Raw genomic sequence first — 115,343 nt, forward strand, 5'->3', positions numbered from 1 at the left:
TTTATCGCATTACGTTCGGCAGGTTTCAATCACGTCGATTTAGAAAAAGCAGCTGAATTGAATATAAAAGTGGCCCGTGTCCCAGCCTATTCACCTTATGCCATTGCAGAACATACAATGGCTTTGATACTTGCATTAAACCGAAGACTGATTAAAGCCCACAATAGAGTGCGCGAACAAAACTTCTCATTGAACGGTCTTACCGGTTTCGACCTCAATGGAAAAACCGTCGGCGTTATCGGGACTGGAAAAATTGGGTCTGTATTGGTAAAAATACTACACGGTTTTGGTTGTAAAATACTTGTTCAGGATGTCATTGAGGATGAAAATTTAATCAAGTTTTACAATGTAATCTATACCAATTGTGAAACTATTTGTAAGCAGTCCGATATCATAAGCTTACACGTACCACTAACGTCTTCAACGAAACACTTGATTGATGCAAAACATATTTCATTAATGAAGCAAGGCGTAATGCTTATCAATACAAGTCGTGGTGGATTGGTCGATACCAAAGCTGTTATCGAAGGATTGAAAACTAAAAAAATTGGGTATTTCGGAATAGATGTGTATGAGGAAGAAGAAGGATTGTTCTTTGAAGACCATTCCGATGACATTTTGCAAGACGATGTCATTGCACGCTTAATGACTTTTAATAATGTTTTAATTACCAGTCATCAGGCCTTTTTAACCGAAACTGCATTGACAAATATTGCTGAAACCACAATATATAATCTGGATTGTTTTGAAAAAGGCAAAGTTTCAGGAAACGAAGTTTCTTGATTAAGAAGCAAAAAATAGTAGTAACACTTAAATCTTAAAATTATGAAACGAGTAAAAAATAAAGTAGCCATTGTCACAGGAGGAGCATCTGGTTTGGGAAAATCAAGTGCTAAACTATTGGCACGAGAAGGAGCAAAAATAGTCGTGTCCGATATAGACGAAGAAGGTGGTAAAAAAGTAGTTCAACAAATAAAAGAAGACGGTGGTGAGGCCATATTCATTAAACAAGATGTTGCCAAAGAAGATGAATGGAAAAACGTTATTGAAACTACCCTTGAAACTTATGGGAAATTACACATTTTAGCAAATTCTGCTGGAATAGGGCTCGGAGGAACAGTTGAAGATGTAACCCTTGAAGATTGGAAAAACCTTATAGATATAAACCTAAATGGCACTTTTTTAGGCACCAAATATGGTATAAAAGGTATGAGGAAAACAGATGAAGGTGGTTCCATCATTAACTTCTCTTCCATTGAAGGACTTATCGGTGACCCCAATTTACCTGCGTATAACGCAAGTAAAGGCGGTGTTACCATTTTCACTAAATCTGCCGCCCTACATTGTGCTAAACAAGGCTATGGCATCCGTATCAATTCTATCCATCCTGCTTATATCTGGACCCCAATGGTAGAGAATTTTCTCAAGGCTCAAGGTGACGTAGAAGAAGGCAAAAAACAATTGGAAAGTTTACATCCAATTGGTCATTTGGGAGAACCTGACGATATAGGGTACGGAGTTGTATATCTGGCCTCTGATGAATCCAAATTTATGACCGGTTCCGAACTGGTTATCGATGGTGGCTATACCGCCCAATAAGAAAAACAATAAAACTAAAATTATGAAAAACATACTCGTACCTACCGATTTCTCGAAAAACTGCACTAAAGCAGCAAATCTTGGTATCGAAATAGCCAAACTATACGATGCAGAGATACACTTTTTACATCAAATGACTACCCCTGTTGATTGGGTAAAACTGGATAAACAAAAAGAAAAAAGGTATCCCGAAACTTTAAAGGAAATTGGAGTCGTTAAATCAAAATTGCGGGAACTGGAAAAAAAGGCTGAGCACGAAGGTCTTAAATGTCGAACTTTTCTTCAATTTGATTCGGGACAGAAAGATATTTTAGAACATTCTGGTCATTTCCATCACGATTTCATCGTTACCGGCAGCAGTGGAACCAAAGGTGTCATTAGAGAAATTACGGGTAGTAATGTTGAAAAAATAGTTCGAAAAGCCAATGCACCCATTATCGTTGTCAAAGAAGAGGATGTAACGTTTCCCTTCAAGGACATTCTATTTGTTTCTTCTTTTGAAGAGGATGTCACGCATCCATTTCAAGAAATCTTGTCAATAGCCAAAAAATGCGATGCTAAAATCCATTTGTTACGAGTAAACACAGAAACTGACTTTAATAGCATAGAGCTTGGCTTAAATCCTGTAAAGGAATTTCTTGAAAAATTCCCCAATCTGAAGAACTTCTCAATGAGCGTCCATAATGAGTCTTCCGTAGAGGCAGGCATCAATACATTTTTAAAACATCAGCCCGCAGATTTAATTGCAATGAGCACCCACGGAAAAACGGGATTTTTGAGCCTATTTTCAAAAAGTATTGCCGAAGGTGTTACAAACCATTCTTCTCTACCTGTAATGACCATACATATTAAAAAATGAAAAATCCAATCAACATAGTAAAGTATTCAGGTGATGTGGTAGCCTTTGATGTAGATAAGCTTATCAATTCCTTAAGGCGTTCACAAGCGAGCGAAGAATTAATTCAGCAAATAGTTGAACAAGTCGAAGGTCAACTCTATGATGGAATTACCACAAAAAAAATCTATCAGATGGCATTTAAAATGCTTAAGCGTAAATCTCGTGTAAGTGCCTCAAAGTACAAGCTCAAAAAAGCTTTAATGGAACTAGGTCCAACCGGTTTTCCATTTGAAAAATTAGTAGGCAAACTATTGGCACACGAAGGTTTTGATACAGAAGTTGATGTTATTGTTCAAGGTAATTGTGTACAACACGAAGTTGATGTAATCGCCGAAAAAGAAAACAAACACTATATGATTGAATGCAAATACCATAGCGACCAAGGTAGGTTTTGTAATGTAAAAATCCCATTATATATCCATTCACGGTTTTTGGACGTAGAAAAGCAATGGGAACACCAAAAAGGTCACGAGGCTAAACTTCATAAAGGAGGTGTGTACACCAATACGCGTTTCACAACCGATGCCATTCAGTACGGGAAATGTGTTGGAATGCTTTTAAGCAGTTGGGATTATCCAAGAGGAAATGGTCTCAAGGACAGAATAGATAAATCTGGGCTACATCCCTTAACCGCTTTAACAACACTTACTAAAGCTGAAAAAACAAAATTATTAGATGAAGGCATCGTACTCTGTAAAGAGCTTCACGAAACCCCAAAAATTTTAGAACAAGTAGGAGTGCCAAAATCAAGACACAAAAAGGTTCTCGAAGATTCAAGAGAATTATGTGGAATTCATTAGAGCACTACTTAAATTTTTAATCTAAATAAATAGGACAAATGAAAACAGAAGAACTGAAAGAACAGAACCGTATAGATTTAGAGCCATTTTACCAAGCATTGGAAGATGATTCTAAACTACTTGAAGAAGCCCTCGAAATATTATTGGGTATGGTACACTTCGAGCCTAAATCCGTAAAGAAGTTGGCACTCGTAATAAAAGAGGATTCCCGCAATCTATATAACGAAATAGCGGAATTGAGCAAATCGAACCAAGACAAAGGAAATACGCCTTCCTGTTGTGGTGGACATTAATAAATACTATAACGATGAAAAACAAAAAAATAAACATCCACTTTTTGGGAGCGGCAGGCACCGTGACTGGCTCAAAATATTTGGTGGATACAGGAGATAGAAAGATACTTATAGACTGTGGCCTCTTCCAAGGGTTAAAGGAATTACGCCTTAAAAACTGGGAGTACCCACCTGTTAATGTAGGTGATATTGATGCTGTTTTGCTTACCCACGGTCATATGGACCATACAGGTTATTTACCCAGATTGGTAAAACAAGGCTTCAAAGGGCCCATTTATGGTACGAATCCTACTTTGGACATTGCAAAAATCATTTTGAATGATAGTGCAAAAATACAGGAGCAAGAAGCCGAACGTGCCAATAAGGAAGGCTATTCCAAACATAGTCCCGCAGAACCATTATACGATTTAAAGGATGTAGAAAAAACTATCCCACACTTTAAAGGAATTCCACAATCACAATGGATTCCGTTATTTGATGGTATTAGGGCTCGCTTCCAATACAACGGACATATTCTGGGTGCAACCTATATTGAGTTGGATGTGCACGGAAAACGTTTTGTCTTTTCAGGAGACATTGGTAGAACCAATGATTTATTGCTCTATCCACCCCTTAAACCAAAAAAAGCGGATGTGCTTTTCATTGAATCCACTTATGGTGGAAGGTTTCATCCCGATGAAATAGAAGCACTTCCGCAGATTGAAAAATTGGTCAATGACACTATCAATAGAGGTGGAAGTCTTTTTATTCCAAGTTTTTCGGTAGAACGCGCCCAACTGATGATGGTGATTTTTTGGAAATTATTGAAAGAGAAGAAAATCCCAAAAGTACGAATGATAATGGACAGCCCAATGGGCGCTAGTGTATTGGAATTGTTTCATCGCACAAGGGACTGGCACAGACTAGATGAGAATGAATGTGACGAAATGTGTTCACACTTTACTGTCGTGAGCAGCTATCGCGAGACTATGGAATTACGAACCGATAACAAACCAAAAATTGTGATTGCAGGAAGCGGAATGCTTACTGGCGGAAGAATGCTCAACTATCTCGAAACCCAAGCACAAAATTCAAACAACACTTTGCTCTTTGTGGGTTATCAGGCCGAAGGTACTCGGGGAAGAAAATTATTGGAAGGTGATAAGGAATTGAAAGTGTACGGAAAATGGGTGCCGTTTCATATGGAAGTTGCAGAAATTGAAGGGCTTTCGGCACACGCAGACCATAAAGAACTTATAGAATGGATGGGCAAAATAAAAAATACGCCAGAGCGCATTTTCATAGTACACGGTGAAAAAGAAAGTGCGGAAGCATTGCAAAAAGGCATCAAGGAAACTTATGGGTGGGATGCAGAAATTCCGCAATTATACACTATCGAAGAAATAGAATAAATCGAAAAATCACAACAACCAATAAAATATGGACACACACTCAAACATATTAAAATATAAACATCTCGGAATCTATACCCAAAACGAAAATGTAGTGTATATGCGCGAAGATTGCCACGTCTGTATTTCAGAAGGGTTTGAGGCACTTACCCGAATAAGAATATCCAATGCAAATACATCAATCGTAGCAAGTCTTAATGTCCTGAATTCTGATATTCTGTTGCCTAATGAAATCGGACTATCAGATGCTGCTGCGAAAAAACTCAATGTTTCCCCAAACGATACATTATATGTTTCCCATTTAGAGCCTATTGAATCCTTAAGCCACGTCAGGGCAAAAATCTATAACAAAAAACTGGATTATAAGGCCTATAACAACATCATAACCGATATCGTGGAAGGCGATTATTCCAACATCCACCTTTCGGCATTTATTACTGCCTGTGCTGGCGACCGAATGGATATTGATGAAATATCCGACCTAACGAAAGCAATGATTGCTTCCGGAAAGCAACTGAACTGGAACAAGGATATCGTGGTCGACAAACATTGTATTGGCGGATTGCCTGGCAATAGGACAACACCATTGGTAGTTGCCATTGTTGCCGCGTATGGGCTTACTATGCCAAAAACATCCTCACGGGCAATCACTTCGCCAGCAGGCACAGCAGATACAATGGAAGTACTGACCAATGTTACGCTCTCTTCCGAGGAAATAAAGACCGTAGTAGAAAAAGAAGGCGGATGTTTTGTTTGGGGCGGTACAGCGCAGTTAAGTCCTGCCGATGATGTGCTCATTAAAATTGAAAAAGCCTTGGATATTGATAGCGAAGGTCAGCTCATCGCTTCAGTACTCTCTAAAAAGGCAGCAGCTGGTTCTACTCACGTGGTCATTGATATTCCCGTGGGAGAAACCGCCAAGGTTCGCAGTACCGAAATGGCAGAAAAACTAAAAAATCATATGGAAACCGTTGGAACTGCTGTTGGGTTGAATGTAAAAGTTGTAGTTACGGATGGCACGCAGCCTGTTGGAAGGGGTATCGGTCCAACTTTAGAAGCCATAGATATATTAAAAGTTTTGAAAAATGAGGAAGATGCACCTAAAGACTTAACAGAAAGAGCATTGCTTTTAGCTACTGAACTATTAGAACTTTCTGGAAAAGTAGAAAAAGGAAAGGGACAGGAAACCGCACATAAAATTCTCAAATCTGGAAAAGCATATGAAAAATTCGTAGCCATTTGTAAGGCGCAAGGTCAATTTTCAAAACCAGTTTTAGCACCTTATAAAATTGAAATTAAAGCTGAAAAGTCAGGCGTTTTGCAACGAATTGATAACCGTAAAATTGCAAAACTGGCCAAGCTTTCTGGAGCACCACAATCTAAATCGGCAGGGATTCTTCTAAATGTGCATTTGGGAGAACAAATCGAAGAGAACCAACTGCTTTATACCATATATGCTGAATCCAAAGGTGAACTTAATTATGCCTTGGAATATGAAAACAACCATAACGACATCATAACTATAAATTAAAGAACATACTATGAAAACAATATTATTCAGTCTTCCCGGAAATGAAGAACTCACAGAACTAATGGCTACAAAAATGGATGCTGAAGTGGGTCAAGCCACATTAAGGAAATTCCCTGACGGGGAATCATACACGCGCATATTGTCTGATGTTAAAGATAAATGTGTGGTACTGGTATGCACCTTGCACGAACCGGACGAAAAACTGTTGTCACTATATTTTTTAAGCCACACAGCCAAATCATTAGGAGCTATGTGTACCTGTTTGGTAGCACCCTATTTGGCGTATATGCGGCAGGACAAAGTATTTAATGAAGGAGAAGGAGTGACTTCCGGTTTCTTCGGAAAATTGATTTCTGGTTTCGCCGATAGCATTACCACGGTTGACCCTCACTTGCACAGAATTAGTTCGTTGGGAGAAGTGTATCAAATTCCAAATAAAGTGATTCACGCTGCCGACGCAATTTCAGAATGGATTAAAGAAAATATCGAAAACCCGGTACTTATCGGACCTGATTCTGAAAGTGAACAATGGGTATCAGAAGTCGCCAAAAATGCAGGAGCACCATTTACGGTATTACAAAAGGTGCGTCACGGTGACCGTGATGTAGAAGTCTCTGTTCCCGATGTGGATATATATAAAGATGCTACACCCATTTTGGTAGATGATATTATTTCCACAGCCCGAACAATGATTGAAACCGTACAACATCTTAAAAAAGCAGGAATGAAACCACCTATTTGTGTAGGCATTCACGCCGTTTTTTCAGGAAACGCCTATCAAGATTTATTGGATTCCGGAGTAGAAAAAATAGTGACTTGTAATACCATCCCACACTCTTCAAATGGAATAGATTTAAGTGATATTATGGCAAAAGAGGTAAAAAAATTAATGCACCATATATGAGAAAACAAGGCTTTATAGTACTAATCACTTTATTCAGCATCACAATGACTGGACAAACTGAAATGCTCATTGGGCAGATTTCAGGCAGAGTTGTTATTCGGGAAAACTTTGATAAAGAAGGTGATTTTCTCAATAAACAAACTTTTGAAGCTGGAGAAACAATAAAGGAAAATGGATATTATGAAATAAAGGTAGTTACAGAATTGTTTGATAAAGACAAAAAATTGACCGATAAATACACCACAACCTATCGTTGCAAGCCTGATGAAGCAAGTGTAGTGGTAATGGCTTTCCCGTTTTCCAATCCAAAATCAAAGAAAACAGAAATCAACACCACTTCAAAGAAATTTAAAGAACTATACAATTTGGATAATCTGAAAAATATTGAATTGGAAATGAGTTTTGACTCGGGCTTGTTGAATTTTTTCGGTTCAAAAAGCATCATAAAAATTTACGATCGAAAATTAGAAGCTGGCAAAAACACTATTAAATCAAAAATAAATATTAAGGCCTATGCCTGGGGTATTCGCATCAAGCAATTCAATTATACTGTTATTGAAAAATTAAATGAAAAAGGATTATTGACTTTTCAGAAATTTTCAGAAGCAGATAACAGCTATTTTACAATAAACTATAAATAAAGACAGATGAAAAATTACGATACACTTTCTGAAGCCATAAACGATTTACAGGGAAATGGCTATACATATGATTTTAACCTAAAACCAGAATGTTTGGAGTGTGCCTCACTAAAAATTGAAATACACCCAGAAGATTTTAATGTTGACGAGATGCATCGTTTTGAGGGTATGAGCAGTACCGACGATAATAGTGTGCTTTATGCTATTTCATCAAAAAATGGAATTAAAGGACTTTTGGTAGATGCCTATGGCGTCTATGCCGAAAACATTTCGGAAGCTATGAGAAAAAAATTACGATAACACTTAAACAAGACAATAATGGAAAATCACGAACACCACAATCACGATGAAATGGACCATTCTAAAATGGACCATTCGAAGATGAAACACAAAAAAGAAGACCATTCTAAAATGAACCACAAAGGTGGAGACCATTCTGGCCACAATCCAGGGCACGGAGAACACGGGCACGACCATCATAAAATGATGATTGCCGATTTTAGAAAACGGTTTTGGGTAACCCTTGTACTTACTATTCCCATACTGTTCTTCTCGCCGATGATTCAGGACTTTTTTGGATATGAGTTTTTGCTTCCCGGAAATCCATATATCCTTTTTGCACTTTCCACAATCGTATATTTCTATGGTGGTTGGCCATTTTTAAAAGGATTCTGGTCTGAAATCAAAAAAGGTGCGCCAGGAATGATGACCTTGATTTCTATGGCAATTTCTGTAGCTTATTTTTATAGCACCGCGACCGTATTTGGCTTAAGAGGCGAAGACTTTTTCTGGGAGCTATCAACACTTATAGCCATAATGTTGCTTGGTCATTGGATAGAAATGAAAAGTGTGTTAGGTGCGTCAAAAGCTTTACAGTTACTGGTAAGTATGATGCCTGCGGAAGCGCACAGGGTAAAAGGCGACATCATAGAAGACATCCCTCTTGAAGATTTACTAAAGGATGATGTGATTTTGGTTAAACCAGGTGAAAAAGTTCCTGCTGATGGGATTATAGTAGACGGTTCAAGTTACCTGAACGAATCTATGCTTACAGGCGAATCCAAACCTGTAAAAAAAGATGAAAACGATAAGGTTATTGGTGGTTCGGTAAATGGTAACAGTACCTTAAAAGTAAAGGTTGAGCATACTGGAAAAGATAGCTATCTCAACAAGGTCATCAAAATGGTCGAAGAAGCGCAAAAAACCAAATCCAAGATGCAAAATCTTTCAGACAGGGCTGCAAAATGGTTAACCTATATCGCTTTGGCTATTGGTTTTGGAACATTAGCGGTATGGCTGATTTTAGGCTTTCCATTTGTCTATGCTTTAGAAAGAATGGTTACCGTTATGGTCATTGCTTGTCCACACGCATTAGGTCTTGCCATACCACTTGTGGTTGCTATTTCTACTGCTGTTTCAGCTCAAAACGGGTTATTAATTCGAAATAGGACAGCTTTTGAAGAATCCCGAAAAATATCAGCTTTATTGTTTGATAAAACGGGAACATTGACCAAAGGCGATTTTGGCGTTACTCGAATTGAGTCTGTTAGCGAAACTTATTCATCTGAAGAAATTTTAAGGCTTTCGAGTGCATTGGAACAAAGTTCGGAACATCCTATCGCCGTAGGTATTATTAAAAAAGTCAAAGAAGATAATATGACCATCCCAAAGCCTGAAAACTTTAATGCAATTACAGGTAAAGGCGTTGAGGCCAATGTAGAAGGTAAGCAAGTAAAAGTGGTTAGTCCTGGTTTTTTAAGGGATGAAAAAATCACTATTCCTGAAGATGCTTATAGTGACGCTGCTGAAACTGTTGTATTTGTATTAATTGAAGGACAACTAGCAGGATACATTGCGCTTGCTGATGAAATAAGACCTGAATCTGCGGAAGCTATAAAAATATTTAAAAAGAATAATATCAAAGTTTTGATGGCAACAGGAGATAACGAAAAAACAGCCAAAGCTGTAAGTGATAAGCTTGGCTTGGATGGTTACTATGCTGAAGTGCTGCCACATCAAAAGGTAGAAATTGTAGAAGAGTTACAGAACAAAGGCGATTTTGTAGCGATGACGGGCGATGGTGTAAACGATGCGCCTGCACTTGCAAAAGCTGATGTTGGTATTGCCGTTGGTTCCGGAACAGATGTGGCTGCTGAAACTGCCGATATTATTTTGGTAAATAGCAATCCACAGGATATTGCCAATCTAATTCTATTCGGAAAAGCGACCTATAACAAAATGATTCAGAATCTAATCTGGGCTACGGGATATAATGTAGTGGCTATTCCTTTAGCAGCTGGCGTACTATATTCTTCAGGCTTTGTTTTAGGACCTGCCGTTGGAGCTGTATTTATGAGTTTGAGCACCATTATAGTGGCCATTAATGCACAATTGTTAAAAAGAAAAATCGGTAAAAAATAAATGGAAAGAAAAGAAAAACTCAACAGGATATTTTTAATCCTGTTGAGTTTATTTGTAGTGATGTTGGGCTATGGTATATTATTGCCAACCCTTCCTTACTATACCGAAAGATTAGCTTTAAAAGACAATCTTGATACCGATTTAATCAACTTCCATATTGGACTGCTTACAAGCATTTATCCATTATTTCAATTAATTTTTGTTGTGGTATGGGGAAAGCTTTCAGATAGATATGGACGTAAACCAATTATATTAATCGGTCTAATTGGGTTTGTTATAATGCAATTGCTTACTGGTCTAGCAACATCTTTGACAATGCTATATATTGCTCGAATATTTGGAGGTATTTTTACGTCTTCAGTTATTCCTGTTAGCAACGCATATTTAAGCGACATTACTTCAGAAAAACGGAGAACCAAAATAATGGCCTGGTCTGGTGTTGCTATTAGCTCTGGTGTTATTTTTGGCCCTGTCATTGGTGGCTTTCTGTCTCAAACTGACCTTCATTTAAAATATACGATAGGTCTGCTGCATTTAGACCGATTTTCAGTACCCTTTTTGTTTGCCGCTCTTCTAGGACTTATAGTCTTATTTGTAGTAGCAAAATGGTTAAAAAACACCACTCGCGTACATACGTTCACAACACAAAAAGCGAGCTTGCGATTCACATTTACCAAATATTTTGTCGTATTACTGGGTCTGTCGTTTGTCATCCAATTTGTAGTAACGCTGTTTGAAACTGTCTTTTCAATATATGGGAAAGATGAATTAGGATTTAACAGTAACCAAATAGGTATTGGTTTTATGCTATGTGGTTCAATAATGGCTGTTTTACAACCTTTGTTCGCTACTTACGGAGAGAAGTTTTTATCCACAAAGAAACAAATTGCATTAGGGTTGTTTATATCTGGATTATCCTTAATTGTCTTTCCCTTTTTTAAGAATGAATACTTGGTATATGTGTTAATCGTTGTTTTCGCTGCTGGAGGTGCTATGGTAACCCCAAATTTACTTTCTGCGGTCTCATTAATATCAAAGCAAAATACTGGCAGGAACATTTCTATTCAGAGCTCTACTAATAGCGTTGGTCAAATTCTAGGGCCTGTTTTAGGGACTTGGTTACTCGCAGGTGGTTTTTACTACCCTTTTATAATTGCTGGCAGCATTGTCTTGGCTGTTATTGGTTTTTTATTCTTTTTCAAAAATCCACCATAAAAAAATAAGCACATAACCATATTTATTGATAATTAACCCAAATCTAAAGCCCCAAATATTTTGCATAAGCTGATTCATAAAATTTTAGATAATTACAAAGAGGAAATAAAAGCAGTTGAGGAATCTAATCTTAACGATTTCAATAATGTTGAACAAGGTATTTCCATTTCAAGACAATACTTACAGCAATTGCGAGTTTGTGTAAGAGAAAATGAATTTCAAGACAAACAAAATGAAATCATATTCTTTAAAAAACATAAACCCCACATCTATAGCAGATTGAAATTTTATGCCAAACTCTACAATTTCTTGATAAATAGACCTGCGGGAACAATAAAATCTCAACAGGAATTTATTGATTCAGAAATAAATAGGCTACAAGAAAGTAATCGACGAAATATAGATTTCATTAAATATTATAGAGAGGATTCTGAACTTCTGGATGAATTCTATTTTCTGCGAGGAAATGATAAAATTAGCTTGGTATCAAACACCTCTCATTTTTACACGGATGCTGAATTTTCCACAAGCCACGATAATGCCATTGCTAAAATTATGGCATATGACCTATTAATTAGTCATTACTCTGAGGAATTGAATAATTTGAGAGGATTATCCTATGGCATACCGAATAAGCTGAATACTCTATCAAACGGTGAGCGACTTGGATGGACAGCCTCAAAAACAGACCTAATTGAATTGATTTATGCCTTACAGGCTTCAGGAGCGATAAAAAGTGGTACGGCTGGGATTAAAGAGATGGCTTCGGCTTGTGAAGACATCTTTGAACTCAAACTCGGAAATGTTTATAGAACTTTTCTCGAAATTAGAGAACGGAAAATTGACCAAACCAAGTTTATCGATAGACTGAAAGCAACACTTTTAAGGAGAATGGAGGAAACGGATGGATAAAATTCATTTCGCTTAAATGTTAAATTTCTTCCCAAGTTGGGTACTACTTGGGAAAAAATAAAATTAATTTTAGTTATTATCATTTGGCATATACTATTTTCAGGACAACCGCTAAACAAAACTAATTTAAACCATTGAAAATGAGTATATAAAAACACCCAACTTGGGTATGACTTGGGATTAATATCCAATAAATCATCCCAAATTTGTAGAACGAAAGTCAAATCGACAGATTCACGAACACTTTTTTATTAAAATACTAAAGCTCGTGAGTTAAATCAGGTCAGGGGCTATCAAATTAGTTGAAAAGTGATAATGATAGCCCCTTTCTTTTAAAACCGTTCTATTATGCCAGCAAATATTATTACCACAGACGATCTTCGGGAATTTAAAATAGAATTGCTCGATGACATTAAAAACCTTCTTTCCAAACAAGCTACTGGAAAACTCAAAAAATATCTCAAATCTTCAGAAGTTATGGACTTGCTTCAAGTCAGTCCAGGAACATTACAGAATCTTCGAATCAATGGTACGCTACCATACACAAAAGTTGGAGGCATAATCTATTACGATGCCGAAGAAATTCAAGATGTAATGACCTCAAACCGTGTACAACACAAGACAAATTCTTAAATGATGAACTACATAAAGCTACTTAATGCGGCTTTTGAAAAGTTCTTTTTTGATGACCGCCTCAACCCAACACATATAAGTCTCTATATGGCACTGTTCCAAGAATGGAACAGTAGCCGATTTGCAGATGAATTTTATGTGAACCGTCGAGAATTAATGCGTGTAGCCAAGATTGGCTCAAAATCCACTTACCATAGATGTGTGACAAACCTTGATTCTTGGAACTATCTCACCTATTTCCCTTCCAATAACCCCTACAAAGGAAGCAAAATCAAGATGGCCATTATCGGTACAAGTGATGAACCGGATATGGGACGGTACGATCCCATATTAGAACAGCTTGCGGAACAGTACCATCCCATCCGTGAACCTGTTATGGGACAGCACCGTCCCAAAAATGAACAAGTAGTGGACTCAAACCGTCCCGTGAGTGGACAAGCATTGGTATCTACTATAAACAATACCAAACAAGTAAACAATATAAAACAACCAAAGGGCTGGCAGGCGGTTATTGATTTTTTTATTGAAAAAGGTTTTAATGCTGATGAAGGAAAAAAATTCTTCGAGCATTATGAAACTCGGAATTGGCAAACGAGCGATGGAAAAGAAATTCGAGACTGGCGAGCCTTGGCCACTAACTGGATGGGCAGAACAGAGTTATATGCCAAAGAAAACAAACCAAACAAAAAACAAGCGTCCCAAATCAAGGACAACTTGCGAACCACTAAAAACAAAGATTATGGACAACCCCTCTAAAATTACCGAAGGTGGCGTGGAATACTTGCTCGGAAAGTTTGATGGCAAGAGTGTTCTCTACGATTTTGACAAAATCCTGATTTACCTGAATGCTAAAGGAAAGTTACTCTTTGGAAAAAATTTCCGAATCTTCGATGAGGACACGGCCATCATTCGTAAACTCTGCCATTATTTCATCAAGGACAAAGAGAACTGTGAAAAGAACGGAATTGATATCGACAAAGGCATTTTACTTTCTGGACCTGTAGGATGTGGAAAAACCACCTTAATGAAATTGCTACGCCATATCGTCCCAATGCAACGACCTTATGAAATGATTCCTTGCCGGAACGTGGCTTTCAGTTTTAACCACCTCGGTTTTAAAACCATTGAAGAATATGGTAACACCAAATTTTTCTGTTTTGATGATTTGGGTGTAGAGCCAGCTGGTCGGTTTTATGGAAAGGATCTAAACGTAATGGGCGAAGTGCTCTTATCTCGATACGAGCTTTACCTACAGACAAAACGTAAAATAAAAACCCACGCAACCACCAACCTCAATGCCGAAGAACTGGAAGAACGCTACGGTAACCGAGTTCGTAGCCGAATGCGAGAACTTTTTAATTTGATTGCTTTTGATACCAAGGCTACGGATAAACGGAAGTAATTGCTATTCACTATTAAACTTTGGCAAAAAATGTGTATTTTGCCAAAGTTTAATTCAAATATCGTTGTTCTGGAACAAACTATTAAAGATAAAATACCAACATACTTTGTTGACCAGCAAGCTATTTCAAAAACCAGTCTGGTAGAGCTTATTCAGAAAGATTTTCCAAACTTAAAGGAAAGTTCTATCACTGTGTATTTGTCTAAACTTAAAAAAAAAGGTGTGTTAAAAAACCCATCCAGAGGTAAATACACTTTAAGTGGAAAAGATAGATTTATTCCAGTTATTGATACCAAATTAAAACGACTGTACAATAAAATAAAAAAAGATTATCCATTCATTGAATTCTGTGTGTGGAACACTTTATGGTTAAACCAATTTATGCGCCACCAACCCTTTAGATTTTACACCATAATTGAATTGGAAAAAGATGTGGTACAATCCGTTTTTTACAAGTTGAAAGACCAAGGCAAAACCGTTTTTACAGAACCAGATGCTGAAACTTTCGAGCTGTACGTTCATAATAGTGATAATGCAATAATTTTAAAGCAGTTGGTATCCGAAGCACCTTTAGTTCAATCCGAAAATATCATTATTCCATCCCTTGAAAAATTGTTGGTCGATATGCTAATAGACACTAATTTATTTGGTGCACAACAAAGTGAATTGGAATTTATTTACCGATCGGCATTCGAAAAGTTTGAGATAAGCAAAAGTAAAATGAAACGCTATGCCCACAGGCGTAATAGAGAGACGGAAGTTGAACAATTAAGCAATTTAACTTTGGCAAATAATTAATTTTATTGCCAAACATTAATTTTAATGATTAAAGAAACTACATATCAACCAGAGTGGATTTATGAAGTCAAAAAAAGACTAGGTAAAAAGTATGATCCAAAACTTATTGAAAAGGTTATCTATGCCTTACTGTTTTTGGAACAACTTGAAATCAACAAACTCGATTTTATTTTTAAAGGAGGAACTGCATTATTGTTGGCAACAGAAGAGCCTAAAAGGTTTTCAATCGACATCGATATTATTACCGAGCAAAGCCAAAGCGACATAGAATCTGTTCTTGAAGCTATAAGTAAAGAAACTGAAGCGTTTACACATTGGGAAGATGACAATGACAGAAAGCACACGCCTGATGCACCAGTTGGTCATTTCGAGATGTTCTACAAAAGCAATGTAGATAGTCGTGTTGAGCCAATTTTACTGGATATTCTCTACACACCAAACCCTTATCCCGAACTTACAGAAATTCCGATTGCTCACAACTGGCTTCAAACACAAGGGAAAATCACAACAGTAAAAATGCCAACGTTTGATGCCATTTTAGGCGATAAGCTAACTGCGTTTGCACCAAAAACCACAGGGATTTTATACAGCAAAGATAGACCAGTTGAAATTATCAAACAGTTATTCGACGTAGCGTTTTTAATGGATAATATTTCGGACTTAGCAACAGTCCGTAACAGCTTCACAAAAGTAGTTGCAGAGGAAATAGCGTTTAGAAAACTAAACATAACCTCAGAACAGGTTTTGGAAGACACCCAAAAAGCCTGTTTTATACTTTCCGTCCGTGACACAAATTCCGAGGAATTTAAACATCTGCAAACTGGAATAAGCAATTTTACCAATTTTACATTGGTAAGGTTCAATATTGAAGAAGCCATTACAGCTGCTTCAAAAGTTGCATACCTATCTGAACTGATTAAGGCTGGTATTGATAGCGAAATCGAAAGGTTTACAAATCCGCTTGAGGTTAAAGATTGGTTGATTGAGAACCCTCAATTCACTAAGCTAAATAAATTGAAAAAGAGCAATCCGGAAGCTTTCTTTTATTGGTATAAGAAATTTAGTATTTAACTCGACAACAATCCGGTAAGAAACGGAAGTGATATTACTGAATGAGTTGCTTGCTATACACAAGAAGTCCCATATCAATTGATACTTCTCGAAAGTTCAAACTTTTGGAAATCTGTCTTTAAAAAATCAAATTTTTTCTGAAACAATCTAGCAATTTTATTGCTTGCTGTAGCAAATATCAACTGCCTAGATTCATTAATTACCATACTTCTAAGGTAGTCTAAAAATGAAAGAATGTTTAGGTCATCAGTATAAGTTACTGGGTCATCAAAAATGATTAGGTTAGGCCCTTTAGCGAGTTTCTTATTTAACGCCAAAAAAACAGAAAGTGCCAATGCGCTTCGTTGACCAGTACTAATCTGTGATATTGGTACTTCTTGCTCTGAGTCCTTTTTATATAAAACTATTTTATTTGAACTAAACGATAGCCTGGAAAATTCTTTTGGTGCGTGAATGCTTGTAAAGATTTCACTTATTTCATTTTCATTTTTTTGAAAAAAATCGACTAATACTTTTTCTTCGCTATCTTCTAAAATAATCTTATTCAAAACTTTTAAAGCAGATGTTGCCCTGGCCTTTTTAGGCTTTAGCTTTTCTATTCTACTATCTGCCTCTTTAATGAGTTTATTAGCTAGGGTAAATTCTTCAAACTTGACTTTTTGTTCTTTAAAAGTTGAAAAGGTTTTATTTAAACTCTCTAAACTATGCCTCATTTCAATTATAAAATCATCTTTAGTAAAATCAATGTACGTTCTGAGTTTTACAAAATATTCTCTATAAGATTGATATTCTTTAATTTGAAAATCAATTTCTTCGTTGTATCTATCTTGGCTAAAGTTATCGTCCAATAGCTCTTTAATCGACTCGTCAAGCTTATATAATTGCTCATTTACCTTTTCAATTTCACTTCTAATAGTATCAATTTTTTTCTGAGCATTGTTTTTTAAATCTTCGAATTTTGATTTGTTCTCAGCCTTAAATTCTAAAGTTGGGTATTTAGAAGAAAGTGTGTTTTTAAGTTTCAAAAAATCATCTAAACTATATCCTTCTAACCTTAAATCTAAAGACAAGTTCTTCAGTTGGTCTAATTCTTTTTTTGAAATGGCTAATTGTGATTTTTCAGTATCAAGTAAGGGCTGCACCTCTGAAATTTTTACTTTCAGGTCTTCTTCAGTAAAATAGCCCTTAAGTAACTTTTCATAGCTTTTTGACTGTTCTAGTTTAATATTGATTTTAGATATTTCTTTTTCAAGCTCACTAATGTTTTTATTGAAGATTTCGATGCTTTTTGCACTTTCTTTATCATTGTATTGAGTTTGCACCTTAGCTTCTAATTCTGCCTTGGTATGTGGTGTATTACATAAAGGGCAAGCGTCCAGATTTTCTTTTGCTTCAATATATTCTTTCCCATAATACTTAATATCTATCATTAAAGCATTTATCTTATCCAAGGCATTTTTTAGAACTTGAAGCTGTTCTCTACTGCGCCTTAATTCATTCTTTTTATTGGTCAACAGGTTATCTTGAGTATTGTTGAACTCTTGAAAAGTAGAGTTGTTAGCACTTATTTTACTTATATCGAGTGCTTCAATTTCAGAAAGGAATGTCTCTATTTTATTTACCTTTTTTTCTAGTGTTTTGATGTCCTCATCAATAGTGGCAATTCTAAAAGATTTGGGGTTTTTTAAATATAATAACGCATCATCAATACGTGTTAGAGTTGATTCGCTTTCCACAACAATTTTTTGATAATCCTTAATTTTACCATTAAATTCTTTTTTATTAGCTGCAAGGGTTTTTAATTGAGATTTCAAGGTTTCTAAGTTGGATATTCTCTTCAAAACATCAGATTCTTTTACTGTTTTAGAGTGTATTATTGAATTGAGAAGTGAAAAAGCAACGCTATAATCTTCTTCAAACTTTTTAGTTTCATCATTTATAGTCTGTGGAAGAAATCCTTTCCACTTTAATTGTCTTACTTCAGTTAAAAATTTTTGAAATACTTCCTCTGGGTCAGAAATTTGTTTTAACCTTTCTTTTTGATCATTGGCTTTTGCCTTAATGGCTTCCTCGCGTTTAGTAGTATCGTTGAACTTATCTAACTTTTTTGAAATCCTATCCCTAAATTTAATTACCCTATCTCTAATTGCGCCAAACTCTGTACCAAGGGCAATGGCAGAAAGGTAAGTGGTTAAATCATTGCTACTGGCATTATTGGATAGATGATAGGCACTATCACTATTATAAAAGTTGTATCTGTTAAAACTATGATGAAGCGTATTAGACCCTCGTTGGCTGTATCGCGTATTGTACCAATAGTAGTCTCTTGCCTTAAATTTTGGAATAGAGTTTACAAAGGCATCCTCTTTTTCATCTAAATCTACATCATACTTTGCTACTATTGCGCCAGAATTAGGCAAATCGTTTTCATTTCTGGCGTTGTTTCCTGTAATTACCAATTCAATAGCTTCCATTAAGGATGTTTTCCCAACACCATTAGGGCCAGAAATAAGATTCACTTTACCGAATTCAAAATTTCTTTTTTCAGGATAATCTCGATAATCATCATTTAATTTTAAAGATGATACTTCGTCCAAAACAAAATTTTGAGTCTCATCTGGTTTAGAATCTACTGGTTGAAGCACTTCTACATCCTTAGTTTTATTATCGATATAACGTGGCACAGCATCAACATAATTTTCATTACTGAACACTTCTTGCAAATCGGCTTCAGTTAGTTGGGCTTTCCATTTCTCAACAATATTTTCCTCTGCGGCTGAAGATGCTTTTTCATAGGTTAAGTAATCCTTTAGTTCATCTAAAGTAAAAACAAATTTTCTGGCGTAGGTTTCGTCTTTTTCAATGTCTCTCTTAGTTGCAGAAGGCAAACTGTTTCTTAGAAAGATTAAATAATAATTCCATTGTAGATTTCCTTCTGAATTAAAATAATCTTTAGACAAGTACTTCTCTTGAAACTCGTTAAGATTAATATCTTCATTTTCATAATCGATATCAAAGATGTATTTAGCAACCATATCATCCTTATATTTTTGATTGAGGTATAATTGCTTTCCTGTTTCACTTGAACTTGTGATTGTAAAATCTGAAGGAAGTATTTCTTTGATATTCTCTAAGGTCATTATTTTGTTATTGAGGTAATATTAGTTGGTTTTTCTAAAGTAATTCTTGGTACATCGGTAGCTGCATAAGCATAATTATTTGCAATCATATTTGGCTTGTACCATACTACGATTCTTTTATTGCTTAAATCTTCGGCAGGAAATAGTTTTGTGAGTTTATATAACATTTGTTGTGCATCAGCCTTTGATTTGTGGCCTATAAATGCAACGGTTGCTATTTGGTCGTCATTACTGACTAAATTATAATTGTACCTCATTCCGTTTTTGTTAAAGAACATAACTTCATTGCAATTGTCTTTAAATGATGCAATAATATCAGGGAATAAATCGTTATTGGTCAATATGTTTAGATTGAGGTCTTCGACTCTTCCAATCTGAGTAGTACGATATTCTTTACCATCATTATCAAATGTTACTGTATATCTTTTTATGGCTTCTGTATCTTCCAATAAAAAACTTTTGAGCTTATTTACTATGTACCAATTTGAACCTGTTTTAAACTTTGAAAGTTCTCCAGTAGTAAGGGCAATTAGGCGCTCTTTATCTAAAAAACTTAAACCCTCACTTGTTATATTTTTACTTTGAATTTGGATACTATCTATAAAATCTCGGAACCCATCGGTTGTATTAGGTATTGGTTCGAAAATTTCTAACTGCTCATTGTAAGTGTAAATTTCCTCTAATTTAGGTCCTCTTCTTCGATTTACTGGTAATGGTGTTAACCCAACTGCCGGCTTACGAATCCTCAAATAAAAGAATTCAATTTCAGGTGTAAAATAGAAATTATGTATTCCTGATTTTTTATATAAATAATAAAGACCTTTATTGTGGTTATCATCAATTAATTTTTCCTCAAGAGGACTTTCATTGATTATGTGCTCTGTTGTAATAGCAATATTAGATTTACAATAATGAGCAAAAAAATTAGGAATACCAGTTGCACTTCCCTCAGAACTCCAATTTAAGGATATAACATCTTTGTTTGATTTTTCTAATATATTATTTCTAAATGTTCGGAATACGCTGTGACTTGGCTTTGGATTCATTTGAATACTTAGGATTATAAACGGTCTCGTGTCCCAAAATCCTGGTGCATTGGGAAAAATAGCTGCGCCATTAAAAATCATTGCATCTGAACATATTACTGTCGCTAAATTTATTGAATCTTCCGAGTTACGAAGTATATATAAATGTTCTCCAGAAATAATTTTTTGCTGTTCTAAATCGTTGTTCCAAACACCCATATGTTGAGACTTGAATTGTATTAGAACTATCAGCTTTTCTTGTCCTTCCTGATTGTTTGCCTTAAAGATATATAAGCAAGGGTCTAATAATACACCCCCTGGTGCATCATCGATAACATCGTTATAAACTACCTCAATATTACCTAATCCATTATAAGTTTCTTGAAAAGTCACAACTTCTTCAGGTGTAATGGATTCACATCCTAAAACCCACAGTTTACCTCTATTGGGAAATCGATTTACATCGTCTAAAATGTTTCTCACACTTGCCCAAGGACAAGAATATTCTGGCGTTATTACCAATGAAGAATTATTGGCTCTTGCTTTAGATAAAAAATCATTAAACTTTATGCTTTCAGCTTCGCTATTTTGGTTTCCAAAAAAATTGTCGTCAAAATGAAAAACACCTTTATGCTGTAATAGTGATATACTGTTTAGATTAGTGTTTCTTTTTAAGATTTCTAAATCAATAGCGTAGTCATTAAGTATTTCGTCAATAAATATATAGGTCATTAAGATAAAGGCATTTCAAATTTATTTGTCTTAAATATGCTATTAACAAAAGTAACCTTGCTTTATAGAAGACAGTTTATTTTTTCAAAGATAAAAATTTAACAAACATATATTTTATGCTTTATTGAATAAATCCAAACTTCCGTAATAAGGACAATAAATCCATCGATTCTTCCTCAACCCAATTATCGTCATTAATTAGATTGCTTATTTTATTTTGTTGTTGTTCTGAAAAATCATCTTGTTTTAGTCCAGAAAGTTCTTTTTTACGCCATTTGCTATTATGATGTGGCGAATCTACGGGTAAGGCTTCGTCTAACGATACAGGCTCAATTAATGTAATTGATTTGTCTTTTTCTTGAAAGATACTTTTAACTCTTGAAAAAATAGAAAGTCCGTGGTGATCCCAATCACAAAAATAAAAAAGTGGTAGCTTTAGTTTTGTTGAAGGAATAGCTTTTAATGGATTGGTATTGTTGCCGCCAACGTGCCACAGTTCTATATTATTCTGCTTGTATTCATAAGGTACTTTTAAACAAGCTAAGTTTTCACAAATCACAATCATTTTAGGGTTTTCGCAATCCACCACAAAACGCCATTGTGCATTTTTTGGGTCTTTCTCTGGGAATTCGTCTATTTCTAGAAGCTGTAATACCGCATTTCGCAAACTCGGTCTATTTGTTAAGTATTTTGCACCTTTACCTTTAAAGACTCTTGCCGAAAAAGTATATTCAGTTGTAAGATTCTTTTTAAGTTCGTCTTTTTGATAAAAAATGAAAGCTAAACTTTTTAAGTCGTCTTCATTATACGTTTTATGGGCATTACTTTCTAAACCTGCTCTTTTAAAAAAATTAGAATAGTATTCAAAATAATCCAAAAATTCTTTTTCGTAATATTCCTTAAAACCATACTTGGCTTCTAGAATTTTAGGATTACCCATCTTAGGTTTAATTAATTTTTTTTGCTTTATCAAAACTTGTTTAATAAAGCTATTGTTACTTATTTTTAGATGGGTTTTATCTTTTTCATACAATTGGTTAAGACCAATCAAATACTTCCATTCAACGTTTTTTCTCATTCCTGTTAGGTGCGAATTAGGTTCTTTATAAATTAGTTATTGTTATTGCCAAAATCGCCAAAAATTGGAACTGGTTCGTAATTGACCTTATCGGATTCTTCCAAATTGTTATGCAGCAGATAAATGTATTGGTTTAGCATATCAACTTTATAAGGTTGTATTGATAGTGATATGATTTGGTAATCATTTGCCTTTGCTATATCGTAGAGCATATCAAAATTACTTCCAAGTCCAGCTGCTTCATCAATTGGCATAAATCGTATTCCATCCCTAACCTTATCTTTTGCATCCCTATTAATTAATGAAAGTCTAGCAATACACAAAAGTGCAATTGCTGCATAGGTTTGACTTGTGCTTCCTGGGTTTCTTTTTCCGTGTAAAGACTGAATGGTAAAATTGAGTCCATAGTAAGATTTAGGATTAAGCAATTCCCATACCTTGGGCTTTAGATTCCTAGAGCCACCACATCTGTAAAAAGCTTCTTGCATTTTTTCTTCGAGAGACGTGTATTTTTCCAATTCATTAGAAACGCCTTGTAGGTCGTTAAAGAGGTTGTTATCGCTCGATACTTTAATGTCTTCACGTATTTTCTCAATAAAATCTTCCATCCAGCTTCTGGGATAACTGCCTTCAAAGTAAATAGACAGTTTTGCCCTGTGACCACCAGTAATTGTTTTATCGTCTGCATCAATGAAATCTCTTATTTTCTTAGAGTAATATATTTGTTCACTTACTTCGGTGTTCACTTTGTCAACGACACTGGTTAACTTCTGAAGTTTTCTAATGTTTAGCTTTTTGTTCTTGATATTTATATCGTCAAGCAATTTTTTGATGCGTGGAATTATTTCATCATCTTCTAAATCCTTTTCCGAAAAAATCTCTTGTGGTAAAATTTCTGAACAAATCTGTTTAAAATCATCTGTTCCTAAATAACGGTTTTCCTTTTGCTTTAAAAATTCCTTGACCACCAAATCATATTTGATGCTATATTGTTTTTGACATTCGGAATGATGTATGCTTTTTTCTTCCAAAAAATCTGATGAAATATTGGCTTCTTGGATTTTAGCTTCTGAAACAAGTTTAGAATTCCCTGAAGTTAATTCTTCTAATTCAATTTTAAATGCATCTATCGCTCTATCTGCATTTTTCAAGTCCTCTACTGCGATGCCATTTTTTGATTCTTCTGTTAGAATAGAAATAAAAGTATCATATAAATTCTTTTGTTTCTTAAGTTTAGTGTTTAGGCTTTTAAAGCCACCCGTATCTTTTGCCTCAAAATTATATTTTGTAATTAATTGCTGAACATCAGCATTAATTTCAGGAATTGAAATTGTTTTTAGGCTCGTCTCTAATCCTTTAATTAGAGAAGAATTTCCAGTACGCTTTTCGTCTATTTGTCTGTATGCTTTGTTCGCTTTTTTTAGACCGTCATAAATCTTTTCGTGATCATCTAGAAGTTTTAAATATCGTTTAATAGTATCTGAGGTTTCCTCAAACAACTCGTGCTTATTAAACTTGGCATTAACATCTTTTAATTCCCAAGACGAAAAATATGTTGATGGGTTTTCGAGTGCAGTCAGCATTTTATTTAAGATTGTCCAATTCTTTAATTTCTTTTCTAAATCTTTGATGTCATTTTCTAACGTTATCCTTTGGTTTAAAAAATAGTCCTTGATTTTATCTGAATTACCAGTATCGAATATAGGGTCTTTTACATAATGGATGTATTCACGCACACCACCCAAATCCAGCCAAAAACCATTTTCTTCATCCTTTGTAACCTGTAGATTTTCAATTAACAGTTTTGGCTCTGGAATGTAACGTGAATTTATTTCATTTGTTGGTTCTTTGGTGGTAATGTTATCGTTTTGATATTTATGTACAACACTTTCTTCTTTTGGGCTCAATTTTCTTTTAAGGTTTAACGCCCAATGTGCAAGTGAAGAAGCATCATCTAAATTATTGAGAACTTTTAATTTCTTTTTTTCTTCGAGTGAAGACGCAAATCCTTTTAGGGTTTCGGCGATAGTTTGAATGGTGTTTTTGTTGAGTTTGTCATTTTTTCCGAAGAAAACGTAAATACTATTTTCCTTTAAGAGTGATTTGAACTCTTCTATTCGCTCAATGTCTTGTTTGTTCTTATGATAGTTGTAATAATGTTCTGAAAGTTCTTGTCCATTTTTCTCAAAATGTTCCATCCAAGAAAAGTACTTTTTCAAGTCGTCGCTTTTCCCTTTCCATAATAATTTCTCTTTAGAGGCCTTTTCAAATTCCTCATCCAAAGCAGGTGTGTTCAATTTTAGTTTTTCAACTTTGGTTTCGGCAAAATTTCTAAGTCCGCTCAACTTATCTCGATTATTAAAAAAAGCATCCAAACTTTGCACCATATCATTATAAGATGATGATATCTGCTGATTTAAATAATGGTATTTTGTGTTTATAAATTCTGTTTTAGCTTTATCCCTTTCCTTTTTTAGATTAAGCAGTTCTTGCAGTTCTGTTTGTTTATGTGTCAACCTATCTATCTCATCTTTATTAGATTCAAATTGACGGATATCGCCACTCAGTTCATCTACAGCTTTGTCAAACTCGTGCTTTAGTTCTTTTTCTTTTTCATTTCCAAAAAGGAATTCTTGAATACGTTCGCTTTTCTTTATGTCCAATGACTCTCTTGAAAATGCTTGAATGATTTTAGCATAACTTTTTAAGGATTCTTGGTTGATGGATAAGTCAACTGGAATGATAAAATTTTTAAACAATAGCTTGTGAAATGTATCCATCCTAGTCCACGACTCGCAGACAAATCCTTTAGTATCGAATATGTGATTTTTTAAATCTTCAATAGGTAACAAACTGTTATCCTTTAAAAAATCTGAAAAACCAAGAGGCTGGTTGAATGGAACCAACTCGTCCTCTGGTTCAAATTTTTCGCCTTGTTGAATTATAAAAGACCGCGAACTTCCTGTGCTTTCAAGATATATGCCTATAACTACAAAAGCATCTTTTTTAAGTTCAACATTTATAAAGGTATAACCCATATCTGTGCCTTTACCAGAAGTTCTCAGCACCATTGTTTTTGGTTTTCTTGGCTCACTGCTATCCGTAGGTGAATGAAATGCACCAGAACCCACAAAGATGAGTTGCAAAATATCTGCAATCATACTTTTGCCAGAACCGCCTTCGCCAACAAAGTCTGTTCTAAAAGGGTTAAAATCATAATCAAACGATTGATGATGCACAATGCCCAAAGTAGATAGCCTTTTTATTCTAGGGTATCGTTTCATCTCAATTCATTTAGTGTTTCGTCCATATTGTTTATTAAATCTTCGTGAATGGCAATCAACCTGTCAAAAGCAGGTAACAAATCGAACTCATCGTCGTTTAGCGTTACCCAACCTATTTTTTTAAATTCCCTGAGTGCTGATTCTACAGTCGCATCTATAGCTTCATCGTTCAAATTGCCTGGATTGGTATTCCTTGATTTAGCAATCAATCTATAAATACCGGGTTTTAAATCTTCATAATCAATCCTTATCTTTTTTTGCAGGTCTTTTACCGAAACCATATCAATTTGGTTGTCAATAAAAAATATCTTGTAAATAACAAATCCGATTATAACGTGTTCACTTTTCATATGATGCCTATGTCCTGCATCTATCTGACCTCTTGAGGAACCAATAAAATCCAAAAAATAGTAACCTCTTGTTTCTGTTCCGCCAAATGTCAATTCAACATTGAATAAAAATCGATAATATGCCTTTAGACTGTCAATATTTGAATAGATATAATTGTAGAACCTTGCCTGATTGCCTTCCCTTTGAAAATGTACACCATCTTTTAACATATAGTCCAGAGAGGCAAATAGCTCTTGGGTGTCCGGATGATTTAAAAATTTTACCCTTATATCTTCTGTATGTTCATTTTCCATAAACTTATATGTTCTATTTTACTATTGGTCTGCTTTATTTTGTTCATTTTAAAATTAAAATCATTTGATTTACGTGCTTGTTGAATTGAACTGTAAATTGCACTTACAGCTATTTGTCCATCGTTAGACTCTTCCATTATTTTAAAGAAAGTTGCAGACAGGTCAATAGTTCCTCTTAATTCTATTTCGGCAATAATGTGTTGTTCCCATTTCCTAATCAAATCCTGTTGACTGAGTATCCTTAAAATACCTTGCGTATTTTCTTTAATCTTAACTTTATTTGTTTTGTAGGCAGTTCGTTTTTTTTGTTTTGAAGGGAACAATTCTCTTTCACGCTCAATAATTTTAAAGTTGGGTGTATCTATATGCAAAACAGGATTATTAATATTTTTTGGCAAAAGTGTTTCTTTTCTACCATTGACTGTACTTTTATCTAATAAGAAATGTAGAAATTTTTCAATTTTACTATTGAACTGTGGCCTGTTTAAAATAGCGAACAACTTTCTGATTTTTGGTTGAATTCTATCTAGTTTTCTATCAATGGAATCTAACCTTTCGTTGAGATATTTTATAAAGAAATGAACCTCTGCAATTAAATCGTCTGTTTCAGAATCGGTGTCTTCTCGCTTTTCTAGGATTGAGCGTATAATTTTGGTTTCGCTATATGCTGATGCAAGTTCTCTACTTTGCTCTTGTGCTTTATCCAAATTGTTTTCAACTTCTTTTAGAAGGTCAATAAATTTTTTATCGGATTTAGTGGGATTATTTTTAAGCTTATTTACCGATTCTATAATCTGTCTGTCCAAAAAATCTACCTGTTCCCTGAGGTCGGGTTCATATTTTCTGAACTCGGATGTGAGCCAAAATTTTAAATCCTCTAAAGTTTCCCTTTGCCTTAATGAAGCCGTGAGCAAACTACAAATCTTTTCGATATGAGTAGGACTGAAGTTACCTTCCAAGGTTTCTTTTGCGTAAGTATAAAACCTATAGGCGTAATCTTTAAAATAGTATTTTTGGGTTTCTTGATTATAGTCTAAAAAGTATTCCTGAAGCTCTTCAATGTGCGCACTATAAATTTCCTTTGGATACCTTTCATTTGGTTTGCTTATCTGTGCAAATGCATCGTGAAGGTCTTTTTCGATGAATTTTCCATCAGGCAGCGATTTATTTTCAATTTTCTCAAATAAAACAATAACTGCCAACCCTACTTCTTTCTTAGGAAAAAGTAGTTGGTAAACACCAGGTTCTTTAATCTCTTTTACAAAGTCAAAATTTATTTTATCTGTTTCGTTCAATTTTAATATTCAATCATTTTTTTAGTGAAAAATCCTATAAATATAATTAATTGAATTTACCTTATTTACAGTTATTCGCATTTTTGTTAAGCAGAAGCTTTAATTCGGTATATAACAAACGAAATAGTGACTTTACACAAACAATAACTTCATTAAATAGTTCTTTCATCTTATTGGTTTAAGGTTCTAAAAATCAAATAGGCTAGTCGTTTAATGTGGCTTGAGCTTGATAAGTAATGACCTTCATCTTTATTACTCAAAAAACCCAATTCCAAAAGCACAGAAGGACAATCACTAATTGTTTCCCGCAACACCTGAAAATTGGCGAACTTCACACCTCTACTATCATATCCTATAGCTTTGCAGAGCGTTTTTTCTATTTGATAGCCGACAAAAACAGATTCTTTAGAATACTTCGCTTGTTTCTTTGAAGCATAAACTTCTACTCCTCTAGCATTTGGATTATCTGAATGATTGCAATGCAACGACACAAATAAATCAGCTTTTAGAATTTTAGCAAGTTTAGTTCTATCCGAGAGCGAAATAAGCGTATCCTTATATCTGGTCAAATAAATATCTAAAGGTTTTTTTAATTCTTTGTTTAGCTTCAAAATGGCAATCGCTATATCCATTACTATGTCCTTTTCTTGGATTTTATTTATTCCTATTGCTCCAGTATCTTTTCCACCGTGTCCAACATCAATTACAATTCGTTTTTGGTTTGTGGTTTCCTGCCCAAAAATGAAGCACATTTTTAGAAGCAAAATCACAAAACTGACGTTTTTGAGCACTTTTTTCATTTTCAAGTTTTGGGTTATTAACAATTCAACTTCTAAAAATCATAAAATTTGATACCAAATAACAATAACGGAATTCAAACAATATCAAATAATATTTTATTCACAAATATTTGATTTTCAGTTATTTGTGAGCAAATATATGTAAATTTCCAATAACAAAAACAACACAAAATTTTAAACCGTTACGTTATGAAAAAATCAATCTATCTAGCAACTTTTCTGTCTTTGCCCTCAACATCGCTATTCGCACAAATTGGTGGCATTGAAGATTCCGTAAATGATGTAGGTGATACTATAAGAACCATCTTTCCAATTCTGCTCGGTGTCATTTTTCTAGTTGGTTTCCTCTTTAATGCAGGACATTTCTTTGGTGAGAACGCAGATTTAAAAAAGGGAATTACCAGAGTTTTGGTATTTGTCCTTATTGCAGGTGCAGTAGTAGGCATCTTCACATACCTAATCGGAATCGTAGTCTAAGTCGCTAAGCGACATTCAGTAATCAATACATTGGCTTATGAAAAAATTCGAGGTTTATAAAAACATTAGGAAACGGGCAGTCATTTTTGGGCTGCCCATTTCCCTGTTTGCATTAATGATGGTTTCCATTCTCGCATCCCTTTTGGTCATTATTTTCTCTTTCAGTTTTGGGATAATTATAGGCATACTGGTTTTTAACGCTGCCCTATATATTGCGTTGACAAGAATTACCCATAACCCTCAGCTATTTCAGACGGCTAACGCCTTCCCACAAATCATTAGTAACAAAAGAAATTCTGGCTTCGATTATGAATAAGATGAACCTTTCTGCATATCAACCCATCGTGGAAATTCAAGACAATATCGTTTTTGCCAATAATGGTAATGTGATAATGTGTTATGAAGGTAACCTACCTGAAATCTATTCCTTATCGGAAAAAGACTTTGAGGATATGCACGGTGCCTGGTTTCAGGCCTTAAAATCTTTGCCAGTTGGTACGGTTGTTCATAAACAGGATATTTATTTGAAGAAATCATATACCTCAGAACAACTTCCGAATTCAACCTTTTTAGAAAAAGCTACACACGAGCATTTTAAAGGTCGTGGGCATATTGAACATAAATGTTATCTGTTCTTTATTCTGACTAAAAACAAGGCACTCAACAATTCCAAATACGTTAACCCTTTCCGAAAGGTTTCAAAGGGAATCGTTCAGGAACTGGACGATAACGTAAAAAGCTTTGCCAACTCGGTAAGCGATTCCGTTTCTTTTATCAATAATAGCCGAAAAATGGAATTTCTACCACTCAATGCCGAGGAAATTCAGAAACTAACCAACGGTTATTTCAATGGTTTCAATGAGGGATTTGATACCGATATCATCTTAGATAAAAAAAGCGTCAATATTGGCGAAAACCATTTTGATGCCCTGGCCATCAACAGCGAACTGTGCTTTGGCGAAAGTGTGCAGAGCAGCAAAACCAATGAGAAATTCACTTCAGACGATTTTGTGTTTCATCAAGGGTTTATTGATGGCATAGGGCTTACGCTTAACGAAAATCATATCGTCAATCAAATCATCTATCTGGATGATAAACAAAAGTGGCGCAAGCTGCTCGATAAAAAAGTTGAAGAATTGAATAAAAGTTCCAACTTCGGTTCGCAGAACAAAGTGGTTCTGGGTAAAATCCAACATATTCTTGACCAAATCAATGCGGATGATAATGCACGGATTATTCGTGGTCATCTCAATATTGTCTATTGGGCAAAGGAAGCCAAAGAACTGGACAAAATCACGTCCAAAATCAAGACCGAATTTAAGGAACTGGATATCATCCCATATTATCCACGTGGCGAAGAGCGTAAAAACTATATTCTTAATAGTTACTGCTGCTTTTCTTCCAACTTTTCAAATCACGATTTATATGTGACAGATTTAAAGCACGCTCTGTGTCTGTTCATTAACAATACCAATTACAAATCCGATAACACCGGAATCATCTTCAATGATAGAGAACATAACATTCCAGTGCTAAAAGATGTTTGGGATGAAAAAAAGAAACGGATCAAGGCACGGAATTTTGCCATTTTTGCACCAACGGGTGAAGGCAAATCGTTTTTGGCCAATAATATCCTGCGCCAGTATTTTGAAAGCGGTGTACGGGTGGTCATCATTGATTTGGGTGGCTCGTACACCAAATTTGCCAAACTCTATCCTGAAAAATATACGGTGCTTCGCTACGAAAGTGGAAAGAACTTGGGTATCAACCCTTTTTACATAAGTGATACAAATGACCTAACACCTGAACGCTTGGAAGACTTATCCGTTTTTCTATTTGAGTTATTTGCATCAGATTTAAAGGTTACTAAAGCACAATCGGTATCGGTTAAAAAGATTCTTCGGCATTATTACAATAGCAATTCAGAAAATCACTCTTTGGATGGTTTTTACAGCTTTATAGAAAGGAATCAGAAAGACCTTCTGAGCACCTTAAAAATCCATCCCGACTACTTCAATGTCACGAGCTTCTTGCACGTAATGTCCGAATATGTCTGTGATGGTCTATATAGCTTCCTGTTTGAAGTCAGCGAAGACCAGACCTATAAAATTGAGGATAAACGATTGATAGTGTTTGAACTTGATGAAGTTAAGGACAATAAGGAAATCCTGTCCGTGATGTTGAAACTGATTAAGTCAGCTATCCAAAGAACCATCTGGAAGAATAGAGCTGAAAAAGGCATTATCCTGTTCGATGAGTTTGCCAAACAACTGAAGTTTGAAAACGTATTGGAAAGCGTGGAATTCTACTATCAAGCCATCCGTAAACAAAACGGTGCGATTGGGATTATTCTACAATCCATAAATCAATTGCCCAACAATTCGACTTCAGCAAGTATTCTCGAAAACACACAGGTCATTTATAGCTTGAACAATGAAAAAGGGTATGACGAATTGGTCAAAAGGCTCAATCTATCCAGCCACGACTTGAACCAATTAAAATCCATCAAAAACAACCTTTCCGGTCCGCGCAAGTACACCGAAATGTTCATCAAAATTGGTAGGGAAAGTAACATTTTCCGGCTTGAAGTTCCGAAGGAAGTGTACGCAGCTTACCTGACCGATGGACAGGAAAACGAAGAAATAATGAAGCTCTATAATGAGCATCAGGATATGCAAAAAGCAATTATTCAATTCACATCTAAAACATAATATTATGAAGACAAAAATTAAAATTTTAGTAATGACTGTAGCCCTGACCTTGTTTATGTCAGGTAATGCTACCGCACAAGGAATGCCCACTTATGATAATACCAATTTTATCAGTTTGGTAAAACAACTATTGGAATCAGGTAAACAAACCGCTCAAATGATTAAGTCTGTAAAATTCCTAAAGGATGCTAAAGAAGCCATCGAGCAAGTATCAAGCGTAGTTCAACAACTCAACGCTGTCCAAGAAATTGCAGACAACAATCAGCGCCTTATCAATGTAATGCAAAATGATTTACAGGACATTTTAAACTCGCCCTACATCAAACCAGATGAAGTTTCAAGGGTTATGGAATCGTTCGATGCCATAGTTCAAAATTCTTTGGACACGGTAGATTTTATCGATGAAGTTCTATCCAGTGATTACCTAAAAATGAGCGATGCCGAACGTGCTGAAATTCTAAAGGCGAAAGAACTGGAATCCAAACAAATGGTTTCCAGTATCACGATGAAAACAAAACGCTATCGTGACATTATTTCTTTTAGAAAAATGCAGGATAAAGTCAATAATCGAGAAACCGAATACTAAAAATGACCGCGACCATTCTCTTAGGAATCGGGCTGGAATATATCGATACCGTCTTCCAGACCATACAGGCCAGCAACTTTTCGCAATATACCATTGCGGGAATGAAAACGCTCGCTGTCCTGTTTTTTCTGGTCAACATCCTTAAAAAGTATAATGAAGGCATTGCAGATAAGGACGGTTATACCTGGGGATTGAGTCCAGGCGAACTTGTTAAGAATTTTGCCATTGTCATTTTGGTCATATTCTCGACACAGGTCTTGGGCTTTTTCGATGGCATTTTAGTCGCTATCGAAGGGCAATATCGTGGTACAGCACCTGCCTTGTTGCCTTTACAGATGCAGGATATTCCTTTAGAGGAAGACGTAAGTCTCTTTGATGCCGCAAGTTCTGCAATGACGCTTCTATATGAAGCCTTGGTAACACCGTTATACGGTTTTAAAATATTGGCATTCATCCTAAGTACGATACTCTGGATATTGGATCTGTTCATTTATCCGCTATTCCTTGCAGAACGTTTCTTCCTTTTGGGAATAATGCAAGCCTTCTTTCCTCTGGTCATTAGCCTTGCCGTTTTTGAGAAGTTCCGTTCGCTCGCTTATACCTTTTTCAAATTGTATGCTGCTGTATATATGTTAGTGCCGGCATTCTTTTTAGTCAATGTATTTGTTAACGCTATTTATACGGAAATCAACACCAATTTCTGGGTCAACTTATTTGGTACTGATACAGGTCAGGGCTTTTTTGCGCCTGTGGTTCAATTAGGTTCAGTCGCATTTATTGTTTTCCTGAAATTCAAATTGTATAAACGTGCCACGTCCTTTACACTCAGATTATTTACCGCCTAAATCAGATTAAATATGAAAACACCATACAAGAATATTTATAACGTCCTAAAATTGAATCGGTTTATCGTTTTGGCAGTCGTTGTCTGTGCATTGCTTTCCAGCACATTTTCAGTTTGGATGGTATTCAACACCAATCAAAAAGCGCTCAATAGTGCTTTTGCCATTAATACGGATGGCAGTATCATTCCGCTGAAGCTCGTGACGCAAAAGGAAAATTTTCGGGTTGAAGCTTTGGCGCATTTGGATCTGTTCCACAACTACTTCTATAACATCGATGCCAGTAATTATGAACGCAATTTGGAAAAAGCATTGTGGTTGGGTAATAGTTCCGTGGACAATCTCTACCGCCAGAAAAAAGCAGATGGTGTTTACAATAGATTGCTTCAGTATTCCTTGGTTCAAAAAGTACTGAGTATCGATTCACGGATAAACGAAAATAATGGCTCTTACAGTTTTACCACGACTACCATTTTTGAAATCAATAGAGGCACAATCATCGACACTTACGAATTGGTTTCCACCGGAAACTTGATTATGGTTGACCGAAACTTCCCCAACAATCCACACGGACTTCTAATTACAAATTACTTCGAGAACACCTTAAAAAAACTCAATGATGAAAGTTGAAAAAAACAAAATAGTATTTGCAGCGGTTTTGGCCGTGATTTTCATATTCCTGATTTCCTATTCCGTAATGGTTATGGGCGATGATGAAAGTGAAACTGAAAACCTTAAACAGACCTTAGTGCCAGATTTGGAAGAAGACCAAAAAGAGTACGATTCCAAATTAGATGCAATTAACGACTTGAAAAAAGTTAGAGAAAATAATGCGCCCAGCATCTATGATGAAAAGCTGATTGATTCCTTGGGATTTTACGACCCAGATTTACCGGAACGCGAAAAAGAGCGTATCGTAGATAGTATCTATGAAGCTGGTAAGATTCAGTATTCAGAGAAACGTTACCAGAATTTGGGACAAAAAAGAACTGTTCGCAAAACGGTATCAAAAATTGATTCTGCTGAAGTAAAAAGGGAACAAGAAATTGAAGCTAAAGAATCGGGCTTAGAACATCAATTGTTCTTTGCTGCTTCGCCAAAACCCAATGAAGTTTCAATCATAGGTAATACAGATGAAACTATATACGTGGTAGTAGATGGCGACCAGATAGTCAAAGCGAATACCAGATTACGAATGCGCCTTTCCAAGACAGCTACCATCAATGGTAAGCTGATGCCAAAGAACACACCTATTTTCGGTTTTATAAGCTTTCAGCCTAATCGTGCGCTCATTGAAATTGAAAACATAAAGCATCATCCTACAAAACTCAAAGCCTTTGATTTGTCAGATGGTAGTGAAGGTATTTACGTACAGAATAATTTTAGAGCAGAAGCCACCACCGAAGTTCTCGACGATATTATTGGCGACATCAACATACCTACCGTACCACAAGTTGGTGGTATATCCAAAGTACTCAGACGTAACAACCGAAACGTAAAAGTTACGGTATTGAATAATTATAAATTAATTCTAAAACCTAAATTATGAGAGCAACAATTTTAATATTTGCGATACTGATTTCCGCTTTCGCGAAAGCTCAAACATCTACAGTTCTCGATACCATATATGCCAACGACACCAAAAACGTTGCATTATTCTTCCCTGAACCTATTCGGCAAGGAATAACTGGTTCAGATAATTTTGTTTTTACTTACAATCGTGAAAAAGAACAGTATTTTGGACTTCTTCAGGCAAAGCCTGGGAAGGAAAGTAATCTGTTGGTAGTCAATAGAAATGGTTCAATTTTTTCGTATATTGTAAGATATAAAAAACAGCTATCTAAGCTCAATTATTTCATTCCGCTATCCAATAGTATCGGAAATGAGAAACCAATTAAGGTCGATTCGATTCTTGCTGAATCTTCTGAAGAACGTGTAGATAATAGAACGTATTACTATCAAAAATTCTGCTCGTATCTTCTTAACAGAAACCAGCGTATCGGTCGGATTAAGAAGCGAACGCAAGGCATTGTCTTGACTGTTGAAAATGTTGTTTTTGATAAGGAAGAACTCTACTTCGTTATCCAGATTGAAAATAATTCTACTTTGGATTACGATTTGAATTTCTTAAACCTTTCGATTGAAACAAGACAAAAAGGGAAAAGAAAATCGTTGCAACGCCTGTATCAAGAACCAACGTACAAACACAATCTGCCTTCAAAAATTGCAGAAAGTGAAACTGTGCGCTTCGTTTATGTATTGCCCAAATTTTCATTATCTAATGACCGTAGGGCGATTTTAGAATTGAATGAAAAGGATGGCGAACGAAACATTGAAATGAAACTATCACATAGATATATTAACAACCCAAATTAATACTGTTATGAAAAAAATTGTCGTTTTCTCGCTCGTACTGCTGTTCCTTTCTTGTGCCGATTCTGATACTAAAGTTTCGGGACCAAGTGCCACAGCCCAAATCGTCATCGAAAGCTTTTATGAAAAAGATGAGGAAGCTTTAAAAGCCAACTCAACACCACAGGCATATTCTAATTATATGAATACTATAAATATGTTTAATGCGACGGTAAAGGATGATTCAAACTTTACAGTTTTGCAGGATACGATTATGGGTGACGTGGCTTGGGTAAAATATACTACAGCCTATGATAAGACACCGGGCCTTTTTAAACTGGTTAAGCAAAATGGCAAATGGTTGGCGGATGCGAGAGGCTCAAAAGATAAATCGCCTTTTTAGCTTATAACTATCTTATACTAGATAGTAAAACGTTAAAATTATTATTTATGATTTCATCTGTTTTGGAATAGGAACAATTCCAGATTTGAGATAGGTAAATAATTATTTCCTTGACATCACTAGATTTAACAGGCTTGCCTTTGATTTCTATAAAAGGCCCATCAGTCTCGGTCAAAATTTTATTTTGAGGAATTTTAGAAATTCTAGCTTGACCAGCTTTACTTTTAATCATTGCATTATTTATAGAGAAGAAAAAACCAGCATTGGCGATTTCTACTATAAGTTTAATTGGACCTGAATACCAATGGAATATTGCTCCTTTTGCGTGAAAATCGATTAAACAATTAAGTACTTCTCGTTCAGCCTTTCTTGAATGAATACTAAGTATTTTCTTCTTGCCTTGAAGCGCTTTTAAAATTCTGCGAAAACTGATAACCTGAATATCTTTAGTCGAAAGCCCTTCTTTGGAAAAGTCCAAACCAACTTCGCCAATGTAACTTGTTACATCAATCAATCTTAAAAATGCAGAAAATTCTTCTGAATGGTTTTCTGCATATAGTGGATGCATTCCTAATGCCAACCTTATCTTCTTTAAAGATTTGAAATGTGGTAATCCCATCTCGAAATGACTTGGAAGATTAGTTACTGAGATTACGGTAATTCCCTGTTTATCCAGTTCTCTGAGAAGTTTTTCAGGATTTGGGTATAAATCAATATGACAATGAGCATCAATCATTGGATTTTAAGTATTTTTTTCAATTGGTCATTACCTTTATCACGAATCCAATTTAACATTTCGACCCTTGAATTATGTACTAAATTTGCATATGCATCCAGATTCGAAATCTCAATGCTACCATTTACAAGCAGATTCCGTTTAATTTCTTTTAGACTGATAGATGTTCCAAGGTAATCAAATAAAGCTTTTACATCAGGCTTAGCCTTGTTCATATCTGTTAACCTTAATAGGTCATTTCCGTAAGTGTCCGTATCCCAATTGTTTTTGTGTAATGCTGCCCTTCTATAAATACAAGGCATACAAATTCCACATTGTTTGGCATTACGATTTTCCCAATGGACTTTGTGCCCTCTTTTACCGCAAGAAACTGATAGTGGATATGTTTTCTGAAGTATAGTTGTATTATCACAATCAACAACCATCTTCCCTTTAGTGTCCAATTTGAAGGGGTTAATTAAAGAAATATTCAAATTAGCAATTTCTAATGATTCTTGCAGTTTTCTAAAAAAGTAAGGGTGTGTCGTTCTAGTACTCAATGAACTTGTCCTTGATTTGGTCAAAGGATGATTTAAAGAAATAGTACCATTCTCTGGAATTAAAATTGTGTTAGAGGTTGGCACTTTGTTCAAGAGATATGCCGCTATTCCAATGAATAGTATTGACCTACTTCTCTGATTGGCATCTTTTGTTATTTTATCTCCGTTAATATATCTCTGGGAAAGACCAACGGTTGCTCTAATATGTTTGTATTTATTGTCAAAGCTTTTTTCAAATTCTTCCAAAATAAGAGTTTGGTCTTTTTTGGGACCAGTATAAGTAGGGTCAAAATGAGATACCAGCAATCCTATTTTACCATTATCTAGACTATTCAATTTGTTGATAACCCCTATCAATGAGTCAAGACCGCCTGAAAATAGACTGACGAACTCAATATTGGGATAATTATATTTTGGTATGTTACTCTTCCTGCGGTTTTTCCTGGGTAGATAAAGCACTTCTACCTCCATTTGTCTAAATGTAATAGACCATACATCTCCTGTTAAAAAGCCGAGGGTTTCTTCGAGCTCAGTTATAGCAAGTTTCCAATAATCTATATTCTTTACTGGAAATTCAATTTCAATCTCTCTAGTCCAACCATTATACGAGTACAGTTCTCGTGAAAGTAAATCGTCTGTGCCATATACGATTGCAGCAATAAGAAAAAAATCAAACCCTACTGATGATGTCTCCTTTGTAAAATCATATAAATTATGAAAATGAGCAATATTCAATTGTGCTTTTTTCTGCACTCCGTCTATTTCCTGGCATAAGAATGTCTCCGAAAATTGCCCATCCTTTGCGGGATTTACTTCTATTTTAATTCTCATCTTCAAATACTTTTAAAACATCCTCTTGTATGTTTTTTATTACCCTATCTCCATCATCGCCACCCCAATCTATTTTGTCTAAGGAATTCGTTTTATTCATTTCAGCTAAGCTAGAATTTATAAAGTCATTAATCTGCTTAAAAAGACTTGAACATTCCGTTTTACCTTTACTTTCTACAAGCTTTTCATAAAACATTATTGACAGATGTTCTAAAACATAATAGCTAAAATATTTAATTATTACTTCTTCCAGAGACTCACTATCAAGGGTTGATTTTAACGATGTTTCTAAATCCTCTGCGGTTTCAGTCCCTGCGGCTAATTCTTCCAATAATCTTCGCGTGGCTTCTTTAGCAGCACTATCGTCAATAGTAGATGCGGGACCACTACAGTATTCTATGAGATGGTTAATAATATCTTCAGCTGACTTACTTTTTAAATCCGTAAGACCTATCGATTTTAGGGCTTCTGAAAGATTACCACCATTAGATGAAAAACTACCTAAAAATCTTCCGATATTTTTGGCATTTCTAATACCGCTTCGACCTGCAATTCGAGAATTACCTCTTCCTGCTCGTTTTGAACCGCCAACCACTCGGACAAATTTCCCTGTTATATTTCTAAGGTTGTCCGTTGGTATCTTCGCTGTTGTACAATTTCGTGTAACCTCACTACTAAGTTCGCCCCATTGGGGTTGACCTTTGACCGAAGCTGAATATGATTTGGATGTGCCCATACTTATTTATTAAATGCCTTTGCTACCTTAGATTTAGATGTTGATAATAATTCTGAAAGAAAGTCTCCCAAAACTGGATTCTCTTTAAAACTTCTCAGATCAACGCCAATTGCAGGCGGTACTTTTTCCAAATCTATTAGGTTGAGTAAATATTTATATGAGTCATCAGAACCGCTAACACCTTCTTCTATCATAAATTGAAAAAGCTTATACGAAAGGAGACTTTCTTGATTTCTTTGCGCCATTGCTACAGAGAACTCAAGGAACTGATTTAATTCCGATTCACTCAACAACATAACATCTTTCTTGATTATTGCCTTTGTTGCTTTAACTGGCAGCCCTTCTTGATTCAGTTTATTATATGTGGATTTTATGATAGGCGGAATTAGGCTTGCGCCAGCAATAGTAGACGAGATATTATCTCTGGAAATCCAAAAATAATCACGTAAGTCTATTTCTGATAAAGCAGGTTCTACTTTTAACCATTTAACTACTTTATCTTTATTCCAATTGCTATAATCACTTTTGCCCAAATACTCTTTGAAATCCGCTTCAGACGATTTGGAACACTCGGTTTCCAACTCTAAAATTTGATTCGGTCTACCGTCTTTGGTAGATTGCCATTCATATAACTTGACGAACAAAGGAAGTTCTGTATATTCAAGAATCATTAATTTCGCCAAAATAGATTCATCAAATCCAGATATGTTTGCGACTTTGGCCAGTCTATTCCTTAAAATAAAAGTGTTTAAAAATCTCTTAATTTGCCTTGGATTGCCATATAAACTTTGTGTTATGATTGATGATAGGGCGGGCAGTGAGCCCAGACTCTTCGATAGTTTTTCAAATTCAACTGTTCCGATTACGCCCTTAATATTTGCCAGTCCAAAAACACTATATCTATCATTTTTTCGATAAGCGTAGAATGTTTCCAGTACGGTATGAAATGTTTCGGCAGTTAGTTCTCGTTTGCAAATAAGTAAAGAAATATAAGTTTCTACCTCAGAGTCTGATAACTTGGGTAAATTATAAGGTACTTGAATTAGCTTTTCTAAATAATCACTAACAATTCTATTTCCTGTCCCTGGCTCAACATCCCTGACTTTAAACCTATGGGAAATTGCATCTCTTACTATTCTTGGGTCTGCACCTATTATGAAAGCAGTATTCTCCACATTGAGAAAAAGCTTAATTGCTTCAAGATTTTCAATAATCCTATCTGGTTGGCATCGGTCTAAGTCATCTATGATTATGACAAGCTTACTTATTTTAGATTCCTTTATTAATTCCTTAAAGTTTTCTCTAAATTCTCGAACTAACATAGACGGGTCTTCCTCTGGTAAATCTTTTACCAAAGATTTCAAAAATCCTTCCGCTTCGTCTCCTTTAAGTTTATCGATTATATCAGAACTATCAATTTTGGAAAGCTTTCCCGCTAAAAAAGGCAATATTGATACTCCTCCAGTTAAATAGGCACTTGCAACTGGTAATGCAATATTTTTAAAACCCAGACCTAAAATACGCATCCAATTAACAGACTTAATTAGCTTCTTGGCCTTTTGTTTTACTTCTGGGGCAAATCTCTTATTTTCTTCGAACTCTTTAATAATTGATTCTAAAAGCGCAGCTTTAGCATCATCATAACCCTCAAAAAGCCAACCATTAAAATAGAGTACAAATGTTCCACCTTCCTCTTCTTTTAATTGTTCGCTTAAGATTTTTAGTATACTGGATTTACCGCTACCCCAGTCTCCAAAAACACCCATTGTTATAGGCAATAAGTCAGAATCATTTATTACCTCGGCAATCAAATCTGCGTGTACTTTAAACCCTAAAAGGTCTTCAGTTGTTTCATTATCAGACCACATATATTGTTATTATTTATTTGAACGACAATATAGTAAGATTGTTAAAATTTTTAACAAAAAATCAATTTATTGTTTTAGGGTTCAATATATCTGAATTTCTGAAGAAAACAATTCGTAAGGTTAATTATTAGACTTTACCTCCCAATAACCCTGTGTGCCACCGTGGCGTTTTAAAAACCCTTTGGTTTTGAGCGCATTTATATGTTTGCCCATAGGGGATTCATTGATGCCTAAAGCTTCAGCTATTTCAGTATAAGTAATAGTAGTATTGGTTGCAATGAGTTTAAGTACTGCTTTTTGTCTTTTAGTAAGTTCATCTATAGCATCTATTGCACCACCTGTTACACCACCCATTGCACCACCTTTTTGACCATCTACTCGACCTCCTTAATTTTATCTGAAAATCGACTTTGATGTAGCGTTGGCTCTTTATTCTTCCTCATCTGACATTTCGACGTTTTCTGTTAATGAAAATCCTTTTTGTCTAAACCAATTTTCACTTATTCTATTATTATCACTTTTCGGTAACGGTTTTGCTTCGTGAACCTTAAAAGTTGTCGGAAGATTTACCGAATGACCAAAAATCAAAGCGTGTTGAGTCGGAATAGATGGCATTCTCCTCAAAATTGTTTCGGAAATATGCGGTGTAATTTGTCGAATATGTGCAAGGTCTTCTGGATTTTGTATTCTGTGGACTATAAAATTACTGCATTGAGATAATACTGTTTTAGATAATTCACTTGGTCTTTGTGATGAAACCAAAAGTAACAGTCCAAATTTTCTCCCTTCTTTAGCAATTGAGTCAAAAATCTTATTTGCTTTAAGGAATGTTCCCATTGGATTACGTGAAATATATCTATGAGCTTCTTCCAAAATTAGATTTACTGGATATGAATTTCGAGGATTTATGTCCTTAACACTTTCATAAATAATACGAGATATAACACAAGATATTACTTCCACAATTTCATCTTCTACTGCACTTATGTCAATAATAGTTATTTGACTAGTTTTTAATTTTTGAGCTTCTACTTCATTTAATCCAATCAAACTGTTTTTATACTCACTTATATTGCCATCATCTTTTTTTAGAAAATTGAAATCCGTTCTGTCCTTGATACTTTTTACCCTTGTAATTAACGAAGAACAATAATCTCTAATATGTCTATTTCCGTGTGCTTCTTCATATAATAGAGCTAAATCGAGAGCATCTTCTATAATGTCAAATGTGAATTTTTGGTACTTTTCATAAGAAGGCATTTGAAATTTTTCTTGAATAAAAAGTGATAAACCATCTCCGTTAGTTTGCTCAAGGAAATAGTGTAATTGTTCAGTACCTACAATTACTCCAAAATGAACATATAAGCAGTTTCTTAAATTAAGTCTAACGTTTTGATTCCCAATACGTACAGAATTATGCTCTGTACCATCTTGGTCTATAAAAGTGAATTCTGTTGTTAATGATATTTCAGCTGTATTGAATTTTTGAAGTATCGATAATATCCTATCGGACTTTGATGGACTGCTAGTTTCATCTCTTAAAATCTCACTTATACACGTTGCTAAAATATGATTTTTGAGTTCATTGACATTTTCTCCAATAGAAAAAACAGATGCTAAACCTAGTGCATTTCTTAATATTGGTATTTGAGTTTTTTCTGTTGCTTGAAGAAGTAAAGCCCATTCATCAATAGTCAAAAACCAATGAGGTAGTGTAAATTCTTTTACATCCTTGTCTGAACTCCCTATACAGAAATTTTGCACTTCAATATCTGTGTTTTCAGATACCTCACTAAAAGCCTGTTTGTATTCGCCATTTACATCAAACACAATGAATGTACTTCCTACAGCACTATGATTTGATAGCTTATAAATAGACTGAAGAATTGAAGAAATTGTACAAGATTTACCACTTCCTGTATTTCCTAAAACAGCAGAATGACCAGCAAAGAATTTATCTATGTCAATTTTAACTTCATAATCTGGGAATATAGTGGAAGTACCAATTGAAAGCGTTTTATATCTTCTCTTTTCACAATCACATTTTTCTTTGTGTTCGCTAGATTTTTCACAAACTATCTCAATTTGTTCCTTAACATTAAAAATGGCATCAAGCTCTTTTTCTTTTATGTAAAGAACGTCTGTATATAATGCAGGATAAACGCTAACTCCAAATTCAAATTTATAATAATCTGGATTTTCATCAACTGGTTTTAGTGTGCCAATAGGAAGTATTTCTAGATATTTACCAGTAGTGCTTTTACTTAAAATTTGTTCTTTAGGATTACTAAAAGGTACATTTAGCTCTTTTTCTCGAACTCCAGATACTTCCGATACTATAAAGTAATTTTGATAGGGTAAAACAACGTAGCTGTTAAGTTGAGCAAAATAATGGATATCATCAAATCCACTAATGTTAAAATTATCAATTCCACTTAATAGTTCAACAGTAAATCTGTCTGAATTTATTGCTACTACTTTACCAATAACTCTTTGTTTATCTTCTCTATTCATTATCTTGGAAATAGAGTTTTTATAGCATTATCGATTTTGTCATCAATTTCGTCATTACTTAAGTCCGGTAATATTTGCTCAATAAAACCTTTGAAATAATGTAGACTTTCTCCGTTTTCTAACTTACCACCTACAATCCAGATTCTTGGGTCATTTAGTGATTTTAGTTTTTTGATTTCTTCACTTTTAGCAAAATCTCCAAACACGATTAATCGGAAAGACGGTATTGTAAATGCTTGATAAATAAGATTGTTTATATGCTCATCACTAAAGCTATATCCAAGAGAAATAAGTATGTTGTTATTTCTCATTAGTCTTTTCTGAAACTCTCTAAACAAATCTGAATATGGACTTCCCATACTTGCATTTTGTTTTAGAGGTGTAGGATGTATCATTATAACATCCTTTTTTTTGAGGTTTTCTAAACTTGTTTCTTGAATTTCTCTTACTCTAAAAAGTTTTGTTTGTTCCTCGTCCTGAACCCAGTTTATAGAACCGTGTATTTTGTATAGGTAAATGAAATTATCAATAACACTCCATTTACCTTGTGATAAATCCATTTTTTCAGCTAGTGCATAATTAAAAATGGTCGGATTAAAATATTTTTTTATGCCACCTGAAAATCCATTTACGTAATGTATTCCCAAACTGTCAAGTGCGATTTCAGAGTATAAATCATAATTTGTTGTAAATATGCTTGGTTTTGGAAGATTTGCATTTCTGTACAACAGTTTGCGATAAAACATTTTATAAAGATTTACTAAATCTATGTCGTCTTCATTACTACGTTTAGTCTCATTCAGACATTGTTCTAAAAGGAAATTTCTTGCTTTATCTATAATCCCTTTGACCTTATTAAATTCGTCCGTTCCATTTTGATTGGTGGTTTCATAAAAATAAATAAGACTGTGAAGCGTACCTAAAAAAGTTTCTAAATTGTTTTGAAATGTGGTTGACGTAATATCAAGTTTTACATCGTTTTTCAACCAATTTCGTTCATCTTCTATCAGAATGTTAGCATAAAAATTTGTAGCAAGAGGTGCCATTGTTGGTATACCTATTTCTTCCCATTCTTCATCTTTATTCTGAATTTGATAAGAGGAACAGCCAGAACCCAGAAGAAAGGACAGGTTTTTTCCATCAAGAACTTTATTGAAAGAATCTTGTATTTTATTTAGAAGAGCCGATTCACTTTTTTCGTCTGATTTGTCTTTTATTTTCTTTAGAACTTCTTCGTTTCCTTTGTAAAAATATAATTCAGATTCTGCCATTAATAATTTTTGTTTTAGTTTTTCAATTCAGTTAAAAAATTTTCAATTTGGCATTGGCTATTTTTTCCCTCTGTTCAATCTTCGGTTAGATAGCTTTTTCCATATACCATCCGCCAATTCAATTTCTTCATTTGTCAAGCCGTAATTTTCCTTTAATATTTTTTCATTCGTAATTTTCAATAATTCCGAAATATCTTTCTTTTCACGAATCATTTTGTCAATAATTGGCAACAATTCCGCATTCTTTTCATTGTAAGGCAAGAGTATTCTTCCCACTTCGTTCGGCATTAACTCCAATACTCCGCCACCGTGACTTCTCCCACAAATCTCAGCAAACGCAAAAGAGAGTGAATTATAATAACTAGCTGTCAAAGCTTTTATGTTCGTTTTCTCTTTTACAGTTACTCTGTGCATTGTATCTGTTGTAAAAGCCTCTGCTTCGTTGATTATGAGTTTTGGATACTTATTATTCCTCCTAATAAACAATGCATCAGATATTCTTTGTGATGGCACAATTTGCCATTCATCACGAATCCTGCATTTATAACCTTTGTGAATTTTCTTTTCTACTCCCCAAGCAATATATTCTCTAGCTCCAACAGAACCATTTAGTTCGTCCATTTTTGGAAATGATAAAAAGTGCGTTCTTGCTTCTGAATTTCTGTTTTTAATCCAGTCTTTTTCTGTGAAAATTGCACTTGGAACCTGAACGCTTCTGCCGACTAATGGTTTTGCATACTTTTCAAGATTGTAAAATTGCACAATAGAAAGCGGAACTGTGAAAAATGGATTTGAACCTGTTGTGATTCCAACTTCTACTTTTGCATATTCTTTAAGTCTTGGAATTATTTTGTCGTTTTGAAGTTTTTCTAAAAAGTCGATTTCGTTTTGTTCCAAGAAGTAAAAAGTCCATTTGTTTGATTTGAAATCAATTTTCTTTTTTGGACTTTTTAGTTTTGATACATCTAGTTTTTCTAGTTCTTCTGCATTTTTCAATTCTAAATGCTCAATCAAATGTGTTTTAGAATTGTTTTTCTCACACAACAATAGGACTACTTCTTGTTGTATGTCTGGAAATACTAACTTTTCAAAAGAAACAATATTTATTTTGTTGTAAAAATGAGCCAAGAACTCTCGTAAGGGTTGAGCATACGAAACTTGAAGTATTTCGGCAGGTAACACGAATCCAATTTTGCCTTCTTCTTTTAAAAGTAGGGAAGAGCCAACAACAAACGAAACCCAAGCATTGGTTAGTTTAGAATACTTTAGTTTGGCTTTGTCAAAAATTTGTGCAGCAAACTCTTGTTGCTCTCTGTCAAAATATTGGTAACGAATGTAAGGCGGATTTCCGACTACCAAATCAAACTTTTGTTTGGTATTAATACAGAAGTCGTGAAAATCCGAATTAATAACGTTGGTCTTGCCCAAGCCAATTTTTTTAGACTTTTCAGCTTCAACTTCATCAAATTCTATTGCAGTTACAGAATTGTATTCGTAACCTCCTTTTTGTATTTCTTCAAGGAATACACCATCTCCACAACTTGGTTCTAAAATATCAAGTTGTTTATTACCATTTAATGCCCATTTTAAAACAAATGATGCAATTGGTTCAGGTGTATAGAATCCACCCCTTAATTTTTCTTTTGATGCTTCTTTAATTAGTTGCATAAATTTCAGAAATTAAAGGGATATTGCTATCAGCTTCTCCCAAGTTATACAAATTTTTTAGTGTCTCGTCTAATTCAGTTTTTAGATTGTCGAATTGTCGTTGTAAAGGAATTAGTAACCTTTTATTTCCGTTGCTTTTATCTATTTTTCCTTGAATATCAATTAAATTTTTTTGAATTTTTGCTATTTTATCGTGAATATCTTTCTCCGATTTATTCTTAAAATCAATAAGCTTGATAGGTAGTTTTTTGAGCACTTTTGTTCCTCGTGCTATATAACCACCTCTGAAGACTTCTCCAATTAGTGCAGAAAACCACTCCAAATATTTAGAGTTCAATAAAGCTTGAATATAGTAGATTGAATAAGGAAAGTAATCATACAATAACCTGCTGTACCACCAGAAGATATTAAAGTTCCAAAGTAGTCAATTGCGTATTTGTTGCCCTGTGCTAAAACTCCAACAATAATTTTCGCAGGTACATCACATTTATCTAGACTTTGATGTCTGCCATATCTGTACCATTCGTTTTTTGTTTCAGGTTCAGGTTTAATGTCTCGTTTATCATTATCAAGTTTGTCCTTGTAATGATTTAAAAAATTATATGTTTCAGGATAGTTTGCCTTTAAGTCATCAATTTCTACAAACTCAATTCCCTTTTTGGTTTTTAGATAAGGATAAATAACAAATGAATTTGGCAAAAATGGGCGATAGGTGTACAGATTATCGTCTCCACTTGAAGTCTTAAAATATGGTCTTGTTAAAGTTTCTTCAACTTTCCATTGAATACCGTCTTTTATGAAATAAAGAAAGTCTTTATCTTTTTTTTCTATCGAATGAATATAAACGTTATTGGCACTTGTTTGAATACCATTGTATATATTTTCAGAACCAATAAGCTCCTCTAATGTATTCGATTGTGAAACAATAGATGTATAAATTGGTTTTAAAATACTTGGATAAAGGACCCAACCATCTACTTCTAAAGAATCTATATTAAATTCGTCAAAATTTTCTGAACCAATATTTCTTGTTTTCCAATTTTTGAACGAATTTACTTCAAGATATTTGACTTGTTCTAGTTTTTCTTTTTTGAGAATTAAGAGACAAGTATAAGTAGTTTTGTTTTGAAAAACTTGATTTGCCCCAAAGGATATTATTTGCTGTATTGCTTTGTTGTCAACAAGTAATTCTCTCAACTTCTTACCAGCTCCAACCTTCGCAAACTTACTTGGAACTATATAACCAAAATATCCACCTTCCTTTAAGAGTTCTAGACCTCTTTCAATAAAAAGAAAGTATTTGTCAAACTGTTTGTATGATGAATTGAATTTTGATTTGTAAATGGGTAATTCAAGAGGTGTAAACTCTTTCATATGCTCTGTAGCCAAATATGGCGGATTGCCAACAACAACATCGAAACGAGTTTTACCAAAATCAAAAGGGTTTATTTCATTTTGATTTTTTTTATTTGTTTCTGATGTCTCAATTAGGCTGTTTCCAAACTGAATATTTTGGTCAAGAGTTGGTAATGCAGGTGTTGTTATTGTTGCATTGTCTTCATTTTCTAGAAGTTTTAATAGCAAACCAAATTTACAGGCTTGAACAGCATTGTAATCTTTGTCAATACCAAAAATGCAACTTTCTAACACTTTTCTTTTGATGGCAAAAGGCAATTTAAATGTATTTATTGCTGTCTGAATTAATCTTTTGTGGTCGTTTAACAAATAGAAATCGACAAGTGTATCTTGCAATAATTGATAAGTTTCCAGCAAAAATGCACCTGAACCACAAGCAATATCTGCAAATGATGAGCTTAAGATTTCTTTGTCAGTTTTGTTTTTACAATGCTCTACAACTGTTTGCCTTAGAATATCTTGAATGATAAAAGTTGGTGTAGTTACAATATCTCTGTCAACATTTTCAGGTTTCTTTTTTAAGAGAATTTGCCCGTTTTCTATAGCTAGTTGTTCTCCAAGAAATATTTCATAGATGTTTCCTAGAATGTCCGAAGCAAAAACTGAAAAGGAATAAGTACTTTCAGGGAAATATAAATCTTTGATGATTTCCCAAAATGCAGAAGAGCTATCAGAAACTACTTTTTCCGTTAACGGTTGATTAAATAAACCTGCGTTATATTTTTTGTCTGCTTCTTTGAATTTTTTGATGAGCGAAGCGAAATCATTATTTTCTGCAAAGTTTAAAAGCGTTTTATAGGTTTCTAAATTTCGGTCCTCACAAACTCTTAAAAATATGATACTATTGATATAAGATTGAACAATATCGTTTAATTCTTCAATGCTTAGTTCAGGTTTATGCGAGTAAATTTCTTTACCTAAAACGATTCGCCATTCGTTAATATGGGAAAGGAATAAATCATCTACACTTGAAAGTTTTAACTGTTCTTCAATTTCTTTCCAAGTTTCATCAAATTCTCCAGAATAAACAGCTTGGTTGCTTAGTTGTTTTTTGATTTCCTCAAAAGCTGATTCATATTCTGTATAGTGATAAAGATTGATTCTAGATTTCGTTACTGCATCATCTTTTCCAACTTTTTGTGAGCAATCATAGATTGCCAAATATTCAAAATTTGATAGAACTGAAATTTTAAGTTTTGCGGTAAAACCATATCTACGTATTTGCTTTGCAGGTTCGTTATCGTTTTCAATTTTTACATTCGGTTTTTTGGCTTCTAAAAAGAATTTTCGCTCTGAAAATAGTCGAAAAGTATAATCAGGCTTTTTTGTGTTAGAACTAGCATCTGCTTTTAGTCCTTCTTCAACTAAGACTTCACGTTCGTTAGTTGGCTTTCCAGTCGAGTTTTTAATATCCCAACCAAGCATTTCAAATAATGGGTCAAGAAAATCAGTCCTAAGCTGAGTTTCGTTGTAGTCCGCTTTTAGGTATGCGTCTCTATTCGAATGATATTTTTTAATAAGGTCTTTAATGTTCATATTTATTTCAAGTCCAATGAACCTTGTTTAAGATTCTTATTTTTTAAATATTTAATTTTTTCTTCTGCCACTTTCAGGATTTCGTTGGTATTTTCTTCTTCAATAATCTGATAAGCTACTTTGTCGCTAAAAAGAATAAGTCCAAGAGTTTTTTCCTCAATTCCGAACAATTCCGCCAAAACTGGAAGCATTTCTTTATTAGCACTTCTTTCTCCACGTTCAATTTTCCCCAATGTTGATGGGTCAATGTCAAGTTTTGATGCAACTTTTCTTATCGGAAGATTTTGGTCTTCCCTCAATTTCCGCAAGTACTCTCCAAACGATTGTTTCGTATTCATTTCCTTATATTTTTCCTGAAAATATATTCAGGACAATAATTGTCCAAATGTAGTTATTTTTTTTGGGTTCCAGTGAGAAGAGCGGTGGGAAACTTAAGCTCTAATGCTTTTTTGAGCGTTGGATTTAGCGTTGGCTAAAAACAAATGTGCTTGAATATGCGGTTGGCTTTTCAGCTTGCAGGTATAGTTATATCGCAACTAAATATACATATATCACGTAAATTTTTAGGGATAAAGAAGCTTATTAAGATATTCCGCTTTGAAAATTTATACTTCTCCATCACTTAAAAATCGACCTCGCCTCATCATAAACCCTCTCAAAATTAGCTTCTAAATCAACATTTGAATACTGCTTCGTTTCCTGCGGAAGCTCTCTTTTAATATTAGACAGTTTAAACTGTACCTTCTTGTCCTTCCCATCCGCATACGTAATAAACTCGCCTTGCTTTAACCTGAAAAATACATCTGCTCGTATTTTCGGGATTTCCTTTTCGCCTGTGGTAATACGTGTATCAAAATCCAGATTATGACCACGACTTACGCTTTTGGTTGGGTCTTTGATGATTTCAAAAAAGCGTTCGTAGTATTTGGCGGTGTCTGGGTCGTTTACTTTACCAAAAAACTGGTATGATAAATTACTCAAAATTGCCTTGCTTGCCTTATCGCCATACATCATATCGTTTTGTATTTTATCCTGCATTACATAAATCGTAGCAATATTGTAGCTTCTCAATGTTGCCGGAATGCGGTGCATATTTAACAAGCGAATGGTTGGTGCTTCTTCCATTAATAAAAATGAGGGTTTGGAATTACGCACACTCATTTGCTTTGTAATAGTGTGAATAATGGTTGCAATTACTGGCGAATAAGACGTTTCATATTTTGGATTGTTCACTACCGAAATTATGGCAGGATTATCCTCACCATTAATATTCAAAGGTACTTCGTCTGCGGACAATGCCATAAAAATCCGTTGTGTGCTAATTCGTTTCAGCGCATTTGCCAAAGTACTTTTTACACCAGCGGTCTGTCTGTCAGAATCCTTACCACTAATAAAAGCATCTGCCATTGCTCTCGATGTGGTGTTGGTTTCCAAAAACTGCACGAGGCTATCCGTATCAAGGTATTGGTAGATAGCTATTAAATGAGGAAGTGTGCAAAATTGCGGATAGGTAGTTTTTAGTTTCCAGATTAACCCACCAATCAAACCTTCAGCGGCATCGTTAAAGAACTTTGTAGTTCCGGTTGTTCCACTTTCTCTTTGCTCTAAAAGATTTTCAATTAGCACTCTTGAAACCTCGTTTACGCTTTCCTCGCTCTCTAAATAGCGTGGTGCAATGGGATTTACCCGATGGATGATTTTATCGAAGGAAATGACCTTAAACGGCATATCGTTATCCTTAAAAAGTGGATATGCCATTTCGGTCAATTCAAAATCTTTATAGTCGTGAATAATTCCGCAGAAGCGCTCTTTCCGGAAATGCTTCAAAAATCCATAAATCACACTTTCAGTCTTACCACTTCCCGCAGAGCCGATGACGGATGCGCCACGTTTAATATTATCTAATTTGAAGTTCCCTTTGTTTGTAGCAAAATTGACTTGGTACTTGGTATTTCCGTTTTGTACATTTTCAGTTTTATGCAGAAATACATATAGTCCTGTATTAATTAATAGTAGAGGACAAACCAAATAGAGTAATAGCGATACTAATTCGTTTCCCTCAGAAATATAGAACACAAAAATTGAAAGCAATATAAAATTCAAAAGAAACGCATATCTACTTACCCGAAAAAACGCATAGAAAACAGTACTGGCTAAACCAATAATTGAAAGTATCGTTATGAGATTGTTTATTTCCATACTTAGACTCCTATTGAACTTGATTTTATGGCCACTTCTGCGCCACGTCTTAATCTTTTGAAAACTCGAAGTGCAATTTGTGCCTGACTTACTGGAATACTTGGAATGATTGGCAATCCTGTTTTTGTAATCATTTTAAATGCCAACGCTTTTTCATTAGCTGGCAGTTTCATCAAAGCAGCAAAATAGAGGTTGGGATTTTTTACAAAATCTTTTCTTGCTTTGTAGGTTTCAGCAAAATTGCGTTTGTAGCCAAATTTTGTATCGAAGGTTTTTTCTGCTTTCGCGAAAAAGGTGTCCCTATCAAAACCTCGCTTTACCTTTTTACCGTGCATTTCAACCTCTGAAGCTTTGTGTTTACTACCTGGCGAAAGACTAACGGAATTGGAAGCATCTTTTCGGCTTACGATAATATGGATATGACTTTGGTTTCCATCTTTTGACATTCCTTGAACTATTCGTTTTCCATTTTGTTGATGTGGTGCTTGGCGTTCCAGTTTGGCAATTTCCCTGTTCATCTTATTAATATTCCCTTCCGCTCGTCCGTCCTGTACATTTCGTATTTCCGTTTTGAGCTGTAGTATTTTTGTAGCATACGGTTGGTTTTCTTTAATCTGAAAATCGGTTCCCTTGAACGCTCTTTGATGTTCAATTTTCGCATAGTATTTTATGTCATCAATAGATATAGGTCGCCCATTAATTTCTCGATTGAAGCTGGCAACATAATCCTTCATTAGCTCACGAGTGTAGGTTTTTAAATCTTGGCTATTGTTCTGAAGTTTTCGCAATTCATACTTTGAAGGACTGACCGTAATCGAATAAAATTTGGGTTCTTTCTTTTTTAATTTTGCGGTATTTCCATCAATTTCTTTGACCACTTCTTCAGCGGAAATTTCATCGCCATATTGATTGAAAAAGTGTTCCATATCTCGTTGCTCTAAACCTTCATTTTCTTTTTCTAAATAGCCTACAAAATCCGCTGAACTTTGGCTATAATTACCACCCATTTTTTGAGCTGTGATTGTGATATACATAGTTCAAATATTTATAGCTGATTACTCGGATTTTGCTTTTCGCGAAAGCGGACTTCCTTCTTTTCTTCGGCATATTTCTTTTCAACAATCAAAGGTTTTTTTACAGGTTCTTCCATTTCAAAAAGGGATTGAATCATCGCCACCGTGGGTTTGGTTTGTGTCTTTTCAACATCTCGCATTATTGCAATAACTGCATTGATTCTTTTTAAAAGTTTTGCTTCGATAGTTCGCCCTGTCGGTCCTAGTTTTTCTTTTGGCGAAATTTCGTTGTAGAAGAAAAAATCGAGCATCGTAGCCATTGCCTCGGTGTGCGATTTGAAGTAAGTGCGTGAGAAAGTCTGGAAACGTTTTGCAGTTTCCTTTTTAAATCTAATTCCAATAAATGAGTCCATATTTCGCCGATTTGTCGCAAAATCTTCCCTAAAAATGGGCATTCACAGCCCATTTGTCGCAAATCGCTGATTGTTAGGAAATTAAAATATGTTCAAATCGCTGGTAATCAGCAATTTGAAAACGAAAAGGAATCCGAAACATCGCGCAGCGTGTTACCCTCTTGCTATTCCTTTTCGTCACGCGCAAGCGTGACAAAAATCCATACAATCCGGCTAAAAAGCCGATTGCCATTTTCAGGGAAAATGATTTTCCGATATGTTATTTTTCGATGTCTACGGTTATCGGCGAAAGTCGAAAAGTGGATAACCCTACTTAAATTTGAATGCTGAATTTCAGCGAAATAAAGATACGTTTTTTTCTTGACTATATGTTAATTGCATAGAAAAACACCTCTAAAATTTTAGAGGTGTTCGTTGCTCTATATAATAGTGCTAAATGTTGAAAACGAAATTATAGGTGTATAAGTTTTTAATCATTTCCTCGTCAATCAAGTTTTCATAATTTGCACCAGTTTCTTCCACATATTTATTTATGGATTCCCCATAAAGATGTGTTACGTGTTCTCTCGAAACCTGTAAAAGTTCCTCTTGTTTTTCCTCGCTCAAATCTTGAAATTTAATATACATCATAGCTTCAAAATTTTAATATTCGCTTGGTAACATCAGCGTATCATTTACAAAAAATAACCGCAGTTCATCGAGTGGAAAATCGGTTGCTCTATATCCTTGCTTTTCCAAAATATTATCATTGCCATCGCTGTAAATTATCTCGGCTTCATATCCCGAATAATCCTGTTTTTCTTCGGACAATCTTTTAAAGTCGATTGTGATAAATTCGCTTCGGTTCATCAGACTTTTTGCAATTACGGACGTGTCCGTAATGAGCCAAAAACATTCTGCTACTTCGGATAAGTATTTCAATCCGTCCGTAAAACGGGTTCGCAATAATGGGATTTGATAAAACATTTCTGTTCCACTAAAATATTGCAATCGCTCTTTTATTTCGTTAACTTGTGCTTTCATTGTACATATATTTAATGTGTGAATAATGAAAAGAGGGCGAAACTTTCGACAGGTGCGCCCTCTTTAATTTTGAAGATTACTTGTCGCTCTTGCTTCCAAGTAATAGGATTTCATCGGCTATAACTTCGGTAACATAGCGTTGTTCGTTATCATCAGTTGTATAGCTTCGGGTTTTAAGTTTTCCCGATATTCCAACTTCTTTGCCTTTTTCGACAAATTTCTCAACGATTTCAGCAGTCTTGCCCCAAGCTACTACGGTATGCCAGTTGGTGTCCGTTTGCTTTTCGCCTTTACTGTCTTTGTAATACTCGTTTGTAGCAAGTGAGAAGCGGGCTACTTTCTTACCGCTTTCAAGGTTCGTAATGGTTGGTTCTTGTCCAACGTTTCCAATTAACTGTACGTGATTTCTAATAGTACTCATAATAAAAAGATTTGTGTCTGCTTTGTATCAGACTGGTTTATATTTCCCCTATTTGTTTTAAACTGAATTAAATTTTAAGGGGTGTTTGTTCTTTTCTTCTGTGCACTGCACAATGGATAGAGTGGGTTTTGTCAAGACTTTTCGGGCAAAATCAGGTGTGTTTGCGACGTAGTAAAATCCTTAGATTTTCAAGGAAGTAGAAACCTTATTTTTCACTAAAACTTGTATAGTCTTGACAAGTTCCATAAGGGCATTAGCAATTCTTTTAAACGCAGTTGCGTTTGAGCGTACCGACAGTTAAGCGAGATAAGCAGCTGTGTTTATATTAGAATTGGTTATGTCGTGCCTGTTTTTCGACGCCCCGAAAAACAACAAAGGCTTTATCCATTATAAACCCCTTAAAATGTGTAAGGCAGCGGTTCGGTTTTTAAGGATTTTCGATTGAGGGCTCAAGAAGACCGCGCCGAAAATCCTGTTAAGAAAACCGAAGGGATGACTTTCCGATGAAAAACGGACTTAATTCTCAATTTTGGCAAAGGAATGAAGTGTTCCTTCCCAGCATAGCGGGAAGGGTTAGCGGAATGGAAAGCTAAAATTGGGGATTGTGTCCAAGACCTTTGTAATGAAGCTCTTTTCACGAAATGTAGCTTTTCGCGAAATGCAGGGGAATGTGCTGAACGGATTAAGAAAATTATTTATTCTCATTATGCAGGATTTAAAGCGGACTTGACTTTGAAGGTGTAGGTTGGAATGCAGTTTGACCGCTTCCCGACTTTTCTCGGGAATGAACGGGCAAGTGGAATGGAAAACGGAAGCTTTGAAGTTGTGTCCAAGATTATTATAGGAAAGCGCTTTTCCCGGAATGAAGCTTTTCGCGAAATGTAGGGGAATGTGCTGAACGGTATTGCTTTTAAACCTATAAATAGCAAGCACAAAAAAATCCAGTTTAAGGTACTGGATGAACCTTTTGGCTTTATGCCATAGCATAGACTTCATTAAACAGCTTTTTATCCAATCGTTCTTGTTGGCCAAAGCTTTTCTTTAAGACATTATGAAGTACTGAATTAAACGCATTGTAACCTAACCAAAGATTTGGTTCTTCATTGAGCAACAAAGCTTCATAGTTTAAGATTTCGATGACCTCACGAGATTTTTTCGACGGGTCGCTGTTCTTGTCGCTACATTCATACCGGAACAGTTTCGTCCTGTCAAGAATCGCTTTCACAAATTCCTGTGTATCGATGATTTTAAATTCTTTCATCTTGTCGAATTTCTTTGTAATGGTGTAGAATTCATTGTCCAGAAATTTATCGAATAGATTGTTCAACCTTAGCATAATAAGGTGCGTATTGTTCTTACTATGTTTGATGGAAAACTCGATTTCTGCCTGAGAAACGTGTAGTCCGTTTGAACATACTTCTCTATAAAACCCGAAGTGTCCAGAAGTTTTTTCACTTCCGTCATACGAGTTTTTGAACCGAAGCATCGGTAATATCAAGTCCTTATCGTTCTTGACGGTAAACTGGCTTTTGTCGTCGATGATAAAGTCGGTAATGAACGACCTGTCATTTTTGTTGATGGTGCGTTTGTGAAAGTTCAGCTGTGCATCGGTCAGCATTTCTTCAGCTTTCTTGAAGAACAGTTGGTTCGGAATGTGGCCATAGCTGTTCGATACCACGTTGACGATTTTGCCATTTGAGATAATGGCATTTTCAAGTCCTCTTCGGGATTCCATCTGTGTCAGACTTTTTAAGGATTTCATTTCTGATGGAACAAAGATTTCATCCTGTTGCAAATTTTGTAAATACATAGCTTTTGAATTTAGATTAAACATTTTGTGATAATACTCGGTAATAGTTGGGATGCTTATCCCTGTAGTAAGCGAAATGGCTTTCCCCACTATCAATGTCATAATTTTCACTACTCGATTGATAATGCTTTTCAGCTTCTTGTAGCGAAATTTTAGGTTTTTCAGATACTCGTTTCATAATGATATATTTTGATTAAACAATATTTGAGCAGTACTCAAACGGAAGCTAAAATCTCAGCTCAAAAGGAAACGGAATAAATAAGCGTAGGATGTTGCGTTGGCTTTATGCCGTAGTCTTTTGATGGGTGTATTTTACGAGTTTATCTTTGCGCTAACTATTGATTGATAACCCCTTCCTTATCAACCCATCTTTTAAAACACTATCATAAAAAAGAAAAAGGGCCAGCACGAATGCCGACCCTTCTTCAAACAACAAAAGCTAATCGTTGAGTTCCTTAATTTGCTTTTCAAGAACTGTGATACGCTCTTTCAAACGTGCTTCACGCTTGTCTCTCTTTTCGGCATATTCTTTTTCTATGCTGGCAATCTTGGATTTGTAATATCCTTGCATTGCGTTGTAAAATGAAATGTTTGTCAGATTATTGACGTGATTGCTTTCGCCAAAATGCACTTGCTTTGTTAGCATATAGCGTATCAACTTGTGAAAGATTTCCTTTTTGAACTTCTTCTTGAAATTATCGACCATTTCAACTTTGGTCATCTTTGAAGTGTCGCCCAAGAACTTTGAGAAATACTTTTGTTGGCTCATATAGTCCACATTATTTTCAAAGAGCGATATCGAGAATGCCGACATTTCATCCGTTGAAAGTGTCTTCTTCGTATCGATATATTTCGTTTCACGAATCATCTGCACAACTTCTTCAAACTGCTTGTTGTTCTCTATTTGCTTCTTACGGATTTCTCTTTCGTTGATTTTAACGATTTGTTCTTCAGGCGTACAATCTGCCATTTTCCTGTTGGCCAATGGTGCCGAATATTCCGTAGAATCGTTCTTTGATTTTTCAATAATCGTTACAAAGACCTCTTTGTTCCTGTACGTTTCAGGATGGAAAATAACACCATCTACAAATCCATCTTCTTTTGCTGAATTGAATTTTTCCAATGCTTCTTTATAATTATGCATTGCTTCATCCAATTCTGTCTTTAATTCATCTTCAGAATAATCGTAATGCTGATATTCTATCTTGATACCCTCGATTGTTGGCTCAATCGGATTTTCTAAGATTTCAACATCGTCCAGTAAATAGACTTTCAATCCATTCTTTTCCAATTGTGATATTATGAGCTGATTGTTTTCGTCATCTGCCCAATACTGTCGTATCTCAGGAATTAGCAGGATGTTCTCTTTTTTTGATTTCTTAATCAGGTTTAAGAACGATTTACTTTTCTTAGTTTCAAAACAGGCTGATTTTGTACAGACCATTTTTCCTTCGCCGAACAGATTACCTTGATTTGCAGCATTGAAAGGACATTCTACACAAGACCCTGCTTTTGGGACCAATTTTTTATCGGCTACATCAAAGGATGCTTTTTCCAAATCGTAGGTCTGGTCTTTAATCATCCTGTTTATCTGATGTGCATTAAAATCCTCGCCCATAGTTTCCAACATCATCTGCTGTTCTTCTGGTTCAAAGAGCGCTACACCTACGCCCAAGGATATGGTCATTTCGCCATTTCGTACAAAGTGCTTAAAGCCCTCTATCAATCCTGCTAACTTTAGGCGTTGTCTTATAAAGTTGTCTGTTCTGCCCAATCGCTTTGCAATTTCAGCAGGTGCATACTTTTCACTCAGAAAGGCAATTGCTTCGGCCTCTTCGGTAGGTTCAACATCCTGTCTTTGTAGATTTTCAATGATTTGAATTTCCAGAACATCATCGTCCTTATACGTTCTTACAATACAGGGTATCGTTTTCTTGCCAGCTAACTTACTGGCACGATACCTACGCTCGCCCATTACGATGATATAATCTTTTTTGGATTTCCTTACCGTAATAGGTTGTAGTACGCCGTGCTTCTCAATACTTTCTGAAAGCTGTTCTAGCAACTTTTCATCAAACGTTTTTCTGGGTTGCATCGGGTCGGGTTTGACTTTTGCAATAGGCAGATTCTCAATTTTAAGTGCCTGGACTTTTTTTCCGTTCACTTCTTTTTTGGCAGCTACTTTTGTTCGACTGCGCTTTTTTGTGGTACTCGCTTTTGTTGTCATAATACTCAAATTTTTGATTAAACAATATTTGAGCAGAAACCAAACGGAAGATAAAATCTTGGCTCAAAAGGAAACGGAATAAATGAGTAGTGGAAGAAGCGTTGGCTTTATGCCGTAGTCTTTTGATGGAAGTATTTTATGAGTTTAACTTGCGGTAATATTGTATGATAATAAACTTCACCCTAAAGTATGCTCAATTCTAACTTTTATTCGTTGAAGAATGTAGATGTTTAAATACAAGAATTTGTCCCATATTTATGCTTTTTTTGGGACAAGAGTAAAGTAACTGAAAGAGAATGTTTTTTGAATAGAATGATAAAAAAACGCTAGACTTTATTGAAATAAAGAGTTTTTCATAGCACTTAATGTCAAAAAATTAAAAAGCATATCATTTTATATTAGCACCAAAAAAAAGCAAAATGTTGTACCTATGTTGTACCTGCCCTATTTTTAGCCACTATTTTCAAATGAAAAAAGCCGAAGATTTCTCTTCGGCTTTTGTGCGGGCGGGGAGACTCGAACTCCCACACCTCGCGGCATCAGATCCTAAGTCTGACGTGTCTACCAATTCCACCACGCCCGCATTTTAATATTTTAACACTTTTTATTTGGTTTAATCCTAAGTCTAGCGTGTCTACCAATTCCACCACGCCCGCATAATTTACTTAACAGAACTTAGGACTATCTGCTAAGCGGATGCAAATATAAATAAACTATCCAATTTTCAAACAAAGTATTACATAAAAATTTCAATTTTTAATTAGTTGTCATTATCTTGGCATTCTCATTTTAAATAAAACGTTATGAACGCCAGTAAACAATACATCAAACAACACCAAGATCGCTTTATTAACGAGCTTATTGAATTGTTAAAAATACCATCAGTAAGTGCAGATCCTGCTTTTAAAGATGATGTTATCCGCACAGCAAAAGCTGTTAAAAATAGTTTAGAACACGCTGGGTGTACACATACAGAGATTTGCGAAACACCTGGCTATCCTGTAGTGTACGGCGAACGTATTATAGATAAAGAATTACCTACTATTTTGGTTTATGGACATTATGATGTACAACCACCAGACCCAATTAATCTTTGGGATAGTCCTGCATTTGAACCTGTAATTAAAAAAACAGACCTTCATCCTGAAGGAGCCATTTTTGCGCGAGGTGCCTGTGATGATAAAGGGCAAATGTACATGCATGTTAAGGCTCTTGAGTACATGGTAGAAAATGATGATTTACCTTGCAATGTAAAGTTTATGATTGAAGGCGAAGAAGAGGTTGGCAGTGAAAATTTAGGTTGGTTTATCAAAAGAAATCAAGAAAAATTAGCTAACGATGTTATTTTGATTTCCGATACAGGAATGATTGCAAAAGATGTTCCATCCATCACCACCGGTTTACGCGGTTTAAGTTATGTAGAAGTTGAAGTTACCGGACCAAATCGTGATTTACATTCAGGTTTATATGGTGGTGCAGTAGCAAATCCTATAAATGTCTTAACAAAAATGATTGCTTCACTACACGATGAAAATAAGCATATAACTGTTCCTGGTTTTTATGATAAAGTTGAAGAACTAACTAAAGCTGAAAGAGAGAAAATGGGAGAAGCACCATTTGACCTGCAGAAATATAAAGATGCCATCGGACTCAACGATGTTTACGGAGAAGAAGGTTTTAGCACACACGAACGTGCTTCTATTAGACCTACACTAGATGTTAATGGTATTTGGGGAGGGTACATTGGTGAAGGCGCTAAAACAGTAATTCCTAGTAAAGCGTATGCAAAAATATCTATGCGTTTAGTCCCTAATCAAGATTGGGAGGAAATAACTGATCTTTTTCAAAAACATTTTGAAAGTATCGCTCCCAGTGGTGTTACTGTAGAAGTAAAACCTCATCATGGCGGACAAGGTTATGTAACTCCTATCGAAGGAATTGAATATCAAGCTGCTAATGATGCTTATAAAGAAGTGTTTGGTAAAGATCCTATTCCACAGCGAAGCGGTGGAAGCATTCCTATTGTTTCTATGTTTGAAGAACAATTGCAAAGTAAAACAATATTAATGGGCTTTGGTTTAGATACTGATGCCATTCATTCACCAAATGAACATTTTGGAATTTGGAATTATTTAAAAGGCATAGAAACCATTCCTTTTTTCTACAAGCATTTTACAAAATTAAAGACTCAATAAAACTAAAGATAAAAAAACTCAACCTTAAAAAAGGTTGAGTTTTTTATTAACTTCACTTCAAATAAAAAGTATTTCCTATCAAAATCCCATATATAAAATCTTTCAAAAAGTTACTTTTTTAGTACTCCGTCTTTAATTAGCTTGTAAATTATAGCTTTAGTATATTCTTGCGCAAAACTTTTAAGATTGGTAGGATTGTATGTTTTAGATTGAGCAGACCACAAAAGTTCTTCAGTATTAGCATCATACAAGTTACTTTCTACATAATAAATTTTATCTGTTTTGTAATAACCCGGTTCATAAACCACAGGATAAACATTATTATAGTAACTATAAAAACCTCCATAGTAACCTCCATAATTCATAGGGTAGTAAGTATTGGTTCCTTGTACATATCGTGTAGAAGATTCCTCATCTTTTAAACTAATCGTAAAAATAGTATGACTATCACTTTTTCTAATTTCCTTTAGCAACTCCTGCTTTTGTGGCTGATTGTCTTTAGTGAAAGTAGTTAAAAAAACATTACTACTTTGAATGGCCTTTATACCTTGTTTGCTAGCTTCTAAAGCTAATTGTTGCTCTACTACTTTTCTTGCCTGAATATCTGGAGTTATTGCGGCAATAAAAACACTTTTGTATGCCTCGTCAGATATTTCCGGATTTACCCAAGAACTTGAGATGCTAGTACTTGAACCACAAGAAATTAAACCAATTGATACAAATAGAAATAAGATTTTAGTTTTAATAGTCATTGTTTATTATTTAGTTGATTAATTATTCTTCTTTTTTCACTTCCACTACTTCATACATATTTTTTCCGTCTACTTGAACTGGCTGATAATATGTTTCTCCATACTGAACATAAGTTTGTTCTCCTATTCTTACTTCTTCTCCCCCCTCAGGAAGTTCCGGTACAATAGTTCCCGCAGTTGGAGGTACTACCGTATATTTCTCACCATCTTTTTCATAATATGTACCTCCATAATAATAATTATTGGTTGTCTCATTCACCTCAACAGTTTGCGTTCCTTCCGGAAGCACTTCTATAGTTGCTCCTACCGGTGCTTGAACAACAGTATATCCATCGTTAGATTTCACATAGTAAACACCTTGATCATAATGATACTGTTGATTTTCTACTGAAATTAGAATTGCTGTTGCTGTTAAGGTTGTGATAAAAAATCCCCAGGGATGCCAAACTGGCCCCCAGTAATAAGGTCTATAAGGGTGATAATAATACGGATGGAAAGAATAATAACCCCAGCCTCCATGAACATAAGGAGGTCTTGAATAATATCTAGAATTAGAAACTACACGAGTGTTTCTATTATTAATATTCACATGTTTACTATTATCTACATTAATGTTGACATTCTTTTTACTCCGGTCAACGTTCACCTTATTTTTTACACGATTATTTGTAGACGCAGGACGTTTTACATTTGATTTTTTTAAATTATTTGTAGAGTTTCTTTGATGATTACTATTTCTACTTGATGTAGTTGTTTTTCGTCTTGTTTGTGAAACATTAGGACTTCTATTAACATTTGGTCGACTAAAATTGTTAGTTCTTGCCGTTTCACCTCTTGAAGCGCTATGTCTTAAACGTTGAGCTTGCAAATCAGAAAAAGGAATACAAAGCAATAATATCAATATAAAGCTTAGATTTTTTATCGGTAATTGTAGTGAAGTTATCATATGCAGACTAATTACTTTTTAATATTTTAAGACTTTATCATTATGCTTATATTTTTAGCATTAGGCGGTGGAGTAAAGTCAAATAATGTTGAAGGTATTTCTTGGTTTAATTGCCAGTTTTTAAATGTTACTTCGTATTGTTTGTTATTTTCATCCTTATTTATTACAACCATCTTTTTAGGCAACATATAAGACGAGTTACTAATCCATAGCTGAAGATTAATATTTTTATCTACAGCCATAATATGATAACAAACCTGCCCGTCTATTTCTTTTTCTCCCAAATAGATAATATTATCATATTCTACCATTAAGTCCTTTGTAAATTCCGGATAAAAAATATCTGCTGCAGGAAATTCTATTCCAAAGTTTTGATGAATTCCATCTATCATATCAATAATTGTAGATGGTGCTTCCAAAACAGAGTAATTATTTTCTTTAAACGAATAATAGACTAATAATTCTCCATTGTACCAGTAGCCACGATGATCTTGATTTTCTTCAATTTCTACTAACATTTTATTAGGAGCTTGTAAGTAAACTTCATCTATTGAGTATTTCTTTTCCCAACCAAACTCATTCTTCACATCCAAAGAACGTTCTAACTGAAAACTACAAGAATTCAAATCTCCAATAATATCAGTCATTCTATCTAAAATAGCTATAGCTACAGAATCTACTCTTTTATTTTGAGCCTGAAAACAAAAACTTATAAAGAAAATTAGTATAAAAAAATAGTGCTTCATCATAATGAGATTTATAAAACCGACATAGATTTTTAAGGCGTTAATTTAAAAACAAGACCTCCGCCTAAACTAAATTGATAAATTGTTGAATAAGAACTAATACCTGCTTGAGGCCCATTAGAACTAAAATAAAAGCTACCTCCTACTGCTTGAACCGCACTCAGCAGTTGCGCTTGTACTTTTAAGCCTATACTTGATGAAAACCAATAAATTCCTCCCAATTTTGCTCCCCAAGAAAATTTTGTTGTGCTTTCGCTACGTCCATTTTCAGGATTTTCAAGATTAGCAATCAGCATTCCCGCCATTAATCCTCCATAGCCTTCTAACGGGGATCCTTTCTTTTTTATATGTCGAATTCCGCCCAGCATCAAGTAATTTATTCCAAGATCAAAATTTGTGTATTGAACGCCAAAGTTATTATTTGTAAGATATGTTGTAGGTGAATTAGTATCTTGTCTTAAATACAAAAGTTCAATTCCTGTATAAGGATGAAGCATATACTCTATGCCTGCTCCCCATTACAAACCTCCTTTAACATCACCCACGTAGTATTGGTTTCTATCATAGTAAGAGTCAAAGCTATTATCAAATACATAACTGCCATAAGCATTTAAATATATGTCCTGACTCCAAGATTTTAATGAACAAATACAACATACAATGCAAAAAATTAATACTTTATTTTTCATAATTATTATTTAGTCAGGTTAATACTCCCAATAGATTCCTGCTGTAAAACTTACATAGGACAAGCTTCCTAGGTCGCCTGCTTCAAAAACTTGATTATATCGCGTAGAAGCTCTTATTCCAAATCCATAATCTACATCATACTGCAAACCAATCTCTGGTCTAACACTAAAGTGCCAAGCTTCTTCTTCAAAAGTAAAAATACCGATATCTAATTCTGCTCTATTATAAACCGTTCCTAAGCCCAAACTTGCAAATGGGGTTAAAAAATTTTCAGGAGAAAAATAATAAGTTGTAGTAAAGTAAATAGGTAAACTATTTAAATAATTATATTGATTTCCTGAAATGGTTTCGGTTCCAAAAGTTTCAGTGATATAGCCTTTATCTTCGTAAAATGTTTGCCAACCAAAACTTCCCCCTAAAGAGATATTATCTTGAATGTGATAAGAAAAGTCTATTGTAACTCCACGACCACTTGTGTTTTCAATAAAATCTTTTGTATCTCCTAAAGGAACTGCCACTGAATAATTAAGAGCAAAATTTGTTTGAGAGCTCACTAGTAGCGAAACAAAGAGAAAACTGCTTAATAAAATATATTTTAACTTCATTATTTATTTGTTTTAATTGAACGGTGCATGTGTAAATGCCTGATCTATACCATTGTCTATTCTTGATATTGTATATGAATCGCTTCCTTGAAGCAAGCCATTTAACGCTCCCAGCCAAATAACCGGTACTTGAACGTCTTGAATATCATTTGCAGATGTCATTTGAATTAAAACTGTGCCTGTTTTAAAACCGCTAACATAACCTGGGGAGTAGCCAGGATAATACCAACCCCAACCCGGAAAACACCCTGGGTAATACCAACCCCAATAACCCGGATTATAGTAATAGAGAAAATTCTGATTAAAAGCAGACGGCAATACAACGATATCTGGATTTTGATTTTCATTCACTTCTTGCCACCCCTTAGCATTTAAGTTCTCTCTAATTTTACTGATTATTGCATCACTAAAATTGGTATCAATAAATTCTGGAGGTTCGTTTTCATCAGTATCATCATCAAGTTTTATAACACCATCGGGTAAAGAATAGGTGTATTGATCTTGAAAAGTAAATTCAGGGGCATAATTTGTATAGACTAAATCAAAATCTTCTACATTTTCTGGCTCATTAGGATAACAAGCCACTAAAAGAACATATACAAAAAACAAACATCCTTTTAGAATATTATAGTTTGACTTCATTGTTTTATCTGATTTCATAAATTAAATTTTAATAATTTCAAACCAACTTAAATTACATGAACTGTAAGTTAATCCCTGTAAAAAATTGAAATTGCGGTTGAGTACCTCTATGAAGCATAGAATATTGTGGTTCAATAAAAAGGTTAAATACAGTATCTCCAACTTTTACAACTTGACCAATTCCTAAACCAAGTGGCGTATGATAGTTATCGTTTTCAATATCAAAAGCCCAAGTTGGTGCTCCACGTAAATAGGTGCCGCCACCTAATTGAAAGAAATAAAATGGTTGTACTGCTACAAAATTAGTGTCAGGTCTATCGTCTTCTCCAGCAAAAGAGACCTGCCAGGTTATTAAGCCTCCAAATTGAAAAACAGGAGATTTGGCTATAAAAGCTACAAATGCAAAGCCTCCTTGCCATTTACCTGACCCTAACGCATCTTCTGAAGCTGTTGGGGCAGAAAGTAAAGGACCAGCACCTATATAGCTTCTGCCTTTGAAACAAAATTATAAGAAACAAAAGCATTAATATCTCCCAAACCATTTTCCGCATTTACATTTCCTGTACTTAAATTAGGCATTCCAACTGTAGCAAATGGCGCTGAAACACGCATTAAAAGTTTACCTTCTGCAAAAGGTTTAGCAAACCTTACCCAAGTGGTATTTAGGTAAGCTTCATCTGGAGCATCAGTTAATTTAGGGACATAATAATTCTGAAAATTGAGTGCTGTCATATTTGCTAATGGATTATTAGCTTGTGCAGAACTCGCTGCTGGTTTATCTTCATTTTCTTCTTGAGCGAAAACATGAACATAACACAGTGCTAAGACGAAAAGTGTAAAAACTCTCTTTTTCATAATTAATATTTAAGTTAGTTATTAGTAATAAATACTTTTCAACAACAGAATAATTTTAATTCTTATTATTAAAAATTTTGGTTGGTTATTTCTATTGGCTTTTTATCTTATTAAAAATTAAATCCCGTTAATCAAATTTTCTAGTCCAATAATTTTAACAGTCATATTCTCTTTGGCTAATTTTATTAAAATTATCATAACAAATAACTTGATAAAATTAAAAAAACATAAAATTATCGTTAAGTTAGATATAAATATAATAAAAAATTAACATTAAAAATATACTAACAAAAAGAGAACAGCATTTTTAGAAGTGTTTAGTTTCAGGAATGACTAAAATAATTTGAAACACGAAAATCTATCTGACTGATTATTAAACAATAAAACGCCAAACAGATTTAAATAACCGTTAAATTACTAATCAAAAAATAAGGAAATTACTTTTTAACAGTAGAAAATTTAAGACTTAAGATATTTTTTTTACAAACTTGGTGAGAATAACTATTTGCTGACCTTCTACTTTACCTTCTATTTGGCCTTCATCATCGTGCACTAAACTAACGCGACGCACAGCTGTACCACGTTTAGCAACTAAGCTAGATCCCTTTACCGGTAAATCTTTAATTAAAACCACATTGTCTCCTGCTTCTAGCACCGCTCCATTACTGTCTTTGTGAATAATTTTTTCTGAAGCAGGTTCTTCTTGAATACTTTTAGCCCAAGCTAATGTATCTTCTTCCATATACATCATATCAAGCAAATCTTGTGGCCAACCTTCATTTTTTAATTTGGTTAACATACGCCAAACAACAACTTGCACTACTGGAGTGGTGTTCCACATACTATCGTTTAAGCAACGCCAGTGATTGACTTCTATCTTTTCTGAATCTTCAAGTTGTTCTAAACAGGTATTACAAACCAAGATAGCTTCTTCTGCAGTTAAAGATTCTGAAGGTGGAACTTGATAAATTTCTAACTGATCTTTACTTCCGCAGAGTTCGCAAGAAGAATCTGCACGTTGCATTAAGGTTTGCTGTACACTCATTTTTTCTAAATAAGTCACAAAAATAATGCATTATAAATTATACTATAGTTTTTACGTTAAAAAAAAACTATTATTATTTTTTCTTCTTCTTTTTATCTTCCTGAAAAGCATCTTTAAAATCAATGTCTTGATCTACTTGCCCTGTAAATGCTTTAATCCACGCATTTTTAAAAATATTAGTAACGGTAGGCCAAATACCTGTTTTTACTTTATTCAAATCGCCTTCAAATGGAACACGAGTTGCAACGGTATCGGTTCCTTGGTTTTTTAAAATGAATTTAAAAACACCAACAAAACCTTCCCAAAGTGTTTCTAAGAAACCATCTTCTTTTCCTATCAATTTAGTATCGGTTAACAACGGTTTTACGTAACCTTTCATATAACCATCGGCAATAGCCACCTCACTATAAACACCTACACTTCCTTTTTCAAAATCTAAGCCGGCGTAATAATTAGTAAAATCATTTAGAGCGCTAGCTTCAGCTTCTTCTAAGGAAAATGCAATATCCATATCAGGAATTTCCTTAATCAAATTCATTTTCCCTTCAAGATTAACCTTTCCCTGACCAATAGAAATTCCATTGGCTTGTATGGTGGAGGGTAGCGTTCTTTGTTTCTCTTTTACATTTCGTAAATTATTGGCGTTTAAATTGAGTTTATTGATGTATAAATCAATATTAGGATCGGCTTGTAATTGGACAAAAGCGAGTTTTCCATTAAATACTTCAAAATGATTTATTTCTAATGGAACCAGATCTGTTAGAGCTTTTGTCCAATCCTCAGCATCTGGCTCTCCTTCTTCGGTGGTTTGTTGCTGGTCTTCAAAAACATAAATAACCTCTGGACTATTCATGCTGATTTCGCTTACAATTCTTCCATCAAAAAGCGAACGCCACTCTACCGAGATATCTGTTTCAGGAAAATTTAAAAAAGGTGTTTTGCTATCTGCAGAAACTTTGTCTAAATACATGCCTTTAATAACATAAGCACCACGAATTAAAGAAATATCTATATCGTCTACTTGACCATAATAGCCTGGAATATCTGCTAAAACTTTATTGACATAATTTTTCACCAAAGTTGGTAAATACAAACGAAAGGCTATTAATAAAACTATAAGGATAAGTGGAATGGTATAGCGTTTTCTTTGATATTTTTTTCTTTTTTTATGAGCAGACATAATTTTATTTTAGGCTAATTTGAAAGAAAAACCCTAAAAAGCTAGTTAATGAAAAGCTAAATATTACTTATAAAAATAGAATAATTAATTTCCTAAGATACGTGACCACAATTCGCTAAGTATCTTCTCTCCGTCACTAGGTCTTTTTTTAACCTCTTCTATACGTATAGGTTTAGTCGTAGAATTAATTTTATAACTGAAAACAAAATCACTAGCATCTTTATCTAAACTCAGTAAACCAAAACGTAAGTCATTAAAATATAAGACGCCATTTTTTTCAGTAATAATATACCAACCCTTACTTATTTTTATAAGGCGTTTTATTTTATCTGTTTGCTTTAATTTTCCAAGTAAATGATGATTTTTTGGATAGGAAGAAAATTGTATTGGCTGCTTATCAAAAAAAGAATAATGTCCAATTAAATAAGCATTTTCAGTATCAATATTTGCAGTCCATAAAATACTATTAAAGGGCGTTGGCTTGGTTTCAATTTCTAAATAAGAAATGTTTTGTTGTTGAAGCGCTTCTTTAAATTGAAAAAATGCAATTCCCTTAAAAATGAGCGTGAATAACAAATAAAATGAGCTAACAATTAAGCCTAAATTGTTCCATTTTCTACGTTGTTCCGAAGTTCTTTTCTGAAACATAGCAAGAAGCAGAAAGATTAAAAACGGAAGCGTATACAGCGGATCAATTACAAAAATGTTTTTATAAGCCAAACGCAAATCTAAAGGCCAAAATAATTGCGTACCCCAAGTAGTGTGAGCATCGAGCAACGGATGAGTTAAAAAACCCCAAAAAAACAACCAGCTCCAGGATTTCCAGGAAGTAGATTTTTCAAACAACGAAACTAACTTCCCGAAAATTGGTGCAAATACAATTGAAAAAAACACAGAATGTGTAAATCCTCTATGTATTTCTAATGCGCTAACAGTATCGGTAAAATAACTCGCAAAAGTATCTAAATCCGGTATAGTTCCTGCAATTGCACCGTAAAGCATTGCTTTATTACCCACTCTTTTTCCAAGTACAGCTTCTCCAACAGCAGCACCTAAAACTATTTGTGTTAACGAATCCATTTATAATTACTTTTTTAAAATAAAAGATTGCCAACTCACAAAACTAAATCCGAAAAAAAGCATAAAGTGAAAAGCCAACAAACCAAACTCATTAATTTTGAAAGCGCTATAAATAGCAAATGCAAAATAAAACACGAATCCTAATTCTATAAATTGTGTAAAAGAAAACTGTTGCTTTAAATAAACATTGGTTTTCCAGGAATCTCTTACATTCTTTACATTAAATTTTGGTGTACGTACAAAAGCAGATTTTTTACCAAAATGTCCTTCTAAAATTGCCAAAGAATTATGAACAGACAAGCCCATAGCTACAGAGAAAAAAGAAAAAAACATACCGGCAAAATTGAAAAAATTTTTAAATCCTCCGCCATTAATTTTCTTATAACTCACCCAATAACCAATAAAAAAAACAAGTGTACTAATACCTAAAAAAGCTAATATATAAAAGTAAATACTTAACTCCGGATGTTGATTTTTAGCATATAAAACAGGAACACTCAACACCGCTAATAGCAGAATCACCAAAAACATCGAGCTATTTAAAAGATGGAAAAAACCATGGAATTTGGTTGAAAAAGAACGTTTTTTATCAGCAATTAATTTACCGTAATTTTTTTGAAAATTTTCAGCAGCACCTTTATTCCATCTAAACTGTTGCGATCTAGCGGCACTCATAGCCATCGGTAATTCTGCAGGAGTTTCAACTTCTTCTAAATACTTAAACTTCCATCCTTTTAACTGCGCGCGATAGCTCAAATCTAAGTCTTCAGTAAGTGTATCGCCGTGCCAATTCCCGGCATCAAGAATACAAGTTTTTCGCCAAACACCGGCGGTACCATTAAAATTAATAAAATGATTTCCAAAGCTTCTTCCTACTTGTTCTAAAATAAAGTGGAAATCTAATGCAAAAGCTTGCATCTTGGTAAGCAAGGAGTAATTTCTATTTAAATGTCCCCAACGTGTTTGCACAACCCCTATTTCCGGGTTTATAAAATGCGGAATGGTTTGCTGTAACCAGTCTTTTTTCGGCAAAAAATCGGCATCAAAAATTGCAATAAATTCTCCTGAAGCTTTTTGTAAACCTTCTTTTAAAGCTCCGGCTTTAAAACCTTTTCTATCACTTCTGGTTATATGCTGAATATTTATACCTGACTTCTTAAATTCTTCGACTTTATTTTTTGTTTGAACTAAAGAATCATCGGTAGAATCATCTAACACTTGAATTTCTAATTTCTCTGAAGGATAATCCAACTGAACAATATTATCTAACAGACGATCTACCACGTAGCGTTCATTATAAACAGGAAGTTGTATGGTAACTTTTGGGGTTTCTTTGGTATTAAGAGAACTAAAATTCACATTATTCTTAATTGCCTTCTGTGCTTTTTTATAGTTGATAATTAAATGTAATTGTGCTAAACTGTATAAAAAGACAAGCAATAATGCTATACCATAAAGTATAAGAAATATAAACTCCATTTATTTTAAACTGTATTTAAATATCCACCCTAAAATTTTTACCCCCGCCATAAACGCTCCTTTTACCGTTCCTGAAACTTTAGAAACTCCTATTCTATTTTTATAGTGTACGGGAATTTCTACATATGAATATTTTTTCTTTAAAACTTTTAACTGCATTTCTACCGTCCAACCATAAGTTTTATCTTCCATGTCTAAAGCTAAAAGTTTAGTATACTTAATTGCTCTAAACGGACCTAGATCTGTAAATTTCGCTTGAAAGAAAAGCTTCATTAAAGTTGTGGCAAGCCAATTTCCGAAAATCTGTGGAAATGTCATAGAGCCGCTTTCTCTAAGTCGTTTAACGCGAGCTCCTATTACAAAATCTTTATTTTCAGTAATAATTGGGTTAACAATCTTAGAAAGTTCTTCAGGAAAATCACTGTAATCGCCATCTAAAAAAACTACAATATCAGGTTTGTTTTTTTCTTCAGCTAAATAATTCATTCCGTTAAGACACGCATAGCCATAACCTTTTCGTGGTTCTCTTAAGACAGTTGCTCCGGCTTGGTGTGCATTTTCTTCAGTTTTATCTGTAGAATTATTACTAACTACAATCACTTCATCAACAAAAGAAGGAATTTCTTGAATAACGAGCGCAATAGATTCGGCCTCGTTAAAAGCCGGAATAATAACGGAAATTTTGGGGTTCATTAAGCGTCTTTGTTCACGTGATTCATTAAATCTACATCATTGCCCAAAAGTACGTCTTTAGAATTGATTCTTCCTTGCGGGCGATCATTTTCTAATTTTAAAACACCTCTGGGGCAAACCTCAGCACAAATACCACAACCAACACAAGAGGAACGAACAATATTTTCTCCTTTTTGAGCATAGGCTCTAACGTCGATTCCCATTTCGCAATAAGTAGAGCAGTTCCCGCAAGAAATACACTGACCACCATTTGTGGTTATTCTGAATTTTGAAAATAAGCGCTGTTGAAAACCTAAAATTGCAGCCATTGGACAACCAAAACGACACCAAACACGACTACCGAAAATAGGATAAAAACCTACACCTATAACGCCTGAAAAAATAGCGCCAATTAAAAATGCATACGTACTTCTTAATTGCTCTGCTTGAAAAATAAATAATTGCTTTCCGCTAAAATAATGCAAACCGACTAAGGCTAAAATAATTACCATATACCCAACTGCACCATACTGTGCATCCTTTTGCAATTCCTCTCTTCTAAAAAGCATGGCCCAAGCAAAAACAGCGGTTAATAATACAGAAACGCCAATTAAAAAAATATCTTTGGTTAACCAATATTTAGAAAAGTCACTTCCCAAATATGAATGAATTACAGCTACAGTCATTAGGGTCACAAAAACCACCACGCTATGAACTATCCATCGCTCTACCTTCCAAGCAAATTGACTTTTATCGCTTAATTGTCTAAACGGATCTCCGGCAGTTTCTGCAAGGCCGCCGCAACCACAAACCCAAGAGCAATACCAGCGTTTCCCGTACTTATAGGTTAGGATTGGAGTGATAATAAAAATAGAAGCTATCCCAAATAATAATAAAGCGACACCAATATTTCCTGAATTAATGAAAGCATCTACTCTATACTGTTCAAAATTATAATAATTAAGCGGCCATATATTTTTTAAATCGTAGTAAGGTAAATCGCCATTTAGACGCGCCATAATTTCAGGAATGATAAACGCAAAAGCCGTTTGAAAAAACATAACCGAACCGGTACGAATAATTTCATAGCGACTGTGCCGGTATTTCCATATAAATTTAATTCCGAAGATTAAAATAGCCAACGTATACAGCGTACCATAAACAAACCATTGGCTCGCAGAATTACCACTCAAGGCTTTACTCAACGGGTCAAACAAAGCAATAAGCCCAACATTAGCTGTGTTTTCGCGTAAGCCTAAGTAATAAGGATAAAAATATAAGATCACATAAAATAAGGTAAGTAAGATTCCTGTTACCCAACCGATAAGTCCACGACTAGAAATAGATTTAAACCAAACGCCATCGTTCTTTATGCCTGCTTTTTTTTGAGCATACATAGCCCAAGAAAAACCAACAGTTCCGATAGAAATAGCTCCTAAAGAAATACTCAGCCAAAGTGTTTTATGAGGAAAATTTACATTAAAAGCGGCTAAACATAAAACAGCCAACCCTAAAATACCTATAAAAACAAAGGCTTTTTGTGCGTTAGATAATTGTTGAGGCGGTTGGCTAGTTATAGCCATATTTCGTTGAACTCGACTCATATTTTCTCTTGTGTTTTCGTTAACTTAAATTCTAGTCGAATTTTCTGTTCATACTTTTTTGAAAATTCTTTATCAAAATTTGCTTTCGCTAAATTATCAATTACAAAATCTATGGTCTTATTTTCAGTTAACCAAAAATCTACAACTTCGTGGCGTAGACGAATTCCAAAAGTATTAATACCGGTAAATTTTCGATTTTCGATTTCAAATTGAAAGTGAAGGCATTTTTCATCTTTTTTATTTACCCAATAAAAATCTTCGTGACCTGTTAAGGCTTCTGGAAAAACCCAACCATAAGTTTGGTATTCAATATCAAAAAACTTAGCCGAATTAAACCAATTACCTGGATTGTAAGCCGTTTTGTTACCGCAAATAGTTTGCGCTATAGTTTCGCCCATCATTCTTCCGGTGTACCAAACTGCTTCAATAGGTTTTCTATTGCCAATAGATTCTCGTTGTTGTGCGCAATCGCCAATAGCGAAAACATCTTTACAATTGGTTTCTAAATATTTATTGACTAAAATTCCTTTATCTGTTTCAATTTCAGAATCGCTTAAGAAAGAAATATTAGGTTTCACGCCCGTTGTAATTCCTAAAAAATCACAATCAATCTCTTCGTCTTTTTTGGTAATGATTTTTTGTACACGATTATTTTCATCGCCGATTATTTTTTCTAATTCGGTATTATACAACAACTCTATTCCCTGTTGTTCTATATGATTAGAAATTAATTGTGCTTCTGTTTGTGGCAATACATTTCTCCAAAATGCTTCTTCTCTAATTAACATTTTTACAGGAATTTTTCGCGTATGCAACATTTCTGCTAACTCTACTCCAATTAAACCTCCACCTACAATAATTGCCTGCTTACAGTTTTTTGTGTTTTCTTCAAGTAAATCAAGATCTTGCTTACTTACCAAACCTTGCACGCCTTGCAGATTTTCGCCTTGCCAACCGCGTTTATGAGTGGTTGAACCTGTTGCAAGAATTAATTGATCATAGGTGATTTTTTCATTGCTATCAGTAAAAAGTATTTTCTGCTCAGTATTAACTTTTTGAATAAAAGTATTTTTTAGCTGAATCCTATTCTTTTCCCAAAACCAATCTTCATAAGGTTTTGTATGCTCAAATTTCATATGCCCCATATAAATATACATCAGAGCTGTTCGTGAAAAAAAATAGTCTGTCTCGGCAGAAACGACAAGTATTTCATTATCAGAAAATTTACGAATATGCCGAGCAGCAGTTATTCCTGAAATACCATTACCAATAATCACTATTTTTTTTGCCATTATAATGAAGAAAATTTTGATTTATAAATATACTATTCCACAACGTATAATCGGTTTACTTTAGAGTAAAATTGAGCGTTTATTAATATTTACTAATAAAATATCACATAAAAAAACGGCTTACTAATCAATAAGCCGTTCAAGAAATAATGCCTAAAAAAATTATCTATTTTCTTTCATCTCCTTTTGATATTCTTTTGCTATCGATGTTTTTTGTTCTTCAGAAAAAACTTTACCCGCCAATTGAAAAAATGAATGTTCTTCATCTTTTAGATGATGCTCTACTTTTTCGCATAACTGCTTAGCACAGGTTAACCAAGCTGGGGAAGTCATTTCAGTTTCATCTATTGTTTCTATTAACTCATCCATTTCGTGATGTTCTGCAATTCCGTGTCTGGCGTGCTCTTGCATCAAATCATTGTGAATTAACGGCGAATAAAAAGTACGTTCTTCTGCATCCGCATGAACTACTAACTCTTTTTTTAACTGATCCCAATATTTTTTTCGGTCTTCAGTTTTACCATTTGTATCGAGTACTTTTTCACAAAGATCTCTTTGAATATCGTGGTCTTCTCTAATAGCTTCAAATATGTTCATAATAATGTAAGATTGGTTAAAATGTGAAATTATATAAACCTTTCAACTTTCATTCCTCATGATTTATTAAAGTTTTCTCAAGAATATATTAATATTTTAGCTTACTTAATGAAGTTTTAAAACTGATAGTTTTTCCTATTGCTATCTAATTTCACAAAAATAAACAGCAAAATAGTAAAGCCCCAAAGACCAGAACCTCCGTAACTAAAGAAAGGTAAAGGAATACCAACCGTTGGAAAGATACCAATAACCATCCCGATGTTTATTAAAAAATGAATAAATAAAATCCCGGCGAGACTGTAACCATAAACTCGACTGAATTGTGACTTTTGTCGTTCAGCCAAAAATAAAATCCGTAAAGTTAAAGCTACAAATAAAAAAACAATAGCTGCACTACCGGCAAAGCCCCATTCCTCCCCAACGGTACTAAAAATATAATCGGTATGTTGTTCGGGTACAAAGTTCCCTTTGGTTTGCGTGCCTTGCGTCCATCCCTTTCCGGTCCAACCACCGCTTCCGATAGCAATTTTACTTTGGTTAGTATTATAGCCTATTCCCTGACTATCTACTTCTTTTCCTAAAACAATATTAAATCGATCGCGATGTCTTTGTTCAAAAACAGAATTAAAAATATAATTAACCGAAAGCGAAAAAATACTCGTTAACACAATGAATAAAATATACCGACCAATCTGTTTTTTTTTCTTTTTTCGGTTAAAAAATAAAATAAGCAATGCTAAAAAAATACTCCCGCCAATTACCCAAGGGGAACCAAAAAGTAGAGTTAATACAAAAGTAGAAACTAAGGCTAAACCTATAACTAAATATGCTACAGAAAGACCTTCTCTATATAAAGGAAAAAAGAAAGCTGCATAAACTAAAGCACTACCAGGATCGGGTTGCGGAATTATAATAAGTGCCGGTAAAGCAATAATTAGAAAGGCTCCTAACTGATGCTTTATTCGTTTGATATCGGTTTGGGTATCGCTCAAAAATTTGGCCAAAGCTAGCGCCGTAGCTGCTTTTGCAAATTCGCTAGGCTGAATGCTAAAACCGCCAAATGCATACCAAGATGTTGCGCCAGAAATTGTTTTACCAAACACAAATAACCCCAGCAAAGAAAGTAAAGAAGCTAGATAAATTACACTTGCAAAACGTTCATAAAATTTAGCCTCTAAAGCAAGAATAAAAATAATTAACAGCGTGCTCAAAACAATAAACAGGCCTTGTCTACCGTAAATCTGACTTAAATCAAAAAAGCCTTGAGCTGTTTCATTTAGTGAAGCTGAATAAATATTTACCCAACCGAAAGCAACCAATAGCAAAAATAATAAAACTGTTAACCAATCAATCCCGCCTTTTTTACTCATAAATTATTGATTGATTTTAAAAGGTTCTCCGGTGTAAGGTTTTGCATATTCTTCTTCTAAACTGTGATTTAAAATCCATGTTTCTAAATCGGTTCTGGTAATTTCTTCTTTAAGATATTTTTCAATCATTAAACTCGCAATTCTTCCGCCGTAACGATGCCCCCAACGTCCATTTTCAACAAAAACCGCTATAGCAATCTCAGGATTGTCTTTTGGTGCAAATGCCACAAATATGGAGTGATCCGTCAATTGTACTTTTTCACCATCAATTTTAATATAATTTTCAGCAGTTCCTGTTTTTCCACAAATTTCTACTCCCGGAATTTGCAAGGATCTAGCCGTACCATAATTATAAACATCGTGCATTCCCTCAATAATCGGTTCAAAATTTTCAGCATCTATGGTGGTCATTTTTTTCTCCGTAAATTTTGAATTTTTCAAGGGATCGCCTTCAATTTCTTTTAAAATATGTGGCGTATAATACCAACCTCTATTTGCGATAGCAGCAGTCATATTTGCCAATTGAATTGGTGTGGTAGCAATTTCTCCTTGCCCAATTCCATTTGACAAGGTATAAGTAGCCGTCCAACGATTACCTGGATACCAGCGATCATAATAATCGCCATCCGGTATTCTCCCCGGCTGACCAATAGGTAAATCATATCCTAGAAAATTTCCTAAACCAAAACTTTCTAGATGATCGTGCCAAGCATTTACTCCTTCGGGAGCAGAATCATATTTTTCTATAATTTTTCGGTAAGTTTTGGCAAAATAAGTATTACAAGAATATGCTAAAGCAGGCGTCATACTTAACGGAACAGGGTGGCTATGGCACCCCATTCTAGCGCTTCTACCATAACTAAACCCCATATGACAAGAAATACGTTCTTTAGTGCTAATTACTTTTTCTTGCAATGCAATTAAACCTGTTAAAGCTTTAAATGGCGATCCGGGCGGATACATAGCCTGCAAACTCCTATCAATTAACGGTTTATTAATCGTATCGTACCAAAGTTTTGTGAAATTTCTGGAACGTTTTCTCCCCACTAAAAGACTAGGGTCGTAAGTAGGTGCCGTAACCAGACTTAAAATTTCTCCACTAGTAGGCTCTATAGCTACAATTCCGCCATGTTTATTTTGCATAAGACGCTCGCCATAAGCTTGAAGCTTGGCATCTAAAGTTAAAGTAATATCCTTTCCTTTTTGCGGAAGCGTATCATAGACTCCATTTTTATAGGGCCCTATTTCTCTATTAAAACGATCTTTTTGAATATATTTTACGCCTTTAACTCCTCTTAAAATTTCTTCATACTGTTTTTCTACTCCTTGTCTACCAATTAAATCTCCGGCTTTATAATAAGCGTTATCATTAATTTCCCCCTGGTTTGCTTCAGAAATATACCCCAACACATTAGCAGCCATTTCTACTTGATAATCTCTGGAAGATCTTTTTTGAATATAAAATCCTTTATATTTCCGCATTTTTTCTTGTAAATAAGCATATTCACTTTTAGTCAGTTGCGGAACAATTACAGAAGGTAATCGGGGAGAATATATTTTTGCTTTATCTAATTGCTCTCCTAATTGTTTAGGCGTTACACTTAACAACTTGGCAAATTCTAACGTATCAAAAGGTTTGACCTCTCTCGGAATTGCCATAATATCATAAGAAGGCTGATTAGAAACCAACAGTTTTCCGTTTCGATCAAAAATATAACCGCGTTGTGGATAATCGTATTCTATTTTTATGGCGTTGCTTTGCGATAAAAGTTCAAAAGAATCATCAAATACCTGAAGGTATAATAATCTTCCTAAAAAAATAAAACCGGTTAAAATTATTAATATATAAGGAAGTACTCTTCTCATTTACTTTTTTTCTGAAATAATGCTGTTACTAAAAGTATTAATAGTATAGTAAAAATACTTGAAAACAACGTCCTTTTCAGAATTAAAATTATGTAAGAATAGTTAAAAATTTCTAAGCTAAATAATATAAAATGATGTACCAAAACCAAAATAGAAATATAAGATAAACGCTGAGTGATTGGGGTTTGATAATATTTTATAGTCTGATGTTCATAACTTACTCCAAAGGAAAATTTTAAAATCACCGGTCTTAAATAAGCAATTACCAATGTTGCGGCGGCGTTTACACCTCCACTATCTTCAAAAAAATCGATGCTTAAACCAATTAAAAAACTAAAAAAAAGAACTTTATACTGACTTAAATTTAGCGGCAATAATAAAACAAAAAGCACATACAGATATGGATTGATATAACCTAAAAAATTAATGTTATTCAACACAACTACTTGAATTAAAATCAAGATAATAAACCGAGCAGTATTTGAAAGTAATAAACTATTCATCTATAGATTCCAATTCTTTTAATTCGGTTTGATCATTATTTTGAATTACATATACATAACCAATATTTGTCATATCATTAAAAAGCTGCACATCTATGGTGTAATAACTCTGATTTACGTCTAACTTAAAATCTTTTATAACTCCAACAGGTATACCTTTAGGGAATATTAATGAACGTCCGTTAGTGATTATCGTGTCTCCTTTTACTACAGGAGCTAAACGTGGTACTTCTTCTAGTTGAGCTACATTAGGGTCGTTTCCATTCCACGTTAAACTTCCAAAATGATCTGATTTTTGTAATTGCACACTAACCGATAAATTGGTATTTAAAATTGAAATTATTCGTGCATAATTTTTACTGGTTTCTTCCACAATCCCTACTATTCCGCGACTAGTAATTACACCGTGATCCGTTGCTAAACCGTCTTTACTTCCTTTATTGATTAGGATATAATTATCTCTTTTTATGTATTGATTTTTAATAACCCGTGCTGTAGTGAAATGATAAGGATTTTCGTAAGAAGTAGAATCAGTAAAAGTAGTATCTATTTTTTTAGAACTTAACTCGGTTAAGCGAGAACGCAACCACTTATTTTCATCTACTAAGCGATTGTTATATTTTCTTAAATTAAAATATTCATCAATATTATTCACCCAGCTGTAAATTCCGCCGGTAAGAAAATTAGCTGAACTAATAAATTTACTTTTATGATAAGTGTGTGATTGTATCGTAAAAAAAAGGGACAAGCATAAAAGGCATAAAAACAATAGTGTATTCTTATATTTTATAAGAAAATTAATGATTTGCCGCATACCTCAATTGCTCCTATTTTATTAAAATACCTTTGTATTTATCTAGATTTTTTAATGTAATTCCAGTTCCTCTAACTACTGCACGTAAAGGATCTTCTGCAATATAAACCGGCAGATCTGTTTTTTGAGATAAACGTTTATCTAAACCTCTAAGCATAGATCCACCTCCGGCAAGATATACACCAGTATTATAAATATCTGCCGCTAATTCTGGAGGCGTCTGTGATAATGTTTCCATAACCGCATCTTCAATTCTCAATATAGATTTATCCAGAGCTTTTGCTATTTCACGATAAGAAATGTCTACTTGTTTTGGTTTTCCCGTAAGTAGGTCGCGACCTTGAACACTCATTTCTTCTGGTGGAACCTCTATATCTTCTGTTGCTGCCCCAATTTGAATTTTTATTTTTTCGGCCGTTCGTTCTCCTACATAAAGGTTATGTTGTGTACGCATGTAATAAACGATATCGTTCGTAAAAACATCACCCGCAATTTTCACTGATTTATCACAAACAATTCCGCCAAGAGCAAGCACAGCAATTTCGGTTGTTCCTCCACCTATATCTACAATCATGTTTCCCTTAGGCTGCATAATATCTACTCCAATTCCTATTGCAGCAGCCATAGGTTCGTGAATTAAATACACCTCTTTACCATTTACGCGTTCTGCACTTTCTTTTACCGCTCGCATTTCGACTTCTGTAATTCCCGAAGGAATACAGATTACCATTCGCAATGCCGGAGTGAAAATTCGCTTTTTTAAAGCTGGAATTTCTTTAATAAAACGCATAAGCATTTGCTCACTCGCATCAAAATCTGCAATTACACCATCTTTTAGCGGTCTAATTGTTTTAATATTTTCATGGGTTTTTCCTTGCATCATAGCGGCTTCTTTTCCGGCTGCAATAATTTTGCCCGTAATTCTGTTACGTGCTACAATAGAAGGACTATCTACCACTACTTTGTCGTTATGGATAACCAACGTATTTGCGGTTCCTAAATCGATAGCAATTTCTTCTGTTAGAAAATCAAAAAATCCCATAGTGTTTAATGCGGTATTGTTATTTGGGTAAAAGGTAAATGTAAGAAATTAATGCTTAAAATGACGTGTTCCTGTCATAAGCATTGAAATATTATTTTCGTTACAATACTCCACACTCAATTCATCTTTAATAGAACCTCCCGGCTGAATTACCGAAACAATTCCTGCTTTATCTGCAATTTCTACACAATCCGGAAACGGAAAAAATGCATCGCTTGCCATAACCGCTCCATTTAAATCAAATTTAAAAGAATTAGCTTTTTCAATCGCTTGCCTTAATGCATCTACTCGAGAAGTTTGTCCTGTTCCGCTAGCACAAAGTTGCTTATTCTTAGCCAAAACAATCGTATTAGATTTTGTGTGCTTGCAAATTTTAGAAGCAAATAATAAATCTTCTATTTGCGCATTGTTAGGTTTCTCGTTAGTTACCTGTTTTAAATCTTCTTGCTTATCAGTTTTAGCGTCTTTTCCTTGAACTAACACTCCATTTAAACAAGTACGTACCGTTTGTGAAGGCAATACGGCATCTTTTTGCACTAATAAAATTCTATTTTTCTTACCTTTTAAAACTTCTGTAGCTTCTTCAGAAAAAGTTGGCGCTATCACAACTTCGCAAAATAATTTGTGAATTTCTTCTGCGGTAGCTTTATCTATTGTTGTATTACTAATTAAAATTCCACCAAATGCAGAAACAGGATCTCCGGCTAAAGCATCGGTATAGGCTTCTAAAACTGTTTCTCGCTGTGCAATTCCGCAAGCGTTATTATGTTTCAGGATAGCAAAAGTTGGCGCTTCTCCCTTAAATTCATTCATTAAATTTACAGCAGCATCTACGTCTAATAAGTTATTATAGGAAAGTTCTTTTCCGTGTAATTTATCAAACATTGCATCAAAATCTCCAAAGAAAAATCCTTCTTGGTGTGGATTTTCTCCGTAACGTAGTTTTTTTCCTTCGGTTATACTTTGCTTAAAAACCACTTCTTCTTCATTGAAGTAATTAAAAATCGCAGTATCATAATGTGAAGACACGTTGAACGCTTTTGCCGCAAAACGTTTTCTGTCGGCTAAAGAAATTTCTCCGTTATTCTCTGAAAGTACATTTAAAAAGTCTTCGTAATCATTCATTGATGAAACGCAAAGTACATCTTTAAAGTTTTTGGCTGCAGCACGAATTAAAGAGATGCCTCCGATATCAATTTTTTCAATTATATCTTGCTCTGAAGCTCCTGAAGCAACTGTTTTTTCAAATGGATATAAATCTACAATTACCACATCTATTTGTGGAATTTGGTATTCATCCATTTCGGCAACATCACCTTTATGATCTTGACGATTTAAAATTCCACCAAAAACTTTTGGGTGTAAAGTTTTTACTCTTCCGCCAAGAATAGAAGGATAAGAAGTTACATCTTCTACAGGAACAACTTCAATCCCTAAATCTTTTATGAATTTTTCTGTTCCGCCGGTAGAATAAAGCGTTACGCCAAGTTCATCTAGTTTTTTTACAATTGGAGCTAAACCGTCTTTATGGAAAACGGAAATTAATGCCGATTTTGGTGTTTTTGTCGTACTCATCTGGGTTGTGTTGTTTCAAAGGGCAAAAGTAGTATTTTACAACTAAACGCTAAAGATGAAAACAAGGAATTATTTAATTTTTGTAACAAAAAAATTAGTAGAACGTCTTATCTTTAGATTTTAATTGTAACCACAAGGTTTTTCCTATGCTAATTTATTTAAGGATACTTAAAGAAAGTTTCAATTTCGCCATTAATGCTTTGCGTAATAATAAATTAAGAACTTTTTTATCTCTCCTTGGAGTTACCATTGGTATTTTTTCTATTATCGCTGTTCTTGCTGCCGTAGATTCGCTTGAAAAAGAAATTAAAGGAAGTCTTAGCTCTCTAGACAGCAGCACCATTATGTTAACTCGTTTTTCATTTGGACCAACACAAGTACCACGTTGGAAACGTGAACAATTCCCAGATGTCTCTTATGATGAATATCAACATATAAAACGAAATTTACCCAATACTGAAGCGGTTTCTTATTCGCTGAACGTAGCTTCAGAAAATATTACTTTTCAAGGAAAACAAACGCAAGGCGTACAAATTGGTGCTGTAACAAGTGAATATTATGATATTGAAGCTTTACAGTTAGAAGAAGGTCGTTTTTTTAATGAGGCTGAATCTTATAGTGGATCTCCTGTAATTATTTTAGGGAATGAAATTGCAGAAAATCTATTTGAAGGCTTAGACCCAATAGGAAAAAAAGTACGTTTATATGGAAGGAAATTTTCCGTCATCGGTGTTTTAGAGAAAGAAGGCGCCAGTCTTTTTGGTCCCTCAAAAGATGGCTCTGTTTTTATACCGGTAAATTTAGTGCGAAGAATTTACGGCGATAATAATAAAGCTACTTTTCCTCAAATTATTATAAAACCCGAAAAAGACATAGATAATGCGGCATATATTGCTAGTATTGAACAAAACCTTAGACTCTATCGAGGTTTAAAACCAAGTGATATTAATAACTTTTTTGTTAACCAATTAAAGGGACTTACAGATTTTATTGACAATATTACCGGTCAATTAAATGTTATGGGCCTTATTATTAGTGGGTTCTCACTTCTAGTAGGCGGTTTTGGTATTGCCAATATTATGTTTGTAAGTGTAAAAGAGCGAACTAATTTAATTGGGATTCAAAAATCCTTAGGGGCAAAAAATAAATTTATTTTACTTCAATTTTTATTTGAAGCTGTAATTCTCGCCATTATTGGCGGGCTTGTGGGCTTATTTTTAGTTTGGATAATTACAATAATTGCATCTAATTTTACAGAAGATTTTGAATTTGTTTTATCTTCAGGAAATATTTTAGTCGGTATGAGTATTTCGGTTGCCATCGGATTAATTTCCGGAATCATTCCGGCAATTTCAGCTTCTCGCTTAGATCCTGTTGAAGCCATTAGATCTGGCATTTAATTTTAAAAAAAAATAGTCATGAAAAAAATACTGATTCTTTTTCTTGTTTTACTTCAATCTCAAATTGGAATTTCTCAAAATTTTGATCGCCAAAAAATGGATTCACTTTTTGAAGCCATTCATCAAAAGAATAAGGCGATGTTAAGTATTTCGCTCTCAAAAAATGATCAAGAAATTTATCAGAAAAGTATTGGTTTTGCTTCTATTGAAAATAAACAAAAAGCAAATAAAAACACCATTTACCGCGTTGGGTCTATTTCTAAAACTTTTACAGTCACTATCATTCTTCAACTTATCGAGGAAAACAAACTAAGCTTAGATACCAAGCTCGCTAACTTTTATCCAAAAATGCCTAATGCTTCAAAAATTACAATAAAGCAATTATTGAATCATCATAGCGGACTATTTAATTTTACTGATAAAGACAATTACTTAGCGATCAGCAAAAAAGCTAAAACCAAAAAAGAAATATTAAAAATCATCAAAAAAAACGGGAGTGTTTTTGAGCCAGGAACAAAAGGCGAATATTCTAATACCAATTACTTGTTACTCACTTTTATTGCTGAAGATATTAGCAAAAAACCATTTAAAGAATTACTTGAACAACGAATTTTCACCCCCTTAAAATTAGAAAGAACTCGTTATCAAGGAGCCATAAATACAACAAACAACGAAGCAAAATCTTATAAACCCAATGGCAAAAAATGGGTTGCAGAAGGTGAAACGCATTTAAGCATCCCTCTAGGAGCCGGAGCAATTGTCTCTACTCCAACAGATTTAGCACATTTTTACACCGAACTTTTTGAAGGAGAACTTTTAAAACCGGGATCTTTAGAAAAAATGCAAACCGTGGAAGATGGCTACGGATTAGGTTTATTTAAATTTCCGTTTTATGAAAAATCCAGTTACGGCCATTCTGGCGGAATAGATGGTTTTTCATCGATGGCTGCTTATTTCCCAAAAGAGAATTTAGCATTTTCCATTGTTTCTAACGGAACTTCTATTTCATTAAATGATGTAGTTATTGGGGTTTTAAGTATTTATTTCGGGAAAGATTATAAAATTCCGGAATACAAAGAAGCTATAAAAATAGATCCAAGGGTATTACAAAAATATGTTGGCACGTACGGAAGTAATAATTTTCCGTTAGATTTAACATTCAACGTTCACGAAGAAATTTTGTATTGCCAAGCCACGGGTCAACAAGAATTTCCATTAACACCAGTAAGCAAAACTGTTTTTGAATTTAGTCCGGCAAAACTTAGAATTGATTTTTTTCCGAACGAAAACAAATTACTTTTCAATCAAAACGGGATGCAATCAGAACTAAAGCAAAAATAATTAAAAACTACCTAGTATCAGGTATATTTTTATTCAATAATAAATTACATATTTACTAACCAACTAAATAAAAAAAGATGAGCCAGATTAGACCAATAACTCCAACTGAAAAAACACTGTACAATTGCAATTTTCAAATAATTAATGGACAAAGTGTATTAAATATGAATAATAAAACTCTTTCTATTAAAACACCTGTGGTAAATAATAACTTTACTTTTGTTCAAGCTTATAATGTTTCCTCTTCAAAGACAAGCGCTATTCTTTTTCATATTACAGATAATAGTAGAAGTGCATCTGGAAATCAGATGAATTACATACTTGAAAATACATTTAATACTGATAGTTTAAATTTAAACAATATTATTGATAATAAATTAGGGATAATAATCTTTAATGATTATCCAAGTGATTTCAATCAAAATAAAGTGAATGCAATTAAAAATCTTGTAGTAAATCATGGTTTAAGCGTTATTAGCAGTTTATGCGATAATTCTATTAACGAAATAGATGACATTTTTGTAGGCTCTCCAGAAAAAGGTTGTGGAGGCGTACTAATCGCATAATTTATGCAGCAAAAAAAATATATACTTTTTTATATTTTCTTTTTATCCTCTTTTGTTGTGCTAAGAGCAGAAACTTTTGTACAAGAAAATGATAGCTTAATCCCTATTTTAAAAAAAGAAATTAAAAAGCATACAGGAGTTAAGCAAGCAAAGCTTATCGATTCCTTAGGTAAGCTTTATAATAACTATAACCAAGCCGGTTTAGCATTTCAATATAGAGAAAAAGCACTGAATCTATATAACCAGTTAGGCGCGGAAGAAGAAGCGGCAAAAACTAGCTTGGAAGTATCTAGTCTTTTAAGAGGACAAGATTTTATAAAAGTTGATCCATTTCCTTATATAAAAACTGCTGAGAAGTATGCCATAAAAAATAACAATCTAGAAGTATTATTAAAGGTGAATTTTAATTATGCATATTATTTATTTGAAAATGGTGATAAAAATAAAGTAAAAAAATATTTTGAGAAAGCACTCGAAATAGCTACAGAACTAAAAGATACAGTTTCAATATGCAGAGCCTATGCTAACTTAGGCTTAGTATATTCAGGAAGATTTCGAGATCAAAAATTAGCACGAGAATATTATAAAAAAGGATATCCCAAGCATATTTTAGAAAAAGATTCATTGCAACTTCTTGCTTATTATATAAACTATGCGAATTCGTATCAAAAAGAAGGAAAGTACCGAAAAGCGATTACCTATTTAGATAGCATAAAAGACTTTAAGATCAAAAAATATGAACTTGGTTATCAGACAATTATTTACCGAAAATATGTAAAATGCTATAAAGCTTTAGGTGATTATAAAAATGCTTTTGTTTACCAAGAAAAATATAATGCCGTACAAGACAGCTTAAATTTGACCAAGCAAAATATTGCTATTTCTGATATTAAAACGAAGTACGAAACCGAGAAAAAAGAGAAGGAAAACTTTATTTTAAAAACCGATCTAAAAAAGAAAAAACAAACGCAAACTATTTTATGGATAGTCGTTATTTCTAGTGTGCTTATTGGAACCATAATCAGTCTTTTAATCGCAAAAAACGCCCGCAGAAAAAGACAAATTATTCAGCAAAATCAAAAACTAAAACTTCAACAAACCGAAAAGGAACTAAAACAACAAGAGCTCAACACGATTGATATGATGATTGCCGGTCAAGAAAAAGAACGGCAACGTCTTGCGGAAGATTTACACGACAACTTAGGTAGTTCGCTTGCTGCAATTCGCCTAAATATTGAAAGCTTAAAAGAAGAAAACAAAAACACCAATACAGATAGTTTCAGCAAAATTCTTCACTTAATTAATGAAGCTTATCAAAACGTGCGAAATATGGCACATCAAAAAAGCAGTGGCGTTTTAGCTTCTTCAGGATTAATTCCTGCTGTAAAACGCTTTGCTAAAAATGTTTCAACGCCAAATGGTTTAAAAGTTCACGTAGAAGAATTTGGTTTAGATCAAAAACTTGAAAACAGTTTAGAGATCACAATTTTTAGAATTATTCAAGAATTGGTCACCAATATTATTAAACACGCCGAAGCCACCGAAGCCAATATTTCTTTTACCAATCATAATTCAACTTTAAACATCATTATTGAAGATAACGGTAAAGGTTTTGATCCTAAAACAGCAAGCAAAAATAAAACAGGAATTGGTTTGGAAACGATCGAAAAGAGAATTGAACATTTAGGCGGAAATTTTGATATAGATACGCACCCAAACCGAGGAACTAGCATAATAATAAACCTACCTATATGATAACAATTGCCATTGCAGAAGATCATCAATCCTTAATTGACGGACTCAGTTTGTTATTTCAACAAGAAGAAAATTTTGAAATTGTAGGAAAAGCTAACAACGGAGAGGAATTATTAGACATCGTTAGGTTAAAACAACCCAAAATTGTACTTACCGATATTAGAATGCCAAAAATTGACGGTATTGCCGCTACAAAAATTATAAAAAAAGAATTTAAGCATATTAAAGTAATTGCCTTTTCTATGTTCGATCAGCAAGACGCGATTCAACAAATGCTAACTGCGGGAGCTTCAGGTTATATTTTAAAAAATTCTGGTTTAAACGATGTAAAACTTGCTATTGAAACAGTAGTGAGTGGTGAAAAATATTTTGATCCTTCTTTAAATTTATCTTTTCTAAAGGAAGAAAATACAAGCCAAAAAAAATCAGTTTTATCTAAAACCGAAAAGGAAATTTTACATTTAATTGGCGAAGGAAAAACTTCCAATGAAATTGCAGATATACGTTTTTGCTCAGTTTCTACCGTAGAAACTCACCGAAAAAATATGATGCGAAAATTAGACCTTCGTGGTAAAGGCGAATTACTTCGCTACGCGTTAGATAAAAAATACGATTTTTAGAATTTCTGCCTTAATCAAAATTGCAAATCTGTTGTATTATGCTTAATTTAACATAACCGTTAGAGTTTATAACCTACCAAAATCTAATTATTATGAAAAACTTTTTACTCTATTTCCTTTTTTTCATTCCAATTATAAGTTTTGCGCAAGATCATTTTTTAGGAATTAATACCTCCAGAAAAACTACATTATTAAATGCAGATAATAATCCGGCAGAACTTACCAATTTATCAAATAAAATTGATATCAGTATTCTTCATATTAGTACGCAAGCATCAAACAATAAAGTAAATATTCTTGATTTTTTAGAATCTGATAAAAATTTTAAGGATTATAAAGACGATTTATTAAGAGGAGATAAACCGTTTAGCACGACCATTAATCTAAAAGTAATTGGTCCGGGAGTTGCTTATAGAGTTAATGATTGGGGTTTTGGCATAAAAACTACTTTAAATGCGCATATCTCATTAACCGATATTGACCCCAAAATTATTGATCTTATTGAAGAAGATCTTCCACAATTAGATATTTTAGACAAAGACGGAAATCAACGTGTTACCGCTGTTGGCTATGAAACAATTGATTTTTCAATCGCTAGAAATATTTTTGAAAATGAAAACATAAAACTTTCCGGAGGAGCTACCTTTAAACTATTATTTGCCCAAGCCTATGCCAACGGCGGAATTGAAAAGTTTAATGCTACCGTAGAAAAAGATGCGAATGATAATATAATATTACGTAATGCCAACGCAAGAGTTGATATAGCTTACGCTGGACTTTTAGGCGATAGTTTTGAAGATTTTGATTATAAATACCTTTCTTCGGGTATTTCAGGTTTAGGATTAGATTTTGGACTTAATTATTTATTGAAAAATAAAGACACTAAATATCCGTATAAATTAAATATTGGTCTTTCTGTAAAAGATATTGGAAGTCTTACATTTGATAAAAATTCAGAACGACAAACTTATGAGCTTAACATTCCTGATACAGAAGATTTTGATGCTTCGCAATTTGAAGATGCAGAAAATGCGGAAGAAGTGATTGAAATTATTGAAAACAGTAATTATTTTTCTTCTAACACTTCTAAAAATGATATTGAAGTAAGTTTGCCAACATCCCTTAATATTTACGCAGATTACCAGGTGTACAATAATTTATTTGCAAGTTTTCAAATGAGACAAAGTCTTGTTAAAAACAGCAAAAACACCGTACTACCAACCTACAGTTCGTATGCTATTATTCCCCGATATTCCGGGAAGAATTTTGAAACTTATCTACCGTTAAGTGTTTCTACAATTTCAGACTTTTCTGCTGGTTTAGGATTCCGTTTTGGCGGCTTTTTCTACCTAGGATCTTCCTCGGCAATTTCAGCTTTGGCTGCAGATCAACTTAAGCAAATTGATGTTCAAATAGGATTTAGAGTAGGAATTGGGTCTTCAAATTAAAAATAAAAAAGCCATCAAAATTGATGGCTTTTTTATTATTCTATTTAATTCTTTACAGGAAGATTATGGTATTTCTTAGCATATTCTAACATCTGCTCTTCAAAACTGGCTGGTTGAGTTACTTCAATCTTAGTAATCTCTCCTTGTTCATTTGTTTCAGGAACTAATACCGGATTCACAAATCCGCTATACGGTGCAGATTTAAATTTCTCATTACGTTCTAAAATTTCTTTGTGTAGTTTTTGATCTACTTTCACACCGTAATTTTCAACTAAATTTTTAGCAGCTTGAAAATCTCCTTCGGATTTTATACGTTGCGTTTCGCTTAATAATTCACCAAAAAGTACACGTAATTTTTGATAATCTTTAATATCGTAATAGGTTTTACCGTCTTTTATTTCTTTTACTATTATGCTGTCTTTTTTTCCTTTTTCATAAACCCAAGCGCTTACCCATTGGCGATTACGCATATGTGCTTCTTCCACATCATCACCCAAGTTCAAACGAACTAATTGTGTTACTAATCCATTTCTAATATAATCATTATACGCAGCTTTCCCTAGTTTTTCATAATCGTCAGTTAAGCCTAATTCTTCTAATTTTGGATCCATTAAATAGTAAAGTCCTACCAAATCTGCACGCCCTTCTTCCATTGTAGAAGCGTAATTTTTAAGTGTTTCTTTGGTTTCTCCAACACCTTCATTAATTTTTCCTGAAGCGTGACCAACAACTTCGTGTAAAGCAGTGTGCAATTTATCTGCTGTTTCGCCGTATTTTTCTGACAATTCTACCTCTTCTTCATCGTGAGCAAATTCTTTTAATTTTTCTGATCCGCCTGCTTGACTGTATGCATTAATTAAATTTCCTAAAGAAACAGATTTACTTCCGTGCGCTTCACGAATCCAATTGGCGTTTGGTAAATTCACCCCGATTGGTGTACTTGGCGATGCATCTCCTGCTTCTCCCGCTACAATCACTGTTTTATAAGTAACACCAACAACTTCTTCTTTTTTGTGTTGATCCATAATTGGTGAATTATCTTCAAACCATTGTACGTTATCTTCAAAAACTTGCATTTTCTTAGACATATCAAAATCTTTAATTTGTACAATTGTTTCATAAGATCCGCGGTATCCTTTTGGATCATTATAAACTTCAATAAAGCTGTTGATGTAATCTATATCTCCCTCTGTCGCATCTACCCAAGCAACATTGTAATCGTCCCAAGTCTGTAAATCTCCCGTATTGTAATAATCAATTAACAAACCTAAAGCTTTAGCTTGCTTTTCATTTTCAGCTACAGTTTTTGCTTTTTCTAACCACTTTACAATCTCATCTATGGCGCTACCATACATTCCGCCGCTCTTCCAAACTTTTTCAACTAATTTTCCGTTTTCTTTTACCAATTTAGAATTCAATCCAAACGAAAGTGGTTTTTTAGGGTTTGGAGATTTTTTGTTGGCATAAAATTTATCAACCTCTTCGGCAGTAATATTTTCGCCATAAAAATTAACGGCAGATCCTTTTATTAAGCCTTTTTCTTCGTTTAAGTTTACTTTTTTAGCATCTTTATCATTAAAGATTACCTCGTAAGCTTCACCTGTTAGGCTTGTATTAGTAGATTTTAATAATCCATCAAAATAAGCCTTATTGAATTCCGGCTTCATTTTATCCATTGAATAATGATGATGAATACCATTAGAAAACCAAACACGCTTTACATAAGTTTCAAAATTCTTCCAATCGTCTGAAGATTTATCACCGCTATAAGTCGTATAAATATTTTCTAAAGCTTCACGGATTGCTAGATTATGTTTATAATTCTGATCCCAAATTATATCGCGCCCCGCTAAACCAGCTTGTGTTAAATAATAAACTAGCTTTTGCTTTTTCAGTGATAAATCTTCCCAACCGGGAATTTGATAGTGTAAAATTTTAAGGTCAGCAAATTCATCAACAACATAGTTGAAATCTTCTTCTGAAGTAATTGCCGTTTCCTTCTTCTCTTCTTTAACAGGTTCTTTTTGCTCGTCTTTACAAGCAACAAGTAAAATTGATGCAACAAAAAGCATCGATAGAATTTTTATTTTCATCAGTAAAAATTTAGTATTTTTTACAAATGTAGTAATTAACATTTTGTAAATTACCTATCTTAGCTAATCAAAACCAATTTATTGATCATGAAAATATTAAAATACCTTTTTTTCTTATTATTAATTGTCATTATTGGCGGTTCAATCTACGTAGCAACATTAGATGGCGATTATCAAGCTGAAGAAACTATGTTAATTGAAGCTCCAAGAGAAATGATTTTTAATGAAGTAAACGACTTTAAGAATTGGGAAAACTGGGGACCTTGGATGGAAGAAGATCCTAATATGGTTATTTCCTATCCGGAAAAAACCAGCGGAGAAGGCGCAGGTTATTCATGGCAAGGAGATGAGTCTATGGATGGAGAAATGAAAACCACAGAGGTAATTCCGCCAAAAACTATCAATCAAAAAATAAGTTTTGATACGCCTGTAGGAGTATCAGAAAGTACGGTTTATTGGAAATTTGAAGAACAAGAAAATGGTACTTTGGTTACTTGGGGAATGAAAGGCAAGCAAAGTTTTATGGAAAAAGCTTACCAAGCCACACAAGATAGTACTATGGGACAGATGTTAAGTCCAATGTTTTCTAAAGGCCTGCAAAATCTTGCTGAAGTTGTTCAGAAAAAGATGGGTGTTTATAATATAAATATAGATGGCGTTACGCAACATAGTGGTGGTTATTATATGTACAATACTACGGCATCACGTTTTACACCTTCTGCTCTAAGTAACAAAATGAGTCAAATGTTGCCACGTGTTTATAATTATATGAAAGAAAATAATTTACAAATAAGCGGATCGCCTTTTACCATATATAATAAAATTGATGAAGAAAATGGAACGGTAATTATTTCTGCTGCCATCCCAACACCCAATAAAATTACTCCAGCAAATGGAAACAGTAGTGTTTTATGTGGCTTTTTAGAGAGTCAACAAGTGGTTAAAGCTACCCTAAAAGGAGATTATAAAAACTTACCCGAAACTTGGGCTAAATTAGAACAATATATTCAACAGGATAAAAGCATAGAGCGCAAATCTGACGCGCAACCTTTTGAGGTCTATGTTACAGATCCTAGTGAAAATCCAAATCCTGCAACTTGGCTAACCGAAATTTATATTCCGGTACAAAAACCCGTAAAAGAAGAAAATAAGGTAGAAAATAGTATTATTTTTTAAATCCTATGAAACAATTTGCACTTGTATTTATCGGTGGAGGTTTTGGCAGTGCCTTGCGTTTTTTAATAGGCAAATGGCTAAATAATCCTAATAACGGAATTCCTTACGGAACTTTTGCTGCAAATATTTTAGGAAGTTTTTTAATCGGAATAATTTTAGGCTATGTGGTAAAAAACCAACGTGTAGGTGAAATTACTGCGCTGCTTTTAGCTACAGGGTTTTGCGGAGGATTTACTACTTTCTCTACCTTTGCTTATGAAAATCATATTTTTTTAAAATCTGGAGATTTTTTCAGTTTTGCCTTTTATACGTTAGCAAGTATAATTGTAGGCTTTTTAGCCGTTTTTCTAGGAATGTGGCTCATTAAAATTACTTAAATTTTTTAACCCCTGCTTTAATAGGAATTTGCATATCATTTTCCTCAGGTGGTATTGGACAAGAATATCTTCCATTATAAGCGCAGTAGGGATTATAAGCTTGGTTAAAGTCTAATAAAACATTCGGTCCTTTTGGAATTGTAATATCTAAATAACGACCGCCGGCATAAGTTTCATTTCCATTTGTTGCATCAGTAAAGGGGATAAATAAATGGTCTTTATATTCAGGATCAGTCATTAAACGTTGATTTTGATATACGTTTAGACTAACTTGCTGGTTGTGTAATCTGAATTTAACTTCGCCATATTTTATATAAATTGCCTTTCTATCAGTAGTTGTGGGCATAGCGAACGGACTCTCATACGGTGTTCTTATAAATTTAGCTTCAATGATATAAGCAGGATCTAATTCAAAAAAATCTAACTCCTTAAACTTTTTTAAATCTTTTGTTTGAAGAGGAGTAGTTTCTTCATCAGAAAATTCTTTATTTAATTCTTCTTGATATTTTTCGGCTTGATTTAAAAGATCTGATTCTTCATTTTGTGCTGAAACAGAAAAAATTACCGATAAAAATAATAGCGTAATAAACAGAAATTGCTTGTGCATCTGTTAAAAGTTAAATAAATTGATTTCAAAAATACTAATTATTTTTAAATGGTTTTTTAAGGCTTTTATTTTTTATAGGAGCTAATTTTGCAGGAAATAGTCCTTTGGCAAGTAATGATACGATTAATAAATCTGCAGCTATAATAAAAAATACTCTAACAAAAGCAATTCCAAAATAATCCAGACCCGGAAAAAACCCTAAAAGAGCAGTTAATATCGTTAAGCCTAAAAATAATAGCGAATGATTTTTCATAATCTTTTTTTTGTAAAGATCGTGAAATAGGATACTTATTTTTGCCAATAAATTGCTAATTGAATTTTATTTAACCAAAATTAACCAATACGTTAATAAATGTTAGCAATCTTAGTCATCTTCAGGTTTTATAACTTTCAAAGGATTATAGTTTTTCTTTTCTAAAGACATCATTCCGGAAGTTCGAACAAGTAATAAAATAAAAAAACCTACTACAATTGTAAGTACGAAGCGTAAATAATATAATAAATTATTGCTTGCGAAACCTGAACGTGAATTATCTAGAAGTTCCTTACCAACTTTTGTTTGAATACTTGCTAATATGTGCAAATCCTTTTGAAGAGAATCAAGCAAAACTAAAGTTTCTTGGTTTATAATTTGCTTAGTTTTTTCAAGTTTATTTTCTTGAATTAATTCTATAATTTCATTTTCTGAAGCAAAATATTTTTTCAAATTGGTTTTAAAATGCTGAAATAATTTAGATTCTTCATTTACAAAATATGTTTTTTCATATTCTACGATTAAAGAATCTATCGCTTGATTTTTTGAGATCAGTTTTTGTAGAATTTTTATGTTATCTTTTTCTTGAAAAAATACTAACCGTTCTAATAATAAATCTTTTTCATGTAAATGCTCGGCAATAAAATAGGCTTCTGCAGCAGGAATTAAACGATCCTTGTAAATTGAAGTGAAGTCAGAATTTATTTGATTTAAATTTTTATTCTCTAACAAACTTGATAATAAAATCGCCAATAAAATAAACGACAAAATCAAGATAAGTCGCCATCTATTTTTAGGAGTTATTTTATAAAGTTTTTGTCGCATTGTTGAAATATACTAAAAAAGCCTGCGTTTGGCAGACTTTATGTAAATAATCATGCGAAAAATTTATTGCTATTTTTTTATCAGCTTTATCGTTAAAATTGCTCCATTTTCATCTACAATTCTTAAAAGGTATACACCAGAATTGATTGGACTTAAATCTATTTCTTTCTTTAATTCTTCCGCAGAAAAACTAGCTGTTTTTTTTCCTTGCAAACTATATAGACTTGCTTTTTGTAAATTCGATTGCGCCTGAATAGTAACATAACCTTGCACTGGATTAGGATAAATTTTCACGCTTTCTTCTGAAAATTTATCTACACTTAAATTACAGTTTTCTGAAAAATTGTGACCCCCAGTTACAGTCCAATTTACATAATCGCCTTGGAGATTTTGAGCATCATTAGCATTAGTTACTTGTATACAAATTTCATCATCAAAAGCTTCACCGTATTTTTGAATATGCAACTCTAGTTCATCTATATTTACATCACTTCCTTTTAGATCAATTTGTCGTAAATACCAATTATCATAAGCATAAATTAGTTCAAGATTAGGATTATTGGTTAAAACAATTTCGTAAACACTTAATGTAATATGATCTCCCCCACTATTAATATAAAGTTCTTCTAAGTTTTGTAGAGAGGATAAATCTAAAGGTTCATTTACATAATGAATTCCAGAATCTGATAAGTTTAACACTTTTAAAGAAGTAAAATCTTCAATTCCTGTAATTTTATCTACGTAGTCTGTGCTCAAATTTAGACTTGTAACTCCACTAATGTCGCTCGTTAAAACCATCCCATTAATTGTATTATCAGAATCAATTCCTTTATCAATTAAAGCTTGTTCAAAATTAGCATCAGGAATACTTGTGGTTTGTGCGTTTAAACAACAACTTACACAAAGTAAAATTATAAAAATAATTTTTGAAGCATTTAATGATTTTTTGGTTGATTTCCCTCTAAAAATACAAAAACGGCTTGAATTATAAAAACACAAGCCGCCTTATAAAATTTTATCTATTTAAAAATTACATATTTCTTCGGTATTGACCACCGACTTCAAATAAAGCTTCGGTAATTTGTCCTAAAGAACAAACCTTAGTTGCTTCCATTAATTCTTCAAACATATTTTCATTATGAATAGCTGCATTTTGAACTTTTTCTAAAGCCTCATCTGCACTATCTTCATAAGTTTTATGTAACTTTTCAAGCGTCTTAATCTGGAATTGCTTTTCTTCCTCTGTTGCTCTAATTACTTCTCCCGGAGTTACCGTTGGCGATCCCTTACTACTTAAGAAAGTGTTCACTCCAATAATTGGAAAATCACCATTGTGTTTTAAAGTTTCGTAATACAAGCTTTCTTCTTGAATTTTAGAACGCTGATACATGGTCTCCATCGCACCAAGTACACCGCCACGTTCGGTAATTCTATCAAATTCCTGTAGAACAGCTTCTTCTACTAAATCGGTTAATTCTTCAATAATAAATGAACCTTGAATTGGATTTTCGTTTTTCGCCAATCCTAATTCTTTATTGATAATTAACTGAATTGCCATCGCACGTCTTACCGAATCTTCGGTTGGTGTCGTAATTGCTTCATCATACGCATTGGTATGTAACGAGTTACAGTTATCATAAATCGCATAAAGCGCTTGAAGCGTCGTACGAATATCGTTAAAATCAATTTCCTGCGCGTGCAACGATCTTCCTGAAGTTTGAATATGATACTTCAACATTTGCGCACGCGGATTTGCATTGTATTTGTGCTTTAAGGCTTTTGACCAAATTCTTCTTGCTACACGACCGATTACCGCATATTCCGGGTCGATTCCATTAGAGAAAAAGAACGAAAGGTTTGGACCAAATTTATTGATATCCATTCCTCGGCTTAAGTAATATTCCACGTAAGTGAAACCATTTGCCAAGGTTAACGCCAACTGTGTAATTGGATTGGCTCCCGCTTCTGCAATGTGATAACCGGAAATAGAAACCGAATAGAAATTACGCACTTTATTTTGAATGAAATATTCTTGCACATCGCCCATTAAACGCAAAGCAAATTCTGTAGAGAAAATACAAGTATTTTGTGCCTGATCTTCTTTTAAAATATCCGCTTGAACCGTACCACGAACTACCGCCATAGTTTCGTGTTTAATTTTTGCATAAACATCGGCAGGAAGAACACGATCTCCGGTAATTCCTAACAGCATTAATCCAAGACCATTATTTCCTTCTGGTAATTCTCCGCGATAAGTTGGACGTTCAATTCCACTTTCTTTGTAGATTTTAGCGATTTTCTGTTCAACCTCATCTTCTAAGCCATTTTCTTTAATGTACTTTTCGCATTGCTGATCGATAGCTGCATTCATAAAGAACCCGAGTAACATTGGCGCCGGACCGTTAATCGTCATACTAACTGAAGTTAAATGATGCGCCAGATCAAAACCAGAATACAGTTTTTTTGCATCATCTAAACAGCAGATTGAAACTCCAGCATTACCGATTTTTCCGTAAATATCTGGTCGGTGATCGGGATCATTTCCGTAAAGGGTAACCGAATCAAAAGCAGTAGAAAGTCGTTTTGCTGGTAAGCCTAAACTCACGTAATGAAAACGACGGTTGGTCCGCTCTGGACCGCCTTCTCCGGCAAACATTCTTGTTGGGTCTTCCCCTTGACGCTTAAACGGATATAAACCTGCGGTGTATGGAAATTTCCCAGGAACATTTTCCTGTAAAATCCATTTTAATAAATCTCCCCAAGCTTTGTATTTTGGAAGCGCAACTTTTGGAATCTGCGTATGCGAAAGCGATTCTGTATGCGTTTCTATTTTTAATTCTTTATCACGTACTTTAAACGTGTAAATAGGATCGTGATATTTTTTTACGGTATCTTCCCATTGTAAAATCTCTTCCCAGTTATACGGATCAAAATCCATTTTTACACGGTCGAACTCTTTCTTCAATAAATCGACTAAATCCTGATTTTCTTCAGTTGTAGCTTCATGCAAAGCATCTTCATCTAAACCATTTTTAGTTAAATCTATTTTAGTTCCCGTTACAGATTCGATGGTTTTATAAATTCCGTAAAGTTTTTGTGCAACTTCAACTTGACTTTCAACTTTTTCATCGTAACCGCGATTATTTTCTGAAATTTCTGAAAGGTAACGCACACGCTTCGGTGGGATTACATATATTTTTTCTGACATTTCTTCAGAAATATGATAATCGCTTTTTAAGCTTGTTTCGGTTCGCTCTTCTAAAGTATCCATAATTTTTTTGTAGAGCGTATTCATTCCCGGATCGTTGAATTGCGAAGCGATAGTTCCGAAAACCGGCAATTTATCTGCATCTTCATGCCACAATTGATGATTGCGTTGGTATTGCTTTTTAACATCGCGTAACGCATCTAAAGCGCCACGTTTATCAAATTTATTGATAGCTACAATATCTGCAAAATCAAGCATATCGATTTTCTCCAACTGTGTTGCCGCACCAAATTCTGGTGTCATTACGTATAAAGAAACGTCAGAATGGTCTAAAATTTCGGTGTCACTTTGCCCAATTCCAGAAGTTTCTAGAATGATTAAATCGTATTCTGCCGCTTTTAAAACTTCAATGGCTTCTTGTACATATTTTGAAAGTGCCAAATTAGATTGTCGCGTAGCCAACGAACGCATATAAACGCGAGGCGAATTAATTGCATTCATACGAATACGATCTCCTAGTAAAGCTCCTCCCGTCTTTCTTTTTGAAGGGTCTACAGAAACAATTCCAATGGTTTTATCCTTAAAATCAACTAAAAATCGACGAACTAATTCATCTACTAAAGATGATTTTCCTGCTCCACCTGTTCCGGTAATTCCTAAAACAGGCGTTTTTATACTTTTATTTTTTTCGTGAATTTCTTCTAAGCTTTCCTTTGCTATTTCAGGGAAATTTTCTGCAGAAGAAATTAATCGAGCAATGGCATTATCTTTTTTATTGGATAGTTTTTTTATTTCTCCGTTTAATTTGTCACCAATAGCATAATCTGATTGTTTAACCAAATCGTTAATCATTCCTTGTAATCCAAGTTCACGCCCATCATCCGGAGAATAAATTCTGGTAATTCCGTATTCGTGTAATTCTTTAATCTCATCTGGAAGAATTACACCGCCGCCGCCGCCGAAAACTTTGATATGTTCTGCTCCTTTTTCCTTTAAAAGGTCATACATATATTTAAAATATTCGGTGTGACCACCTTGGTAAGAAGTCATTGCGATTGCATTGGCATCTTCTTGAATGGCTGTATTTACCACTTCCTCTACACTTCTATCGTGACCTAAGTGAATTACTTCTACCCCGGTAGACTGAATGATACGGCGCATAATATTTATGGCTGCATCATGTCCATCAAAAAGTGAAGCGGCAGTTACTATTCTTACTTTATGTTTTGGTTTATAAGGTGCTTGTTGTTCCATGAAATTGATCTAAATTTTGGGAGGGTAAATTTACGAAAATACTAGCAATAATTGAGCTGATAATTCTTATTAATAAATATATCCTAAAAACAAAAATACCCATTATCGGGTATTTCGCAAACTTGGCATTGATGTTACTTTTGTATAACAAGCAAATTATTATTTGGGGTAAATGTAATTTGTTTGATTTAGTTAATACTCACAATGGCTCTACTGTTTCTCAGGGTAGGGTCATTGTTTTATTAGCATAAAAAGAGGCTGTCTAAAAAGTCTACTTTTGTCAACCTGAACTTGATTCAGGTTCTCATACTCATTTGCATTTCAGCAATATGAGATTCTAAAATAAATTCAGAATGACGTTTTTTTAATCTTTCTAGACAGCCTCTTCAATTTATAAGTTAAAGATCTTGAATCTTATTTAATTTGGACACCTAAACCTTCTGCTATACGTCTTCCAAGCTCTTCGTCGGCTTTTTGCCAATGTTTTAATTGACGTTGGGTGATTTCTTCTTTTTTAGGTCCATCTATCTGGCTCATCGAGCCAACTGTATTTTTCACTAGATTAGCTTTCGCTTCATCGTTCATAATCCGATATAGATTCCCGGGTTGTGTATAATGATCGTCGTCACCACTTTTTGAAGCATTTCTATCGTACCATTCCGCTTCAGCATCATCAACGCGTGGTGGTTTTAATTTATAGTCCTTATCAACTTCTATATCATCAAAACTATTTGGGTAATAATTTTCTGATCTTCCGCCGTTATCGCTTACTGTCATAAAACCGTCACGTTCATAATTATTAACAGCATACGGACAACGATTTACAGGGATTTGCTCATAATTTACACCTAATCTATAACGGTGTGCATCTGGATAAGAAAGCAATCGACCTTGAAGCATTTTATCTGGAGAATAACCAATTCCATCGACTATATGTGCCGGTGCAAAAGCGGATTGCTCAATCTGCGCAAAATAATTATCGGCATTTTTATTGAGCTCCATTTTTCCCACTTCAATTAGAGGGTAATCACCATGTGGCCAAACTTTAGACAAATCGAATGGATTCCACTTATAATTTTTAGCCTCCTCTTCGGGCATTACTTGAATTTTTAAAGTCCATGTTGGGAATTTCCCTTCCTCTATGTTTTCTAATAAATCTTGTTGCGAAAAATCCGGATTTTTACCCGCCATTTCTACCGACTCTTCATCTGTAAAATTTTTAATTCCTTGATCGGTTTTAAAATGAAATTTCACATAAAAACGCTCATCATTCGCATTTATCATTGAAAAGGTGTGCGATCCATAACCATTCATGTGGCGATAACCGTAGGGTGTTCCTCGATCACTCATTAAAATTAAAACTTGATGAAGTGATTCTGGGTTTAAGGACCAAAAATCCCATCGCATAGTTTGCGATTTCATATTAGTAAATGGATGCCTTTTTTGTGTGTGAATAAAATCACCAAATTTTTTCGGGTCTTTAATAAAAAACACTGGTGTATTGTTACCTACTAAATCCCAATTACCATCCTCTGTATAAAATTTTAAAGCAAATCCGCGTGGATCGCGATCAGAATCTGCAGAACCTTTTTCTCCTCCTACCGTAGAAAAGCGCGCTAACATATCGGTCTTTTTACCGACCTCAGAAAACATCTTTGCTTTTGTATATTTTGTAATATCATTGGTTACGGTAAACGTACCAAATGCACCAGAACCTTTTGCATGCACTACTCGTTCTGGAATTCGTTCTCTATTAAAATGCGCCATACTTTCGTGAAGCACGTAATCTTCTAATAATAAGGGACCTCTTCTACCTACACTTAACGAGTCTTCTTTTTCAACAAAAGGTCGACCAGATGCGGTGGTTAGTTTTTTCTTGCTCATAGTTTTATTTTTTATCTCTTAAAGATACATATAATTAGTTTTTCATAAAAATTGATAATCCATATTTCATTATAAGTTAATTTTATAAAGTATCTTTAAATTTTTAGTAAATTAATTTTCATCTACAATTATTTCATCTAAAATATAATCGTTGATTTTTTTATTACTTTTATCAAAAAAATATTATGAAACGATTAATTTGTTTATTCTTAATTTTCACTTGTTTTTCTTGTGCTGAACTACAAACTATTGCCGAAAACATGCCTAACAATACCTACGGCATTTCAGAAACTGAAATAGCAAATGGACTAAAACAAGCACTTGATAAAGGAATTGACGAACAGGTAACAAAACTTACCCAAACAGATGGGTTTTATAAAAATGAATTAGTAAAAATTGCACTACCAGCAGAATTGCAAAAAGTAGAAAAAAGCTTACGAAGTATAGGTTTAGGAAGCCTTGCCGATGAAGGCATTCTTGCATTAAACCGTGCCGCTGAAGATGCTGTAAAAGAAGCGACGCCAATTTTTGTTGGAGCAGTTAGAGAGATGACATTTACCGATGCTAAAAATATTTTGTTAGGAGACCAAAATGCAGCAACACAGTATCTAGAGAATAAAACTACTTCTGCGTTGTACAATAAGTTTAACCCCGTAATAAAAAATTCTTTCGCAAAAGTTGGTGCAGATCAAATTTGGGAATCTATAATTTCCAGATACAATAAAATACCACTGACTGAAAATGTAAATCCAGATTTAACCGACTATGTTACCAGCGAAGCTTTAGATGGGGTTTACACTATGATTGCGGTAGAAGAAAAAGAAATTAGAACAAATATAAACTCTAGAACTACAGCGTTGCTTGAACGCGTTTTTGCATTACAAGATTAGGTAACTAAAAGCTAATATTCACTTAACGTTGAAACTTTATAATTACCCCATCTTTGAAACAGAGATTTTAGGGTGTCTCATAATAAATATTTGGGTTAGAAAAAGTCGCTGGGCAACCATCGGCTTTTTTTGTTAAATATTTAACCATTCATAATTAATTAGCGCTTTATTTTATTAATTGATTAACTCCTTTTAATATTTTCTAATCATTCTAGATGCTATCTTTGGTATAAATGCAAATTGATAGAATGAAGATGAAATTTTTAGAATGGTTAAAAGGAAAAAATAGACGCCAAAAATTAAAGGAAAAATACTGTTCGCTAATGCGAAGAGCATACGAAATTGCTCCAAAAAACAAGAAAAAAAGTGACTATTTAAATAAAAAAGCAAGAAACATTTTGAGAGAATTAAAAAAATTAGAAAATAGGCAAGATTTTTCGCATAATCATTCAGGTTAAAGCAACTGGATATCATTTTCTCTAATTTCCTATTGCTTTTATTTTGTATCTTGAAAGCATAATTCTCAGTTTTATGTTTTTATTTCAAGCACCTTCAGAAACAATTTCAGAAGCACTAGAAAATTATTATCATAATTTTTTAGAAATATTACCCAAAATCGCGTTGGCGATCTTTATCATTGTTGCTGGAATTCTCATAGCGAAATCCATAACTAATTTTTATAAGCGAAAGTTTTTAAACAGGGCGCAAGACCCTTTAATGACAAGATTTTTAGCACAAGCAATTAAAATTATCCTCATTCTTATAGCAATTACTATAGCCTTACAGGTAGCTGGTTTAAGTGGAATTGCAACTGGAATTTTAACTGCAGCAGGAGGCGCTGCGATTATTTTAGGATTTGCATTTCAAGATATCGGAAAGAATTTTTTAGCCGGTATTATTTTAGCTTTTAACCGACCTTTTAGTATTAACGATACTATCAAAATCGATACCTTATTCGGAAAAGTAAAAGCCTTAAATTTTCGTTACACGCATATTAAAACGACTGATGGTCGCGATATTTACGTTCCCAATAGCGATGTACTCACCAAACCTGTCGAAAATTATACCGCCGATGGTTTTTATAGAGTCGACTTTGTTATCGGAATTGGTTATGAAGATAATATTCAAGCTGCAAAATCACATATCAACGAAATTTTACGGAATGAACCTGATATTGTTCATGATGATACACACGAAAATTTTGTTATTGAAGACGAATTAGCCGCAAGTACCGTCAATTTAAAAGTGTTTTTTTGGGTAAACACCATCGATTATCGCGTTGCTTCTCGCGTGCTAAGAGGATTAATTATTAGAAAAGTAAAAGAAGAATTAGCTGCAAATGGTTTCAATTTACCGGCAGATATAACCGAATTAAAACTCTACGGAACAGAAGAAGATATTCCCTTAAAAGTAAGAAAAGATCCAAACGAATTATTAAAAGAATAATCTTTTAAAATTCAACACGTAGATTTTTAAAATACTGAAAAGCATTTTTTAAACGCGAACCATACCAACTAAAATATTCGCCATCTACAAATTTTATTTTATCGGTATTTACAAAAGGTTCAAATTCAAAAATATATTTCTCGTGAAATGGAAATGGTTCTGAAGAAAGTAACACATAATCTACTTCTCGCAATTCTTCTAACTTTATTGCCGGATAGCGCTCAATATCTGCATAGACGTTTTCAAATTTATTAAGCTTTAATAAATAATTGACAAAAGTATTTCCGCCGGCTACCATCCACGGATTTCGCCAAATAAAATAAGCCACCTTTTTTACAGGTTGATTTTCAATTGATTTTTGAAAATCTAAAAACTCTTCCTGAATTTTTTCAATAAGTTTTAAAGCATTTTTTTCCACCGAAAAAATTTCTCCGTATTGCTGAATCATTTCATAGGATTCCTCTAAATTATGAATATCAGAAACGTGAACTGGCGCAATTTTTTCTAATTCAGCAACCATTTTTTTCGTGTTCTCTTCTTTATTACAAAGAATAATATCAGGTTGTAAGGCCTCAATTTCTTCAACCTTTACTTCCTTTGTTCCGCCAACTACAGTTTTTTCTTTTCTGATAGTTGATGGGTGAACACAAAATTTTGTGACCCCAATTAATTTATCTTCCAAGCCTAAATCTACCAGCAATTCAGTTTGACTGGGAACTAGTGAAATAATTCGTTCTGGTGTTTTATCGAGTTTTAGTTGCCGTTGAAGCTGGTCTTGAAATTCCATAAAAGTAAAATAAGAAAATTTTAAAACTTCAGCGAATCTTCAGAAAAAAATGACGACTAAAATTTCTATTGATTATCTAAAATTGCTTCCATTTCTTTTTGAAGCTCTTTTGCCTTTTCGGCAGCAGCTTCAGCAAAGTTTTCTTCCGCGGAAGCGTAAATAATTCCACGAGCTGAATTGATTAACAAACCTATATTTTCATTTAAACCATATTTACAAACTTCTTGCAAATTTCCGCCTTGAGCGCCAACGCCGGGAACTAATAAAAAACTTTTTGGAACAATTTTTCTAATTTCCGTAAAAAATTCAGCTTTTGTAGCACCAACAACATACATTAGATTTTCTGAATTTTTCCAGGTTTTTGAAGTTTCTAAAACGGTTTTATAAAGTTCTTGCTGATTTACTTTTTTCGTTTGAAAATCGAACGCACCTCCGTTAGAAGTTAAAGCTAATAAAATAGTGTGTTTTTCTGAAAACGCTAAAAACGGTTCAACAGAATCTTTTCCCATATACGGCGCAACAGTGATAGAATCGAAATTTAAATCTTCAAAAAAAGCTTTGGCGTATCGGGTGGAAGTATTGCCAATATCGCCGCGTTTTGCATCAGCAATGGTATAAATTTCAGGATAATTTTTGTTTAAATAATCAATAGTTTTTTGCAGAGCTTGCCAACCTTTAATTCCGTAAGCTTCGTAAAAAGCGGTGTTAGGTTTGTAGGCAACCGCTAAATGATGCGTAGCATCAATAATTGCTTTATTAAATTCGAAAATAGGATCTTCTTCAGCTAATAAATGCTGCGGAATTTTCTCTAAATCGACATCTAAACCGATGCATAAAAATGATTTTTTCTGTTGAATCTGTGCGGTAAGTTCTTGGGTAGTCATATTTCGGGTGTTCGAGTTTTCGGGTGTTCGGGCAAATAAATTATCTCCAATTACTTTCAACGTATTTTTTAAACTTATTTATCTTTTTCCCTAATTTGTTATAATTATCAATTAATTCAATTGCTTCTGGCTCTAATTCAGGATATAAAATTTCAACTTTCTTTAAATGATTTATCAATTCATCATTACTAGAATGCGCATAAACTAAAAATCGAATAAAATCAAGTTTATAACGATTTCTACCATAACCTTCAACAATATTAGAGTTTACAGAGTCTGCCGCTCTTCGAATCTGACTACCCAATTCATATAACTCATGTTTAGGTAATCGATGAGAAAATTGATGTGTCTTTATAAAAAGATTAAAAGAAATTTTATAAACATCTAGTTCTTTATAGGTTAATGACATATTTCATGATTTCCAAACTCGTTTACCCGCTAACACGTAAACTCGCTTACAACGAATCTGATGCTTCTTTTAATTTTTCGGTATTAGCCACTAACTTTAATTCGTCAATAATTTTTTGAATATCACCATTAATAATATTCGACAAATCATAAAGTGTTAAGTTAATACGGTGATCGGTTACACGACCTTGCGGATAGTTATAGGTTCTAATCTTTGCACTTCTATCGCCACTTGTAACCATAGAACCACGTTTTGCCGCATCTTCTTCTTGCTTTTTTGCCAATTCCATATCGTATAAACGTGAGCGTAAAACCTTAAAAGCTTTCTCCTTATTTTTATGCTGCGATTTTTGATCTTGACATTGCGCCACAATTCCGGTAGGTTCGTGGGTTAAACGTACCGCAGAATAAGTGGTGTTTACCGACTGACCTCCTGGACCTGACGAACAGAAATAATCTATACGAACATCTTTAGGGTCGATTTCTACATCAAATTCTTCGGCTTCCGGAAAAACCATAACTGTTGCGGCACTTGTATGTACACGACCCTGAGTTTCAGTTTGTGGTACTCGTTGCACACGATGCACACCGGCTTCATATTTTAAAGTTCCGTAAACATCTTCACCCGAAACTTCAAACTGAATTTCTTTAAATCCGCCGTTGGTTCCTTCAGAAAAATCTACTGTGCTTACTTTCCAGCCTTTGCTTTCACAATATTTAGTCAACATCTTAAAAATATCGCCGGCAAAAATACTCGCTTCGTCTCCACCGGTTCCGGCACGCACTTCTACTACAGCATTTTTAGCGTCTTCCGGATCTTTTGGCACTAACATCATGCGTATTTTCTCTTCTAAAGCGGGTAATTGTTCTTTAGCTTCTTCTAACTGTATTTTGGCCATATCAACCATTTCATTATCGCTACCGTCTTCTATAATTTCTTCGGCTTCTTTAATGTTTTGCGTTAACTCCATATAGGTTTCACGCTCTACCATTAATGCCTTTAAGTCTTTATATTCTTTGGTTAACTCTACATAACGCTTTTGATCTGAAATAATATCAGGCTGAATAATTAAATCATTCACCTCATCAAAACGTTGCTTTACTATATTTAATTTGTCTATCATATTCTACAACTAATTGTTGCAAATTTACGATAATTTTAATGAATTTTAAGGAAGAGTTTTTCTTGTATCTTTTTTTTGTAGATTCGTTGTTATGCTTCAAAAATTAAACATCATTTGGCTTTTTTACAAGCAGTTTTTTCTTGCTTCCTTTTTAGCCAATTTTTTAATGTTTTTTATTTCCATTCCATTATTTACTACTATTATTTTCAAAATATTTTTTTTCGGTACTTTTCTATTTTGGCAAAATATAAAAGACAATAAAACACCGTTTGTTTTTTACCAAAATCTAGGAATTTCAATACGCGAACTACTTATAGGAGCTGTAATAATTGATTCTTTATTGGTTACTGCTTGTTATAAATTAATAGGATTTGCGGTATGAAATTAGAAATTGATAATGTTGAACTATACTTTGGAAAAAAACTGATTTTAAAGTCTGTTTTTCTAACTGCTGAAGAAAATCAAGTAGTTGGAATTTTTGGGAGAAATGGAAGCGGAAAAACAAGTTTATTAAAAATAATCTATGGAAGTTTACAACCAAAATATAAACTTTTACGCATCAATAAAAAACCTGTTTTAAAGAAGTTTTACAAAACCGATTGGGTTGCTTACTTACCGCAATATCATTTTTTACCGACTCATCTAAACTTGCAACAAATTTTTTCGGCATATAAAATTTCTTGGGCTATTTTTATTGAAAATTTTGAGTCATTTGCTATCTATAAAAATTCAAAACCTAAAGCACTTTCAGGCGGAGAGCGTAGAATAATAGAAGTTTATCTAATTTTAAATTCCAGCAGTAAGGTCTTGTTATTAGACGAACCTTTTTCTAATCTTGCTCCGTTAATTATTGAAAAAATTAAGCTTTTAATTGAAGAAAAAAAGAAGTCGAAAATAATTATCATCACCGATCATTTTTACCGTGATGTTTTAGCTATTTCAGATGAAATTTATTTAGCCCGTAATCAACAAATTTCTGCTATAAAAAGTAAGAAAGATTTAATTGACTACGGCTATTTAATCTAGTATTACAATTCAACAATAACACCAATCCCTAATTGTTGTTTCCATTGCACTCTTGGACCAATACCTACCAAATCTCCATCTGCGTTTTCTTCTTGAATAATCACATCATCATCATATTTTAAGTGCGATCCTAATTTAGCAAGTACATATTCATTAACCTTAAAATTAAAGTTCAACTCCCAATTTACATCTATATTTCCAAAATTATTCAAGTAGTCTGAATACAAACTCAATCGGTTAGAAAAACCTATATTTTCAAAAAGTTGAGCATTAAATTCATTTGTCAACAAAACACCAAGTTCTGTTCTTACATTTTCACCTTCTTTAAGAACATTTCCATCTTCATCTATAACCGCCGGAGTAACGCCAAAAGCACCTTCATTTGCTAATTCTTGATTTAGCACAAAAGTAGATTTCATAGTCAGTGGAGAACCATAAAAAGTTAAGCGCTCTATATTGCCACCATATTCTGCTCCGATACCTAAAAACAAATATCCAGGTGCCATTATTGAAGATATTTCTTTAGAAGTATCAGGATAAGTATACCCGTTAGAAAATTGGGTGTTAAAGTTAAACTTAGCTGAATAAAACCAATGCGATAGCGTATCTTTTCGATATCCAAAGGTTGAGTTTATCTCTAAATTATCTTCCGTTTTTCTTAAGCCCTGTCCTTCCTGTTTATTAATTCCATAATGAGCAATCAGCTCATTTTTCCAACGTATATTTCCTTTCTCGAAAACTCGTTTTATATCAACATTAAACAAACCGGAAATAGAGTTAGTCCCTCCGGCATTCCAGTTAACAAAAGCAACCTCACTAACATCTAAACCAAATCGATTTAATTTGGTCCAAAAACTTTTGTAATCATACCATCTAAGGTACTGTTTTATTGGCTCACTTTTTTGAGTATTAATAAACTCAATTTCATCGTAGGTTTCTAACTCATTAACATAAGATACTTTTACCCTGTTCTGCGCATAGGAAAAAGTAACTAGTGTACAGAAAAAAAGTGTAAGGATTTTTTTGGGCATCACTAAACTTGGGCTTATTTATAGTGAAAACTTCCTAAGTCGCTTTTTATTGTTAGTTGTTTTTGATCTGCTTTTTCTACTCGACCAACGATCTGAGCATCAACATTAAATGATTTTGAAATTTTAATTAGATCTTCCGCAATTTCTTTTGGACAATAAATCTCCATTCGATGCCCCATATTAAATACCTGGTACATCTCTTTCCAATCAGTTTTACTTTCCTGTTGAATTAATTTAAAAAGCGGCGGCACATCAAACATATTATCTTTAATAACATGTAGATTTTCTATAAAGTGAAGAATTTTTGTTTGTGCTCCTCCACTGCAATGAACCATACCGTGAATTTCTTTTGAAGTGTATTTAGCTAGTATTTCTTTAATTATTGGCGCATAAGTCCGAGTTGGAGAAAGAACCAATTTTCCAGCATCTAATTCAACATTTTCAATCTTTGAAGTAAGTTTTTTTGACCCTGAATAAACTAAATCTTTGGGTATTGAATTATCATAACTTTCTGGAAATTTATCTGCCAAATAATTTGAAAAAACATCGTGACGAGCAGAAGTTAACCCATTACTTCCCATACCGCCATTATATTCCTTTTCGTAAGTCGCTTGACCTGAAGAAGACAAGCCTACAATGACATCACCGGCCTGAATATTTGCATTATTAATAACATCGGATCTTTTCATTCGGGCGGTTACCGTAGAATCTACAATAATTGTTCTTACTAAGTCACCCACATCTGCGGTTTCTCCACCGGTTGAGTGAATTTCTACACCGTGGTTTTTCAATTCTTCAATAAGTTCTTCAGTCCCATTAATTATAGCTGAAATAACTTCTCCAGGAACTAAGTTTTTATTTCGCCCAATAGTTGAAGAAAGTAAAATTTTATTGGTAGCACCAACGCAAAGAAGATCATCAATATTCATAATCAAAGCATCTTGCGCTATTCCCTTCCAAACAGAAACATCATCGGTTTCTTTCCAGTACATATAAGCTAAAGAAGATTTTGTTCCTGCTCCATCTGCGTGCATGATCAAGCAATAATCATCATCTTGCGTTAAATAATCAGGAACAATTTTGCAGAAAGCTTGAGGAAACAAGCCTTTATCTACATTTTTTATAGCATTATGTACATCTTCTTTTTGTGCTGAAACACCTCGCTGTGCGTATCGATTACTTTCTTTTTGGCTCATAATAAATTTATAAAGCCGCAAAGTTAAGTATTAAAGAAATAGCATACCAATTATTTAGAAGAGTTCTTATTCCCAATCAGGCATACTTCCATTAGTGGTCAACAAATCTCTACTTTCAGTATTATTTAAAACATTTGACTTAAAGACATTTTTTGTAGACATAGCGTCATTATTTGCGTTAACAAAAATAACTTCAGCTTCTGTTGGTGAAAAACGCGGATCTAAATCATTGGTACCCGGAACTTTATTAAAAGAAATATCAACTGATGTCTGACTTGTAAAATCATATATAAACATATGAGAATTTAATTGTCGATAATTTGGATTTTCAAAGCCCGAAATATCTCTAGTATATAACAACTCATTACCATCTACTGAAAATTCTAAACCTCCCACAGCTCCCGGCTGATTTTCTAAAATTGTAGAAATAATAGATCCTGAATTATTAATCACAAAAATCCTAGCATCATAACCATTTACGTTATTGGTAATCAAGGCTATTTTAGAATCATCTTCAGCTACATTACATTCGGTAATAAAGTTACCATTAGTTGTCTGATACAATAATGTCGTTCCTCCTCCACTCGCATTCACTTTATAGAGTTTTGTGAAATTAGGATAAACTAAAGAGTTTCCATTATCTGCCCACGAAAAATCGACTACCTCAAAATTAAATCCAGCAACAGGAACATTTGAGGTAACTTGCATAGGATTAGACCCATCTGCATCGATAGTGTAAATATGAGTTTGCCCACCGGAAGTTCTTAAGAAAGCGATTTTATTGGTCTCATTATTTTTTCGAGGTCTAAAACTATTTGTTGATGACGGAGTTAATTGAAAAACATCTCCATTATCATTTAAAGAATAAATAACACTATTACCACCAACTTTACGTGTAAACAGTTTTCTAGCAACTGGAACTTCTAGTGTTCTAAAAGCAAAGATTTCGCTTAATACCTCATCTGCTTTACCATCTGAAGCACTAACCTGCCAAAAATATTTTCGATTATAGCTCAATCCGTGAACGGTATAGGTAGTATCGGTAATGTTTTCATAAACTAGTACATTATCGTTAGCTTGATTTCTCAATTCCAACTTATAAGTTATGTCATCTGCATCTGTATCACTAGAAGACCAAACAAAATCTACAGTTGTTTCTAAGTTTGCAGCATTATCTGTAGGAGATATTGGTTTAGGAGCAATAGGAGCTTCGTTTAAAACTGATTCTGGTTGCATTTCAAAAACCAAATTAACTGTAGAATTAGCGGTGACCGTTGCTCCTTCAAATTCTGCTAACAAACTATCTTTCTGTGATTGTACCGAGTACTCTCCTACCGGAATCTCCTCTAAAATAAATTCACCCAATGCATCTGTAAACACAGTAGAACTTGCCGGATTTGTAGAAATTTTTGCGTTTTCTACCGGTTCATTAGAACCTTCTAAAACAACTTTTCCTGTAACTGTTCCTACAGAACTATCTTCTATACCATCTTCTTCACAAGAAAAAAACAGCAACGCGCACAAACTTAATAAAGTTGATAAGTATAATTTAGTTTTCATCCGCTGGTGTTTTATTTATTGGTTCATCCAAAATTGCTTCGGGCTGAACTTCTTCTTCTGTTTTATTTTCTATTTTATTTTTCCTTTTATCTCTATTGCCAAAATAAAAATTCAATCCCGCACCAAAATTAAAATAATAATCATCTAATTTTCCACTCACTACTTGATCTATCTCATCAGAAAAAGTGATATTATGTTCTGCAAAAACCTTAAACTCAATTTTTGGGGAAATAGCATACTTAAGCCCTAGCCCATATTGAAGTTTTATATAGTTTTCTTCCATACTAAAGGAATCATCCTCATTTACATCGAATAAAACTCCAGGACCACCGTAGATGTATGGTCCAAATCTATCATAAGGTAAAATCGTTATTTCAGTATTAAAATCTGCTGCTGCATATATATTATTTTCTTGACTTGCAATATTAAAATCCATAATACTTCCCGACAGCGAAAGTCCTAAATGAGGTGTTAACTGCCTCTTATAACTTAACCTTCCTAAATAACTAAAGTTTTTCTTAGCATAATCTCCCATAAATCGATTAACACCGAAATCAAAACTAAAGGCATTTTTATATTTCCAATCCAAATATTCTCTATTATATAATCGAGTAGATTGTTCTTCCTCTTTTTCCTTTCTGTATTGGTCTACCGCCTGTGCTCCTGCAACTTTATCTTTAGTTGTCCATAAACCTCCATCAATACCCTCAATAATAAGAGATTGAACAGCTTTTTCAACAGCTTCCTTTACGGCTAATTGAACAGGTTCATTTTTAGTATATCCGGTTTCAACCTCTAATAACCGCTGAAAATTTACATATTTAAACAAACTTGCATCAATTGCTTGAGATAAGATTGTTTTAGAAACATAAACAGTTTTTAAGATTTTACCGTTTGAAGTTGATATAGCTCTTAAGTAGATAGTAATTCTGTCTTGTTTATATTGTGTAGATCCTCCAACTCCAAAATAACGTGCTCCAAAACCACCTGTAAGAATATTGGTATCATAAGAAACAACACCGCCTTCTAGCAAAACACCTGCGTATAATAATGGAGGCAAATGAATCTGATTTTTATTCCCATTATTGCTATACTCTTGTCTTGTGGAACGAATAATATTTCGCTCGTTAAGTAAATTATTTAGGTTTTCCCTTTCTATAGGAGTAAACCATTGAGAGTCTTCCAAAGCTTTAATAAGCACAGAGGTACCCCCTTGCGTGACGGCTGTACTAAATGAACTTCCGTTTTCCATCGCCTTATACTGACCTGTTTGATCTTTAAAATTATAAACACCTACTACAATAGGCTCTTCTGGCAATGGTAAGTTTTTTAATTCGTCAGTTAAATTAGATGTTTCGCCTGTGCGTGCTTCTTCTTGCATAATAGGCTGATTAAAATAAGTACCGCAAGAATACAGAAAAATACAACAAAGGAATGCTGCTAAATATTTATACCTCATCTATAAAATTTAATTGGCTAAAACTACTTGAGTTTGTTCTCCGGTATTAGTGTCTAAAATATTAACCACCAAGCCTTCTAGAGAATCATAAACTTCTACCTCTAAACTCCCAAAAGAATATGTTCCTTCTTCTAATCCGCCAGAACCGATCTGAGAAGTTAAAAAACTCCGAGATAATTGACTCAATAATTGTCTATTTAAATTACTGGAGAAGTTTTCTAATTCTGAAGCTTGCTCTCTTGCTGGAGAATCTTCTGTAAAAGAATTTTGTGAATTAGCAGAATTCAATAACCACTGATAATTAAACGTATCTCCCCCAAATGCCGGATTTTTTGGTTGATAGGTAAGCTGTTGTGCTATTCCTGCAACCGAAAAAAATAAACATAACAAAACGAATAATTTCTTCATAAATTAATATCTTTTTATAGATTCTTCATCACGTTTTAATTGCTGTAAATATCTACTAACTCGGCGTAATGAAATATCTGCCATAGATTGTAAATAATCTTCTTTTGGTTGTGCAAAAAACTGAAAAACTAATTTATTATCAATTTTAATTAATATTTTGGTACTACGCCCCATATTAAATTGCTCTTCAATAACAATTATTTTTTCAGAATTAATTTTAGCATTTCTATAATTACTGTAAAAGTAATTAAAAAAATCATTTCCTGCCTTAGTTTTTGTATCTTCTGTTACAATACCCCGTAAAACTATTCCATCAGGTCTATCCTTTTTTTTTACTTCTTCATTATAGGTTTTTATATCCTGTTCTTCTTGCTTTTCCTCTTTATCACCATTAATCACATACCGATCTTTCCCTAGCAAATTATCTTTTAAGTCATAGATTAACAATAGAATAATAACCTTGCTATCGGTATCTAAATTTATTGAAGTAGTCGACAATTCTTTAATAGCATTGGGCTCTAAAGTAAAACGACCACTTTGAGAGTTTTTAGAATTATTACCGCCACTACTTTTTATCACTGAAAGTTCATAACGAAGACTTTTATTGACTGGTAATTTATTTGAAGCTACTCCGGTGACTGTTAAAAAATCATCATTGTTTTCTATTTTTAATTTCCCCTCCACCTTTTCATTATAATATTGTGACGTCATTACTAAAGGAAAAAAAAGTAAAATCAAACCAATGATTTTACTTAAGTTTTTAGAATTGATAAACATGATATTTTATTTAAAACTTCTTACAATTACAGTTCTGGAGCTTGATTTTTGTGTCACTTTAATATCATCTGTTCTACTGTTCACTCCATATTGTTCAAAACCGGCTCCACCATCTTGCGTAATTTGCAAATTAGCTTTTGAAGAAGCGTCATCAATATAACGTGTTATGTTGTTATCATTACCCGTTTGGTTAACACGTTCTTCTACACTCATGGCACGTATATTTTCAGTGATGGTATTATTATCTCCGTTTTGGGTTAACTCAATATCAGTATTCGAAGAATTTACATTAGAATTAATGGTATTACCTTCCCCAATTTGTCTAATAAAAACAGAATTACCTGAATTAGCACTCCGTGCATTTCTTTTTGAAGATGTTTGATTACTAATCGTTCCTGAAGAAATTAGATTCAAATTTTCATTTTTTTTATCTAATATATCAACATCAGACACCCCGCTAGATTCCTCTTGAGCGTAACTCCCGAAAAAAATTCCAATGAAAATAAAGCTAAAAATTATATGCTTGAAATACATCTTCTTTTGTTAAAATTTATGATTAAAATAAAGTAAGGGCGGGTGATGTTTTTTAAACATTTACCCACCCTACTAATATAATTAATTTTATTTAATTAATTAATATTATATTAAATATTAATTAGATTGGTTAACCGAAATAAAGTTATTGTTACCAGTTTGAGTATTTTGACTCCACTGCCCATTACCAGATTGATCAGTATAAGCGGTATTATCGTTACCATTCTGAATATCCCAAGCTTTATGATTCATTCCATTTTGGTCAATATCACTTAAGTTACCATTCCCATTTTGGTAGCTATCAGCCATATTACTATCTCCGATTTGGTTTTGCTCTACAGCATTCCCTATACCAGTTTGATCAGAAAATGCTACATTTAAATTACCTTGTTGATTCTGTACTGCTTCATTAAAATCTCCTAATTGAGCAGCTGTTGCATCATTTTCGTCTCCAACTTGATCTTGATCAATCATATTGTTAGTTCCACCAGCACCACCTTGTGTTGCTGTAGCCTCATTAAGATTCCCATCTTGGAATTGGTTAACATCATTCAATGCTCCAATTAATCCAGATTGTGTAGCAGAAGCATTGTTATTATTACCGTCTTGCATTTGAACAATATTATTATTCATTCCCACTACACCACTTTGATCTGCCGTAGCTGTATTCCAGTTTCCAATTTGATCTTGATCTATATCATTCCAGCCTAAACCACTTCCTAGACCAATATTTTGATCAGCCGTAGCCATATTATTATCACCAACTTGAGTTTGATAAATTTCGTTAGAAGAATTTTCTTGACTAGCATTGGCAGTGTTATCATCACCATCTTGACGCTGATCAACAATTCCATCATTTGACTCATATAAAGGAACTCCAAAAAAACTTCCAGGTGTTCCCTGAGTAGATGTAGCGTTGTTTCTATGCCCATCTTGTTCTTGATACAAATTATTCCCATCTCCATCTTGTGAGCCTGAAGCAGTATTACCATCAGAACCATCAGGTGAACTATCTTGCCATTGCTCAGAAACGTTATTATCTCCATTTTGAACCATAGTAGCGACATTGTTATCATACTGCTGTCTTTGATACGCGTCGTTACCATCACCATCTTGATCTATAGAAGATTCATTCCCCTCTGCTTCTCCATTAGTTAAAGTTAAACCTCCAACTTCTACGTTAGCTTTATTATCATCTCCATTCTGATCAACTGTACTCACGTTAAAATCTCCATTTTGCCATACATCAGAATCGTTTCTTTCTCCATCCTGATTTACAGTTGCTTCGTTTTCCTCCCCACTAGCCGCACTTACGTTACCAGCTTGTGTGATTTTAGAATCATTCTCTAATCCTTTT

General features: G+C 34.0%; 106 protein-coding genes and 1 tRNA gene (2 of these 107 only partly in view). 39 read left to right on the forward strand and 68 right to left on the reverse strand.

Annotated elements, in window-relative coordinates; all coding sequences use genetic code 11:
* The 18 genes from D9R05_RS05975 to D9R05_RS06060 form a co-directional block, all read left to right on the forward strand.
* Window positions 1-783: the 3' portion of a 2-hydroxyacid dehydrogenase gene (locus D9R05_RS05975; protein ID WP_121666315.1), read on the forward strand. Its footprint begins 207 nt before the window's first position; only the last 783 of its 990 coding nucleotides appear in the window; the start codon falls outside the window, past its left edge; it ends in the stop codon at window positions 781-783.
* Between the two features lie 42 nt (window positions 784-825).
* Window positions 826-1,599: an SDR family oxidoreductase gene (locus tag D9R05_RS05980; protein ID WP_009778885.1), complete on the forward strand. Its 774-nt coding sequence runs from the start codon at window positions 826-828 to the stop codon at window positions 1,597-1,599.
* Window positions 1,600-1,621: 22 nt separating this feature from the next.
* Entirely contained in the window at window positions 1,622-2,458 is an 837-nt protein-coding gene (locus D9R05_RS05985) for a universal stress protein (protein ID WP_117159490.1), read from the forward strand.
* Window positions 2,455-3,297, forward strand: a complete 843-nt coding sequence (locus tag D9R05_RS05990) for an ATP cone domain-containing protein (protein WP_121666316.1) — start codon at window positions 2,455-2,457, stop codon at window positions 3,295-3,297. Before D9R05_RS05985 ends, D9R05_RS05990 begins: the two co-directional genes overlap by 4 nt.
* Window positions 3,298-3,335: 38 nt before the next feature.
* Window positions 3,336-3,590 carry a hypothetical protein gene (locus D9R05_RS05995; protein ID WP_009778882.1) on the forward strand — a complete coding sequence of 85 codons (255 nt, stop codon included), beginning with the start codon at window positions 3,336-3,338 and terminating at the stop codon, window positions 3,588-3,590.
* 14 nt (window positions 3,591-3,604) lie between these two features.
* A complete protein-coding gene (locus tag D9R05_RS06000) occupies window positions 3,605-4,981 on the forward strand; it encodes an MBL fold metallo-hydrolase RNA specificity domain-containing protein (RefSeq protein WP_121666317.1) in 1,377 nt (458 codons plus the stop codon).
* A gap of 28 nt (window positions 4,982-5,009) precedes the next feature.
* Complete coding sequence (locus D9R05_RS06005) at window positions 5,010-6,512, forward strand: thymidine phosphorylase family protein (RefSeq protein WP_008616398.1); 1,503 nt, start codon at window positions 5,010-5,012, stop codon at window positions 6,510-6,512.
* Window positions 6,513-6,522: 10 nt separating this feature from the next.
* Window positions 6,523-7,416, forward strand: a complete 894-nt coding sequence (locus D9R05_RS06010; protein WP_008616396.1) for a ribose-phosphate pyrophosphokinase — start codon at window positions 6,523-6,525, stop codon at window positions 7,414-7,416.
* Complete coding sequence (locus D9R05_RS06015) at window positions 7,413-8,057, forward strand: hypothetical protein (protein WP_075327073.1); 645 nt, start codon at window positions 7,413-7,415, stop codon at window positions 8,055-8,057. Before D9R05_RS06010 ends, D9R05_RS06015 begins: the two co-directional genes overlap by 4 nt.
* A 6-nt stretch (window positions 8,058-8,063) precedes the next feature.
* Window positions 8,064-8,357 (forward strand): hypothetical protein, encoded by a 294-nt coding sequence (locus D9R05_RS06020; protein ID WP_008616393.1) that lies wholly within the window; start codon window positions 8,064-8,066, stop codon window positions 8,355-8,357.
* Between the two features lie 18 nt (window positions 8,358-8,375).
* The gene (locus tag D9R05_RS06025; RefSeq protein WP_121666318.1) at window positions 8,376-10,478 is read left to right on the forward strand and encodes a copper-translocating P-type ATPase; all 2,103 of its coding nucleotides are present in this window, start codon (window positions 8,376-8,378) and stop codon (window positions 10,476-10,478) included.
* Complete coding sequence (locus D9R05_RS06030; protein WP_121666319.1) at window positions 10,479-11,693, forward strand: MFS transporter; 1,215 nt, start codon at window positions 10,479-10,481, stop codon at window positions 11,691-11,693.
* Window positions 11,694-11,753: 60 nt separating this feature from the next.
* Entirely contained in the window at window positions 11,754-12,605 is an 852-nt protein-coding gene (locus tag D9R05_RS06035; protein ID WP_121666320.1) for an RteC domain-containing protein, read from the forward strand.
* 348 nt (window positions 12,606-12,953) lie between these two features.
* A complete protein-coding gene (locus tag D9R05_RS06040; RefSeq protein ID WP_121666321.1) occupies window positions 12,954-13,238 on the forward strand; it encodes a helix-turn-helix domain-containing protein in 285 nt (94 codons plus the stop codon).
* Between the two features lie 3 nt (window positions 13,239-13,241).
* Window positions 13,242-13,994 carry a hypothetical protein gene (locus tag D9R05_RS06045; RefSeq protein WP_121666509.1) on the forward strand — a complete coding sequence of 251 codons (753 nt, stop codon included), beginning with the start codon at window positions 13,242-13,244 and terminating at the stop codon, window positions 13,992-13,994.
* The gene (locus tag D9R05_RS06050) at window positions 13,978-14,640 is read left to right on the forward strand and encodes a P-loop NTPase family protein (protein ID WP_121666322.1); all 663 of its coding nucleotides are present in this window, start codon (window positions 13,978-13,980) and stop codon (window positions 14,638-14,640) included. Before D9R05_RS06045 ends, D9R05_RS06050 begins: the two co-directional genes overlap by 17 nt.
* 39 nt (window positions 14,641-14,679) lie before the next feature.
* Window positions 14,680-15,438 carry a DUF6577 family protein gene (locus D9R05_RS06055; RefSeq protein WP_240462948.1) on the forward strand — a complete coding sequence of 253 codons (759 nt, stop codon included), beginning with the start codon at window positions 14,680-14,682 and terminating at the stop codon, window positions 15,436-15,438.
* Window positions 15,439-15,462: 24 nt separating this feature from the next.
* Window positions 15,463-16,509 (forward strand): nucleotidyl transferase AbiEii/AbiGii toxin family protein, encoded by a 1,047-nt coding sequence (locus tag D9R05_RS06060; protein WP_121666323.1) that lies wholly within the window; start codon window positions 15,463-15,465, stop codon window positions 16,507-16,509.
* Between the two features lie 74 nt (window positions 16,510-16,583).
* On the opposite strand, the gene D9R05_RS06065 is transcribed toward D9R05_RS06060, so the two are convergent.
* From D9R05_RS06065 to D9R05_RS06095, 7 genes are all read right to left on the reverse strand, one after another.
* On the reverse strand, window positions 16,584-19,649 hold the full coding sequence (locus D9R05_RS06065; protein ID WP_121666324.1) for an AAA family ATPase: 3,066 nt from the start codon (window positions 19,647-19,649) through the stop codon (window positions 16,584-16,586).
* A complete protein-coding gene (locus D9R05_RS06070; RefSeq protein WP_121666325.1) occupies window positions 19,649-21,406 on the reverse strand; it encodes a hypothetical protein in 1,758 nt (585 codons plus the stop codon). The genes D9R05_RS06065 and D9R05_RS06070 overlap by 1 nt, the downstream gene beginning before the upstream one ends.
* A 121-nt stretch (window positions 21,407-21,527) precedes the next feature.
* Window positions 21,528-22,484 (reverse strand): Wadjet anti-phage system protein JetD domain-containing protein, encoded by a 957-nt coding sequence (locus D9R05_RS06075; protein ID WP_121666326.1) that lies wholly within the window; start codon window positions 22,482-22,484, stop codon window positions 21,528-21,530.
* Window positions 22,485-22,516: 32 nt separating this feature from the next.
* Window positions 22,517-25,768 (reverse strand): rhoptry family protein, encoded by a 3,252-nt coding sequence (locus D9R05_RS06080; RefSeq protein ID WP_240462949.1) that lies wholly within the window; start codon window positions 25,766-25,768, stop codon window positions 22,517-22,519.
* A complete protein-coding gene (locus D9R05_RS06085) occupies window positions 25,765-26,412 on the reverse strand; it encodes a condensin complex protein MksE (protein ID WP_121666327.1) in 648 nt (215 codons plus the stop codon). Before D9R05_RS06085 ends, D9R05_RS06080 begins: the two co-directional genes overlap by 4 nt.
* On the reverse strand, window positions 26,385-27,707 hold the full coding sequence (locus D9R05_RS06090; protein WP_121666328.1) for a gluzincin family metallopeptidase: 1,323 nt from the start codon (window positions 27,705-27,707) through the stop codon (window positions 26,385-26,387). The genes D9R05_RS06085 and D9R05_RS06090 overlap by 28 nt, the downstream gene beginning before the upstream one ends.
* Before the next feature lie 170 nt (window positions 27,708-27,877).
* The gene (locus D9R05_RS06095; RefSeq protein WP_121666329.1) at window positions 27,878-28,507 is read right to left on the reverse strand and encodes an N-acetylmuramoyl-L-alanine amidase family protein; all 630 of its coding nucleotides are present in this window, start codon (window positions 28,505-28,507) and stop codon (window positions 27,878-27,880) included.
* A gap of 189 nt (window positions 28,508-28,696) precedes the next feature.
* Between D9R05_RS06095 and D9R05_RS06100 the strand changes: the two genes are divergently transcribed.
* The 8 genes from D9R05_RS06100 to D9R05_RS06140 all read left to right on the forward strand — a co-directional run bounded on the left by D9R05_RS06100 (window position 28,697) and on the right by D9R05_RS06140 (window position 35,878).
* Entirely contained in the window at window positions 28,697-28,984 is a 288-nt protein-coding gene (locus D9R05_RS06100; protein WP_121666330.1) for a hypothetical protein, read from the forward strand.
* A 308-nt stretch (window positions 28,985-29,292) separates the two neighbouring features.
* On the forward strand, window positions 29,293-31,695 hold the full coding sequence (locus D9R05_RS06110; RefSeq protein ID WP_121666332.1) for a TraG family conjugative transposon ATPase: 2,403 nt from the start codon (window positions 29,293-29,295) through the stop codon (window positions 31,693-31,695).
* A 4-nt stretch (window positions 31,696-31,699) separates the two neighbouring features.
* Complete coding sequence (locus tag D9R05_RS06115) at window positions 31,700-32,281, forward strand: conjugal transfer protein (protein WP_121666333.1); 582 nt, start codon at window positions 31,700-31,702, stop codon at window positions 32,279-32,281.
* Window positions 32,282-32,283: 2 nt separating this feature from the next.
* Entirely contained in the window at window positions 32,284-33,126 is an 843-nt protein-coding gene (locus D9R05_RS06120; RefSeq protein WP_121666334.1) for a hypothetical protein, read from the forward strand.
* Between the two features lie 12 nt (window positions 33,127-33,138).
* Entirely contained in the window at window positions 33,139-33,753 is a 615-nt protein-coding gene (locus tag D9R05_RS06125; protein ID WP_121666335.1) for a conjugal transfer protein TraK, read from the forward strand.
* Window positions 33,743-34,672 carry a conjugative transposon protein TraM gene (traM, locus tag D9R05_RS06130; protein WP_121666336.1) on the forward strand — a complete coding sequence of 310 codons (930 nt, stop codon included), beginning with the start codon at window positions 33,743-33,745 and terminating at the stop codon, window positions 34,670-34,672. Before D9R05_RS06125 ends, traM begins: the two co-directional genes overlap by 11 nt.
* Window positions 34,669-35,499 (forward strand): DUF4138 domain-containing protein, encoded by an 831-nt coding sequence (locus tag D9R05_RS06135; RefSeq protein ID WP_121666337.1) that lies wholly within the window; start codon window positions 34,669-34,671, stop codon window positions 35,497-35,499. Before traM ends, D9R05_RS06135 begins: the two co-directional genes overlap by 4 nt.
* A gap of 7 nt (window positions 35,500-35,506) precedes the next feature.
* Entirely contained in the window at window positions 35,507-35,878 is a 372-nt protein-coding gene (locus D9R05_RS06140; RefSeq protein ID WP_121666338.1) for a hypothetical protein, read from the forward strand.
* Window positions 35,879-35,885: 7 nt separating this feature from the next.
* On the opposite strand, the gene qatD is transcribed toward D9R05_RS06140, so the two are convergent.
* The 21 genes from qatD to D9R05_RS06235 all read right to left on the reverse strand — a co-directional run bounded on the left by qatD (window position 35,886) and on the right by D9R05_RS06235 (window position 58,682).
* Window positions 35,886-36,614, reverse strand: coding sequence for a Qat anti-phage system TatD family nuclease QatD (gene qatD, locus D9R05_RS06145; protein ID WP_121666339.1), 729 nt, complete (start codon window positions 36,612-36,614; stop codon window positions 35,886-35,888).
* On the reverse strand, window positions 36,611-37,984 hold the full coding sequence (qatC, locus tag D9R05_RS06150) for a Qat anti-phage system QueC-like protein QatC (protein WP_121666340.1): 1,374 nt from the start codon (window positions 37,982-37,984) through the stop codon (window positions 36,611-36,613). The genes qatD and qatC overlap by 4 nt, the downstream gene beginning before the upstream one ends.
* The gene (locus D9R05_RS06155) at window positions 37,974-38,720 is read right to left on the reverse strand and encodes a hypothetical protein (RefSeq protein WP_121666341.1); all 747 of its coding nucleotides are present in this window, start codon (window positions 38,718-38,720) and stop codon (window positions 37,974-37,976) included. The genes qatC and D9R05_RS06155 overlap by 11 nt, the downstream gene beginning before the upstream one ends.
* A 2-nt stretch (window positions 38,721-38,722) precedes the next feature.
* On the reverse strand, window positions 38,723-40,588 hold the full coding sequence (locus D9R05_RS06160) for a KAP family P-loop NTPase fold protein (RefSeq protein ID WP_121666342.1): 1,866 nt from the start codon (window positions 40,586-40,588) through the stop codon (window positions 38,723-38,725).
* A gap of 120 nt (window positions 40,589-40,708) precedes the next feature.
* Complete coding sequence (locus tag D9R05_RS06165; RefSeq protein WP_121666343.1) at window positions 40,709-40,942, reverse strand: LexA family protein; 234 nt, start codon at window positions 40,940-40,942, stop codon at window positions 40,709-40,711.
* A gap of 75 nt (window positions 40,943-41,017) precedes the next feature.
* Window positions 41,018-43,102 carry an ATP-binding protein gene (locus D9R05_RS06170; RefSeq protein WP_121666344.1) on the reverse strand — a complete coding sequence of 695 codons (2,085 nt, stop codon included), beginning with the start codon at window positions 43,100-43,102 and terminating at the stop codon, window positions 41,018-41,020.
* Window positions 43,102-44,373, reverse strand: a complete 1,272-nt coding sequence (locus tag D9R05_RS06175) for an SIR2 family protein (RefSeq protein WP_121666345.1) — start codon at window positions 44,371-44,373, stop codon at window positions 43,102-43,104. The genes D9R05_RS06170 and D9R05_RS06175 overlap by 1 nt, the downstream gene beginning before the upstream one ends.
* Window positions 44,374-44,430: 57 nt before the next feature.
* Window positions 44,431-46,041, reverse strand: a complete 1,611-nt coding sequence (locus D9R05_RS06180; protein ID WP_121666346.1) for an Eco57I restriction-modification methylase domain-containing protein — start codon at window positions 46,039-46,041, stop codon at window positions 44,431-44,433.
* Window positions 46,028-46,363, reverse strand: a complete 336-nt coding sequence (locus tag D9R05_RS15610; RefSeq protein WP_240462951.1) for a hypothetical protein — start codon at window positions 46,361-46,363, stop codon at window positions 46,028-46,030. Before D9R05_RS15610 ends, D9R05_RS06180 begins: the two co-directional genes overlap by 14 nt.
* Before the next feature lie 11 nt (window positions 46,364-46,374).
* Entirely contained in the window at window positions 46,375-48,993 is a 2,619-nt protein-coding gene (locus D9R05_RS06185; RefSeq protein ID WP_240462953.1) for an Eco57I restriction-modification methylase domain-containing protein, read from the reverse strand.
* A gap of 2 nt (window positions 48,994-48,995) precedes the next feature.
* Window positions 48,996-49,331, reverse strand: coding sequence for a helix-turn-helix domain-containing protein (locus tag D9R05_RS06190; protein WP_121666347.1), 336 nt, complete (start codon window positions 49,329-49,331; stop codon window positions 48,996-48,998).
* Window positions 49,332-49,611: 280 nt separating this feature from the next.
* Complete coding sequence (locus D9R05_RS06195) at window positions 49,612-51,192, reverse strand: type IV secretory system conjugative DNA transfer family protein (RefSeq protein ID WP_121666348.1); 1,581 nt, start codon at window positions 51,190-51,192, stop codon at window positions 49,612-49,614.
* A gap of 2 nt (window positions 51,193-51,194) precedes the next feature.
* Window positions 51,195-52,226 carry a MobB family relaxase gene (gene mobB, locus D9R05_RS06200; protein ID WP_121666349.1) on the reverse strand — a complete coding sequence of 344 codons (1,032 nt, stop codon included), beginning with the start codon at window positions 52,224-52,226 and terminating at the stop codon, window positions 51,195-51,197.
* A gap of 11 nt (window positions 52,227-52,237) precedes the next feature.
* Window positions 52,238-52,618 (reverse strand): BfmA/BtgA family mobilization protein, encoded by a 381-nt coding sequence (locus D9R05_RS06205; RefSeq protein ID WP_121666512.1) that lies wholly within the window; start codon window positions 52,616-52,618, stop codon window positions 52,238-52,240.
* A gap of 432 nt (window positions 52,619-53,050) precedes the next feature.
* On the reverse strand, window positions 53,051-53,248 hold the full coding sequence (locus tag D9R05_RS06210; protein WP_121666350.1) for a hypothetical protein: 198 nt from the start codon (window positions 53,246-53,248) through the stop codon (window positions 53,051-53,053).
* A 12-nt stretch (window positions 53,249-53,260) separates the two neighbouring features.
* A complete protein-coding gene (locus D9R05_RS06215; protein WP_121666351.1) occupies window positions 53,261-53,641 on the reverse strand; it encodes a DUF6876 family protein in 381 nt (126 codons plus the stop codon).
* A 76-nt stretch (window positions 53,642-53,717) separates the two neighbouring features.
* Complete coding sequence (locus D9R05_RS06220; RefSeq protein WP_121666352.1) at window positions 53,718-54,062, reverse strand: single-stranded DNA-binding protein; 345 nt, start codon at window positions 54,060-54,062, stop codon at window positions 53,718-53,720.
* A 973-nt stretch (window positions 54,063-55,035) separates the two neighbouring features.
* The gene (locus D9R05_RS06225; RefSeq protein ID WP_121666513.1) at window positions 55,036-55,872 is read right to left on the reverse strand and encodes a DUF932 domain-containing protein; all 837 of its coding nucleotides are present in this window, start codon (window positions 55,870-55,872) and stop codon (window positions 55,036-55,038) included.
* A gap of 16 nt (window positions 55,873-55,888) precedes the next feature.
* The gene (locus D9R05_RS15465) at window positions 55,889-56,050 is read right to left on the reverse strand and encodes a hypothetical protein (protein ID WP_153267898.1); all 162 of its coding nucleotides are present in this window, start codon (window positions 56,048-56,050) and stop codon (window positions 55,889-55,891) included.
* 261 nt (window positions 56,051-56,311) lie between these two features.
* On the reverse strand, window positions 56,312-58,099 hold the full coding sequence (locus D9R05_RS06230; RefSeq protein ID WP_121666353.1) for a ParB/RepB/Spo0J family partition protein: 1,788 nt from the start codon (window positions 58,097-58,099) through the stop codon (window positions 56,312-56,314).
* 501 nt (window positions 58,100-58,600) lie between these two features.
* Window positions 58,601-58,682, reverse strand: a tRNA-Leu gene (locus D9R05_RS06235).
* A 220-nt stretch (window positions 58,683-58,902) separates the two neighbouring features.
* Here D9R05_RS06235 and D9R05_RS06240 point away from each other — a divergent pair.
* Entirely contained in the window at window positions 58,903-60,294 is a 1,392-nt protein-coding gene (locus tag D9R05_RS06240; RefSeq protein ID WP_121666354.1) for a dipeptidase, read from the forward strand.
* Between the two features lie 110 nt (window positions 60,295-60,404).
* Here the strand turns inward: D9R05_RS06240 and D9R05_RS06245 are convergent, their stop codons facing one another.
* From D9R05_RS06245 to purH, 21 genes are all read right to left on the reverse strand, one after another.
* The gene (locus D9R05_RS06245) at window positions 60,405-61,046 is read right to left on the reverse strand and encodes a hypothetical protein (RefSeq protein WP_121666355.1); all 642 of its coding nucleotides are present in this window, start codon (window positions 61,044-61,046) and stop codon (window positions 60,405-60,407) included.
* Window positions 61,047-61,068: 22 nt separating this feature from the next.
* On the reverse strand, window positions 61,069-61,992 hold the full coding sequence (locus D9R05_RS06250; protein WP_121666356.1) for a DUF6515 family protein: 924 nt from the start codon (window positions 61,990-61,992) through the stop codon (window positions 61,069-61,071).
* A gap of 26 nt (window positions 61,993-62,018) precedes the next feature.
* On the reverse strand, window positions 62,019-62,741 hold the full coding sequence (locus tag D9R05_RS06255; protein ID WP_121666357.1) for a DUF2092 domain-containing protein: 723 nt from the start codon (window positions 62,739-62,741) through the stop codon (window positions 62,019-62,021).
* A gap of 29 nt (window positions 62,742-62,770) precedes the next feature.
* On the reverse strand, window positions 62,771-63,235 hold the full coding sequence (locus tag D9R05_RS06260; protein ID WP_121666358.1) for a hypothetical protein: 465 nt from the start codon (window positions 63,233-63,235) through the stop codon (window positions 62,771-62,773).
* 210 nt (window positions 63,236-63,445) lie between these two features.
* Window positions 63,446-64,033 carry an outer membrane beta-barrel protein gene (locus tag D9R05_RS06265; protein ID WP_121666359.1) on the reverse strand — a complete coding sequence of 196 codons (588 nt, stop codon included), beginning with the start codon at window positions 64,031-64,033 and terminating at the stop codon, window positions 63,446-63,448.
* Between the two features lie 12 nt (window positions 64,034-64,045).
* Window positions 64,046-64,693 (reverse strand): DUF4136 domain-containing protein, encoded by a 648-nt coding sequence (locus D9R05_RS06270; protein WP_121666360.1) that lies wholly within the window; start codon window positions 64,691-64,693, stop codon window positions 64,046-64,048.
* Window positions 64,694-65,152: 459 nt separating this feature from the next.
* The gene (locus D9R05_RS15555) at window positions 65,153-65,530 is read right to left on the reverse strand and encodes a hypothetical protein (protein ID WP_205589273.1); all 378 of its coding nucleotides are present in this window, start codon (window positions 65,528-65,530) and stop codon (window positions 65,153-65,155) included.
* A gap of 466 nt (window positions 65,531-65,996) precedes the next feature.
* On the reverse strand, window positions 65,997-66,575 hold the full coding sequence (locus D9R05_RS06280; protein ID WP_121666361.1) for a PhnA domain-containing protein: 579 nt from the start codon (window positions 66,573-66,575) through the stop codon (window positions 65,997-65,999).
* 73 nt (window positions 66,576-66,648) lie between these two features.
* Entirely contained in the window at window positions 66,649-67,755 is a 1,107-nt protein-coding gene (locus D9R05_RS06285) for a DUF748 domain-containing protein (protein ID WP_121666362.1), read from the reverse strand.
* 84 nt (window positions 67,756-67,839) lie between these two features.
* Complete coding sequence (locus D9R05_RS06290) at window positions 67,840-68,835, reverse strand: metal-dependent hydrolase (protein WP_121666363.1); 996 nt, start codon at window positions 68,833-68,835, stop codon at window positions 67,840-67,842.
* Between the two features lie 6 nt (window positions 68,836-68,841).
* On the reverse strand, window positions 68,842-70,314 hold the full coding sequence (locus D9R05_RS06295) for a cellulose synthase family protein (protein ID WP_121666364.1): 1,473 nt from the start codon (window positions 70,312-70,314) through the stop codon (window positions 68,842-68,844).
* Window positions 70,315-71,007, reverse strand: coding sequence for a glycosyltransferase family 2 protein (locus tag D9R05_RS06300; RefSeq protein ID WP_121666365.1), 693 nt, complete (start codon window positions 71,005-71,007; stop codon window positions 70,315-70,317).
* A complete protein-coding gene (locus D9R05_RS06305; RefSeq protein WP_121666366.1) occupies window positions 71,007-72,590 on the reverse strand; it encodes a 4Fe-4S binding protein in 1,584 nt (527 codons plus the stop codon). The genes D9R05_RS06300 and D9R05_RS06305 overlap by 1 nt, the downstream gene beginning before the upstream one ends.
* Window positions 72,587-73,882: an NAD(P)/FAD-dependent oxidoreductase gene (locus tag D9R05_RS06310; protein ID WP_121666367.1), complete on the reverse strand. Its 1,296-nt coding sequence runs from the start codon at window positions 73,880-73,882 to the stop codon at window positions 72,587-72,589. Before D9R05_RS06310 ends, D9R05_RS06305 begins: the two co-directional genes overlap by 4 nt.
* 162 nt (window positions 73,883-74,044) lie before the next feature.
* Window positions 74,045-74,479 carry a hemerythrin domain-containing protein gene (locus tag D9R05_RS06315; RefSeq protein WP_121666368.1) on the reverse strand — a complete coding sequence of 145 codons (435 nt, stop codon included), beginning with the start codon at window positions 74,477-74,479 and terminating at the stop codon, window positions 74,045-74,047.
* Between the two features lie 116 nt (window positions 74,480-74,595).
* Window positions 74,596-75,849 carry a rod shape-determining protein RodA gene (gene rodA, locus D9R05_RS06320; RefSeq protein WP_121666369.1) on the reverse strand — a complete coding sequence of 418 codons (1,254 nt, stop codon included), beginning with the start codon at window positions 75,847-75,849 and terminating at the stop codon, window positions 74,596-74,598.
* Between the two features lie 3 nt (window positions 75,850-75,852).
* A complete protein-coding gene (gene mrdA, locus D9R05_RS06325; RefSeq protein ID WP_121666370.1) occupies window positions 75,853-77,715 on the reverse strand; it encodes a penicillin-binding protein 2 in 1,863 nt (620 codons plus the stop codon).
* The gene (locus D9R05_RS06330; RefSeq protein WP_121666371.1) at window positions 77,712-78,218 is read right to left on the reverse strand and encodes a rod shape-determining protein MreD; all 507 of its coding nucleotides are present in this window, start codon (window positions 78,216-78,218) and stop codon (window positions 77,712-77,714) included. Before D9R05_RS06330 ends, mrdA begins: the two co-directional genes overlap by 4 nt.
* Complete coding sequence (gene mreC / locus D9R05_RS06335; RefSeq protein WP_121666372.1) at window positions 78,211-79,032, reverse strand: rod shape-determining protein MreC; 822 nt, start codon at window positions 79,030-79,032, stop codon at window positions 78,211-78,213. Before mreC ends, D9R05_RS06330 begins: the two co-directional genes overlap by 8 nt.
* 13 nt (window positions 79,033-79,045) lie before the next feature.
* Entirely contained in the window at window positions 79,046-80,074 is a 1,029-nt protein-coding gene (locus tag D9R05_RS06340) for a rod shape-determining protein (RefSeq protein ID WP_121666373.1), read from the reverse strand.
* Window positions 80,075-80,122: 48 nt separating this feature from the next.
* Window positions 80,123-81,649: a bifunctional phosphoribosylaminoimidazolecarboxamide formyltransferase/IMP cyclohydrolase gene (gene purH / locus D9R05_RS06345; RefSeq protein ID WP_121666374.1), complete on the reverse strand. Its 1,527-nt coding sequence runs from the start codon at window positions 81,647-81,649 to the stop codon at window positions 80,123-80,125.
* A 146-nt stretch (window positions 81,650-81,795) separates the two neighbouring features.
* Here purH and D9R05_RS06350 point away from each other — a divergent pair, with 146 nt between their 5' ends.
* The 6 genes from D9R05_RS06350 (at window position 81,796) to D9R05_RS06375 (ending at window position 88,779) form a co-directional block, all read left to right on the forward strand.
* Complete coding sequence (locus D9R05_RS06350; protein ID WP_121666375.1) at window positions 81,796-83,049, forward strand: ABC transporter permease; 1,254 nt, start codon at window positions 81,796-81,798, stop codon at window positions 83,047-83,049.
* Between the two features lie 18 nt (window positions 83,050-83,067).
* Entirely contained in the window at window positions 83,068-84,390 is a 1,323-nt protein-coding gene (locus D9R05_RS06355; RefSeq protein WP_121666376.1) for a serine hydrolase domain-containing protein, read from the forward strand.
* 77 nt (window positions 84,391-84,467) lie between these two features.
* A complete protein-coding gene (locus D9R05_RS06360; protein WP_121666377.1) occupies window positions 84,468-84,956 on the forward strand; it encodes a hypothetical protein in 489 nt (162 codons plus the stop codon).
* A 3-nt stretch (window positions 84,957-84,959) separates the two neighbouring features.
* Window positions 84,960-86,711 (forward strand): tetratricopeptide repeat-containing sensor histidine kinase, encoded by a 1,752-nt coding sequence (locus tag D9R05_RS06365; protein ID WP_121666378.1) that lies wholly within the window; start codon window positions 84,960-84,962, stop codon window positions 86,709-86,711.
* Window positions 86,708-87,331 (forward strand): response regulator transcription factor, encoded by a 624-nt coding sequence (locus D9R05_RS06370; RefSeq protein ID WP_121666379.1) that lies wholly within the window; start codon window positions 86,708-86,710, stop codon window positions 87,329-87,331. Before D9R05_RS06365 ends, D9R05_RS06370 begins: the two co-directional genes overlap by 4 nt.
* Window positions 87,332-87,423: 92 nt before the next feature.
* Window positions 87,424-88,779, forward strand: coding sequence for a DUF5723 family protein (locus D9R05_RS06375; protein ID WP_121666380.1), 1,356 nt, complete (start codon window positions 87,424-87,426; stop codon window positions 88,777-88,779).
* 44 nt (window positions 88,780-88,823) lie between these two features.
* On the opposite strand, the gene D9R05_RS06380 is transcribed toward D9R05_RS06375, so the two are convergent.
* Window positions 88,824-90,872 (reverse strand): dipeptidyl-peptidase 3 family protein, encoded by a 2,049-nt coding sequence (locus D9R05_RS06380; protein ID WP_121666381.1) that lies wholly within the window; start codon window positions 90,870-90,872, stop codon window positions 88,824-88,826.
* A gap of 87 nt (window positions 90,873-90,959) precedes the next feature.
* Here D9R05_RS06380 and D9R05_RS06385 point away from each other — a divergent pair, with 87 nt between their 5' ends.
* The gene (locus D9R05_RS06385) at window positions 90,960-92,048 is read left to right on the forward strand and encodes an SRPBCC family protein (protein WP_121666382.1); all 1,089 of its coding nucleotides are present in this window, start codon (window positions 90,960-90,962) and stop codon (window positions 92,046-92,048) included.
* A gap of 5 nt (window positions 92,049-92,053) precedes the next feature.
* Complete coding sequence (gene crcB, locus D9R05_RS06390; protein ID WP_121666383.1) at window positions 92,054-92,425, forward strand: fluoride efflux transporter CrcB; 372 nt, start codon at window positions 92,054-92,056, stop codon at window positions 92,423-92,425.
* On the opposite strand, the gene D9R05_RS06395 is transcribed toward crcB, so the two are convergent.
* The 6 genes from D9R05_RS06395 to D9R05_RS06420 form a co-directional block, all read right to left on the reverse strand.
* The gene (locus D9R05_RS06395) at window positions 92,418-93,032 is read right to left on the reverse strand and encodes a DUF1684 domain-containing protein (protein ID WP_121666384.1); all 615 of its coding nucleotides are present in this window, start codon (window positions 93,030-93,032) and stop codon (window positions 92,418-92,420) included. The two genes, crcB and D9R05_RS06395, sit on opposite strands and share 8 nt — an antisense overlap.
* A 34-nt stretch (window positions 93,033-93,066) precedes the next feature.
* Window positions 93,067-93,285, reverse strand: coding sequence for a DUF1328 domain-containing protein (locus D9R05_RS06400; protein ID WP_121666385.1), 219 nt, complete (start codon window positions 93,283-93,285; stop codon window positions 93,067-93,069).
* Window positions 93,286-93,396: 111 nt separating this feature from the next.
* Window positions 93,397-94,110 (reverse strand): MCP four helix bundle domain-containing protein, encoded by a 714-nt coding sequence (locus tag D9R05_RS06405; protein WP_121666386.1) that lies wholly within the window; start codon window positions 94,108-94,110, stop codon window positions 93,397-93,399.
* Window positions 94,111-94,179: 69 nt separating this feature from the next.
* Entirely contained in the window at window positions 94,180-95,109 is a 930-nt protein-coding gene (locus D9R05_RS06410) for a T9SS type A sorting domain-containing protein (RefSeq protein ID WP_121666387.1), read from the reverse strand.
* Window positions 95,110-95,140: 31 nt separating this feature from the next.
* Window positions 95,141-98,572, reverse strand: a complete 3,432-nt coding sequence (locus D9R05_RS06415; protein ID WP_121666388.1) for a methylmalonyl-CoA mutase family protein — start codon at window positions 98,570-98,572, stop codon at window positions 95,141-95,143.
* A gap of 414 nt (window positions 98,573-98,986) precedes the next feature.
* Window positions 98,987-100,456, reverse strand: coding sequence for a catalase (locus D9R05_RS06420; protein WP_121666389.1), 1,470 nt, complete (start codon window positions 100,454-100,456; stop codon window positions 98,987-98,989).
* Window positions 100,457-100,641: 185 nt separating this feature from the next.
* Between D9R05_RS06420 and D9R05_RS06425 the strand changes: the two genes are divergently transcribed.
* The 3 genes from D9R05_RS06425 to D9R05_RS06435 all read left to right on the forward strand — a co-directional run bounded on the left by D9R05_RS06425 (window position 100,642) and on the right by D9R05_RS06435 (window position 102,792).
* Entirely contained in the window at window positions 100,642-101,346 is a 705-nt protein-coding gene (locus tag D9R05_RS06425) for a DUF4197 domain-containing protein (protein ID WP_121666390.1), read from the forward strand.
* 254 nt (window positions 101,347-101,600) lie between these two features.
* Complete coding sequence (locus D9R05_RS06430) at window positions 101,601-101,804, forward strand: Lacal_2735 family protein (RefSeq protein ID WP_121666391.1); 204 nt, start codon at window positions 101,601-101,603, stop codon at window positions 101,802-101,804.
* 73 nt (window positions 101,805-101,877) lie between these two features.
* The gene (locus tag D9R05_RS06435) at window positions 101,878-102,792 is read left to right on the forward strand and encodes a mechanosensitive ion channel family protein (protein ID WP_121666392.1); all 915 of its coding nucleotides are present in this window, start codon (window positions 101,878-101,880) and stop codon (window positions 102,790-102,792) included.
* A 4-nt stretch (window positions 102,793-102,796) separates the two neighbouring features.
* Here D9R05_RS06435 and D9R05_RS06440 read toward each other — a convergent pair whose 3' ends face one another.
* The 4 genes from D9R05_RS06440 to prfA all read right to left on the reverse strand — a co-directional run bounded on the left by D9R05_RS06440 (window position 102,797) and on the right by prfA (window position 105,995).
* Complete coding sequence (locus D9R05_RS06440) at window positions 102,797-103,579, reverse strand: ABC transporter substrate-binding protein (protein WP_121666393.1); 783 nt, start codon at window positions 103,577-103,579, stop codon at window positions 102,797-102,799.
* Window positions 103,580-103,644: 65 nt separating this feature from the next.
* On the reverse strand, window positions 103,645-104,463 hold the full coding sequence (gene pyrF, locus D9R05_RS06445) for an orotidine-5'-phosphate decarboxylase (protein WP_121666514.1): 819 nt from the start codon (window positions 104,461-104,463) through the stop codon (window positions 103,645-103,647).
* A 40-nt stretch (window positions 104,464-104,503) separates the two neighbouring features.
* Window positions 104,504-104,872, reverse strand: coding sequence for a four helix bundle protein (locus tag D9R05_RS06450; RefSeq protein WP_121666394.1), 369 nt, complete (start codon window positions 104,870-104,872; stop codon window positions 104,504-104,506).
* A gap of 46 nt (window positions 104,873-104,918) precedes the next feature.
* Window positions 104,919-105,995, reverse strand: coding sequence for a peptide chain release factor 1 (prfA, locus tag D9R05_RS06455; RefSeq protein ID WP_121666395.1), 1,077 nt, complete (start codon window positions 105,993-105,995; stop codon window positions 104,919-104,921).
* A gap of 378 nt (window positions 105,996-106,373) precedes the next feature.
* On the opposite strand from prfA, the gene D9R05_RS06465 reads away from it, so the two are divergent.
* Window positions 106,374-107,021: an ATP-binding cassette domain-containing protein gene (locus tag D9R05_RS06465; RefSeq protein WP_121666397.1), complete on the forward strand. Its 648-nt coding sequence runs from the start codon at window positions 106,374-106,376 to the stop codon at window positions 107,019-107,021.
* Window positions 107,022-107,023: 2 nt separating this feature from the next.
* On the opposite strand, the gene D9R05_RS06470 is transcribed toward D9R05_RS06465, so the two are convergent.
* The 8 genes from D9R05_RS06470 to D9R05_RS06505 form a co-directional block, all read right to left on the reverse strand.
* Window positions 107,024-108,052, reverse strand: coding sequence for a DUF3078 domain-containing protein (locus D9R05_RS06470; protein ID WP_121666398.1), 1,029 nt, complete (start codon window positions 108,050-108,052; stop codon window positions 107,024-107,026).
* Window positions 108,053-108,066: 14 nt separating this feature from the next.
* Complete coding sequence (locus D9R05_RS06475) at window positions 108,067-109,248, reverse strand: AIR synthase related protein (protein ID WP_121666399.1); 1,182 nt, start codon at window positions 109,246-109,248, stop codon at window positions 108,067-108,069.
* Between the two features lie 66 nt (window positions 109,249-109,314).
* The gene (locus D9R05_RS06480; protein ID WP_121666400.1) at window positions 109,315-110,808 is read right to left on the reverse strand and encodes a carboxypeptidase regulatory-like domain-containing protein; all 1,494 of its coding nucleotides are present in this window, start codon (window positions 110,806-110,808) and stop codon (window positions 109,315-109,317) included.
* A complete protein-coding gene (locus D9R05_RS06485; RefSeq protein WP_121666401.1) occupies window positions 110,798-112,267 on the reverse strand; it encodes a CsgG/HfaB family protein in 1,470 nt (489 codons plus the stop codon). The genes D9R05_RS06480 and D9R05_RS06485 overlap by 11 nt, the downstream gene beginning before the upstream one ends.
* A 9-nt stretch (window positions 112,268-112,276) precedes the next feature.
* Complete coding sequence (locus tag D9R05_RS06490) at window positions 112,277-112,675, reverse strand: curli production assembly/transport component CsgF (RefSeq protein ID WP_121666402.1); 399 nt, start codon at window positions 112,673-112,675, stop codon at window positions 112,277-112,279.
* Between the two features lie 3 nt (window positions 112,676-112,678).
* Window positions 112,679-113,452, reverse strand: a complete 774-nt coding sequence (gene csgH, locus D9R05_RS06495) for a curli-like amyloid fiber formation chaperone CsgH (protein ID WP_121666403.1) — start codon at window positions 113,450-113,452, stop codon at window positions 112,679-112,681.
* Between the two features lie 6 nt (window positions 113,453-113,458).
* Window positions 113,459-113,986 (reverse strand): hypothetical protein, encoded by a 528-nt coding sequence (locus D9R05_RS06500; protein ID WP_121666404.1) that lies wholly within the window; start codon window positions 113,984-113,986, stop codon window positions 113,459-113,461.
* 117 nt (window positions 113,987-114,103) lie between these two features.
* Window positions 114,104-115,343: the 3' portion of a hypothetical protein gene (locus tag D9R05_RS06505; RefSeq protein ID WP_121666405.1), read on the reverse strand. The gene runs 116 nt beyond the window's last position; only the last 1,240 of its 1,356 coding nucleotides appear in the window; its start codon lies off the right edge, out of view — the gene reads right to left on this strand; the stop codon is at window positions 114,104-114,106.

Source organism: Mesonia aquimarina, assembly GCF_003667275.1.
GTDB lineage: Bacteria > Bacteroidota > Bacteroidia > Flavobacteriales > Flavobacteriaceae > Mesonia > Mesonia aquimarina.

What these genes read in the sequence shown, in the direction of transcription:
- D9R05_RS06365 (WP_121666378.1), top strand. Translation starts at nt 84,960, where the DNA reads ATGCAGCAAAAAAAATATATACTTTTTTATATTTTCTTTTTATCCTCT.
- traM (WP_121666336.1), top strand. Translation starts at nt 33,743, where the DNA reads ATGAAAGTTGAAAAAAACAAAATAGTATTTGCAGCGGTTTTGGCCGTG.
- csgH (WP_121666403.1), bottom strand. Translation starts at nt 113,452, where the DNA reads ATGTTTATCAATTCTAAAAACTTAAGTAAAATCATTGGTTTGATTTTA.
- D9R05_RS06185 (WP_240462953.1), bottom strand. Translation starts at nt 48,993, where the DNA reads ATGAACATTAAAGACCTTATTAAAAAATATCATTCGAATAGAGACGCA.
- D9R05_RS06000 (WP_121666317.1), top strand. Translation starts at nt 3,605, where the DNA reads ATGAAAAACAAAAAAATAAACATCCACTTTTTGGGAGCGGCAGGCACC.
- D9R05_RS05990 (WP_121666316.1), top strand. Translation starts at nt 2,455, where the DNA reads ATGAAAAATCCAATCAACATAGTAAAGTATTCAGGTGATGTGGTAGCC.
- D9R05_RS06305 (WP_121666366.1), bottom strand. Translation starts at nt 72,590, where the DNA reads ATGAGTCGAGTTCAACGAAATATGGCTATAACTAGCCAACCGCCTCAA.
- D9R05_RS06060 (WP_121666323.1), top strand. Translation starts at nt 15,463, where the DNA reads ATGATTAAAGAAACTACATATCAACCAGAGTGGATTTATGAAGTCAAA.
- D9R05_RS06500 (WP_121666404.1), bottom strand. Translation starts at nt 113,986, where the DNA reads ATGTATTTCAAGCATATAATTTTTAGCTTTATTTTCATTGGAATTTTT.
- D9R05_RS06045 (WP_121666509.1), top strand. Translation starts at nt 13,242, where the DNA reads ATGAACTACATAAAGCTACTTAATGCGGCTTTTGAAAAGTTCTTTTTT.
- D9R05_RS06370 (WP_121666379.1), top strand. Translation starts at nt 86,708, where the DNA reads ATGATAACAATTGCCATTGCAGAAGATCATCAATCCTTAATTGACGGA.
- D9R05_RS06310 (WP_121666367.1), bottom strand. Translation starts at nt 73,882, where the DNA reads ATGGCAAAAAAAATAGTGATTATTGGTAATGGTATTTCAGGAATAACT.
- D9R05_RS06485 (WP_121666401.1), bottom strand. Translation starts at nt 112,267, where the DNA reads ATGAGGTATAAATATTTAGCAGCATTCCTTTGTTGTATTTTTCTGTAT.
- qatC (WP_121666340.1), bottom strand. Translation starts at nt 37,984, where the DNA reads ATGAGAATTAAAATAGAAGTAAATCCCGCAAAGGATGGGCAATTTTCG.
- D9R05_RS06180 (WP_121666346.1), bottom strand. Translation starts at nt 46,041, where the DNA reads ATGCAACTAATTAAAGAAGCATCAAAAGAAAAATTAAGGGGTGGATTC.
- D9R05_RS06025 (WP_121666318.1), top strand. Translation starts at nt 8,376, where the DNA reads ATGGAAAATCACGAACACCACAATCACGATGAAATGGACCATTCTAAA.
- D9R05_RS06040 (WP_121666321.1), top strand. Translation starts at nt 12,954, where the DNA reads ATGCCAGCAAATATTATTACCACAGACGATCTTCGGGAATTTAAAATA.
- D9R05_RS15465 (WP_153267898.1), bottom strand. Translation starts at nt 56,050, where the DNA reads ATGAAACGAGTATCTGAAAAACCTAAAATTTCGCTACAAGAAGCTGAA.
- D9R05_RS06225 (WP_121666513.1), bottom strand. Translation starts at nt 55,872, where the DNA reads ATGTATTTACAAAATTTGCAACAGGATGAAATCTTTGTTCCATCAGAA.
- D9R05_RS06375 (WP_121666380.1), top strand. Translation starts at nt 87,424, where the DNA reads ATGAAAAACTTTTTACTCTATTTCCTTTTTTTCATTCCAATTATAAGT.
- D9R05_RS06065 (WP_121666324.1), bottom strand. Translation starts at nt 19,649, where the DNA reads ATGACCTTAGAGAATATCAAAGAAATACTTCCTTCAGATTTTACAATC.
- D9R05_RS05995 (WP_009778882.1), top strand. Translation starts at nt 3,336, where the DNA reads ATGAAAACAGAAGAACTGAAAGAACAGAACCGTATAGATTTAGAGCCA.
- purH (WP_121666374.1), bottom strand. Translation starts at nt 81,649, where the DNA reads ATGAGTACGACAAAAACACCAAAATCGGCATTAATTTCCGTTTTCCAT.
- crcB (WP_121666383.1), top strand. Translation starts at nt 92,054, where the DNA reads ATGAAACAATTTGCACTTGTATTTATCGGTGGAGGTTTTGGCAGTGCC.
- mrdA (WP_121666370.1), bottom strand. Translation starts at nt 77,715, where the DNA reads ATGAGAAGAGTACTTCCTTATATATTAATAATTTTAACCGGTTTTATT.
- D9R05_RS06480 (WP_121666400.1), bottom strand. Translation starts at nt 110,808, where the DNA reads ATGAAAACTAAATTATACTTATCAACTTTATTAAGTTTGTGCGCGTTG.
- D9R05_RS06245 (WP_121666355.1), bottom strand. Translation starts at nt 61,046, where the DNA reads ATGACTATTAAAACTAAAATCTTATTTCTATTTGTATCAATTGGTTTA.
- D9R05_RS06470 (WP_121666398.1), bottom strand. Translation starts at nt 108,052, where the DNA reads ATGCCCAAAAAAATCCTTACACTTTTTTTCTGTACACTAGTTACTTTT.
- D9R05_RS06135 (WP_121666337.1), top strand. Translation starts at nt 34,669, where the DNA reads ATGAGAGCAACAATTTTAATATTTGCGATACTGATTTCCGCTTTCGCG.
- D9R05_RS06020 (WP_008616393.1), top strand. Translation starts at nt 8,064, where the DNA reads ATGAAAAATTACGATACACTTTCTGAAGCCATAAACGATTTACAGGGA.
- D9R05_RS06195 (WP_121666348.1), bottom strand. Translation starts at nt 51,192, where the DNA reads ATGGAAATAAACAATCTCATAACGATACTTTCAATTATTGGTTTAGCC.
- D9R05_RS06435 (WP_121666392.1), top strand. Translation starts at nt 101,878, where the DNA reads ATGTTTTTATTTCAAGCACCTTCAGAAACAATTTCAGAAGCACTAGAA.
- D9R05_RS06400 (WP_121666385.1), bottom strand. Translation starts at nt 93,285, where the DNA reads ATGAAAAATCATTCGCTATTATTTTTAGGCTTAACGATATTAACTGCT.
- D9R05_RS06295 (WP_121666364.1), bottom strand. Translation starts at nt 70,314, where the DNA reads ATGGAGTTTATATTTCTTATACTTTATGGTATAGCATTATTGCTTGTC.
- D9R05_RS06095 (WP_121666329.1), bottom strand. Translation starts at nt 28,507, where the DNA reads ATGAAAAAAGTGCTCAAAAACGTCAGTTTTGTGATTTTGCTTCTAAAA.
- D9R05_RS15555 (WP_205589273.1), bottom strand. Translation starts at nt 65,530, where the DNA reads ATGAAAAAGAGAGTTTTTACACTTTTCGTCTTAGCACTGTGTTATGTT.
- D9R05_RS06290 (WP_121666363.1), bottom strand. Translation starts at nt 68,835, where the DNA reads ATGGATTCGTTAACACAAATAGTTTTAGGTGCTGCTGTTGGAGAAGCT.
- D9R05_RS06125 (WP_121666335.1), top strand. Translation starts at nt 33,139, where the DNA reads ATGAAAACACCATACAAGAATATTTATAACGTCCTAAAATTGAATCGG.
- D9R05_RS06155 (WP_121666341.1), bottom strand. Translation starts at nt 38,720, where the DNA reads ATGGGCACATCCAAATCATATTCAGCTTCGGTCAAAGGTCAACCCCAA.
- D9R05_RS05985 (WP_117159490.1), top strand. Translation starts at nt 1,622, where the DNA reads ATGAAAAACATACTCGTACCTACCGATTTCTCGAAAAACTGCACTAAA.
- D9R05_RS06190 (WP_121666347.1), bottom strand. Translation starts at nt 49,331, where the DNA reads ATGAATACGAAACAATCGTTTGGAGAGTACTTGCGGAAATTGAGGGAA.
- D9R05_RS06080 (WP_240462949.1), bottom strand. Translation starts at nt 25,768, where the DNA reads ATGAAACGATACCCTAGAATAAAAAGGCTATCTACTTTGGGCATTGTG.
- D9R05_RS06170 (WP_121666344.1), bottom strand. Translation starts at nt 43,102, where the DNA reads ATGAATAGAGAAGATAAACAAAGAGTTATTGGTAAAGTAGTAGCAATA.
- D9R05_RS06240 (WP_121666354.1), top strand. Translation starts at nt 58,903, where the DNA reads ATGAACGCCAGTAAACAATACATCAAACAACACCAAGATCGCTTTATT.
- D9R05_RS06280 (WP_121666361.1), bottom strand. Translation starts at nt 66,575, where the DNA reads ATGAGTGTACAGCAAACCTTAATGCAACGTGCAGATTCTTCTTGCGAA.
- mreC (WP_121666372.1), bottom strand. Translation starts at nt 79,032, where the DNA reads ATGCGGCAAATCATTAATTTTCTTATAAAATATAAGAATACACTATTG.
- D9R05_RS06110 (WP_121666332.1), top strand. Translation starts at nt 29,293, where the DNA reads ATGAATAAGATGAACCTTTCTGCATATCAACCCATCGTGGAAATTCAA.
- D9R05_RS06355 (WP_121666376.1), top strand. Translation starts at nt 83,068, where the DNA reads ATGAAAAAAATACTGATTCTTTTTCTTGTTTTACTTCAATCTCAAATT.
- D9R05_RS06265 (WP_121666359.1), bottom strand. Translation starts at nt 64,033, where the DNA reads ATGAAGTTAAAATATATTTTATTAAGCAGTTTTCTCTTTGTTTCGCTA.
- D9R05_RS06085 (WP_121666327.1), bottom strand. Translation starts at nt 26,412, where the DNA reads ATGGAAAATGAACATACAGAAGATATAAGGGTAAAATTTTTAAATCAT.
- D9R05_RS06075 (WP_121666326.1), bottom strand. Translation starts at nt 22,484, where the DNA reads ATGAGAAAAAACGTTGAATGGAAGTATTTGATTGGTCTTAACCAATTG.
- D9R05_RS06300 (WP_121666365.1), bottom strand. Translation starts at nt 71,007, where the DNA reads ATGAACCCCAAAATTTCCGTTATTATTCCGGCTTTTAACGAGGCCGAA.
- D9R05_RS06070 (WP_121666325.1), bottom strand. Translation starts at nt 21,406, where the DNA reads ATGACCTATATATTTATTGACGAAATACTTAATGACTACGCTATTGAT.
- D9R05_RS06270 (WP_121666360.1), bottom strand. Translation starts at nt 64,693, where the DNA reads ATGAAATCAGATAAAACAATGAAGTCAAACTATAATATTCTAAAAGGA.
- mobB (WP_121666349.1), bottom strand. Translation starts at nt 52,226, where the DNA reads ATGTATATCACAATCACAGCTCAAAAAATGGGTGGTAATTATAGCCAA.
- D9R05_RS06030 (WP_121666319.1), top strand. Translation starts at nt 10,479, where the DNA reads ATGGAAAGAAAAGAAAAACTCAACAGGATATTTTTAATCCTGTTGAGT.
- D9R05_RS06015 (WP_075327073.1), top strand. Translation starts at nt 7,413, where the DNA reads ATGAGAAAACAAGGCTTTATAGTACTAATCACTTTATTCAGCATCACA.
- pyrF (WP_121666514.1), bottom strand. Translation starts at nt 104,463, where the DNA reads ATGACTACCCAAGAACTTACCGCACAGATTCAACAGAAAAAATCATTT.
- prfA (WP_121666395.1), bottom strand. Translation starts at nt 105,995, where the DNA reads ATGATAGACAAATTAAATATAGTAAAGCAACGTTTTGATGAGGTGAAT.
- D9R05_RS06330 (WP_121666371.1), bottom strand. Translation starts at nt 78,218, where the DNA reads ATGAATAGTTTATTACTTTCAAATACTGCTCGGTTTATTATCTTGATT.
- D9R05_RS06475 (WP_121666399.1), bottom strand. Translation starts at nt 109,248, where the DNA reads ATGAGCCAAAAAGAAAGTAATCGATACGCACAGCGAGGTGTTTCAGCA.
- D9R05_RS06210 (WP_121666350.1), bottom strand. Translation starts at nt 53,248, where the DNA reads ATGATGTATATTAAATTTCAAGATTTGAGCGAGGAAAAACAAGAGGAA.
- D9R05_RS06405 (WP_121666386.1), bottom strand. Translation starts at nt 94,110, where the DNA reads ATGCGACAAAAACTTTATAAAATAACTCCTAAAAATAGATGGCGACTT.
- D9R05_RS06005 (WP_008616398.1), top strand. Translation starts at nt 5,010, where the DNA reads ATGGACACACACTCAAACATATTAAAATATAAACATCTCGGAATCTAT.
- D9R05_RS06260 (WP_121666358.1), bottom strand. Translation starts at nt 63,235, where the DNA reads ATGCTTCATCCTTATACAGGAATTGAACTTTTGTATTTAAGACAAGAT.
- D9R05_RS06350 (WP_121666375.1), top strand. Translation starts at nt 81,796, where the DNA reads ATGCTAATTTATTTAAGGATACTTAAAGAAAGTTTCAATTTCGCCATT.
- D9R05_RS06160 (WP_121666342.1), bottom strand. Translation starts at nt 40,588, where the DNA reads ATGTGGTCTGATAATGAAACAACTGAAGACCTTTTAGGGTTTAAAGTA.
- D9R05_RS06205 (WP_121666512.1), bottom strand. Translation starts at nt 52,618, where the DNA reads ATGGACTCATTTATTGGAATTAGATTTAAAAAGGAAACTGCAAAACGT.
- D9R05_RS06215 (WP_121666351.1), bottom strand. Translation starts at nt 53,641, where the DNA reads ATGAAAGCACAAGTTAACGAAATAAAAGAGCGATTGCAATATTTTAGT.
- D9R05_RS06360 (WP_121666377.1), top strand. Translation starts at nt 84,468, where the DNA reads ATGAGCCAGATTAGACCAATAACTCCAACTGAAAAAACACTGTACAAT.
- D9R05_RS06385 (WP_121666382.1), top strand. Translation starts at nt 90,960, where the DNA reads ATGAAAATATTAAAATACCTTTTTTTCTTATTATTAATTGTCATTATT.
- D9R05_RS06415 (WP_121666388.1), bottom strand. Translation starts at nt 98,572, where the DNA reads ATGGAACAACAAGCACCTTATAAACCAAAACATAAAGTAAGAATAGTA.
- D9R05_RS06440 (WP_121666393.1), bottom strand. Translation starts at nt 103,579, where the DNA reads ATGGAATTTCAAGACCAGCTTCAACGGCAACTAAAACTCGATAAAACA.
- D9R05_RS06340 (WP_121666373.1), bottom strand. Translation starts at nt 80,074, where the DNA reads ATGGGATTTTTTGATTTTCTAACAGAAGAAATTGCTATCGATTTAGGA.
- D9R05_RS06395 (WP_121666384.1), bottom strand. Translation starts at nt 93,032, where the DNA reads ATGCACAAGCAATTTCTGTTTATTACGCTATTATTTTTATCGGTAATT.
- D9R05_RS06450 (WP_121666394.1), bottom strand. Translation starts at nt 104,872, where the DNA reads ATGTCATTAACCTATAAAGAACTAGATGTTTATAAAATTTCTTTTAAT.
- D9R05_RS05980 (WP_009778885.1), top strand. Translation starts at nt 826, where the DNA reads ATGAAACGAGTAAAAAATAAAGTAGCCATTGTCACAGGAGGAGCATCT.
- D9R05_RS06250 (WP_121666356.1), bottom strand. Translation starts at nt 61,992, where the DNA reads ATGATAACTTCACTACAATTACCGATAAAAAATCTAAGCTTTATATTG.
- D9R05_RS06420 (WP_121666389.1), bottom strand. Translation starts at nt 100,456, where the DNA reads ATGAGCAAGAAAAAACTAACCACCGCATCTGGTCGACCTTTTGTTGAA.
- qatD (WP_121666339.1), bottom strand. Translation starts at nt 36,614, where the DNA reads ATGATTGATGCTCATTGTCATATTGATTTATACCCAAATCCTGAAAAA.
- D9R05_RS06255 (WP_121666357.1), bottom strand. Translation starts at nt 62,741, where the DNA reads ATGATGAAGCACTATTTTTTTATACTAATTTTCTTTATAAGTTTTTGT.
- D9R05_RS06100 (WP_121666330.1), top strand. Translation starts at nt 28,697, where the DNA reads ATGAAAAAATCAATCTATCTAGCAACTTTTCTGTCTTTGCCCTCAACA.
- D9R05_RS06220 (WP_121666352.1), bottom strand. Translation starts at nt 54,062, where the DNA reads ATGAGTACTATTAGAAATCACGTACAGTTAATTGGAAACGTTGGACAA.
- D9R05_RS06175 (WP_121666345.1), bottom strand. Translation starts at nt 44,373, where the DNA reads ATGGCAGAATCTGAATTATATTTTTACAAAGGAAACGAAGAAGTTCTA.
- rodA (WP_121666369.1), bottom strand. Translation starts at nt 75,849, where the DNA reads ATGAGTAAAAAAGGCGGGATTGATTGGTTAACAGTTTTATTATTTTTG.
- D9R05_RS06115 (WP_121666333.1), top strand. Translation starts at nt 31,700, where the DNA reads ATGAAGACAAAAATTAAAATTTTAGTAATGACTGTAGCCCTGACCTTG.
- D9R05_RS06050 (WP_121666322.1), top strand. Translation starts at nt 13,978, where the DNA reads ATGGACAACCCCTCTAAAATTACCGAAGGTGGCGTGGAATACTTGCTC.
- D9R05_RS06285 (WP_121666362.1), bottom strand. Translation starts at nt 67,755, where the DNA reads ATGTCTGCTCATAAAAAAAGAAAAAAATATCAAAGAAAACGCTATACC.
- D9R05_RS06120 (WP_121666334.1), top strand. Translation starts at nt 32,284, where the DNA reads ATGACCGCGACCATTCTCTTAGGAATCGGGCTGGAATATATCGATACC.
- D9R05_RS06490 (WP_121666402.1), bottom strand. Translation starts at nt 112,675, where the DNA reads ATGAAGAAATTATTCGTTTTGTTATGTTTATTTTTTTCGGTTGCAGGA.
- D9R05_RS06430 (WP_121666391.1), top strand. Translation starts at nt 101,601, where the DNA reads ATGAAATTTTTAGAATGGTTAAAAGGAAAAAATAGACGCCAAAAATTA.
- D9R05_RS06010 (WP_008616396.1), top strand. Translation starts at nt 6,523, where the DNA reads ATGAAAACAATATTATTCAGTCTTCCCGGAAATGAAGAACTCACAGAA.
- D9R05_RS06465 (WP_121666397.1), top strand. Translation starts at nt 106,374, where the DNA reads ATGAAATTAGAAATTGATAATGTTGAACTATACTTTGGAAAAAAACTG.
- D9R05_RS06380 (WP_121666381.1), bottom strand. Translation starts at nt 90,872, where the DNA reads ATGAAAATAAAAATTCTATCGATGCTTTTTGTTGCATCAATTTTACTT.
- D9R05_RS06140 (WP_121666338.1), top strand. Translation starts at nt 35,507, where the DNA reads ATGAAAAAAATTGTCGTTTTCTCGCTCGTACTGCTGTTCCTTTCTTGT.
- D9R05_RS06425 (WP_121666390.1), top strand. Translation starts at nt 100,642, where the DNA reads ATGAAACGATTAATTTGTTTATTCTTAATTTTCACTTGTTTTTCTTGT.
- D9R05_RS06315 (WP_121666368.1), bottom strand. Translation starts at nt 74,479, where the DNA reads ATGAACATATTTGAAGCTATTAGAGAAGACCACGATATTCAAAGAGAT.
- D9R05_RS06230 (WP_121666353.1), bottom strand. Translation starts at nt 58,099, where the DNA reads ATGACAACAAAAGCGAGTACCACAAAAAAGCGCAGTCGAACAAAAGTA.
- D9R05_RS06165 (WP_121666343.1), bottom strand. Translation starts at nt 40,942, where the DNA reads ATGGGTGGTGTAACAGGTGGTGCAATAGATGCTATAGATGAACTTACT.